At 66.5% G+C, this 115,343-nt stretch carries 108 protein-coding genes, 1 tRNA gene and 2 pseudogenes (1 of these 111 running past the window's edge); 45 read left to right on the forward strand and 66 right to left on the reverse strand.

Going from position 1 to position 115,343, the window contains the following annotated elements; genetic code table 11:
- Together B1790_RS09645 and B1790_RS09650 are read left to right on the forward strand one after the other, a co-directional pair.
- Positions 1 to 531, forward strand: a 531-nt coding sequence (locus B1790_RS09645; RefSeq protein WP_142271206.1) for a cutinase family protein, incomplete at its 5' end; no start/stop codon positions are given.
- A gap of 763 nt (positions 532 to 1,294) precedes the next feature.
- Entirely contained in the window at positions 1,295 to 2,923 is a 1,629-nt protein-coding gene (locus tag B1790_RS09650; protein WP_079923000.1) for a GMC family oxidoreductase, read from the forward strand.
- 282 nt (positions 2,924 to 3,205) lie between these two features.
- Here B1790_RS09650 and B1790_RS09655 read toward each other — a convergent pair whose 3' ends face one another.
- Entirely contained in the window at positions 3,206 to 4,360 is a 1,155-nt protein-coding gene (locus B1790_RS09655) for a helix-turn-helix domain-containing protein (protein WP_079923001.1), read from the reverse strand.
- A gap of 676 nt (positions 4,361 to 5,036) precedes the next feature.
- Here B1790_RS09655 and B1790_RS09660 point away from each other — a divergent pair.
- On the forward strand, positions 5,037 to 6,518 hold the full coding sequence (locus tag B1790_RS09660; RefSeq protein WP_079923002.1) for an NAD(P)/FAD-dependent oxidoreductase: 1,482 nt from the start codon (positions 5,037 to 5,039) through the stop codon (positions 6,516 to 6,518).
- Positions 6,519 to 6,768: 250 nt separating this feature from the next.
- Here the strand turns inward: B1790_RS09660 and B1790_RS35815 are convergent, their stop codons facing one another.
- Positions 6,769 to 7,041: an acyl carrier protein gene (locus B1790_RS35815; RefSeq protein ID WP_079923003.1), complete on the reverse strand. Its 273-nt coding sequence runs from the start codon at positions 7,039 to 7,041 to the stop codon at positions 6,769 to 6,771.
- A 716-nt stretch (positions 7,042 to 7,757) separates the two neighbouring features.
- Here B1790_RS35815 and B1790_RS09670 point away from each other — a divergent pair.
- Positions 7,758 to 9,302, forward strand: a complete 1,545-nt coding sequence (locus B1790_RS09670; protein WP_079923004.1) for an ATP-binding protein — start codon at positions 7,758 to 7,760, stop codon at positions 9,300 to 9,302.
- Between the two features lie 122 nt (positions 9,303 to 9,424).
- Positions 9,425 to 11,659, forward strand: coding sequence for a LuxR C-terminal-related transcriptional regulator (locus tag B1790_RS09675; protein WP_079923005.1), 2,235 nt, complete (start codon positions 9,425 to 9,427; stop codon positions 11,657 to 11,659).
- 10 nt (positions 11,660 to 11,669) lie between these two features.
- Here B1790_RS09675 and B1790_RS09680 read toward each other — a convergent pair whose 3' ends face one another.
- From B1790_RS09680 to B1790_RS09705, 5 genes are all read right to left on the reverse strand, one after another.
- Positions 11,670 to 11,897, reverse strand: coding sequence for a hypothetical protein (locus B1790_RS09680; protein WP_233165038.1), 228 nt, complete (start codon positions 11,895 to 11,897; stop codon positions 11,670 to 11,672).
- Between the two features lie 218 nt (positions 11,898 to 12,115).
- Positions 12,116 to 14,365 carry a LuxR C-terminal-related transcriptional regulator gene (locus B1790_RS09685; protein WP_233165039.1) on the reverse strand — a complete coding sequence of 750 codons (2,250 nt, stop codon included), beginning with the start codon at positions 14,363 to 14,365 and terminating at the stop codon, positions 12,116 to 12,118.
- 483 nt (positions 14,366 to 14,848) lie between these two features.
- Positions 14,849 to 15,664, reverse strand: a complete 816-nt coding sequence (locus tag B1790_RS09690; RefSeq protein ID WP_079923007.1) for an SDR family NAD(P)-dependent oxidoreductase — start codon at positions 15,662 to 15,664, stop codon at positions 14,849 to 14,851.
- Positions 15,665 to 16,051: 387 nt separating this feature from the next.
- The gene (locus tag B1790_RS09700; RefSeq protein WP_079923009.1) at positions 16,052 to 17,566 is read right to left on the reverse strand and encodes an NAD(P)/FAD-dependent oxidoreductase; all 1,515 of its coding nucleotides are present in this window, start codon (positions 17,564 to 17,566) and stop codon (positions 16,052 to 16,054) included.
- Positions 17,567 to 18,165: 599 nt separating this feature from the next.
- Complete coding sequence (locus B1790_RS09705; protein ID WP_369832322.1) at positions 18,166 to 18,795, reverse strand: TetR/AcrR family transcriptional regulator; 630 nt, start codon at positions 18,793 to 18,795, stop codon at positions 18,166 to 18,168.
- A gap of 488 nt (positions 18,796 to 19,283) precedes the next feature.
- On the opposite strand from B1790_RS09705, the gene B1790_RS09710 reads away from it, so the two are divergent.
- The 5 genes and pseudogenes from B1790_RS09710 (at position 19,284) to B1790_RS09730 (ending at position 23,668) form a co-directional block, all read left to right on the forward strand.
- Positions 19,284 to 20,102 (forward strand): alpha/beta fold hydrolase, encoded by an 819-nt coding sequence (locus tag B1790_RS09710; protein ID WP_198951963.1) that lies wholly within the window; start codon positions 19,284 to 19,286, stop codon positions 20,100 to 20,102.
- Between the two features lie 136 nt (positions 20,103 to 20,238).
- A complete protein-coding gene (locus B1790_RS09715) occupies positions 20,239 to 20,952 on the forward strand; it encodes an SDR family NAD(P)-dependent oxidoreductase (RefSeq protein ID WP_079923012.1) in 714 nt (237 codons plus the stop codon).
- A 151-nt stretch (positions 20,953 to 21,103) separates the two neighbouring features.
- Positions 21,104 to 21,322, forward strand: a pseudogene (locus B1790_RS35820) (hypothetical protein); the annotation flags it as partial.
- Positions 21,323 to 22,048: 726 nt separating this feature from the next.
- Positions 22,049 to 22,492, forward strand: a complete 444-nt coding sequence (locus B1790_RS09725; protein WP_142271208.1) for a hypothetical protein — start codon at positions 22,049 to 22,051, stop codon at positions 22,490 to 22,492.
- Between the two features lie 57 nt (positions 22,493 to 22,549).
- Positions 22,550 to 23,668, forward strand: coding sequence for a pentapeptide repeat-containing protein (locus B1790_RS09730; RefSeq protein WP_198951964.1), 1,119 nt, complete (start codon positions 22,550 to 22,552; stop codon positions 23,666 to 23,668).
- Here the strand turns inward: B1790_RS09730 and B1790_RS34230 are convergent.
- Positions 23,652 to 24,050, reverse strand: a complete 399-nt coding sequence (locus B1790_RS34230; RefSeq protein ID WP_142271210.1) for a hypothetical protein — start codon at positions 24,048 to 24,050, stop codon at positions 23,652 to 23,654. The genes B1790_RS09730 and B1790_RS34230 overlap by 17 nt on opposite strands.
- 166 nt (positions 24,051 to 24,216) lie before the next feature.
- Positions 24,217 to 24,411: an AbiV family abortive infection protein gene (locus B1790_RS34655; RefSeq protein ID WP_158083802.1), complete on the reverse strand. Its 195-nt coding sequence runs from the start codon at positions 24,409 to 24,411 to the stop codon at positions 24,217 to 24,219.
- Between the two features lie 817 nt (positions 24,412 to 25,228).
- On the opposite strand from B1790_RS34655, the gene B1790_RS34235 reads away from it, so the two are divergent.
- From B1790_RS34235 to B1790_RS09750, 3 genes are all read left to right on the forward strand, one after another.
- A complete protein-coding gene (locus tag B1790_RS34235) occupies positions 25,229 to 25,549 on the forward strand; it encodes a hypothetical protein (protein ID WP_142271212.1) in 321 nt (106 codons plus the stop codon).
- Positions 25,546 to 25,851: a hypothetical protein gene (locus B1790_RS09745; protein WP_079923017.1), complete on the forward strand. Its 306-nt coding sequence runs from the start codon at positions 25,546 to 25,548 to the stop codon at positions 25,849 to 25,851. Before B1790_RS34235 ends, B1790_RS09745 begins: the two co-directional genes overlap by 4 nt.
- Positions 25,852 to 26,400: 549 nt before the next feature.
- A complete protein-coding gene (locus B1790_RS09750) occupies positions 26,401 to 28,254 on the forward strand; it encodes an AAA family ATPase (RefSeq protein ID WP_079923018.1) in 1,854 nt (617 codons plus the stop codon).
- A 179-nt stretch (positions 28,255 to 28,433) separates the two neighbouring features.
- Here the strand turns inward: B1790_RS09750 and mobF are convergent, their stop codons facing one another.
- Positions 28,434 to 31,232, reverse strand: coding sequence for a MobF family relaxase (gene mobF / locus B1790_RS09755; RefSeq protein ID WP_079923108.1), 2,799 nt, complete (start codon positions 31,230 to 31,232; stop codon positions 28,434 to 28,436).
- Between the two features lie 395 nt (positions 31,233 to 31,627).
- Here mobF and B1790_RS09760 point away from each other — a divergent pair, with 395 nt between their 5' ends.
- Positions 31,628 to 31,834: an AlpA family transcriptional regulator gene (locus B1790_RS09760; protein WP_079923109.1), complete on the forward strand. Its 207-nt coding sequence runs from the start codon at positions 31,628 to 31,630 to the stop codon at positions 31,832 to 31,834.
- A 74-nt stretch (positions 31,835 to 31,908) separates the two neighbouring features.
- Positions 31,909 to 33,084, forward strand: a complete 1,176-nt coding sequence (gene xerC, locus B1790_RS09765; protein ID WP_079923019.1) for a tyrosine recombinase XerC — start codon at positions 31,909 to 31,911, stop codon at positions 33,082 to 33,084.
- A 136-nt stretch (positions 33,085 to 33,220) separates the two neighbouring features.
- Here xerC and B1790_RS09770 read toward each other — a convergent pair whose 3' ends face one another.
- Complete coding sequence (locus B1790_RS09770; RefSeq protein WP_079923020.1) at positions 33,221 to 33,946, reverse strand: class I SAM-dependent methyltransferase; 726 nt, start codon at positions 33,944 to 33,946, stop codon at positions 33,221 to 33,223.
- A gap of 121 nt (positions 33,947 to 34,067) precedes the next feature.
- Between B1790_RS09770 and B1790_RS09775 the strand changes: the two genes are divergently transcribed.
- Positions 34,068 to 34,442: a phage holin family protein gene (locus tag B1790_RS09775; protein ID WP_079923021.1), complete on the forward strand. Its 375-nt coding sequence runs from the start codon at positions 34,068 to 34,070 to the stop codon at positions 34,440 to 34,442.
- Here the strand turns inward: B1790_RS09775 and B1790_RS09780 are convergent, their stop codons facing one another.
- Positions 34,443 to 35,228, reverse strand: a complete 786-nt coding sequence (locus tag B1790_RS09780; RefSeq protein WP_233165045.1) for a carboxymuconolactone decarboxylase family protein — start codon at positions 35,226 to 35,228, stop codon at positions 34,443 to 34,445.
- Positions 35,229 to 35,356: 128 nt separating this feature from the next.
- Here B1790_RS09780 and B1790_RS09785 point away from each other — a divergent pair, with 128 nt between their 5' ends.
- Positions 35,357 to 37,039 (forward strand): amidohydrolase, encoded by a 1,683-nt coding sequence (locus B1790_RS09785; RefSeq protein WP_079923111.1) that lies wholly within the window; start codon positions 35,357 to 35,359, stop codon positions 37,037 to 37,039.
- Here B1790_RS09785 and B1790_RS09790 read toward each other — a convergent pair.
- Both B1790_RS09790 and B1790_RS09795 read right to left on the reverse strand, forming a co-directional pair.
- Positions 37,027 to 38,397 carry a TldD/PmbA family protein gene (locus B1790_RS09790; RefSeq protein WP_079923022.1) on the reverse strand — a complete coding sequence of 457 codons (1,371 nt, stop codon included), beginning with the start codon at positions 38,395 to 38,397 and terminating at the stop codon, positions 37,027 to 37,029. The genes B1790_RS09785 and B1790_RS09790 overlap by 13 nt on opposite strands.
- Positions 38,394 to 39,938 carry a TldD/PmbA family protein gene (locus B1790_RS09795; RefSeq protein ID WP_369832323.1) on the reverse strand — a complete coding sequence of 515 codons (1,545 nt, stop codon included), beginning with the start codon at positions 39,936 to 39,938 and terminating at the stop codon, positions 38,394 to 38,396. Before B1790_RS09795 ends, B1790_RS09790 begins: the two co-directional genes overlap by 4 nt.
- Positions 39,939 to 39,947: 9 nt before the next feature.
- Between B1790_RS09795 and B1790_RS09800 the strand changes: the two genes are divergently transcribed.
- The 3 genes from B1790_RS09800 to B1790_RS09810 all read left to right on the forward strand — a co-directional run bounded on the left by B1790_RS09800 (position 39,948) and on the right by B1790_RS09810 (position 43,033).
- Positions 39,948 to 40,820 (forward strand): carbohydrate ABC transporter permease, encoded by an 873-nt coding sequence (locus tag B1790_RS09800; protein WP_233165040.1) that lies wholly within the window; start codon positions 39,948 to 39,950, stop codon positions 40,818 to 40,820.
- Entirely contained in the window at positions 40,807 to 41,622 is an 816-nt protein-coding gene (locus B1790_RS09805) for a carbohydrate ABC transporter permease (RefSeq protein WP_079923023.1), read from the forward strand. The genes B1790_RS09800 and B1790_RS09805 overlap by 14 nt, the downstream gene beginning before the upstream one ends.
- A gap of 73 nt (positions 41,623 to 41,695) precedes the next feature.
- Positions 41,696 to 43,033 (forward strand): sugar ABC transporter substrate-binding protein, encoded by a 1,338-nt coding sequence (locus B1790_RS09810; protein WP_079923024.1) that lies wholly within the window; start codon positions 41,696 to 41,698, stop codon positions 43,031 to 43,033.
- On the opposite strand, the gene B1790_RS09815 is transcribed toward B1790_RS09810, so the two are convergent.
- Entirely contained in the window at positions 43,030 to 43,860 is an 831-nt protein-coding gene (locus B1790_RS09815) for an energy-coupling factor transporter transmembrane protein EcfT (protein ID WP_079923025.1), read from the reverse strand. The genes B1790_RS09810 and B1790_RS09815 overlap by 4 nt on opposite strands.
- Positions 43,857 to 45,914 (reverse strand): ABC transporter ATP-binding protein, encoded by a 2,058-nt coding sequence (locus B1790_RS09820; RefSeq protein WP_079923026.1) that lies wholly within the window; start codon positions 45,912 to 45,914, stop codon positions 43,857 to 43,859. The genes B1790_RS09815 and B1790_RS09820 overlap by 4 nt, the downstream gene beginning before the upstream one ends.
- Before the next feature lie 105 nt (positions 45,915 to 46,019).
- Between B1790_RS09820 and B1790_RS09825 the strand changes: the two genes are divergently transcribed.
- Positions 46,020 to 46,475, forward strand: a complete 456-nt coding sequence (locus B1790_RS09825) for a MarR family winged helix-turn-helix transcriptional regulator (protein ID WP_079923027.1) — start codon at positions 46,020 to 46,022, stop codon at positions 46,473 to 46,475.
- Between the two features lie 458 nt (positions 46,476 to 46,933).
- Positions 46,934 to 47,563, forward strand: a complete 630-nt coding sequence (locus tag B1790_RS09830) for a hypothetical protein (RefSeq protein WP_079923028.1) — start codon at positions 46,934 to 46,936, stop codon at positions 47,561 to 47,563.
- Between the two features lie 6 nt (positions 47,564 to 47,569).
- On the opposite strand, the gene B1790_RS09835 is transcribed toward B1790_RS09830, so the two are convergent.
- Complete coding sequence (locus tag B1790_RS09835) at positions 47,570 to 48,301, reverse strand: VIT1/CCC1 transporter family protein (protein WP_079923029.1); 732 nt, start codon at positions 48,299 to 48,301, stop codon at positions 47,570 to 47,572.
- A 103-nt stretch (positions 48,302 to 48,404) separates the two neighbouring features.
- Between B1790_RS09835 and B1790_RS09840 the strand changes: the two genes are divergently transcribed.
- Positions 48,405 to 50,351, forward strand: a complete 1,947-nt coding sequence (locus tag B1790_RS09840; RefSeq protein WP_079923114.1) for an acyl-CoA dehydrogenase — start codon at positions 48,405 to 48,407, stop codon at positions 50,349 to 50,351.
- Between the two features lie 13 nt (positions 50,352 to 50,364).
- On the opposite strand, the gene B1790_RS09845 is transcribed toward B1790_RS09840, so the two are convergent.
- Positions 50,365 to 50,437 (reverse strand) — tRNA-Asn (locus B1790_RS09845).
- A 169-nt stretch (positions 50,438 to 50,606) separates the two neighbouring features.
- Between B1790_RS09845 and B1790_RS09850 the strand changes: the two genes are divergently transcribed.
- Entirely contained in the window at positions 50,607 to 50,846 is a 240-nt protein-coding gene (locus B1790_RS09850; RefSeq protein ID WP_079923030.1) for a hypothetical protein, read from the forward strand.
- Here the strand turns inward: B1790_RS09850 and B1790_RS09855 are convergent.
- Genes B1790_RS09855 through B1790_RS09865 form a run of 3 tightly spaced genes read right to left on the reverse strand, consistent with a single transcriptional unit; the run spans position 50,843 to position 54,405 of the window.
- Complete coding sequence (locus B1790_RS09855; protein ID WP_079923031.1) at positions 50,843 to 51,130, reverse strand: hypothetical protein; 288 nt, start codon at positions 51,128 to 51,130, stop codon at positions 50,843 to 50,845. The two genes, B1790_RS09850 and B1790_RS09855, sit on opposite strands and share 4 nt — an antisense overlap.
- A gap of 55 nt (positions 51,131 to 51,185) precedes the next feature.
- Positions 51,186 to 53,120, reverse strand: coding sequence for a DNA primase (dnaG, locus tag B1790_RS09860; RefSeq protein ID WP_079923032.1), 1,935 nt, complete (start codon positions 53,118 to 53,120; stop codon positions 51,186 to 51,188).
- Between the two features lie 4 nt (positions 53,121 to 53,124).
- Positions 53,125 to 54,405, reverse strand: a complete 1,281-nt coding sequence (locus tag B1790_RS09865; protein WP_255407258.1) for a deoxyguanosinetriphosphate triphosphohydrolase — start codon at positions 54,403 to 54,405, stop codon at positions 53,125 to 53,127.
- 72 nt (positions 54,406 to 54,477) lie between these two features.
- On the opposite strand from B1790_RS09865, the gene B1790_RS09870 reads away from it, so the two are divergent.
- Entirely contained in the window at positions 54,478 to 56,496 is a 2,019-nt protein-coding gene (locus B1790_RS09870) for a TPM domain-containing protein (RefSeq protein WP_142271216.1), read from the forward strand.
- An 80-nt stretch (positions 56,497 to 56,576) separates the two neighbouring features.
- On the opposite strand, the gene B1790_RS09875 is transcribed toward B1790_RS09870, so the two are convergent.
- The gene (locus tag B1790_RS09875) at positions 56,577 to 57,464 is read right to left on the reverse strand and encodes an endonuclease domain-containing protein (protein ID WP_079923034.1); all 888 of its coding nucleotides are present in this window, start codon (positions 57,462 to 57,464) and stop codon (positions 56,577 to 56,579) included.
- Between the two features lie 184 nt (positions 57,465 to 57,648).
- A complete protein-coding gene (locus B1790_RS09880; RefSeq protein ID WP_198951965.1) occupies positions 57,649 to 59,088 on the reverse strand; it encodes a glycine--tRNA ligase in 1,440 nt (479 codons plus the stop codon).
- A gap of 15 nt (positions 59,089 to 59,103) precedes the next feature.
- Between B1790_RS09880 and B1790_RS09885 the strand changes: the two genes are divergently transcribed.
- Positions 59,104 to 59,550 (forward strand): metalloregulator ArsR/SmtB family transcription factor, encoded by a 447-nt coding sequence (locus B1790_RS09885; RefSeq protein WP_079923036.1) that lies wholly within the window; start codon positions 59,104 to 59,106, stop codon positions 59,548 to 59,550.
- Positions 59,540 to 59,944: a Fur family transcriptional regulator gene (locus tag B1790_RS09890; protein ID WP_079923037.1), complete on the forward strand. Its 405-nt coding sequence runs from the start codon at positions 59,540 to 59,542 to the stop codon at positions 59,942 to 59,944. The genes B1790_RS09885 and B1790_RS09890 overlap by 11 nt, the downstream gene beginning before the upstream one ends.
- Here B1790_RS09890 and B1790_RS09895 read toward each other — a convergent pair.
- The 4 genes from B1790_RS09895 to recO are packed head-to-tail and all read right to left on the reverse strand — an operon-like array spanning position 59,937 to position 62,410.
- Positions 59,937 to 60,338: an NUDIX domain-containing protein gene (locus B1790_RS09895; protein WP_079923038.1), complete on the reverse strand. Its 402-nt coding sequence runs from the start codon at positions 60,336 to 60,338 to the stop codon at positions 59,937 to 59,939. The two genes, B1790_RS09890 and B1790_RS09895, sit on opposite strands and share 8 nt — an antisense overlap.
- Complete coding sequence (locus B1790_RS09900) at positions 60,335 to 60,730, reverse strand: hypothetical protein (protein WP_079923039.1); 396 nt, start codon at positions 60,728 to 60,730, stop codon at positions 60,335 to 60,337. Before B1790_RS09900 ends, B1790_RS09895 begins: the two co-directional genes overlap by 4 nt.
- Positions 60,727 to 61,620, reverse strand: a complete 894-nt coding sequence (locus tag B1790_RS09905; RefSeq protein ID WP_079923040.1) for a decaprenyl diphosphate synthase — start codon at positions 61,618 to 61,620, stop codon at positions 60,727 to 60,729. Before B1790_RS09905 ends, B1790_RS09900 begins: the two co-directional genes overlap by 4 nt.
- Positions 61,559 to 62,410, reverse strand: coding sequence for a DNA repair protein RecO (gene recO / locus B1790_RS09910; protein WP_079923116.1), 852 nt, complete (start codon positions 62,408 to 62,410; stop codon positions 61,559 to 61,561). Before recO ends, B1790_RS09905 begins: the two co-directional genes overlap by 62 nt.
- Before the next feature lie 77 nt (positions 62,411 to 62,487).
- On the opposite strand from recO, the gene B1790_RS09915 reads away from it, so the two are divergent.
- Positions 62,488 to 63,945 carry an amidase gene (locus B1790_RS09915; RefSeq protein WP_079923041.1) on the forward strand — a complete coding sequence of 486 codons (1,458 nt, stop codon included), beginning with the start codon at positions 62,488 to 62,490 and terminating at the stop codon, positions 63,943 to 63,945.
- Here the strand turns inward: B1790_RS09915 and era are convergent.
- From era to hrcA, 8 genes are all read right to left on the reverse strand, one after another.
- On the reverse strand, positions 63,942 to 64,841 hold the full coding sequence (gene era / locus B1790_RS09920; RefSeq protein ID WP_079923042.1) for a GTPase Era: 900 nt from the start codon (positions 64,839 to 64,841) through the stop codon (positions 63,942 to 63,944). The two genes, B1790_RS09915 and era, sit on opposite strands and share 4 nt — an antisense overlap.
- Entirely contained in the window at positions 64,838 to 66,121 is a 1,284-nt protein-coding gene (locus tag B1790_RS09925; RefSeq protein WP_079923043.1) for a hemolysin family protein, read from the reverse strand. The genes era and B1790_RS09925 overlap by 4 nt, the downstream gene beginning before the upstream one ends.
- Positions 66,118 to 66,654 (reverse strand): rRNA maturation RNase YbeY, encoded by a 537-nt coding sequence (ybeY, locus tag B1790_RS09930; RefSeq protein WP_056554505.1) that lies wholly within the window; start codon positions 66,652 to 66,654, stop codon positions 66,118 to 66,120. Before ybeY ends, B1790_RS09925 begins: the two co-directional genes overlap by 4 nt.
- On the reverse strand, positions 66,651 to 67,694 hold the full coding sequence (locus tag B1790_RS09935; RefSeq protein ID WP_079923044.1) for a PhoH family protein: 1,044 nt from the start codon (positions 67,692 to 67,694) through the stop codon (positions 66,651 to 66,653). Before B1790_RS09935 ends, ybeY begins: the two co-directional genes overlap by 4 nt.
- A 134-nt stretch (positions 67,695 to 67,828) precedes the next feature.
- The gene (locus tag B1790_RS09940; protein ID WP_233165041.1) at positions 67,829 to 68,131 is read right to left on the reverse strand and encodes a hypothetical protein; all 303 of its coding nucleotides are present in this window, start codon (positions 68,129 to 68,131) and stop codon (positions 67,829 to 67,831) included.
- A gap of 57 nt (positions 68,132 to 68,188) precedes the next feature.
- Entirely contained in the window at positions 68,189 to 68,938 is a 750-nt protein-coding gene (locus B1790_RS09945; RefSeq protein WP_079923045.1) for a 16S rRNA (uracil(1498)-N(3))-methyltransferase, read from the reverse strand.
- Between the two features lie 10 nt (positions 68,939 to 68,948).
- Positions 68,949 to 70,106 carry a molecular chaperone DnaJ gene (gene dnaJ, locus B1790_RS09950; protein ID WP_079923046.1) on the reverse strand — a complete coding sequence of 386 codons (1,158 nt, stop codon included), beginning with the start codon at positions 70,104 to 70,106 and terminating at the stop codon, positions 68,949 to 68,951.
- Between the two features lie 53 nt (positions 70,107 to 70,159).
- A complete protein-coding gene (gene hrcA / locus B1790_RS09955) occupies positions 70,160 to 71,191 on the reverse strand; it encodes a heat-inducible transcriptional repressor HrcA (protein WP_056554518.1) in 1,032 nt (343 codons plus the stop codon).
- Positions 71,192 to 71,300: 109 nt separating this feature from the next.
- Between hrcA and B1790_RS09960 the strand changes: the two genes are divergently transcribed.
- A complete protein-coding gene (locus B1790_RS09960; RefSeq protein ID WP_056554520.1) occupies positions 71,301 to 71,615 on the forward strand; it encodes a type II toxin-antitoxin system VapB family antitoxin in 315 nt (104 codons plus the stop codon).
- A gap of 12 nt (positions 71,616 to 71,627) precedes the next feature.
- Here the strand turns inward: B1790_RS09960 and hemW are convergent, their stop codons facing one another.
- On the reverse strand, positions 71,628 to 72,776 hold the full coding sequence (gene hemW, locus B1790_RS09965; protein WP_079923047.1) for a radical SAM family heme chaperone HemW: 1,149 nt from the start codon (positions 72,774 to 72,776) through the stop codon (positions 71,628 to 71,630).
- A gap of 106 nt (positions 72,777 to 72,882) precedes the next feature.
- Between hemW and B1790_RS35825 the strand changes: the two genes are divergently transcribed.
- The 7 genes from B1790_RS35825 (at position 72,883) to B1790_RS09995 (ending at position 80,220) form a co-directional block, all read left to right on the forward strand.
- Entirely contained in the window at positions 72,883 to 72,978 is a 96-nt protein-coding gene (locus B1790_RS35825; protein WP_369832324.1) for an Ms4527A family Cys-rich leader peptide, read from the forward strand.
- A 113-nt stretch (positions 72,979 to 73,091) separates the two neighbouring features.
- Positions 73,092 to 74,783 carry a nitrite/sulfite reductase gene (locus B1790_RS09970; RefSeq protein WP_079923048.1) on the forward strand — a complete coding sequence of 564 codons (1,692 nt, stop codon included), beginning with the start codon at positions 73,092 to 73,094 and terminating at the stop codon, positions 74,781 to 74,783.
- Between the two features lie 6 nt (positions 74,784 to 74,789).
- Positions 74,790 to 75,494, forward strand: coding sequence for a phosphoadenylyl-sulfate reductase (locus tag B1790_RS09975; protein ID WP_079923049.1), 705 nt, complete (start codon positions 74,790 to 74,792; stop codon positions 75,492 to 75,494).
- Positions 75,491 to 76,216, forward strand: a complete 726-nt coding sequence (locus tag B1790_RS09980) for a sirohydrochlorin chelatase (protein WP_233165042.1) — start codon at positions 75,491 to 75,493, stop codon at positions 76,214 to 76,216. The genes B1790_RS09975 and B1790_RS09980 overlap by 4 nt, the downstream gene beginning before the upstream one ends.
- A gap of 249 nt (positions 76,217 to 76,465) precedes the next feature.
- The gene (locus tag B1790_RS09985; RefSeq protein ID WP_079923051.1) at positions 76,466 to 76,729 is read left to right on the forward strand and encodes a hypothetical protein; all 264 of its coding nucleotides are present in this window, start codon (positions 76,466 to 76,468) and stop codon (positions 76,727 to 76,729) included.
- Between the two features lie 90 nt (positions 76,730 to 76,819).
- Entirely contained in the window at positions 76,820 to 78,445 is a 1,626-nt protein-coding gene (locus tag B1790_RS09990) for a S53 family peptidase (RefSeq protein WP_079923052.1), read from the forward strand.
- Positions 78,442 to 80,220, forward strand: coding sequence for a hypothetical protein (locus tag B1790_RS09995; protein WP_079923053.1), 1,779 nt, complete (start codon positions 78,442 to 78,444; stop codon positions 80,218 to 80,220). The genes B1790_RS09990 and B1790_RS09995 overlap by 4 nt, the downstream gene beginning before the upstream one ends.
- Here B1790_RS09995 and B1790_RS10000 read toward each other — a convergent pair.
- The 6 genes and pseudogenes from B1790_RS10000 to B1790_RS34240 form a co-directional block, all read right to left on the reverse strand.
- On the reverse strand, positions 80,192 to 81,256 hold the full coding sequence (locus B1790_RS10000; RefSeq protein ID WP_079923054.1) for a sulfate/molybdate ABC transporter ATP-binding protein: 1,065 nt from the start codon (positions 81,254 to 81,256) through the stop codon (positions 80,192 to 80,194). The genes B1790_RS09995 and B1790_RS10000 overlap by 29 nt on opposite strands.
- Positions 81,257 to 81,276: 20 nt before the next feature.
- A complete protein-coding gene (gene cysW, locus B1790_RS10005) occupies positions 81,277 to 82,089 on the reverse strand; it encodes a sulfate ABC transporter permease subunit CysW (protein WP_079923055.1) in 813 nt (270 codons plus the stop codon).
- Positions 82,086 to 82,921: pseudogene (cysT, locus tag B1790_RS10010) on the reverse strand (sulfate ABC transporter permease subunit CysT). Before cysT ends, cysW begins: the two are co-directional and overlap by 4 nt.
- A gap of 3 nt (positions 82,922 to 82,924) precedes the next feature.
- Positions 82,925 to 83,965 (reverse strand): sulfate ABC transporter substrate-binding protein, encoded by a 1,041-nt coding sequence (locus B1790_RS10015; RefSeq protein ID WP_079923057.1) that lies wholly within the window; start codon positions 83,963 to 83,965, stop codon positions 82,925 to 82,927.
- A 124-nt stretch (positions 83,966 to 84,089) separates the two neighbouring features.
- Positions 84,090 to 84,182: an Ms4533A family Cys-rich leader peptide gene (locus B1790_RS35830; RefSeq protein WP_369832325.1), complete on the reverse strand. Its 93-nt coding sequence runs from the start codon at positions 84,180 to 84,182 to the stop codon at positions 84,090 to 84,092.
- A gap of 117 nt (positions 84,183 to 84,299) precedes the next feature.
- Positions 84,300 to 84,494 carry a hypothetical protein gene (locus B1790_RS34240; RefSeq protein WP_142271218.1) on the reverse strand — a complete coding sequence of 65 codons (195 nt, stop codon included), beginning with the start codon at positions 84,492 to 84,494 and terminating at the stop codon, positions 84,300 to 84,302.
- Positions 84,495 to 84,571: 77 nt separating this feature from the next.
- Between B1790_RS34240 and B1790_RS10020 the strand changes: the two genes are divergently transcribed.
- The gene (locus B1790_RS10020) at positions 84,572 to 85,756 is read left to right on the forward strand and encodes an FAD-dependent oxidoreductase (protein ID WP_233165047.1); all 1,185 of its coding nucleotides are present in this window, start codon (positions 84,572 to 84,574) and stop codon (positions 85,754 to 85,756) included.
- A gap of 33 nt (positions 85,757 to 85,789) precedes the next feature.
- On the forward strand, positions 85,790 to 87,805 hold the full coding sequence (locus B1790_RS10025; protein WP_079923059.1) for a glycoside hydrolase family 15 protein: 2,016 nt from the start codon (positions 85,790 to 85,792) through the stop codon (positions 87,803 to 87,805).
- 101 nt (positions 87,806 to 87,906) lie between these two features.
- Here the strand turns inward: B1790_RS10025 and B1790_RS10030 are convergent, their stop codons facing one another.
- Positions 87,907 to 89,319 (reverse strand): HNH endonuclease signature motif containing protein, encoded by a 1,413-nt coding sequence (locus B1790_RS10030; RefSeq protein WP_079923060.1) that lies wholly within the window; start codon positions 89,317 to 89,319, stop codon positions 87,907 to 87,909.
- 62 nt (positions 89,320 to 89,381) lie between these two features.
- On the opposite strand from B1790_RS10030, the gene B1790_RS10035 reads away from it, so the two are divergent.
- Both B1790_RS10035 and B1790_RS35835 read left to right on the forward strand, forming a co-directional pair.
- Positions 89,382 to 89,876 carry a GAF domain-containing protein gene (locus tag B1790_RS10035; RefSeq protein WP_079923061.1) on the forward strand — a complete coding sequence of 165 codons (495 nt, stop codon included), beginning with the start codon at positions 89,382 to 89,384 and terminating at the stop codon, positions 89,874 to 89,876.
- 275 nt (positions 89,877 to 90,151) lie between these two features.
- On the forward strand, positions 90,152 to 90,283 hold the full coding sequence (locus B1790_RS35835) for a dodecin domain-containing protein (protein ID WP_142271224.1): 132 nt from the start codon (positions 90,152 to 90,154) through the stop codon (positions 90,281 to 90,283).
- Here B1790_RS35835 and B1790_RS10040 read toward each other — a convergent pair.
- The 3 genes from B1790_RS10040 to lepA are packed head-to-tail and all read right to left on the reverse strand — an operon-like array spanning position 90,280 to position 93,596.
- Positions 90,280 to 90,951: a sensor domain-containing protein gene (locus tag B1790_RS10040; RefSeq protein ID WP_233165043.1), complete on the reverse strand. Its 672-nt coding sequence runs from the start codon at positions 90,949 to 90,951 to the stop codon at positions 90,280 to 90,282. The two genes, B1790_RS35835 and B1790_RS10040, sit on opposite strands and share 4 nt — an antisense overlap.
- 30 nt (positions 90,952 to 90,981) lie before the next feature.
- The gene (locus tag B1790_RS10045) at positions 90,982 to 91,680 is read right to left on the reverse strand and encodes a sensor domain-containing protein (protein WP_079923063.1); all 699 of its coding nucleotides are present in this window, start codon (positions 91,678 to 91,680) and stop codon (positions 90,982 to 90,984) included.
- 5 nt (positions 91,681 to 91,685) lie between these two features.
- Complete coding sequence (gene lepA, locus B1790_RS10050) at positions 91,686 to 93,596, reverse strand: translation elongation factor 4 (RefSeq protein ID WP_079923064.1); 1,911 nt, start codon at positions 93,594 to 93,596, stop codon at positions 91,686 to 91,688.
- A gap of 42 nt (positions 93,597 to 93,638) precedes the next feature.
- Between lepA and B1790_RS10055 the strand changes: the two genes are divergently transcribed.
- Positions 93,639 to 94,250, forward strand: coding sequence for a type II toxin-antitoxin system PemK/MazF family toxin (locus B1790_RS10055; protein ID WP_369832326.1), 612 nt, complete (start codon positions 93,639 to 93,641; stop codon positions 94,248 to 94,250).
- Here the strand turns inward: B1790_RS10055 and B1790_RS10060 are convergent, their stop codons facing one another.
- Positions 94,251 to 94,859: a GNAT family N-acetyltransferase gene (locus tag B1790_RS10060; RefSeq protein ID WP_079923066.1), complete on the reverse strand. Its 609-nt coding sequence runs from the start codon at positions 94,857 to 94,859 to the stop codon at positions 94,251 to 94,253.
- Positions 94,860 to 94,863: 4 nt separating this feature from the next.
- Positions 94,864 to 95,292 (reverse strand): CBS domain-containing protein, encoded by a 429-nt coding sequence (locus B1790_RS10065; protein WP_079923067.1) that lies wholly within the window; start codon positions 95,290 to 95,292, stop codon positions 94,864 to 94,866.
- Positions 95,293 to 95,378: 86 nt separating this feature from the next.
- Between B1790_RS10065 and B1790_RS10070 the strand changes: the two genes are divergently transcribed.
- Positions 95,379 to 96,383, forward strand: coding sequence for an aldo/keto reductase (locus B1790_RS10070; protein ID WP_079923068.1), 1,005 nt, complete (start codon positions 95,379 to 95,381; stop codon positions 96,381 to 96,383).
- A 4-nt stretch (positions 96,384 to 96,387) separates the two neighbouring features.
- Here the strand turns inward: B1790_RS10070 and B1790_RS10075 are convergent, their stop codons facing one another.
- Genes B1790_RS10075 through glnT form a run of 3 tightly spaced genes read right to left on the reverse strand, consistent with a single transcriptional unit; the run spans position 96,388 to position 99,177 of the window.
- Entirely contained in the window at positions 96,388 to 97,068 is a 681-nt protein-coding gene (locus tag B1790_RS10075; protein WP_233165044.1) for a TetR/AcrR family transcriptional regulator, read from the reverse strand.
- A 2-nt stretch (positions 97,069 to 97,070) separates the two neighbouring features.
- Positions 97,071 to 97,814: a creatininase family protein gene (locus B1790_RS10080; protein WP_079923070.1), complete on the reverse strand. Its 744-nt coding sequence runs from the start codon at positions 97,812 to 97,814 to the stop codon at positions 97,071 to 97,073.
- A gap of 4 nt (positions 97,815 to 97,818) precedes the next feature.
- Positions 97,819 to 99,177, reverse strand: a complete 1,359-nt coding sequence (gene glnT / locus B1790_RS10085) for a type III glutamate--ammonia ligase (protein ID WP_079923117.1) — start codon at positions 99,175 to 99,177, stop codon at positions 97,819 to 97,821.
- A 236-nt stretch (positions 99,178 to 99,413) separates the two neighbouring features.
- Here glnT and B1790_RS10090 point away from each other — a divergent pair, with 236 nt between their 5' ends.
- Positions 99,414 to 100,256 (forward strand): ribonuclease Z, encoded by an 843-nt coding sequence (locus tag B1790_RS10090; protein WP_079923071.1) that lies wholly within the window; start codon positions 99,414 to 99,416, stop codon positions 100,254 to 100,256.
- Here B1790_RS10090 and B1790_RS10095 read toward each other — a convergent pair.
- From B1790_RS10095 to B1790_RS10105, 3 genes are read right to left on the reverse strand one after another with little or no spacing between them, the layout of a single operon-like run.
- Positions 100,240 to 101,079, reverse strand: coding sequence for a transglutaminase family protein (locus B1790_RS10095; protein ID WP_079923072.1), 840 nt, complete (start codon positions 101,077 to 101,079; stop codon positions 100,240 to 100,242). The two genes, B1790_RS10090 and B1790_RS10095, sit on opposite strands and share 17 nt — an antisense overlap.
- 3 nt (positions 101,080 to 101,082) lie before the next feature.
- Positions 101,083 to 102,060, reverse strand: a complete 978-nt coding sequence (locus B1790_RS10100) for an alpha-E domain-containing protein (protein ID WP_079923073.1) — start codon at positions 102,058 to 102,060, stop codon at positions 101,083 to 101,085.
- Positions 102,060 to 103,766, reverse strand: coding sequence for a circularly permuted type 2 ATP-grasp protein (locus B1790_RS10105; RefSeq protein ID WP_079923074.1), 1,707 nt, complete (start codon positions 103,764 to 103,766; stop codon positions 102,060 to 102,062). Before B1790_RS10105 ends, B1790_RS10100 begins: the two co-directional genes overlap by 1 nt.
- Positions 103,767 to 103,910: 144 nt before the next feature.
- Between B1790_RS10105 and rpsT the strand changes: the two genes are divergently transcribed.
- Complete coding sequence (gene rpsT, locus B1790_RS10110; protein ID WP_079923075.1) at positions 103,911 to 104,171, forward strand: 30S ribosomal protein S20; 261 nt, start codon at positions 103,911 to 103,913, stop codon at positions 104,169 to 104,171.
- Position 104,172: 1 nt separating this feature from the next.
- Here rpsT and holA read toward each other — a convergent pair whose 3' ends face one another.
- From holA to B1790_RS10135, 5 genes are all read right to left on the reverse strand, one after another.
- Positions 104,173 to 105,117, reverse strand: coding sequence for a DNA polymerase III subunit delta (gene holA, locus B1790_RS10115; protein WP_198951970.1), 945 nt, complete (start codon positions 105,115 to 105,117; stop codon positions 104,173 to 104,175).
- 21 nt (positions 105,118 to 105,138) lie between these two features.
- On the reverse strand, positions 105,139 to 106,620 hold the full coding sequence (locus tag B1790_RS10120; RefSeq protein ID WP_079923077.1) for a ComEC/Rec2 family competence protein: 1,482 nt from the start codon (positions 106,618 to 106,620) through the stop codon (positions 105,139 to 105,141).
- A 20-nt stretch (positions 106,621 to 106,640) separates the two neighbouring features.
- Positions 106,641 to 107,453 (reverse strand): helix-hairpin-helix domain-containing protein, encoded by an 813-nt coding sequence (locus B1790_RS10125; protein ID WP_079923078.1) that lies wholly within the window; start codon positions 107,451 to 107,453, stop codon positions 106,641 to 106,643.
- 86 nt (positions 107,454 to 107,539) lie between these two features.
- Positions 107,540 to 107,944: a RidA family protein gene (locus tag B1790_RS10130; protein WP_079923079.1), complete on the reverse strand. Its 405-nt coding sequence runs from the start codon at positions 107,942 to 107,944 to the stop codon at positions 107,540 to 107,542.
- Positions 107,941 to 108,969: an acetamidase/formamidase family protein gene (locus B1790_RS10135; RefSeq protein WP_079923080.1), complete on the reverse strand. Its 1,029-nt coding sequence runs from the start codon at positions 108,967 to 108,969 to the stop codon at positions 107,941 to 107,943. Before B1790_RS10135 ends, B1790_RS10130 begins: the two co-directional genes overlap by 4 nt.
- Before the next feature lie 92 nt (positions 108,970 to 109,061).
- Between B1790_RS10135 and B1790_RS10140 the strand changes: the two genes are divergently transcribed.
- Positions 109,062 to 110,120: a dihydrodipicolinate reductase gene (locus tag B1790_RS10140; RefSeq protein ID WP_079923081.1), complete on the forward strand. Its 1,059-nt coding sequence runs from the start codon at positions 109,062 to 109,064 to the stop codon at positions 110,118 to 110,120.
- On the opposite strand, the gene B1790_RS10145 is transcribed toward B1790_RS10140, so the two are convergent.
- The 7 genes from B1790_RS10145 to B1790_RS10175 form a co-directional block, all read right to left on the reverse strand.
- Entirely contained in the window at positions 110,095 to 110,706 is a 612-nt protein-coding gene (locus B1790_RS10145) for a maleylpyruvate isomerase family mycothiol-dependent enzyme (RefSeq protein ID WP_079923118.1), read from the reverse strand. The two genes, B1790_RS10140 and B1790_RS10145, sit on opposite strands and share 26 nt — an antisense overlap.
- Before the next feature lie 18 nt (positions 110,707 to 110,724).
- Positions 110,725 to 111,561: a DegV family protein gene (locus tag B1790_RS10150; protein WP_079923082.1), complete on the reverse strand. Its 837-nt coding sequence runs from the start codon at positions 111,559 to 111,561 to the stop codon at positions 110,725 to 110,727.
- Positions 111,562 to 111,563: 2 nt separating this feature from the next.
- Positions 111,564 to 112,307, reverse strand: a complete 744-nt coding sequence (octT, locus tag B1790_RS10155) for a diglucosylglycerate octanoyltransferase (protein WP_079923083.1) — start codon at positions 112,305 to 112,307, stop codon at positions 111,564 to 111,566.
- A complete protein-coding gene (gpgP, locus tag B1790_RS10160) occupies positions 112,297 to 112,977 on the reverse strand; it encodes a glucosyl-3-phosphoglycerate phosphatase (RefSeq protein WP_079923084.1) in 681 nt (226 codons plus the stop codon). Before gpgP ends, octT begins: the two co-directional genes overlap by 11 nt.
- On the reverse strand, positions 112,974 to 113,342 hold the full coding sequence (gene rsfS / locus B1790_RS10165) for a ribosome silencing factor (protein WP_079923085.1): 369 nt from the start codon (positions 113,340 to 113,342) through the stop codon (positions 112,974 to 112,976). The genes gpgP and rsfS overlap by 4 nt, the downstream gene beginning before the upstream one ends.
- Entirely contained in the window at positions 113,339 to 113,962 is a 624-nt protein-coding gene (nadD, locus tag B1790_RS10170; protein WP_255407260.1) for a nicotinate-nucleotide adenylyltransferase, read from the reverse strand. The genes rsfS and nadD overlap by 4 nt, the downstream gene beginning before the upstream one ends.
- A gap of 126 nt (positions 113,963 to 114,088) precedes the next feature.
- A protein-coding gene (locus B1790_RS10175; RefSeq protein ID WP_079923087.1) for a VWA domain-containing protein crosses the window boundary here: on the reverse strand, positions 114,089 to 115,343 show its 3' portion. 194 nt of this gene lie beyond the right edge of the window; 1,255 of the gene's 1,449 nt are visible here — the last part of the coding sequence; its start codon lies beyond the right edge, outside the window; the stop codon is at positions 114,089 to 114,091.

Here is a 115,343-nt window from a genome sequence, read left to right on the forward strand (position 1 = left end):
AATTTCAGCGAGCGCCATCAAAACGACGTCGGTGTCTACGCAGTTGACTACCCAGCATCGTTGAACTTCGACCAAGCCGCCCTCGGCGTCATAGACGCGAGGAACAAGGTGGCATCGATCGCCGCCGAATGCTCCGACACCAGAATCGTAGTTGGTGGCTACTCGCAGGGCGCCGCGGTAGCCGGCTACACGACGGCCGACGCAGTACCAGCTGGCTACGTTCTGCCTGACGGCATCGTTGGACCCCTACCCGTTTCGGTGTCCTCGCACGTTGCCGCGGTGGTGTTGTTTGGAACTCCTTCGGAATCGTTTCTGCACCTGGTGGATCGCAACGCCCCACCGATCGTGATCAGCGGTCAGTGGACCGCCAAAACCCTTCAGCTCTGCGCACCTCGAGATCCGGTGTGTTCCTCCAGTGGAGGCTTTGATCGGGCCGCTCACGGGGCGTACCAAGACGACGGATCAACCGAGCAGGCCGCCGATTTCGTCGCCAGTCAGCTCTCCGCCGCACCAGCTGCACAACACGTCTGATCGTCCTTCGTGAGTCATTGAGGAGCCACTGACGGTACGGCTCCCCGGCAGTCCGAGTCGCGGTCGGCAAGACCTCATTCGGGCCGACCACGCTCCTTCGGGCGCCCAAACAGGTTGTCGCGACGAGCACCTTCCGGCGCATGGAGGGGTACTCCGACGAGGCGAATAGCGTTGCTGTCCCTAACTATTGCCGATCAGTCCTCCCCCTCGCCCACGACTGGCGCCCATCATCGGCGCGCTGGGCACAACCATCGGATCGCTGTCAGCCAAGGCCCGCCGGCTGGGTTGGGTATACCCGGGCATAGCGCCGACAGTCTGTGGACTGCCGCGGACGCGGCAATGGCAATACCGCGGGGACCAACTAGTCCCCAATTATATTGGCGATGATGGGTTTTCGCGGTCCACCGCAGTCCGTGGCCTGACCGCGGCCCGATTCGGGCTCGGTGACCGCGACGATCGTCCCGTCCGTGTCCATCAGCCACCTGATCTCACGGCATCATGTACGGATCAGGCCACGGCGGTGCACTGATCGTTGGAAGAATTGCGCAGGAACGCATGCCGCATGTCCAACGCGCCACCGGGTGGCCCAGGTGTGCGTCCACGTGTCCGACTCGTGTCGCCACATCCGCGCTCCGCACCTGGCTCGGCCATGTCGTGCGCCTGCCGCCAAGTTCAGTGCACGTGTTCACAAGCAGGCCGCTGGCAAGCGCATCATCCTGATAGAGAGCACATACCGACGGAATTTGAGGACACCCACCAAATCATGACCTCGTCCACTCGTGAAAACTACGACACAGACACGGCTTTCGCAGAACGCGTCCGCGCGAACCAAGCCCTCCTCACAACCAGTCTGAAAACAAGTTACGACTTCATCGTCTGCGGGGCGGGGTCGTCCGGGTCAGTGGTAGCCGCCAGGCTCGCCGAGAACCCCGCGGTCAGCGTGCTGCTGGTGGAGGCCGGCGGTGACGACGACACTGCCGACGTGGTCATCCCGGAACGTTGGGTGAATAACCTTGGGTCTAAGCGGTCTTGGAGCTTCGCCACCGCACCCAGTCCCCATGTCAATCATCGATCAGACCGATGGCCGATGGGCAAAGTGCTCGGCGGCGGGTCGAGCATCAACGTGATGGTCTGGGCACGGGGGCATCGTGACGATTGGGACTCCTTCGCTGAGCACGCCCAAGACAAGACATGGAGCTACGAGTCTGTTCTGGACGTCTACCGACGCATTGAGAACTGGCAAGGAGCGGCCGATCTCCACTATCGCGGAGTGGGCGGACCCGTCCACGTCGAACCCGCCGTCGACCCTAATCCATTGGCTCTGGCCACACTAGCTGCAGCACGATCAGTGGGAATCTCCACCTACCCGCACGCCAATGGAGCGTTGATGGAGGCTGCCTCCGGCGCGGCTCTCGGCGACCTGCGGGTACGAAATGGTCAGCGGGAATCGGTGTTCCGATCCTATACGTATCCGCTTATGGACCGACCCAATCTCACCGTGCTGTCCGATACACATGTCGCACGGGTGCTCTTCGAGGGCACCACGGCAGTGGGCGTCGAAGTCATCCGCCACGGCGCGCCCCGCCGGATTCGAGCCACGACGGAAGTCGTGCTGTCCCTTGGGGCAATCGGTACGCCCACCGTGCTTCAACAATCCGGTGTCGGTGACCAAACCGACCTACGGCGCCTCGGCATACCAGTCGTAGGTGACCTTCGCGGTGTAGGCCGGAATCTCCAAGACCATGTGGCCTTTGATTGCATGTGGGAGTACGTCACAGCCGAGGCCCCCCGCAACAACGGGGCGGAAACCCTCATCTTCGGCGACACCATTGGTGGTTCGCCACATCCCAACGTCTTCGCCGGCCAAATCGAGGCGCCGTATACGACGTCGACCAACGCCATGCACTTCGGCTTGCCCGACGCAGGCTGGGTGCTGCACGCTGCGATCACTCACCCCAGAAGTCGGGGGCGGGTGCGGCTAAGCGGACCCCATCCCAACCATCCACCGGTCATCGAGGCCAACACCCTCTCACACCCCGACGACGTGGACGCAGCGCTGGCATGCATCGACTGGGCTCGCGAGATCGGTAACGCTTCGGCCCTACGACCATTCGTCAAACGCGAAGTGATGCCCGGCACCCTGACGAGGGATCGGTTGACGAACTTTGCCCGCAACGCCGCGACGACGTTCTTTCATCAATGCGGCACAGCCAAAATGGGCCACGACGACGACGCGGTCGTCAACGGCGTACTTCAGGTTCACGGCATACAAAACCTACGCATTGCTGACGCTTCAATCATGCCGCACATAACTACCGGCAATACCATGGCCCCGTGTGTGGTGATCGGTGAACAAGCGGCGCGCATGTTGATCGACCATCACGAACTCTAAAGGGGCCGTTGGCGCAGAGGAAATCTGCTGGCGAGAGTCTCCGTCGGCCGCACGGCGACCCACGATTGCGGCCGTCGACCGAGCCGTCCCAGGCTTGGCGGCGGCCGTGCCCGCCATTGTCACCCGGGAAGGCTGGGCAAGGCGCCTAGCCGGCGGAGGCCGTCAAGGACCAACAACGCGGCATGACCAGCCACTGAAGCCGGTGACGTGGGCGATTCGGGATGCCGCGTTTGGCGCGCAATTCCGACCAACCCGACCGGTCTCGGGTTCGAGACGCGCAGCCTAGGCGATCGCACTCTCTCGACCGTCGGATCCATTTGCTGTCCAACCGATCTGGGCGCCAAGGCGATGCCCTCTCCCGTTCAGCGCATGGTCGGGACCAAAGCTGCTCTCGGGTCTACTGCCGTCTAGCGCCACGGCAGTTTCGGACCTGCCTTCCACCAGGGTGCGGTTTTGTCGACTGCTGTTCCTGCTCTGCGCCTTCAAGACTCGATCGCGGTACTGCCGTGGTGACAGCCCACAGCTCGCCTTGAACGCCCTGGAAAAGTAGGCCGCGTCGACGAATCCCCACCTCAGGCCGACGTCCCCCACTGCAACGTTGACAAGTTCGATGCTGGACAGATCTCTGCAGCACTGCTCGATCCGCCGACTCCGGACCCAGCCAGTCGGGGTCTGCCCGTCGGCTTCGAAGAGCTTCTGCAGATGGCGAACTGAAATATGGTGCGCGGCAGCAATTGCGCTGACGTCAAGCCGTGGGTCGGCGAGGCGGGACTCGATGAACCCGCGAATTCGCACGAGCAACCCACTTCTACCCGTGTCCACGATCCCACAATCATGCGCGGCTGATTGCTCGGCGAATGCTGCCGTAAGCAAGTCGAGCATGGCGTCTGCCAAGTGGACGCTTTCCGTGTGTCTGCCTGCGGCGAACTGACCGCCAAGCTGACGTATGAACCGCGCCATGAACGCCCCCGAGCCCTGCTGACTACTAAATCGCCGAGCCGTCAGGTGCACCATCCTCGATTCCGGAAGCGGAAAGAGCCTGCTAGGCACAGTGACTCCGTACATGTGAAAGGGACCTTGGCTCGCAAAGCGAAAGGGGCGAGTGGTGTCATAGAGGACGAAGTCGCCCGGATCCAGCACGGCCTCCCTACCGTCTTGCGAGACCAAGCATCGACCGCGGAGTAACAGGTTTACCTTGACGTACTCGGGAGCTTTGCGCCCGATCAGCTGCGGAGTGCGTTGCATGGTGACACTGCCGCCGACGGCGACGTCGCTGACATGCAAGGCACCAAGACTGGCGGCACGAGCAAGTCCGACGAACGAGCCGACGTCGTCGAGCGTAATGCTCAGGGGGACGAACGACTCGTCGAGGATTCCTGCGAACACCTCCAATCGCCCGCGCCCGGTGGAGTGCTGTTCAAGCGGGACTTCCGTCATGGCAGATTCCGGTCCCGCATGGTTGCCCGATTCTCGCAGCGCATCAGCGCATCGGTGCGTGGGGTGGGGTTGTCAGTTCTCAGACGCCACTCCGTCCTCACGGCGGGGTGCGACCGTGCACGCCGTCGACGACCTGCCGATTGCACCAAGGCCAACATCGCTGGGTTCGCCTGAGGCGTGAAATGGCAGGTGCAACGGCCACATGCTGCGGCTACCCCCATGTGATCATAGGTCGTGACACCACTGGAGTGTTCCCTCGTCTAGGTCCGAAACTCGTACCCCATCACCCTCCCCTGCAGGACGACCCCGCCGCTTGTCCAAGCACGCACGAGAATTGGCCACGAGCGCACGGCATCACAGTTCACGATCAGGCTTGAAACGCGTTGAGCGCCAGGGCCACGTGACACCGCGCCGGGCGGTGAAAGTGCCGCCAAAAGGTCGCCACCGCGATCACATCTCGTGAGCCACTATTGTGCGGCGATCCGAGCGAGACCCCTGACTGAGTGCTGGCTGCAAGCGGTTCACCCGGGTGATTTGGACAGCAGGGTGACGACGCCACGACGAGGTGGAGACATCCTGTAGACGGATTGCGCGAGCGAGAGCGCATTGAGGTTGCGGTTCCGCCACCGGTCGTGGGACTTGGATCGTGCGGCACCAATCGAACAATGGAGACAGCATGGTCAAGTTCGGGGTAGTCCGCCGACGTTGCAGCTGGACGCGCAGAGACGACGGCGTTCGCGGCGGTAGCCCCGCGGGCCCACGAGTTGTCATTGTCGGCAGCGGCTTTGCCGGATTCGAATGCGCACGTTTGCTGCGGAAAGTGTTGGACCGGTACGGCTCTGACGCGACTGTGACAATGGTGTCGCCTGTCGACTACCTTCTGTATACCCCACTGCTGCCCGAGGTCGCCAGCGGCGCAATCGATCCACGGTTCGCCACAGTTCCGCTGCTCGACTTGCTGCCCGGCGTCCGCATGGTTCGTTCCTATGTGGAATCCGTCGACTTGGCAGCCGGCAGACTGCTGTGTCGTGACCAGGAGAACGGTGGTCACGAATTAGGTTGGGATCGTTTGATTCTCACCCCAGGATCGATAACGCGGTTGTTCGACATCCCCGGTCTGGCCGAGCACGCACGCGGCTTCAAATCCACGGCGCAGGCACTGTATCTGCGTGATCACATCCTCGAGCAGTTTGAACTGGCACGCATCGACGACGACCCCGCACGGGCAGTAGCGCGCCGCACCATCGTCGTCGTCGGCTCGTCATACTCAGGAACCGAACTCATCGCACAACTGTGCGCGATGACGGCTGCCGCCGCCCGCGTGTTCGACTTTCAACCGGGCGAAGCCAACTTGATCCTCGTCGAGCACTCGGGACGGATGATGCCGGAACTCGGGCCAAAACTTGCGGCCAGAGCCGAGCAGGTGCTCCGACGGCGCGGCGTTCAGATTCGCGTTGGCGTTACCCTCGCGGAGGTCGCTCACGACCACGTGGTGCTGACTGATGGGGAACGCATCGGGACTTATACGGTGGCGTGGGTTGCCGGTGTAGTGGCGCACCCCCTCATCGCAAGCCTTGGGCTCCCCGTCGAGAGGGGCCGCCTCAAGGTGGATGAAGAACTCAGGGTTCCCGGGACGGCGGGCGTCTTCGCTGCTGGTGACGCGGCTGCGGTGCCGGACAACGGCACCCCGTCCAAGATTGCCCCGCCGACCGCCCAGCACGCAATCCGACAAGGCAGAGTTCTCGCGAATAACGTGGCGGCCAGCCTTGGATACGGGCGGTCACGCAAATACCGACACCGCGATCTCGGCACCGTCGTCGACCTGGGACCCGGTTTCGCCGTGGCAAACCCGCTCAACGTCCACCTTTCTGGTTTCGCGGCCAAGGTGGTGACGCGTGCCTATCACCTCTACGCGATACCCCGTAACTCGAACCGGTGGGCGGTAGCCGTCGGGTATCTGACCGGCGTCCTGTTCCCGCGCACACTGGTGTCAATCGGGCTTGGCCAAGCATCGCTCGCAGGATTTTCGATCAGCGAGGAATTCAAGGCCGAAACTGACCGCGCACGCGACGAACGCATGGTTGCCGACGATCTCCTCTACCGCGACGCGGCTCAAACCCCAACGGCGGTCGGCGATCACCTAACTCTGCGAGATTGAAACGAGCCCCTTCGACGACGCTCGAGATGACCGTCGCCGGATAGCGAGGATTCTGTCCGAAAGCAGAATCTGACGTGTCGCAACGACGGGGTGCACGCCCTCCCGTCCAATGGGTGCAGCGGCGCCTGATCGTCGCGGCAAGAAGACGTTCGTCTCATTGAGATTGGTGACGACGAACGTATCCGATCCACTCCCGTGCGCACGCCAGGTTCGTCAGATCCAATCCCGAGCCCGAGTCGAGCACGTCCGCCTATTGCGATGCCGCCGTTCCCTTGGGCGCACTGATCCCTGCTACCAGGTCAACGAGGTCACCAACGATCCGAGCGGAGAAGAGGTCCTCGTCGGGCACTGTGACACCAAGTTGCCTCTCAAGCCGGGTAATCGACCGCACGATTCGTGTCACGTTGGCTCCGGGCAGGCTGGTGATCGCATCGTTGAGACCGATCGATCCGACCACTACGCCAAGTTCGGCAGCTAGGACCTCGAAGACGGCGGTGGTGATGTCAGTTCGATTGCGCTGCAAGTCCGCTCACCCCCGTCGCGTTAAAAATCGGACGGTGCGGTGAGTCATGAAGCGCGAAGCCGACGGCACTCCCTGGCAGCTGATCAGCCGCGGCAGTGCGGGACGCATTGAAGACGCCCCGCCGCACGGGAGTTGAACAGATGGCGAGCTGCGATCCGTCACATCCGTCTCGATCCCTGTATTCCCAACCTGTCCAGGTGGGCGCCCGATGTACACCACCGGTCGGCACGAGGACCGGATGCACAGACGACTGGCTTGACGGGCGGGTCTCGACCCAACGCCAGGGCAAGGCGACGCCAATCATGATCAACTTCGATATGTGTACTAAACGGGACAGTCGATGTCAACGAGTCACTCACGACGACGACGCAATTGCTGGATCCCCGATGATTGCCGTTACGACCACATGCGATTCCCGGGGCCAGCCCGGTGGATGAAAAGTGGCGACCACGACGAAAATCGTTGGCCCAAGACCCTTCCGAGCCCCATCTGCATCGGAGCCGATTCTCTGCGGCACACGGGAGCCTGCCGCGGACTCGATGCGGTCGACGGTTGTCGCGGCCCTTCGGAATCATCCTCTGACCGTGTGCGGCCACTGGCGCACGTCATCACCCCCGCGCTTGTCCACTAGTACCGAGCAGTACATAATGGGCCGAGGCGGGCCGTACGTGTCCGCACCCAGACCGAGGCGGACCATCATCAACGAGCTGTAGCGCGTGACGGGCACCGTTGACAGCCGTGCCATCGCCGCGAGCTGCATTTCCCAACCACCGAATGAGAGGCTGGTCGGCGTGGTTCGAGCACAGATCGCGCAAGAGTCAGCGCTTGAGACGGACCAGCTTCGGGCCTTGTTCCTATTCGAGACTCTCCCGGATCAACATCTGCAGTTGCTTGCCGACAACGGTTGCCTGCTCGACCTCGAATCAGGCCTGATCATCGTCGAAGGTGAACCCGCGCAGTACTTCTACGTGCTGGTTGACGGTGAAGTCGCCCTCTGTAAGCGATCCGATGATCGGGACGTCGAGACTGGTCGCACGAGTCACGTAGGCGCCTACTTTGGTGCTACCGCTTCGTTTATCGAAACGCCGCCGACGACCTACGGATTCTCGGTGAGGGCCACTGGGCCAACTCGGGTCATATGCCTGAGTGGGGATTTCTTTGGGGAGTTCGTCAAGACCCAGTACCCGATGGCGGTGCATCTACTTCAAGGGATGCACGTCGACCACGAGGGTGTGCATCAGGTCATCGACCAGCAACGTCGAATCCAAGCCCTTGGAACACTGACAGCCGGCCTCATGCACGGGCTGAACAATCCGGCGGGTGCAATCACTCGGATTGCCTCGCAGTTACGTAGTCATCAGCTGGCGGATCGCCAATTTCTACCAGCCGGGGCCCTGTCCATGGCGGAGGCAACGGCCTACCAACGGTTCCGGACCGAGGTGGCGGCGACGGTGCACGCCCCGAGAATGGCAGCGCCATCGGCACTCGAGCGAACTCGTCGAGAGGAAGGGCTCGACGACTGGCTGACGAGGCAAGGTGTCGAGCAGCCGTGGGAGATGGCGCCGATTCTGGCTGCTGCCGGTGTAACTGAGACGTGGTTGCAGCGGGTCGTCGAAGCAGTCAGTGACGACCGGTCCCCCGGCCGATTCGAGATGGTTGTGGCTGCGCTCACCGAACGGGTGGACACCCTGATGCTTCTCGACGAGCTCGCCTCGGCCGCCGCCGAGGTCAGCGCCCTCGTTGCATCGGCTCAACGCTATTCACAGATGGATAGTGCCCCGCTGGCGATGTGCGACATCAACGAACTGCTGGAGAGCACCCTGGCCGTCATGGCGGGAGCCTTTGGCGCCGGGATCGTCGTCGAGCGGGACTACGCCGACGATCTGCCACCCTTGCTGTGCTTCGCCGGCGAACTCAACCAAGCGTGGACCAACATCATCGCCAACGCCGTGGATGCCCTACACGCCCTCGACGCCGACAATGGAACGATCACCGTACGCACCGACCAGCCCGAGCCGGGTGTCATCCGAGTTGATATATGCGACAACGGCATTGGCATAGACCCCGCCATTCACGATCGCATCTTCCTGCCTTTCTTCACCACGAAGCCCGTGGGTCACGGTGTTGGGATGGGCTTGGATTTGGCCTGGCGAACCGTCGTAGGCGTGCACCACGGTTCGCTCAGCGTGACATCGCAGCCCGGCGCCACCCGGTTCACGGCATGTTTGCCAATTCAAGGCACTCACCCAGCGGAACGGTGAAGATCAGGACGGGGTTTCGACGCAGCACGGCAACGCATAACGAATAGGTAGGTTGGTTCAAGGTGTCAAAGCCATCGGGATCTGCGCGTCGTGACGGCGCAGCCGTCAGCAGGCGCGGCGCTGTGCCCGTTGGCAATAGCCCCAGCCGGCCACACGCGCCCGTCGTCCTCGCCACCAAGCTGGCTGGCCCCCACCTCAGTCACCGAACCCTTTTTCGCGCAGCACTCGTCGACGACTTGGAGCGCGGCATCACCACGAGGAAGCTCACGCTCCTCAGTGCACCAGCAGGTTGGGGAAAGACCACGGTGCTGGCCCAGTGGCTGGCTGGCCACCCTGATCGCCGGATCGCTTGGGTAGGAATGGATCGCGCGGACAACGATCCCACTCAGTTCTGGACCTATTTGATTACCGCACTGCAGCAGGCCGTCGAAGTCATGTCGACGCGTGTGTCGGATCTGTTGGAGATGGGCGCCGACATCACGGAGGTCGTTCTGCCCACGCTGCTCAACGAGATCCAGTCCCACCGGGACGTCGTCGTACTCGTCCTCGACGACTATCACCTCGTCACCAAACAGGTGATACACAAGCAGATGACATTCTTGGTCGAGATGATGCCGACCAACCTCCGACTGGTGTTGGCGACCCGGTCAGATCCCACGCTCCCCCTCGGCCGCCTCCGTGCGGCCGCCGAATTGCACGAAGTACGCAGTGCGGACCTACGGTTGGCGCCGGAGGAAGTCACCGGCGTGCTCAATGACATCTTGGGACTTGAACTCTCCGACAACGAAATAAGCCTGCTCGGCGAGCGAACCGAAGGATGGGTAGCGGGGCTGCACCTGGTCGGATTGTCCCTTGCCGCGCACACGAACAGGCACGCATTCGTCGCCGAGTTCGTCAGCGACAACCGCCATGTCGTCGACTACCTGAGTAGCGAAGTGCTCGCCGGCCAAAGCGAGGCGGTCCGCAACTTTCTGCTGCACACCTCGATACTGACCCACCTCAACGGCCCACTGTGCGACGCGCTGCTGGATACCACTGGCTCGGAATCGTTGCTCTACCAGATCGAGCTAGACAACCTCTTTCTCATTCCGCTGGATTCGTCCCGCGGCTGGTACCGGTACCATCACTTGTTCGCGGACATGCTCTACAAAGAGCTGCGACGCACGTCACCTACCGTGATCGAGGTGCTGCACCGCCGCGCAGCAGCGTGGTACAGCACCGCCGGTCTCCCCGATGAAACGGTTCGACACTTGATCGCAGCAGGCGATGAAGCGACCGCTGCAGAGTTGGTCGCGTCTGTCTGGGCTGCCGAATTCAACGTAGGACGCCTGACCACTGTTTCCAGCTTGCTTGACCGGCTGCCGCGGGACGTAGTCGCCGCCGATCCACGCCTCTGCGTTGCCCGCGCCTGGATTGCGTTGGACAGCGGACGCCACGACGAGGCCGAGGCGTGGATCGACACAGCCGTCCACTCAGTCACCGATATCGGGTTCATACCAGCCGAACTCGTCGTTCTCCGTGCGGTTTGCCGATTCAAGGTCGGTGACCTGGGCCAGACACTCGTCCTCGCGCGACAGGCCGTCGACATGGACCTCTCAGATGTGCGAATAGGCCCGTCAGCGGCCTACTGCATCTACGGTTCGGGCCTGTACTGGTCCGGTGACACTCATGGTGCGCAGATCGCATACCAGCGCGCGGCCCGACTGGCCGCCAAGGCGAACAACCACCTCGGCCGCGCCTACGCCCTGGGATACCTCGCGGTGATCGCTGCCCAGCATGGGCGCCTCGACCAGGCGGACCTTCTCGTCGAGCAAATCACCCGAGACCTCACGGAGGATGCGCACTTCGTCGACATGATGACCTCCTTGGCCAAGGCCAAGATCTTCGACCGGCGGCACGATCGCGTCGCCGCCGCCGACGCCGCAACGATGGCGGTGGCTCTGGCCCGGCGGGGCGGCGGCGTCATCGAAATTGCACACGCACTCGTCACTCAATCGGAGATCCTCGGGCATCTCGGTGACACTGCAGCAGCTCAGACTGCGCTGACCGAGGCCGCGCAGGTGTTGGCCGGCGCCGTCGATCCCGGGCCTGCGCGAGAGATCTTGGCGATTGCGGCGAAGGCGTCCAACCGGTCCCGCGAACCCACCAACCGCCGGCACAGCCAAGAACAGCTCAGTGCCCAGGAGTTGGCCGTTCTGCACCTGATGAGACTTCCGCTGTCACGGGCGGAGATTGGGCGGCGGCTGTTCATCTCCGTCAACACCGTCAAGAGTCACCAACGGGCCCTCTATCGCAAACTGGGCGCGTCAGACCGGGCGGCAGCACTTGGCTGCGCACGCCAGCGCGGCATCCTTTAGGCGTCGTCGATCAGGGAACCCCGTCGCCATCAGTGGTCACCATCGGATACGCGCTGATCAGATCGAGTCCGAGACTGCGCACTCGGTCGAGAAGCCCATACAGCTCCGACTGGTCGCGGATCAGTCCGGTCAATTCCGTCTCGCCATCGCCCACCCGCAGCACCATTCCATCGAATGCTGCGGCTAGCCGCTCACTGAGCTGTCCGCGAATCAGGATGCGGTATGGCGTCGGCTTCACAGGCAGGTCCTCTCGCGAACTGGTCGCCAGCATTCGCCTCCGCGGGGTGAATCGTCATCACCCGTTTCCGTCATCTCACCCGGGTGATAGACGAAACGGCACGATCGCAATGACACGCACGTACAAGCGAACACCAGATCAGTGACGGTTCAAGGAGATCGGACCGCCACCCGAGACTGTCTCGTGTGCGCCGGCGTCAGTGTGTGCCCTCTGAACCTCTACAGGAGGCCGAGCTCCTTGGCCCGACGCACAGCCTCTGCCCTGGTGTCTACACCGAACTTGCGGTATACGGCTCGTTGATGCGTCTTGACGGTGTTGATCGACACGTAGAGTCGGTCCCCAATCTCCCGCCGCGAGAGCCGAGTGGCCAACAGCCGAACCACTTCGAGTTCCTTGCTGGTGAGCCGCTCGCCCGGCTCAGTTGCGCTCTCGGCCAGCTCAGAACGTGGACTAGGTCCCAGCAGCCGGCGCACGATCGAGGCGTCCTCTACGTTGTTCAAGGCCGCTGCGGCTTCAGTCCTGGCAGCAGCTGCGCCCGCCGAATCACCGCAGCGCTCAAGGATTCCGGCCCGCACGACGAGCGCCTTAGCCACCTCGAGGACTCCGCCACCACCTTGCAAGGCAGCGTCGACTGCCATGTCCGCCGCTTGGCGCGCCCGTGAACCATGACCGCGGCTCTCCGAGATCATCGCGGTCGCCAGCAGCGACGCCATCACGCCCATGGAACGCTCACCGGGGGTGAAGTTCTGGCTTTCACCAGTGGCGCGATGAACCAAATCTTCAGCATCCTCTAGCTTCTCGTCCTCGGCCGCGATGACAGCTAGATAGCCGAGGGCATACACGCGAGCACGGTGATCACCCAATTCTTCAGCCAACTGCAGTGCCTGTTGGTAGGCGATCCGCGCTTCTGGCGCCGCACCAGAGAAATAGAGCGCTGAACCGTGCAAGCAATACGCGCGCGGCCGTCCCAACGTAGGCCCGAACCGAGGGGCGCTGACACCGTCGGCGATCGCTAGCCGGGCCCGCGGCAGAGCATTGTCAACGCGGCCGATCTTGAATTCATAGACTGCCCGCACCACCTCGAATTGATCGCGCACCACCTCATGATCGGACGAGTCGCTCGAGAGACATGCCTCAGCGGCCTCGATCCACGATCCTGCGGTGTCGAGATGGCCGGAGTCCAAGGCGATCCAGGCCCGAGCCACGCCCAGACGCGGGTCCGACAACGCGACATCGTATGGGAGCAAGTCGATCCACCCCGACACCGTCGACAGGCGGCCCCGGTTGACCTCTGTGACTGCCTGAGTCGCAATGAAATCGGTAAGGCTGGCGGTATCGCCAGCGGCGGCGAGGTGGTACACGGCGTCATCGGCAAACCCCCGTGCGGTGAACCAGCTCGCCGCGCGTTCATGCAAGACGGGGATCATCTCGGGCTCGACGTACTGCAGATGGGTGCGCAGCAATTCCGCGAACAGCTGGTGGTACCGGTACCAATGCCGTGACTCGTCCAACGAGGTGAGAAACAAGTTGTTCTTCTCGATCTCGGCCAAGATGGCTGACGAACCCGTCGACTGCAACACCGCGTCACACAATTCTCCCGAGAGGCGGCGCAGCACCGACGTACGCAGCAGAAAACTACGCAGTGTCGGTGGTTGCCCGTCGAGGACCTCGGCTATCAGGTAGTCAACGATGTGCCGATTGTCGCCGGCGAAGGTGCGCAGGAATGCCGCGCCGTCACTTTGCCCTCCCAACGACAGGGCAGCAAGGTACAACCCAGCGGCCCACCCCTCCGTGCGGTCGAACAGCATTTCCACTTCGGCCGGGCTGAGATTCAACCCCAATACGTCGGTTAGCAGAAGCTCAGCCTCCGCTGCGCGGAACCGTAGATCACCGGTGCGCACTTCGAGCAGATCGCCGTTGGCTCGCAACCGCGCCAGCGGCAGCACCGGATCTGACCGGGTAGCGATCACCAGCCGCAGTGTCGTGGGCATCCGATCGATGACGAAGGCCACCTGCTCGTGGACCACGGGATTTCCCACCGCGTTGTACTCGTCCAAGATCAACACCAAATTACGGTCGGCAGCCGCCAACTCGTTGAGCAGCAACGGCAGCACCACCTGAAGGGTGTCAGCGCCCATCCTCAACATTTCCAGAGCCCGAGCACCCAGACCGGGAGTTGCCTTCTGCAGGGCGGCAATGGTGCAGGACCAAAACCTCGACGGGTCGTTGTCTGTGGCATCCAGGGTCAACCACGCAAACGTCTGCGTCGTGCTCCGAGTCCACTGCGCCATCAACGTCGTCTTGCCCCAGCCGGCGGGCGCACTGAGCAACGTGAGCTTGCGGTGAGGCGTCACGCACAGGGCGTCCAGCAGCACGGTTCGATCGATCAGCCCGCTGCGCAAAGGAGGTGCAACCAGCTTCGTCGCGAGCGAAATGCCGAGTTGACCGCTTTCCTCGCCCAGCGTCACTAGCAGACGTCCTCTCTGCAAGTCCCGAACGGCGAAACGCCTCCTGCGTCTTCGTACCCGCCGCCGCCTCAGGGCGTCTGGTCGGCCGGCGGGCCACAAACACCCTACCTTTGCGACGTGCCAAAATGCCGGTTGTGACCCCCTTGACCTATGCGGCGGCACAGTAAAACCCCGGTGCTCCGGCTTGACCTACCGGCAGCAGTACATCGCCCGCTCACTGGCGCCACCGCGTCGAATCGGGACAGCAGCGTCGCGTGCCGCCGAGCACAAACGTGCCGCGTGGGGGTCAATCTCCTTTGGGGTGCTGGCGGGCCTGGCACGGTGCGGTACGGCAAGTGCCCCCACGCGCGCCTTGCCGACTACGACACGAGCCGAATCGGAGTCGGAGTTGATCGCGCCGGCATCGACTGCCCGCCTTTGGATTTGGTCGCCTTCGCCAGTGGTTGCGTGCACGTCGACCCGGGACGCGGGGGGACCGACGTTTCAGGACTCCTCACCCGTGCCGGACCGTGAGCTCCATTCCTCAATGCGCTCGTCGTAGACAGACTTGACGAGTGAGAACATGCCGGGTCCCATCAGCAGCCGCAGCGGCGGGACCTTTGCATCGACGATCGCCAGGAGCGACTCGACAGTGTCAGCCGGATCGCTAGCCGCTCCGAGGATCTCGCCGAGGGCCTCGTTCGCCTGCGCGTGCGCGTCTGCATAATCCGCGATCGCGGTGGCTCGTTTCGCCTGGGCGGCAAACCCGGTGTCGTATAGGCCCGGCTCTATCATCGTGACGTGTATGCCCAGGGGTCGTACCTCGGCTGCTAGTGCTTCAGATATCCCTTCCAAGGCGTATTTCGACGCGCTGTACACACCTACGTCTGCGGCAGTGACCAAGCCGGCCGTCGACGTGACTTGCACGATGTGTCCGCTGCGCTGACGCCGCAGGTAAGGCAACGCAGCCTGCGTGACCCACACAGCCCCAAAGAAGTTCGTGTCCATCTGAGCGCGAATCTCGTCCTCGGACACTTCTTCGACGAAACCGTACTGTCCGTACCCGGCATTGTTGACCACGACGTCGATCTGGCCGAACCGCTCGACAGTAGCGGCGATCGCGGTGGCGACGGCGGCACGGTCGGTCACGTCGAGCGTGAGCGGTAAGACGGCATCACCGAACTCGTCGCGGATCTCTTCAATCGGTGCGGTGTCGCGCGCACACGCGGCGACACGACCACCGCGGCGAAGCACGCCCAGGGTCCACTCTCGCCCGAAGCCCCGCGACGCACCCGTAATGAACCACACTCTCGACGTCAAGCCAGCTCCTCATTTGATGACTTCCAAGGCGCATGCTCAGCGGCGAAGTACGCCCCCAGGCGTGATCGGCGCGTCTGGACGTCCACACCTGAATTCCTGCGGTCCATGTTGGCCCGCATCACCATCCTGGGCCGAGCGCCCCGGAGCGCGCTTGTGTGTGGGTGCAGATTGCTTGGCCGGTCGCGCACGTTCTTCGCGCTACGACTGGGCTCCCGCATCATTCGGGTGGTGTTGCGCATGCCAGCGACGTACACGATGTCGTCGCTGATGCGTGGTTGAGCGAGAAGCACTTCGGCGATCGCGTTCCCCACGTCCTCGGTCGTGGTGACGGTGACGGTGAGGAATTGCCCCGGCGGACTCGGGGACGACGGCGCGTGTGGCACGCACTCAGTCGTGCCCCGCTCCTACCGCGCCGTTCGAGGCGTCAGCATCGCGATAGCCCTCAAGAAGACGCAGCCACACCTCGCTGATCGTGGGAAAACAAGGCACGGCATGCCACAGACGCTCGAGCGGAACTCGGGCAGCAACGGCGATGGTGGCGGAGTGAAGCATCTCTGCCACACCGGGACCCACGAACGTCACCCCGTGCAGGAACCCGTGGTCGACGTCGACCACCATCCGAGCGCGCCCGACGTATCCGTCGGCGTAGAACTTTGCACCGGGCACCGCTTCGCCCATGTCCACGTCTACGGCATGCACGCGATGGCCCCTGCGCTCCGCCTGTGCGGCGGTGAGCCCTACGGAGCCGACTTCCGGATCGGTGAAATACGCCTGCGGGACGGCGAGGCCATCCGCTGTCGCTGCGTGAACACCCCAGGGTCTGGTGTCCAACGGTCTGCCGTTCGCGCGCGCGCCGATTGCTGCGCCGGCAATCCGCGCTTGGTACTTGCCCTGGTGTGTCAACAATGCGCGGTGATTGACATCGCCGAGGGCATAGAGCCAGTGGCCGTCGACACCTCGCACGAGGCAGGTGTCGTCGACGTCGATCCAGGACCCCGGCTCGAGACCAACGGTCTCGAGCCCAATGTCGGAGGTGTTGGGCGTCCGCCCGGTTGCGAAGAGAACCTCGTCCGCATCGATCTCGGTTCCATCGTCCAGCGTTATGCCGACCGGACCACTGCCGCCGAGTCGGTGCAATTCGATGACCGAGACCCCGGTGCGCACGTCGACGCCTGACTCGGTGAGCCCACGACGGACGTGCTCTCCAACGAATGGCTCCATCCGCGGCAGAAGGTGTGCGTAGCGGGACAACAGCGTCACCTGGGAGCCGAGACCTTGCCACGCAGTGGCCATTTCGACACCGATGCCACCGGCGCCAACCACAGCTAGGCGCGACGGCACCGCACTACTGTCGGTGGCCCTGCGGTTGGTCCAGGGCTTTGCTTCGGCCACGCCCGGGACGTCGGGGACCGCCGCAGTACTGCCTGTGCAGACGATGACGGCATGACGGGCACGCAACACGATCAACTTGTCGTCCGCCGTGTCCACGGCGATGCGACCGGGTCCGTCCAGTCGTGCGTGCCCGCGCAGGAAGTCGACTCCCATTGCCCCGACTGCGCCGACCAGAGGGCCGTCGTGCCAGTCGGTGACGTAGCGGTCCCGTCGTCCGAACACGCCCGCGGGGCTGATGGAGCCGGTGAGCGCCTCGCGTGCGCCGTCCACTCGACGAGTATCGGCAAGGGCGAGCACCGGCCGCAGAAGTGCCTTGCTGGGCACGCACCCCCAGTAGTTGCACTCCCCGCCGACCAGTTCGCGTTCAACGAGCGCGACTGACAACCCCTCGGCGTGGGCTCGATCCGCGGCGTTGATACCGACTGGGCCGCCGCCGAGCACGACGACGTCGTAGTCGCCGCTCACATCCGTGTCGGGGCCGTCGACCTCGGTGGGTGCTGGCACAGTCATCGTGTCGAATCCTCTCTTGCTCCAGTGCATCTCGGGCCGTCAGTGAGTTCCGGAAGCGACCCAAGGACAGTGAGTCTCGCCAACGCGCGATGTAGACCCCGAAGGATCTTGCGACGAGGTCGGTTTCCACTGGACGGCTCTGCGGTGCTGTCGGGCGTATTCGAGCATCCCGCAGTGCGCGGTAGCAGGTCCGCAGGTCTGACCCGCTCATCGTTCAACGCGTCTTTTGTCCTGTCAAGTACATTTTTTGGGCGCAGTCAACCGAGTTCACGCCGAAGTAATGCCCGGCGACCGGAGGGACGTGTGGCGAATTGTCGCTCCATAGACGGACATAGCAGGCGATTCACCCGGCGGATGTCGAATCCGCGTGACTTCACGGACCTACGCCGCGGTGGACATTTTGTCCCGTGTGGTACAACTTTTGGGTCGGCATCCGCCGAACTAGACGCTGCGAGGTGTCCGTCCACGCTTCCGCGGGTGACGGCAAGGACTGAGTCTCGACGCAAGAAGGAAGGATGGGCCCGCTGAGCGACCAGAACAGACGGCCGCGTAGGACCGTGCCGAACACCCTTCCCAGCGCTCCGACGGAGGTGGCGGAATCAGGGCTGCTGCTTCTCGAAGGTTCGGACGTGTTTGATGGCCATGTCCAACGCGACCTCCATTGGCCGCGAATTGTGCACGGTCTGAGCCAAGAGGTACCCACCCTGGAGTGCCGCCATGACACCGAGCGCCAGCAACTGCGTGTCGACGTCGTCGCGAAGCACACCACGATCGCGCATTCGAGCGAAGGCCTCGGCCAGCAACTGCTCCCATTCTTCGAAGTGCTTCGCCAGAGCCACCCGGGAGGTCTCGTCGATGTCGGAGAGTTCGGCAGCCAGCGAACCGAGCTCGCATCCCCACGCACCACGACGCAGCGCGTTGTTCTGCACGATCGCATTTCGCCATTGCTGAAGGCCCTTGAAGGAATCCAGCTTCTTCAGACGCAGCGTTTGCCTGCCCAAGATTTGCTCTGCCCGCAACGCGATGACGTCCTGGACCAAGTCGTCCTTACTGGAGAAATGCTGGTAGAACTGCGACTTGCCCGCTGCGCTGGCGGCCAAGATCTCCTCCAGACTGGTCGCCCCGACGCCTTTGGCGTGGATCAAGTCGGCGGCGGCCCGAACGATCCGCGCCCGCGTCTCGGCGCCACGCCCTTGCCGCGGCGGCGGCGTTGCGGGAGTCCTCGGCACCATCAAAGCCTAGCTCAGCGGTGGGACAGCACCTTGGTTCGCGCGGAACAACCAGTCGGCTTGCAGCGTGGCAAATTGGCGACGGGCATAGACCGGCCGCTCGTCACTTCGCCAGAGAAGGCGCCGCACCCGCACCCAAGTCCCCGCAACCGCCGACGGCGAACTCCACTGCAGACGTGCTTATCGCACCGTGGCTGTCGTGTACGCACTTCTCACCAGTCCTCTGCCCGACCGCCGCAGGTTCCGCGATGAGGCGGGGCCCGCAACGGGCGCCTGGGCGAAGACGCACCACTGCGTCGGCGTCCGCCTCGAATCATCGAAGGTTCGGAGCTGTCGGAGGACGTACGGCCTTCGTGAAGTACCGGTCCCTGCTCGCCACGGTGGTACTGGTGACGACGATGGTCGGATGTGCGGGCCAGAACGCGTCCACCGTGACATCGGTGACCAATCAACGTCCCGTCGCCTACCACAGCGTCGACGTCGACGGATTGTCGATCTTCTACCGAGAAAGCGGACCGAAAGACGGGCCAGTGCTGCTGCTGTTACACGGCTTTCCGTCCTCCTCACGAATGTTCGAACCGTTGTTGAGTCGACTGACCGACCGCTTTCATCTCATCGCGCCCGACCTCCCCGGCTTCGGCAACAGTGACTGGCCTGACCCCGTGTCGTTCGACTACACCTTCGACCACATGTCGGCGGTAATGAACGGCTTCACCGAGAAGATCGGGTTGAGCAAGTACAACCTCTACATGCAAGACTACGGGGCCGACGTAGGCATGAGGATGATCCTGTCGCATCCAGATCGCTTGCAAGGGTTGATCATTCAAAACGCGGCGCTACACACCGACGCACTCGGGCCGCTGTGGAATCCGCGTCGCGCGTTCTGGGCCGACCGTACCGGTCACGAGGCGGAACTGCGGGCGAACTTCTTGTCGCTCGACGCAACCCGCCAGAGACACCTGGGGACCGACCCCGACATCGGCCGATACGACCCGGACGTTTGGAATGATGAATACCGATTCCTCAACGACCCGAGACAGGGGAACATCCAGACCAATTTGTTCTACGACTACCGCACCAATGTGGCGTCCTACGCCACCTGGGATACGTGGCTCCGGGAGCATCACCCGCGCACAATGGTGTTGTGGGGCAAGTACGACCCTTCGTTTTTGATCGACGAGACCGACGCCATCAAGCGCGACCTACCCGATGCCCAGATCCACATCGTCGATGGCGGTCACTTCGCGCTGGACACCGCCCCCGACGAGATGGCCGATCACATCCGGACGTTCATGACAGCACGGTGACAAACCGTGACTCGGTGAGCGGGCATGCCCTTCCCGGTTCGCGCAAACACAAACGAACTTCGTCGACGGCACGGTCTGTCGCCAACCCTCAGTACGCATTTCAGTCGAGGAACCACAACAGAGGGAGACAACCAGCGTGAGCTCAACACAAAGGGTGGCAGTTATCACCGGCGCATCCCGGGGCATCGGCGCAGGTCTGGTGACCGCCTACCGTGCACTCGGGTACGCGGTCGTGACCAATTCCCGAAACATCCACGCAAGCGACGATCCCCACGTATTGACGGTGCCGGGCGACATCGGAAAGCCCGGCATCGGCGCGACGGTCATCGATGCCGCCCTCGCACGATTCGGACGGGTGGACACGGTCATCAACAATGCCGGAATCTTCATCTCCAAGCCGTTCACCGACTACACCGACGACGATTACGCCGCCGTCATGGGCGTAAACGTTCGAGGGTTCTTCGAACTCACGCGCGCAGGCGTCAAGGCGATGCTCTCCGGCGAGGGCGGGGGCCACGTGGTCAACGTCTCCACGAGCCTGGTCGACCACGCGAACTCCCGGGTGCCCGCCGCGTTGGCGTCACTCAGCAAGGGTGGGCTGAACGGGGTCACCAAGGCGCTGGCAATCGAGTACGCCGATCGTAAGATACGCAGCAACGCAGTGGCTCTCGGTGTAATCCGTACACCCATGCACGATCCTTCCACCCACGAGGTCAAGGCGCGGCTGCATCCTCTCGGGCGACTCGGTGAGGTCAACGACGTGGTCGAGGCAGTCATGTACCTGGAGAACGCCCCGTTCGTCACCGGTGAAATCCTGCACGTCGACGGTGGGCAGAGCGCGGGACGCTAAAGCGTCCTCGAGCCACTGGTGATCCACCCGGTGAGCGTGGGAACGCTCGTGTCGGTGAACCCGCGCCCCGTCGATCCGTTGTGGGCGATGTCGTGGTCCAGCCAGGCCGCGGCGACGTCGGTGTCCGCGGTCCCGCCGGCGACCGCGGCCGCCGTCGACGGTGGACACCTGGCGCGACCCCAACAACTTCAACAAGCAATGGAGTCAGGTGCGGGACGGGATCGGCGCCGACCACCTCGGGCACACGAACGTGTCCATGACACAGGACAGATACATGGCCCGAGGTAGGAGCCATATCGAGGTGGCCGACCTGCTCGACCGAGCCCTAAACGTCGACTCGAGATTCTCGATCTTGAAAAACAGCCTCTGACGTAGGGCGACTGGGACTTGAACCCAGGACCAACGGATTTGTGATTTGCGCTTCTCGGAAGGCCCGATGCATGCCTATTAAGCGTTGCAGCACAGCAGATTTCATCGTTTTTGTGTTACCAACGCCACCGGGCGATTCTTGCCGTTTCTCGGACATACTCGCCGAATAAACGTCGACTGCCTTAGAGCGGCTGTCACTCATCGAATCGGCAGTGGGACGCGCGGGCGCACACGCCCAGTGTCCGGCCCGCAGCCTTCACCGATCACCGAGTTGACCTGTCCGTCGCGTCAACCAAGCGAGAACGTCTACGCAGGTGGTGTCAGCGAATTGCAAAGGGACGTTCAAAAAGGCTGAGTATGCCGCACACAGGCCTCTGTACGTCGGGTAGGAAAATTGCTCGGCCGGTTCCCAGCAGAAGCGCCCCCGCCTAGATGACATGCTTGGTCGGTGCAGAGCGAAGAGGCGACGAAAGGCCTTGAGCGTAGGCCCAGGCATCGATTTTGGGACTGGCCGACGGCGTGTCGTGGCATATCCGCTACGCCAACAATGCCTCTGCGCGTTCTAGGATCTGTCCGTGCGCGACCATGACGCAATATATGCTGAACTGCGACTCGTTGCAGCCGTACGGCAGGCCGCACTGGAAGCTAGCGGCAAACGTCCTTCGACTCAGTTCGTCGACGAGTTACTCGACCAACGCATGCTGATGTTGCCAGCGGACGGCACTCCGTGAGTCGCGCTTATTGGTGGCTAACCTTTGTTATCGGCCTCTGGTTTCTATTTGTCGGGTTTGTTGTCGGTAAGTCATTCTCTGTTCCGTTCTCGAGTGACTTTTGGAAAATCGCTGGTCAGCCAATCGCAACGGTGATCGCCGGGTTGAGCACTTTGGTCGTCGGGTTTGTTGCGTTATTCGGTGTGATCCTGTCGAGCCACCTCACAAGGACGCACGACCGTCACAACGAGGGCCTTGACCGCTGCTGGGAACGCTTCACTTGGCTTGTCGACCAGACGCCGAACTCAGATTCGACCCCTCAAGCTGGAACAAGCCTGTTCACTCCTGAGGTTATTACTGAGGTGGTAAAAAGCCTGGCTGCCGACGCGAAGCGCCTGGACGATCCGACACTCAAAGCAGCGTTGCTTCAGTATCAGCAAATCTTGGTGGGGATGTATTAACATGGCTCTGACCTCCGAAGCTAGCGCTGCAACGCCTTCAGCCTCAGAATGGTGCAGATGACGAACGCGCTTCAGCAGCAGATCGATGCGATGGAGCCACAGAGGTGGGCCCGCGCAGCGAAGCGTGCCGCGATCGTTGCAAGAGATCTAGCGCACGAACTGGAAACAGAGGTCTCCGACCGGATCCGCTACTTGGCCGAGACCCCTGAAGAAAAGTTGGTTGAACAGCGGATCCTGGAGCTACGGAAGCGTCGGTCGTCAGGGCATCCCGGTGGGACTCCTGGCACAGGTCTAGACGAACCAGATACGGCAGCTGGCGAGATCCCGAACGCTGCCGGGCAGCTTCAATTCAACGTCATGGGTGGAGTGCTGGATGCGGCCGATAGCTTCGCGCTCTCCGACCTTAGTGGCGCAGATTTGCGAGGTGCCCGCTTAGCGGGTGCCGACCTCCGAGGGGCGGACCTATCCGGTGCGAATCTAACGGGGGCCGACCTCACCGGCATACATGTAAGCGACCCGCCGTATGTCACTGCAGAAGTTGACGATGGCGGTATGGCGTCCCTTCTCTCCGGTGATTCGTTCTCGCAGGCAGTCCGGTACTGGGACCCGGCTGGATCCAGTTCTGTGAGCATCCTTGGAACTGATGCATACCGAGAACTACTGGCAGCGCGGTGGGCTTATGGGGATCACCTGGCGCCTTTAAATCGGGGTGCCCGCGTCGTGTCGGATGACGGCAATTGGGAACTGGATTGGTCCAGTCCTCTGCAATTAGCGTTGCGGTGCCACGGCGTCCAAAGATGGTCGACACCCATACAGGCCGATGCCCTAGTCCGCGCCAACACAGGCGAGGGCTACTTCATCATCCAGACAAAAAGCGGCCAACCTGTATGGCTCCCCACACCATCCACACTTGACGACGCAGACGATGGCTATCTACGCAGAGTCGCCGACGGCGTCATCCGAGTGTTGCAAGTTTCGCCGCACCTCGACCGGCCCGGACAACCGGCAGTCGCAGACACTTGGTGGATGCATGTCGATGACGATTCTGACCTGCGCACATCGCCGTACTACGCTGCGCTGATCAATCTCAACCGAGTGAACCCGGCACTGGCCAAAGCCAATCGAGTGAACCCGTCATTGTTCAAATTTCTGGACAATCTCAAAAAAAATTCCTGACTACCTCCGGAGGAGTCAGCCTGGGGAGTGCCCCAACACTTTCGCGCGGTGGGTCGGGACAGTCGTCGCCGGGGTGGCGGGCTTCCATGTCTGTAGATGGGTTGTCCCATAGTTCGGGGTGGGCGTGCAGCAGAACCTTCCAGTGGAGGTCTTGGATGCTGTCGGGGTCCAGGGCCGTCCCCAAGCCTTGCTTCCGCGAGTTGTCGCGAACTAAAGCCATTTCGATGACGCGTACGACGCGTTCCAGTTCGGCTGCCAGGGGCGCGCCGTCGATATCGATGGGCGAGGCGAACGCGCCGCCCGGTCCGGTTATGGCGGCGACGTAGAACCCGGCCTGTTTCTCGCTGTTCACGTCTTCGGGATCGCGGCCTGGGATGGGCATGGAGTAGTCACCCCAGAACGGCCCGAGGTATAGCCCGTACTGGTCGGTGTGGGCGATCTTCGCCTGGTGGTCCGTCGACAGAGTCAGATGCTTCTTCGTACGTATTCCGGTGGAGTCTGTCGGGTCGGGGGCGGGTGGCCAGTTCGACGGTGGTGGTTCGGCCTTCCTACGCAGCCATAGCTGTGGAGTAAAGCGCGGTGGCGCGGGCCAGCTCTTCCTGCGCGAGGATCAGCAGGGACCGGGCGCGGGCGGCGGATCCCTTATCCAGCAAGGTGTGGGCGTCTTCCACCAACGCGACGGCGTTGGCCATCAGGGCGCGCCAGTACGCGCGGGAGTTCACGGCATTCAGCCTCAGCGTCATATGCCCAATCATCCGGATTGGGTCGACGCTGACGGGCGGTCGGCGCGCCGGGGCGCACGTATCGTCGTGTGAGGTCGGCCTTCGGATACTTTCGGGGGATGGGGGTGGACTGGCCGACAATCGTTGCTTCGGGAGGCCTTGGTGCCGTAGCTGGCGGTGTCGTGTCATGGATAACCGCACGACAGATGACCACTCGTCAGGAACGCGGGCGGTCAGCTGTCGAGGCCCGACGCGAGGTCCGAAAGATCGTGGACCCTGAGCTGACGAAGGTACGGCAGTACAGGGCGCACGCGATGGCGTCGGTTGGCCGCGAGGATGAGGGGATCCACAGTGGCGATCTGACGTTCTGCGGACGCGTGCTGACGGCCTCGCGGGACCTGGGGTGGTGGCGCCGACGGTGGGTGCACCGTCGGCTTCAGAAGTTGTTCGGCAGCAACACAGTTCACCTGTGCGAAGTTCACGGCCAGGATGCCGATGACCCTGGCATGGCGATGGCAGTGATGCTGCAACGTCAAGCGATGCAGCTTATGCACCCGGATCGGCACCTCCCCCAGCCCGATACCGGTGAGTTCGACCTGGCATTACGCCATCCGCCGGGATCAGATGATGTAGCCCGGCTAGTGCGGTCGTTGGAACGCCTTGCTAGTTGCCGCTGATGGCCTAGTTGAACCAGGCGGCGGGTCGATGGTGTCGGTGTCAGGGGTTGCGCAGGGTGCTCGCGCTGGCCCGCACAGATCGGTCGCTTGTTGTACGGAATTCTGCAAGGTGCTGAAGCGACCCAACACACTCCGCGACGGCGGCGATCTAAGGTGAGGACATGGCGAACAATCAGCTAACTACGGTCCGAAACCAGTTCAAAACGCGTGGCTATACGGTGAGCGATATACATCGGAGCGTCGGGAACCTCGAGAAATTCGAGGTCGAATCCGGCCCCAACCCAAAGCTAACCGGGCTTCCGGTTTCTTTTCAACCTGACTTCACCGCAAATCCCTCGGGACAGTTGTGGGCCGCCTCCGAAATCCACTGGTGGACTGCAAAACACGAGTATTCAGGTCAAGCCGCTGAGTCGCACGTCGAGGTAACAGATCGAATCATCAAGACCGCTGAACAGGACAACGGAGCTACGCTCGCGCAGTGACTGAGCCAAACGAGCCCGAGCTAGGAATCCTGCGGGTCGAGCTACTGGACGAAAGCCACAGAACATACCGCCTGGCGCAAGGCAACGAGTCCCCCGAGTTCGTGGTGCACGTGTGGTTCACACGCCCTCTTAATGTGATCGAGCGAGCCCAATTAGCCCACCACGGGTACGAGGTCGATTTCCCTTTGGAACACGACACGATGCGTGGGCTTGTCATCGTCACTGCTCAGACATTCAACCAAGTGATCGAAGGTTTACACGCAGAGCTTCCTGCGGTCGCGGCCGACGCAATACAGATTTGAGCCGACGCGGTGGACGAAGACGAACACCTAGGCGCATTGGTTCAGCAGATAAACCTACGGATTCATCCAGAGTAGCCGCGCTCCGTAAGTTGACAGGCACCGGTGGAAATGATCAGTCACCCTTGGACGACGGTTGGTAGTCGGCCGCAGCCTGTCAGGCGCCGATCAGGCAAACTGGGGTCACCGCAGTTAGCGAGGGTTCGACAATTGATGTTTGCGCAGCCCAGAGGGCAGAGATGGCTGCCCTTCATGGTCACTGGCGTTTGCCGGGGGGTGGCCGATTGTCCTGCTGAATCGCACAGAACTCATGGTGCCGAGCCGAGATGGACGGGCGAGTTGTCCTAGCTGGCCAGCGAGTTGGAACCAACTACCGCCGGATACGCGAACGTCGGGTTGATCCTGAAAACAGAATGCTGGCTCCGATTGTCTGCACGAATCGCTGGCCAGATCTGCGGAGATGTCCCTCTGCTTGGGTAGCGTCGATTTGTCGCGAACGCGACGCGGGCCAGGCGAACGTGCCACGAACTGCGCGGCGCACGGGAGGACTAGATGTACCTACGCGAGCTATTCGTCAGAAACAGCGGGCCGACCGCGGAACTTCACCTGACGCTTGCTTTCGACTCAGAAGACCGACCGATCAGTCAGGTGCTTGTCGGCAAGAACGGTAGCGGCAAAACCAACGTCTTGTCCCTCATCGCTGATGCCTTGATGGAATGCTCTGCGGACACATACAGCGACGTCTTACGACAGTCCGGCGCAGGTCGCAGCTATTTTCGTATCGTGGGGAGTAAAACTGTGCGATACGGGCAAGCCGGCGGTTTCTCGATACTTAGATTCGAACACGGCGATCAGGAGCACTTTTATCGCGAGAAGGCGGGTTCGTATCTAGTCGCTGATGCTCAACAATTTCTGCCCGACTCCTTAAAACCGGCCGCCGACTGGCCTGACACTGCCGACCCCTACAAGAGTTTTTCTGTCGAAGAGACGATTGCTCGCGGTATTTACTCGGCAGAGACCTTTGCGCATTTTCCGGCAAGCCGTTCAGAGCACCCTTACTGGTTTAACCAAAATGCCTTGGTCGAAGATGATTTCGAGACGCGTGAAAGATACAGACAGAATCTTGGAAAGCCCCTTTTCGTTGAACACGGCGTCGATGCATTCGCCCAGTGGATGCTAGGCGTACTTACGGAATCGCGCAGTCAGCTACTTCGGCTTCCATTAGCCGCTCAGACTGACCAAGCACAGTTTGTAAATTTGGACGGAATGAACTACGACCACTTTCAACAACCACTTGTCAATGCGAATGCTTTAATTAAAATCATCACCGGGGACCCTACCGCGGAGTTTTACTGGACGGGGCGCCGAAATCCTCGCAAAGTTGGCATTAAGTCTATTGGCGGGCCGATTGTGACGGGCCTCGACGCACTTTCCGGCGGGCAATCGACTCTTCTCGCCATGTTTGGAACTATTTTGCGCTACGGCGACGACGCAGCTGGTCGAGCGGGCAAACAACTCGAAGCTAAAGATATCCGCGGAATAGTGGTGATTGATGAGCTTGACGCACACATGCATGTAGACCTTCAAATGGCTGTGTTACCTCAGCTCATCGCATTATTTCCCCGCATACAATTTATCATTTCGAGCCACTCTCCATTTTTCGTTCTGGGTCTAGAAAAGACGTTCGGACCCGAAGGTGTTCGCGTCGCCAGCCTTCCGGATGGAAACCAGGTTGCGGCTGAAGCGTATGAGGATTTCGGACATGCGCTAGATGCGCTTCGTGAAACGCAGGCTTTCAGCGATGAGATCGCAGCCTCAATTGCTGCTGCTGAGTCTCCATTGATATGGGTTGGCGGCGAGACCGATCTTATTTACTTAAGAACTGCGGCACAGATTCTAGGATTTGAACATCTCGTCGAATACTTCGAATGGGTCGGCGCATCGGGTCAAACTGGCGGCAGTAACATGAACTCGGGTGACCCAGGATTGAATTTAGCGTACAAACTCCTAAAAGCCAATCCGAATTTGACTGGCCGTAAAATCGTGCTGGTGTACGACAGCGACGCCAACAAACCCGACGATACTTTCGGCAATGTTCATATCATTAGCCTAAGCAAAATTCCGGATGCGTACTGTCGCAAAGGCGTTGAAAATTTGCTTCCCGCTGCCGTTTTTTCGGAAGATATGTATCAGATGGTCGAAAAGCCTGGTGATTACGGGAAGCCGACGATTGTGCCCGAGCTGCGCAAAATGGACCTGTGCGAGTCTCTGACCGGATCGAATACAAAAGCCGAGAACTTCGAGAACTTCCGCCCAACACTGGTGGCCATAGATAACCTACTAGCCGAATCGGACCAGAATGCCCCTTCTCCATCCGTGGACGACGCGCCCCCGACGGACGGGTAGTGAATAGGTAACCAGTCCGACCCGGAATGCCGAAAGGCGGCAAGACAACCGCTTTGGCGACGAACAGAACAACCTGTTGAAGGGACCTGTCCGGACCAACGCGGAGATAAGCCGTTTCGCTGGCCAGGTTGTTCGAACAGAACAACCGGACTTCTTTCGGCATTACCGCGTCGGCTTTGCTAGAGCTCGAGGTAGTCGCCACGATCGCGGATGCGGCGGCGGTAGTTCGTGCGGCTTGGGCCCTCCGCCGCGGTCGTACCCTCGACGGATCTGCGCCATTCGGCATGTGCGGCAATGCGCCCGTCGAGTGCTGCGTCTCGTTCGGCGAGGAGTTCGGCGACCTGCTGTGGTAGCAGGTGACACGGCGTACCAGTGGCGATCTGGTGAGCGGTGACGGGAACGTCGTCGTGGACGTTGATGATTGCGTGGGCCAGTATCCCAGCTTGCTGACTCGTACCGCGATTCAGGATGTGCGGCCCATTAGGTGGCGTACTTCCGTGTTCCGCTTCGGTGGTCTGTTCGAATAGGTAGGCAGTGTTTGCGTCGCGGGCCCGGGTCATGGCGACATACAGCATGGAGCGGGTCGTGTGCTCCCCAAGGACGGCGTGCGTGGTGTCGGCGGTGACCCCTTGCGCCGAGTGCACGGTGGTCGCGTAGCCGAAGGTGAGGTGTTCGCGGACGTAGTCAGCCTCGAACACCGTCCCGGCGCGGTCGGACAGCCGTTCGGCCGCAACCCGATTCGTACCAGGGTCGATCGCGGCGACGCGCCAGCGGTCACCGTTGCGCACTGGGTCCGCCGCTGCGTCGTGGTCCTCGGCCCGCCGGACGTCGATGGTGAGGTCGTTGCGCCGGGACAGTATGAGATCGCCCGCGGCGATGCGCTGCCCACGTGGGGCGGTGACGGTTGGCACGTCGGCCGGGATGGTGTCGTCGTGGATGCGGCGGTTCAAGGCGTCGGCCATCTCGGTGGTGTCGCACAGCAGCAGTGCGTCCTTACCGACCGCCACGTCCTTCCTATAACCCTCAAGGGCGTCGGTGGCCATGGCGATCTGGTCCCCGCACCGCAGCCGGTCGTGCTCTACGTACCAGTCGACGGCCGTGCGGACCGCGTCCGGCTCACCATTCCGCAGTTCCAGGGACGCGGCGCGTTCCTCGGGATTGCGCATCCGCCAGACCTCCGAAAGATGCTGCGCCCACGGCAGATCCGCGCAGAGCTGGGCGAACATCCCGCCGCGGGCCTTCACCGGCGCCAGCTGGTGGGGATCGCCGACAAGGACCGTCTTCACCCCTGCGGTTGTCGTGGCGGTAAGGAGCTGGCGCAGGTCGTCGGTGCCGACCATCCCGGCTTCGTCCACTACCACCACCGTCCCACGGTCCAATGCCAGGGCGCCGTTCTTCAGATCTTGCAGGGCTTTGGCGATGGTGAACCCTTCGTCGCCGGCGCCATCGCGAACGGCGACGTCGACGGCCCGACCGGTCGGGGCGAGGACCAGGACGCGGGCGTCGTGGCGGTGGTGTGCGGCGGTGCGCAACGCACGTAGCGAGGTGGTCTTGCCCGCACCAGCCGGCGCGGACAACGGCTGCACCAACCACGGCGAGCGGCCAATGTTCTCGACCGCCGTCTTCTGGTCCGCCGACAGCCCACGGGTGTCGTCCTCGGTGACCCACAACTGTGCGCGGTCATCCCGCGCGTCGGCCAGATCGAGCACGGCGACTTCTTCGGCCAAGATCCGGCTCAAGGTGAACCGCTCATGCCCTTCGCGCTGATGGCGTTGCCGTGGTGCGGTCAGTCGCATGCCGACCTCGTCGACCGCGGCTTCTACCGCCTCCCGCGGTGACCGATCGCCGTCGATGGGGAGTTGCGCGCCGATGATCTCGACTAGGTCCGCCCGGGTGAACGCGGCTTTGTCGATTTGTTCGGCGGCGTCGGCGAGGCGCGCCCGGTCGAACTGAGTGCGCCCGACCGCACGACGCGCGGCGCGTGCCTGCTCGAATGAAGCGCGGTCCAGGCGAATCCCCCGCGCATCGGACCGCCACTGCTGCAACAATTCTGGCCAGGCGAGCTCTTCGGGCTTGGTGGGCCGGGTGGCCTTCTGCGCGGCCGCGAGCTGCGCCGAGCTCAACGGCCCGTCCTGCACGGTGAGGTGACGCGCCGCCCACTCCCGCAACTGAGACGAGCGGCGCGACCAGGCGGTGATCGAGGTGCGGTCGATGCCGGCGAGTTCGGCCATCCCGGTATGCGGGTTCACCGGTTCCCACTCGAATCCCAACGACTGGTGCAGTTCTCGGCGCAGGGTGGCCTGATAGATCACCCCGGCGGCCTTGGCTTCGTGAAACAGCGACGTCCCGTCGATCGACACCAGCACCCCGTCGGCGCGGGCCTGGCGGTTGGGGACGATCACATGGGTGTGCAGGTGCGGGTCCCCGCACCGCGACGTCTCGTGCTGATAGGCCACCGCGACCAGACCGGGAAGATGCACCAGGTCCTTCAGTTCGGTCACCGGGTTGTGCACCCTCGTGTAGCCGGCATGGGCGGCCAAGTACTCCATCGCTTCAACGAGCGCAGTGGTATGCGCGTCGGCTATCCCCTTCGCCACCACGTCATCGGCCTTCAACGCCCGAATCAACGACACACTCTTCGGCGCGCTGAACGTCAGGTCATAGCCGTGCACGCCCTGCGCACCCAGAGCCCGGCCGTAGGCACCGCTCGGTGCGACCCCGTCGTCGAGCCAGCGCGCCACCACCCCGGCGTCGGCCTCACCCCCCGCGCGCTGGGTGTCCGAAAGCCCCACCAGCCTGCCCGCTGTGCGGGTGTCGCCGGCGCACAACCATGTCGGGGTGCGGGTGTCGTGTTCGGAGTAGTATTCCCCCAGCCCGCCCCCGGCCCGGTGAAAGTCGTTGGTGGCGCGCTGCGCGGATGCGGCGGTGTCGAGGTAATAGGTGATCGACCACCGCTTCAACTTCGAAATCGTCAACACCGCAGCCACCAACCCAGGTATCAAACCCCAAAGTCAGAACGACTGCCCCGCCGTCACTTTCAGTCACGCCCCACACGCAACCACCACCAGTATCGCACTTTGTGCAAATGTGCCACTGCAGTTTCTGAGGCTAAGGGGCGAGGGAATATCTGTAAGAGTCTATGAGGCAATGGTTTTGGAGACGGTGGGAATAGTTCGGTGACTTATGGGACTGAGATGAAAGGAGGTTGGGAGGGGACGGGAAGGCGTGGGAATTGAATTCATGGGGATTGCGAGCCGACCTGTCGCCGAGGCCGGGGTGAAATACGTCGACAAAAATAGCGGGGAGGCTGCCTCCCATGGGACTTACAGTTGGGTAATCCGAACTGGGGCGGATCGACAAGGAAGTGACCGCCATGGACGAGAACTTTGATGACAGGTGGCTGACCCGCCAAGAACTGGCCGACCGATACGGACTACCCGTGAAGACGCCGGCCGAGTGGGCCTCGAAGGGAACGGGTCCTCGCTACGCGAAGTTCGGCCGGCACGTGCGCTACCTGTTGAGCGATGTAATGGACTGGGAAAGAAAACAATTCGCCGAGGAAAAACGTCACCCAGCGTGACTACCATGACGAGATGATGGATTCACCAGCCAGCACAGGCACCACGCCTGCCGGGCAGCCCCGGGGATAGTGCCGTGGCGGGCAGACCCTCGCTGCGAATCGGCGAGCACGGCAAGATTCGACGGGAGTATCTCGGCGGCGGAGTGTGGCTGGCCTTCTGCCGCTTCCGCGACACCGACGGGGTGACGCGGCGCGTTCAGCGCGTCGGACCCGCCGATGCGCACGACAAACGCGGCAAGCTGGCCGAGGACGCCTTGATCGAAGCGCTGGGCGAACGCCGCCCGCCATCGGAGGCAGGGCCGGACGCGATCGGCCCGGACACTCTTGTGATGGCCCTGGTCGATCAGCACCTCGCACGACTGGCGGAGGACGGCCGATCCGTCGCCACCCTCGCTACGTACAAATTCGCGGCCAACAAGCTGAGAAAGTCTCTCGGCGGCGTGCGGGTGCGTGAAGCGAATACCTCTCGCCTGGACGCGGCACTCCGGTCGATGAGGGAGGCGCACAACGCGACGATGGCCAAGCAAGCGAAGACGATCCTTCGCGGCGGCCTCCAACTCGCGGTGATGGCCAACGTGCTGCCGGCGAACCCCGTGAGAGACGCGCAGCCACTGCGGTCCAAGAATCAGCCTAAGGGAGCCACGGCGTTGACCGCCGAGCAATTGCGCCGACTGCTGGCCGAGGTATCGGCGTCGAGACGATGCCGAGAGATCGACCTGATCGACCCGATCACCGTGCTCGCCGCCACCGGCTTGCGAGAATCCGAGTTGCTCGGCCTGCGATGGGTCGACTTCGACGAGGACGCGGGCACCCTCACGGTGACCGGCAAGCTGGTGCGGGCCACCGGCTACGGGCTCACCCGCGTCGACGAGACGAAGAGCGCAGCCGGGAAGCGGACTCTGCCGCTACCTCGTTTTGCGGTCGAAGCCCTCACAGCGCGACAGGGGCTGCCGTTCCTAGGTGAGCAACAGATGATCTTCCCCTCGACGGCGGGCACCTGGCGCGACCCGAACAACTTCAACAAGCAATGGCGTCAGGTGCGGGACGGGGTCGGGGGCGCCGGCGTCACCACGCACAGCTTCCGCAAGACCGTCGCCACCCTCATCGACGGCGGCGGCCTGTCCGCGAGGATCGGCGCCGACCACCTGGGCCACACGAACGTCTCCATGACACAGGACAGGTACATGGCCCGAGGTAGAAGCCATATCGAGGTGGCCGACCTGCTCGATCGGGCCATAAACGTCGAATAAACGTCGACTCGAGAGAACCCAGGACCAACGGATTATGAGTCCGCGGCTCTAACCAACTGAGCTATCGCCCCATCGCGCTCGCGCGCGGCACCCATGATTGCACGCCCGCCCCGCACCCAGAATGCGGGAGCGGCGTTCAGCGCGGCGCGTCGGCCAGGAACGTGTGCACGATGTCGCGCTGCCAACCCGGCACCGTCTCGCTGACCGCCGAGGCGAATCCCGCGGCCCTCAGCCGGTCCCGCAGCGCCGAAGCCCCGTCGAAGGTCGCCACGCTGCGCCGCAGGTGGCGGTACAGGGTGGCGTCCCTCGTCTGGTACCAGCCCATCGGAATGATGATGCCCGCGCACACGGCGTTCCAGACGGCGGTCGCCAGCCTGGAGTCGGCCACGGAGTACTCGTGCAGCGCCAGCGTCGCCCCCGGCCGCAACAGGGCGCGGAACCTCCGCAGTTGGGCGTCGGGATCGGCCAGGTTGCGCAGCAGGTAGGCCGCCAAGATTCCGTCGAACGGGCCGTCCACCCCGGCCTCGGCCAGGTTCTCGATGGGCGTGTGCACGAACGTCACCGTCGCCGGCCACGACTTGGCGGCGGCCTGGGCCAGCATTCCCGCCGACGCGTCGACCGCGACGATCTCGGCTTCGGGGGCGGCGTCGAGCAGCGCCGCCGTCGACGCCCCGGTTCCGCACCCGGCGTCCAGCAGTCGAAGTCCCTTGCCGCCATTGGGAATTCGCATGCGTCGTGCAGAAATTCGTAGGTGCTCGTGATATCCCGGATTCGCACCGACCAGGCGGTCGTAGGACGGCGCCTCGACGTCGAAGGCGCTCGGCACGACTGCCCTGGGCAGGCCGGAGGGATTGAGGCTCATGCTTCGCATTGTCTCCTATGTCCGCGTGGCACCATCACGCTCTTTCTACCCGCACCACACGACGCCAACCATCGTGTGCCGAATCGCGCCCACCGCGTGCCTTGCTCACTAGGCTCACACCGTGCTCCGCTTCCTCGCGCGCGCCGCGATCTTCTTCGGGTCCTCGGCCATTGGACTGCTAGTGGCGGCATGGTTGGTGCCCGGCGTGACAGTGCGGCCGCTAGGCTTCATCATCGCCGTCGTCATCTTCACGGTCGCCCAGGCGATTCTCGCCCCGTTCTTCCTGAAGATGGCGAGCCGCTACGCGTCGGCCTTCCTCGGCGGTATCGGTCTGGTCTCCACCCTCGCCGCCTTGATCTTGGCGTCCGTGCTGACCAGTGGCCTGAGCGTCCACGGCATCGGCTCCTGGGTGGCGGCGACGGTGGTCGTGTGGTTGGTGACGGCAATCGCGACGCTGCTGCTGCCGATGCTCATCGTGAAGAAGAAGCTCGCCTAGTCAGCTGTAGACGGGTTGCCCGTCCGACCCCAGGAGGTACCGCTCGGTGCCTTCTTCGACCCGCGCCGCGTCCGCACCGAGCGAGACCGCGATCTTGTTGGCCGCGTTGCGCATGACGTCGAGCGTCAACTCCATGGCCTCGGCGTCGGAGAAGTGTTCCCGCACCCCGGCCACCACGTCGGAGTCGATCGCGGACGGCGTCCAGATCAACGCGTCCACATAACGAAGCGCCGCCTTGTGCCGATAGTCCAGCAGGCTGGACGACTCGTACTGCTCGATGTCGGAGTACATCGACTCGGTCCCGCCCGCGTCGAGCGCCGCGCCCTCACGCAGCGACTTGCACAGTCGGCAGTTGTGCGCAACGGCCCCACGCAGCCGCACCACCTCCGTGGTGACGGGGTCCAGCGCGCGCAGCGCGCCCACCGTGGGAACGAACTGGTTGAGCAGCACGTCGAGTGGATCGGTGTCGCGGTCCCACACGACGGGTTCGACGACCGGCGCGAAGCCCAACGCGGTCAGACCCGCCCTGACCCGCGGCACGAAGTCGGCGACGAAGATCAGCCCGACCATCCGAAAGGCCTTGTCGCCCAACGCCGACATGAACGCGGCACGCTGCTCGGCGCTGATCCCCGACACGTCGACGGCGAACTGCTCGGCGAACTCGGCGAGCCGTGGGTCGTCGTCGGCCTCCCCCTGCGCCGGCAGCGGCGTCAACGACATCGCGTCGGCGCACACCGCCCGCACCAGGGCGTTGCGGCCCCCGTCGCCCTCGGGCGACAGTGCCATCAACCGGGTCAGCAACTCGTACAACTGGTCGTCGTCCACACCCGCGATTATGTCTGCCCGCCGCCACGTACACGGCTAACTCGTCGATCTCCGTCGTCGCACACACCAAGATGACTACCGTCTCGATCATGATCAACGACTCGCTCCGCGCGGAGCGCATCTTCCGCGGCGGCACCATCCTGACGATGGACGACGAACGACAGCGCGTGCAGGCGATTGCCATCGCAGGCGGACGCATCCTGGCGATCGGCGACGAAGCCGACGTAATGACCACCCACGGCGACGGCACCGAGGTGGTGGACCTGGGCGGCCGCACCCTCATGCCGTCGTTCGTCGACGCTCACGGCCACTTCGCCAACGCACCACAGATTGTCAAGTGGGCCAACGTGTCCGGCGTACCCGCCGGGCCGGTCACCAGCATCGCCGACATCCAACGCGTGCTCGCGGAGTTCGCGACCGCCAACGCGGTCGCTCCCGGGGCGTGGATCGTCGGCTACGGCTACGACATGTCGAACCTGTCCGACGGCCGCCAGTGCACCCGCGACGATCTTGACGCCGTCCTGCCCGACAATCCGGTGATCCTGATCCACAGCTCCAATCACGGCGCGGTGCTCAACTCGCGGGGCTTTGCCGCAGTCGGATACGACGCGACCACCCCCACCCCACCCGGCGGCCTGATACTTCGCCGGTCTGGCAGCAATGAGCCCGAGGGGCTGATCATGGAGACGGCATTCGCCCCGATCTTCGCCAACATGCCGCAGCCATCGGAAGAGGAGATGCTCGCGGCGTTCGACGCCGCCCAGCAGCTCTACGCCAGCAAGGGCACCACCACCGTGCAGGAGGGTGCCACCCACGTCAACGACCTTGCCCTCATCAGGACCGCGGCCGAACAGGGTCGCCTCTACCTCGACGTGGTCGCCGTCCCGCTCGTACTGGAGGTACCGAAGTTCATCACGCAGTACTTCCCCGACTTCACCGGCGGCCCAACGGAGTTGCCCGACAACGCCTCCGAGGCCTTCGGAACCTACCGCAACCGGCTCAAGCTGCAGGGCATCAAGTGCATCGTCGACGGGTCACCCCAAGGCAAGACGGCCTACTGGACCAAACCGCTGCTGACACCCGGACCCAACGGCGAGACCGAGTGGTGTGGCCAGCCGGTGTTCCCCAAGGACGTCGTCGACCAGATGGTGAGATCGATTGCCGACGCGGGCATTCAGATCTTCTGCCACTGCAACGGCGACGCAGCCGTCGACATGATGATCGACGCCTGCCGGGCGGCGGGGATGACCGCGGGCGACGACCGTCGAACCGTCGTCGTCCACTCCCAGTTCATGCGGCCCGACCAGCTCGACGACTACGTCGAATTGGGTTTGTCTCCAAGTTTCTTCACCGTGCACGCCTACTTCTGGGGCGACCTCCACGTGGAGAATCTGGGACGCGAGCGCGCCTACTTCCTCAGCCCGATGGCATCGGCCATCGATGCGGGGCTGCGCTGTTCCAACCACAACGACTTCTCGGTCACGCCCGTCGACCCGATGCGGATGGTGTGGAGCGCCGTCGCACGCACGTCACGGTCGGGCGAGATCATCGGCCCCGACGAGCGGGTGACGCCGTGGCAGGCGCTCAAGGCACTCACCATCGAAGCAGCGTGGCAGATCCGCGAGGAGAACGACAAGGGCACACTGTCGCCGGGCAAACTGGCTGATCTGGTGATCCTCGACGAAGACCCCACCGCCGTGCCCACCGACCAAATACTGGACATCGCCGTCGTCGAGACGTTCAAGGAGGGCCGCAGCGTCTACTGCGCCTGACTGACCGAGGACATGTGGAAGTCCGGGATCCGCAGCGACGGCATCTTCGCCCGGGTCGCCCAGTCGCCCCACTCGCGCGGCAGGGTCACTTCGCTGACCCCGGCCTCGGTGGCGCGGCGCAACAGGTCCAGTGGGCTTTCGTTGAAGCGAAAGTTGTTCACCGCACCGGTGACCTGGCCATCCTCGACCAGGTACACGCCGTCGCGGGTCAGGCCCGTCAACAGCAGCACGGTCGGGTCGACCTCGCGGATGTACCACAGCGTGGTCAGCAACAGTCCCCGCTCGGTACGGCGGACCATGTCCGACAGGCTTGCCCACCCGCCCGTCATCAGCATGTTGTCCCCAGGGATCGCCACGGGCACGTCGAACTCCGCCGCCGCCGCCCGCGGATATGCCAGCGCGTTGATCGTGCCGTCGCGGATCCAGTCGACGCGCTCGACGTCCACACCGTTGTCGAACACCGACATTCGCTCCGAGGAACTGGTCGCCGCCACGAACGGCGCACACTCCAGACCCGCCGCCGCCGGATCGGAGTACAGCGTCAGCCCGAGATCGCCGAGCTTCTCCCCCACTCGGGTTCCGCCCGGCGCCGACAGTGCGGTGCGACCCTCCTGTGCGCCGCGCCCGTCCATGGTCCAGCCGAGGTAGATCATCATGTCGGCCACCGTCGAGGGAGGCATCAACGTCTCGTAGCGACCGGCGGGCAGCTCGACGGTGCGTTCGGCCCAACCCAGCCGGGTCGACAGCTCCTCGAGCATCGAATCCGTTGGCACGTCGACGAAGTCGGGCGTCCCAACGCCCACCCACGCGCTGGCCCCGCCGCGCTTGGCGTTGACCTCCACCGAACCGGTCGGCTGGGTGAAGCGCCGCCGCAAACCCGTCGACGTCGCGACGAACGTCGTGTCCAGCTCGTGGCGCGCGAACCCGTACAACTGGTCGGCGCCGCGGAAACCCTTCGCCAAACTCTTTGCCACGCCGGCAAACACGTCGGTGGCGGTCTCTGGCACGGGTGCGTCCCAGTCGTCGGGCACCTCGTCCCCGCCCACGATCGGCGCACCGTCGCGCGCCTCCGGGGCCGAGCGCGCCGCCTCCTGCGAAGCCGCGACCAGACCGGCGATCGCCGACGGGTCGACCTCGCTGGACTTCACCGAGCCGACGTGCGCGCCGTTGCCCTTGCGCACGATCGAAATCACCGTGGTGTCGCGGCCGCGCGTCTCGCCATTGGTGGTCATCGAGTTGCCCGCCCACCGCAGCGACGCCGTCGCCCGGTCGGTAACCACCACGATGGTCTCGTCGGCTCCGCCGCGTCGGGCGGCTTCGACGAGGACGAGACCCGCCACGTCGGGTGCGCTGATCATTCCTGCCGTCCTGATTCTTCTCGGGTGTTCAGCACGTTGATCCCCCGGAACAGTGCCGACGGGCACCCGTGACTGACGGCGGCGACCTGACCGGGTTGGGCCTTGCCGCAGTTGAACGCGCCGCCGAGCCGCCAGGTCGACGGGCCGCCGACCGCCTCCATCGCCCCCCAGAAGTCCGTCGTGACGGCCTGGTACGCGACGTCGCGGAGCTGGCCGTCGAGGCGGCCGTCGCGAATCCGGAAGAACCGTTGCCCGGTGAATTGAAAGTTGTAGCGCTGCATGTCAATCGACCACGACTTGTCGCCGACGACGTACACACCGTCCTCTACCTTGGCGATGAGGTCCTCGGTGGTCGTGTCGTCCTGCGCCGGTTGCAGCGACACGTTGGCCATCCGCTGGATCGGAACGTGATGGGGCGAATCGGCATACGAGCAGCCGTTGGACCTGGCTTCGCCGAGTCGTGGTGCGAACACCCTGTCGAGTTGGTAGCCAACGAAGACGCCGTCGCGCACCAGGTCCCACTTCTGGGCGCGCACCCCCTCGTCGTCGAAACCGATTGTCGCCAAACCGAAGTCGACGGTACGGTCAGCGGTCACGTTCATCACCGGGGAGCCGTAGCGCATCACGCCCAGCTTGTCCGGCGTCGCGAACGACGTTCCCGCATAAGCGGCTTCGTACCCGATCGCCCTGTCGTACTCGGTGGCGTGGCCGATCGACTCGTGAATGGTGAGCCACAGATTGGACGGGTCGATCACCAAATCCGTCGGACCCGCCACCACCGACGGCGCCTTGGTCTTCTCGGCCAACAGGGACGGCAGTTCGGCGAGCTCGCCCGACCAGTCCCACACCTCGTCGCCCGCGACGTACTCCCAGCCGCGCGCCGTCGGCGGCGCCAGCGTACGCATCGTCTCGAACGTGCCTGCCGCGGCGTCGACCGCGACGGCGTCGAAGGTCGGCTGCAGGCGCACCCGCTGCTGAGTGGTCGACGAGCCGAACGTGTCGGCGTAGAACGACTGCTCCTTGACGGCCTGAAGAACCGCGGACACGTGGTCGACGCCGTCGGCAGCCAGCAGCCGACCCGAGTACTCGTCGAGCACGGCAATCTTGTCCGCGGCAGGCACGTCGAACGGGTCGACGAGGTAGTCCGACACCCACGTCACGTCGGAGTACACCGGCTCCGGTGCGAGCTCGATGCGTTCGGCGTTGAGCGGGGACAGCGTGGTCGCCACGCGAACCGCGCGCCGGGCCGTCTCGGCCGCGACGGTCGGGGCGAGCTCGGCATGCGAGGCGAAACCCCACGTCCCGTCGACGATGACCCGGACCGCAAGACCGACCTCGCGGGTGATGACCGACGTCTCCAGCTCGCCGTCGCGCAGCTGCACGATCTCGGTGGTGATGCGGTGAATCCGTAGGTCTGCGTAGCTGGCCCCCGCGGCCGTCGCCGCCGAAAGAGCTGCGTCGGCGAGCTGGTGCCGCGGCAGCCCAAGGAAGTCGGGGTCGACACGTCTGCGCGCTGTCACGCCTCCACCGTAGTGGCACATAATGACGCCGTGGGTCGCCAGCGGGTACGCAACGCCGTCACGGGCTACTCGCTGCTCGCACCCAGCCTGTTCGGCGTGGTGACCTTTCTGGTGCTGCCGATGTTCGTCGTCCTGTGGTTGAGCCTGCACAGTTGGGACCTGCTCGGCCCGATCCGCTATGTGGGGCTGAGCAATTGGCGGTCGGTGCTGACCGACGAGACGTTCGGCACATCCATGATCGCCACCCTTGCGTTCATCCTTCTGGTGGTCCCGCTGCAGACCGTGCTCGGACTCCTTGCCGCGAGCCTGCTGGCCGTCAACCTGCCGGCCAGTGGCTTCTTCCGGACGCTCTACGTCCTGCCGTGGATCTGCTCCCCGCTGGCCATCGCGGTGCTGTGGAAGTGGATCCTCGCCCCGACCGACGGCGCGGTCAGCACCGTCCTTGGGCGTCCGGTCGAATGGTTGACCGACCCCGCGTTGGCGCTGCCCGTCGTCTCGGCCGTCACGGTGTGGACCAACGTCGGCTACGTGACGCTGTTCTTCCTTGCGGGCATCCTGGCCATCCCCCGCGACATTCAGAACGCCGCGCGTACCGACGGCGCCACCGCATGGCAGCGGTTCCGCTACGTCACCCTCCCGATGCTCCGGCCGACGCTGTTCTTCGTGCTCGTCACCGGGATCGTCAGCGCCGCGCAGATTTTCGACACCGTGTACGCCCTGACCGGTGTCGGACCGCAGGGCCGCACCGACGTGATCGCACACCGCATCTACGCCGAGGCCTTCGGTGCGGCAGCCGTCGGCCGCGCGGCGGTGATGGCGGTCGTGCTGTTCGTGCTGCTGCTCGGCGTGACGCTGGTGCAGCACCTCTACTTCCGCCGCAGGATCAGCTATGACCTGGTCTAGGAACGCGGCCGTATACGCGGGTTTGGTCGTCCTCGCGGTCGTCACGCTGGTCCCGTTCGGGCTGGGCCTGCTGACGTCGTTCACCTCGGCTCGCCAGTTCAACACCGAGTCGCCGCTGTCGGTGCCGTCGCCGCCCACGTTGGCGAACTACCTCGGCTTGGCCGACGCGGGCTTCGGCCGGGCGATCGTGGTGACGGCCTTGGTGACCGCCGTCGTGCTGCTCGGCCAGCTCACCTTCTCGGTGTTCGCCGCCTACGCGTTCGCGCGGATGGAGTTCCCAGGCCGCGACGCGTTGTTCTGGGTCTACGTCGCGACGCTGATGGTGCCCGCCACCGTGACCGTCGTCCCGCTGTACCTGATGTTCGCCGAGGTAGGTCTGCGAAACACGTTCTGGGCGTTGGTGTTGCCGTTCATGTTCGGCTCGCCGTACGCAATCTTCCTGCTGCGCGAGTACTTCCGGACCATTCCCGCCGACCTGATCAGAGCCGCCAGGATGGACGGCGCCAGCACCCTCGACGTCATCGTGCACGTGGTGCTGCCCGCGAGCCGCCCGATTCTGGTGACCCTCGCACTCATCACCGCGGTGTCGCAGTGGAACAACTTCATGTGGCCACTGGTCATCACGAGCGGGCGCACGTGGCAGGTGTTGACCGTGGCCACCGCGGGCCTGCAATCCCGCTACGACGCGCAGTGGACGCTGGTGATGGCGGCGACGACGGTCGCGATCGTCCCGCTGATCGTGCTGTTCGTCGCGTTCGGGCGCCAGATCGTCGGCTCCATCGTGGTGACGGGACTCAAGTGACGCCGACACTGCGCTCACTGCGACGAAGTGCGAGTGAGCAGCACGCTGAGCGCAGTCTCGGCGCGGGGCCGCGATGACCAAGCCCAAGTTCTCCACGCTGTTCGCCGGCGCGCTGGCCCTCGTCATGGTCGTCCTTCTCGGCGCCGCGGTGCTCCTCGGCGGGTCGAGCGAGCGCTCCGGCAAGACCGTGGTGACGGTGCGACTGTGGGACGAGCAGGTCGCCGCGGCCTACCGTCAGTCGTTCGACGCGTTCAGCCGCGAGCATCCCGACGTCGAGGTGCGCATCAACGTCGTGGCGTACTCGTCGTACTTCGACACGCTGCGCACCGACGTGGCAGGGGGCGGCGCCGACGACGTCTTCTGGCTGTCCAACGCCTACTTCGCGAACTACGCCGACAACGGCAGGTTGCTCGACGTCGGGAAGACCCTCGGCACCGACGCGGCCCGGGCGTGGGACGCCTCGGTGGTTCGGCAGTTCACCCGCAACGGCGTGCTGTGGGGGGTGCCACAACTCACCGACGCCGGCATCGCGGTCTACTACAACGCCGACCTGCTCGACCGGGCCGGGGTCGAACCCGCCGACCTGAGCGATCTGAAGTGGTCTCCCGACCCCGCCGAGGACACCCTGCGACCGCTGCTGGCCCGGCTGACCGTCGACGCCGCCGGAAACCGAGCCGACACACCAAGATTCGACCCGGATCGCATCCGGCAGTGGGGCTACAACGCCGCCAACGACCTGCAGGGCATCTACCTGAACTACGTCGGCTCCGCGGGCGGGGCGTTCCAGGACGGCGACCGCTTCGCCTTCGACAATCCCGCCGCCGTCCAGGCTTTCGAGTACCTGGTCGGGCTGGTCAACCGCGACCACGTCGCTCCCCCGGCCTCGGACACCAACGGCAACGGGGACTTCTCCCGCAACCAATTCCTGCAGGGCAGGATGGCGCTGTTCCAGTCCGGCACCTACAACCTCGCGGCGATTGCCGATCAGGCCCCGTTTCGGTGGGGCGTCACGATGCTCCCCACGGGTCCGAAGGGCCGCGTCAGCGTCACCAACGGCATCGCCGCCGCGGGCAACGCCGCTTCGCCGCACCCCGACGCCGTGCGTCGAGTCCTCGAGTGGATGGGCAGCACCCGCGGCAACGCGTTCCTCGGCAGCGGCGGCGCCGCGATCCCGGCCGTCACCGCGGCTCAGCCCGGGTACTTCGCGCACTGGGCCGCCCGAGGCGTGGACGTCACCCCGTTCTTCAGCGTGCTCGACGGACCACGCATCCCGGCGCCCGGAGGACCGGGCTTCGCCGCCGGATATCAGGCGTTGACGCCCTACTTCGACGAGATGTTCCTCGGCCGTCGCGACGTGCCGAGCAGTCTCGCGGCCGCCCAAGAAGCCGCCAACGCCGCCGCCGACCGCTAAGTCGTCGCCAACGGCGTGAAGACCTCCACGTACACCGAGACGGCACACAGCACCAGGACGGTCGCAAAGGCCACGGCGTCGGGCCATTTCGGTCGTGACGGCAGCGCGGAGATCTGACCGGCGCCACCGCGGGCGGTGATCGCGTCGCCCATCTCGTCGGCGCGACGCAACGCCACGGTGACGGCCGCCGCGAGCAGATCGATGATCTCCGCGTTCAACCGGCGATGGCGTTCCCTTGCGGTGGTGGCGGGGTCGCGTGGCCTGAGCTTGCGGGCGGCGAACAGCACACGGAATTCGTCGATCAGCATCGGGAAGGCGCGCAGGGCCAGCGCCAGGGCCACGGCGTAGTCGTCGACCGGCAGGCGAAACAGGCGCAGCGGCCTACCAATCTTGGCCACCGCGGGCGCGACCTCGGCGACGTTGGTGGTCCACGACACCAGCCCGCCGAGGCCAAGCAGCACTATCGAGAGCACGGTGATCTGAAGGAACTTCAACAGCCCGCCGAGCCCGAAGTCCACCGAGGCGACGGTGAGGTGCGGCGCCCCGCCGGCGAACGACGCCGTCAACGCGCCGAGGAACAGCAGGAACCACAGCCAGCGCGGCACCGACGGCAGCACGCCGCGCGGGATGTGGGCGATCTTGGCGGTCAACAGGACGAACAAGCCCACCAACGCGATCGGCACCCAGCCGGGGTACAGCGTCAGCAGCACGCCGATGATCGCGACGACGAGAAGCTTGGTGCCTGCCCACAATTCGTGAATGGCGGTGCGGCCGGGCACCGGTCTCAGCAGCACGACGGGCCGCGACTGGCGCTGCGGGGCGGTCATCCGACACCTCCCGCCGTGGTGGGCGACGCCATCACGCCGCCGTCTCGAAGGTGCAACGTCCGCGGGCACAGCTCCTCGAGTCCCGAGAAGTCGTGGGAGATCACGATGACCGTCAACCCCGCGTCGCGACGCAGTGCCGACAGCAAGCCAAGCAGGCCGCGCTGGCTGGCGGCGTCCAGGCCGGCCAGCGGCTCGTCGAGGATCAGCACTCGCGGCTTGCGGGCCAGCAGACCCGCCAGCACCACCCGACGCATCTGGCCGCCGCTGAGCTGGTCGATGCGCCGCAATCCGATCGCCGGATCGAGGCCGACCATGGCCAACGCGGCGACGATCTGCGAGTGGTCGTAGTAGTCCAACCCCGCGGCCGACGCGATCTCCATGTCCACCCGTCCACGCATCAGCTGCAGCCTGGCCGCCTGGAACGAAATAGCCACGGCGCCAACCTGTTCGGAGACGGGCTCGCCGTCCAGCAGGCAGGTGCCCGCGGTCGGCGCCAGCAACCCGGCCATGATCCACGCCAGCGTCGACTTGCCGGATCCGTTCAACCCGTGGATCAGCACCCCGTCACCCTCGTTGACCACGAGGTCGACGTCCCGCAGCGCCGTCGACGCCCATGGCGTGCCCAGCCCGTACTCGTGCCCGACACCCTTGAGTTCCAACAGCGGTGACCCGCCGCGGCGAGCCTGCGCACTGGTGGCAGCCGGCGCAGGCGCGGTGCTGACCATCTCGACGTTGTCGGCGCTGCCGCCGTTGCCCGTCAGGTCGATCACCCGGTCGGCCGACGCGGCCTCGTCGTTGTAGTGCGTGATGTGCACCAGCGACATCCGATGCTTCTTCGTCAGCCCCGACAGCACCTCGATAAGACCCTCGCGCCCCTGCTGGTCGACCATGCTGGTGACCTCGTCGGCGATCAACAATGCGGGCTCCCTGGCCAACGCCGCAGCGACCGCGAGGCGCTGCAGTTCGCCACCGGAGAGGTTGCCGGTGTCGCGCTCGGCCAGCCCCTCCAGCCCGACCTCGGCAAGCAGACGGTCGACGTCGGTCTCGGTTCCCGGAGGAAGCCCGAATACGACGTCGTCGGCGACCCGGCTGCCGAGGACCTGACTTTCGGGGTGCTGCATCACCACGGCGGTGCCACCGGCCTTGCCGAGACCCACGGCGCCGGGCCGGTCGACGCTGCCAGCGGTCGGCTGCCGGCCCGACAGCACCAGCATCATCGTCGTCTTGCCCGACCCGTTGGGTCCGGTGACGGCCACGTGCTCGCCCTCGCCGATGGTCAGCGACACCGGACCGAGGGCGTCCTGGGCCGCGCCGTCGTAGCGGAAGCGGACGTCACTGAACTGGGCGGGCACCGGGCCGACGGGTTCGGCCGAGTCGACGGAGTCGAGCTTGTGGACGTCGGGCACTCCGGACAGTCGGACGAGCACCCGGGACAGTGCCCACCATCCGATGAGGGTTACCGAGCCGATGCTGAGCACGCTGGACCCGATGATCAGGAGCGGCCAGTAGGTGAGCACCGTGCCGAAGTCGTCGCGCAGCTGCTGCGCCAGGGGCTCCATTCCCGAGATGCGCTCGAGAACCGCGGCGATGCCGGTGACGTTGGCCGTGATCGACGCGAAGACCAGTTCGCGGATCCGATAGAACACCAGCAGGAAGCCCACTCCAAGCACGCCGAAGAGCGCGCCGGCGATCACCGCCGCGACGGCGATCGTCGGCAGGCCACGGCCACGACGCTTGACGATGCCGACCAAGCCTCCGATGTAGGCACAGTTGACGACGGTCATCAAGCCACCGAACCCGGCGATGAGAAAGGCGATGGTGCCGCCGGCGACCGCCGCGGCGACCAGCACCCGGAAGCGGTGGCGGTACGCGAGCAGTCCCATGGGGACGGTGCCGAGTACCGAGAGGCCGGCGGCGAAGGGGACGACGACGGCGATGATCGCGGTGGCCGCGCACAGCGCAGCCATGATGGCGGCGTGCGCAAGCTCGTCGGGCTTCATCGAACCAGCTCGCCGAGGTGCGCCGCCGCCGGTCTCGCTGCCGGTCTTGGCCATTTCTCGATTCTGCCAGCTGTCGACCAAGAGCAGTCTCAGCAGGCTGTGAGGAGCGCCACCCCAACCCACGACGGACCTATAGAGGTCCTATGTAAACTGGCGGGCATGTCATCGAGCCACGCTACGCACCCTCCGGACACCGCGCTGTCCGCGGATCTGCTGTCCGTGGTCGCCCGACTCAACCGGCTCGCCACCCAGCGGGTCAAGATGAAACTTCCGTTCGCCCAAGCTCGACTGCTCTCCACGATCGAGGACCAGGGCGCGGCACGCATCTCCGACCTGGCCGCGTTCGACCACTGCTCACAGCCCACCATGACGACGCAGGTCCGACGGCTCGAGGAGGCGGCCCTGGTCTCGCGCGTCACCGACCCCGCCGACGCCAGAGCGGTGCTGATCAGCATCACCGCGAAGGGCCGCGAAGTCTTGGCGCGCGTGCGCGCCGACCGCAGCGCCGTCGTCGACCCCTACCTGGCGCGCCTTGATCCCGCCGACCGCCAGTCCCTCACCGAGGCCGTCCGGGTGATGCGGGCAATACTCGCCGACGCCACCCAGGACCGCTGAAAGCGGCTCTCCGCCAACCCAACCGACGACCGGGCCGCCTCCGATTACCCTTGACGGCGTAGCCCACCGCTTGCCAGAACCCAGGGCCACGGGCCGAACGGACGGCATCCTGCAGATCCCGTTCCGCTTGCCACACCGCAGCGTCGACCCCGCTCCGCTTCGCCGCGTCGAGAGCGGCGGCGGCTCCCGTAATCCTCCGCATCGAACTGACGTCGCCGGACTGCGCCAAGTTGCCATTGTTTGCCACTGTTCACCCCCGTGAATCGAAAACGTAGCTCTCGCAAGCTCCTTTCCTACGCTGGCAGTGGCTGGGCCAGGTAACTGATGTCCACGATAGCGCCACCGCAACGATTGCTCCAGCAAATTCCCAACATTGGGAACTGTGCTGTACACATACGGAGCGACGGCCGCACCCCGAACCGCGTCAGCGCCACCCCCGTCGGGCAGACTGAACCACCATGACCTGGTTGAGCGCCCTCGCGACCGTCCTCGTACCCGTGGTGTCGGTCGTGTCGACCGCAACGGTGGCCATCTGGACCAAGCGCATCGACGTCAGAAGCAAGCGCGACGACCGGGAGCACGCGCTGTTGCTCGACTTCGAGCAGCGGGCCGGCGAGGAGAAGAAGGTCGCCCTCAAGACCCTCCTCTCCGCCACCATGCGCGTCAGGCGTGGCGCCGAACCGCTCGCCGGCGCCCACCAAACCGTCGAGCAACGACGCTCCGAGGCCATCGAAGAGCTCTACGAACTTCGCGGTCGCCTCGGCCTCGACGACGGCGTGGCAGAGGTGCTGATCTACGCCGCCGAGCCCGTCCGCCAGCTCACCGAACTGCTGCTCGACGAATGGGACCGACAGTTCCGCGACCACGGTTACTCCCTGACACAACTGGACACGTGCAAGCAGCAACTCGTCGCGCCCTGCGACGACCAACAGGAGTGGAACGCCCTCAAGAGCGAAGAAGCGGCATGGCTCAAGCGACTCGGCGAGGAATCAGACCTCGACGTCGACGCGCTGCTGACGCTGTGCGACCGCACGATCGCGGCCGCCCGCAAGGACCTTCGCGGTGGCTTCGGCGTCGAGCCCCAGTGACCAAAGCTAGCCGACCGCCGCGCCGATCAGGTGGCCCACCAAATAGGTCACCGCGATAGCGATTCCACCAAAGGCCAACTGCCGCAACGACCCCAGCCACGGCGCCTTCTTGGTGACGCGTGCCGCCACCCCGCCGACGACCAGCAGGCCGAGCCCACCGCACGCCAACCCGAGCCACAGCGACGAGTACCCAAGCAGGAACGGGATGAGCGGAATGACGGCGCCGATCGCGAACATCGCGAACGACGAACCCGCCGCCACCCACGGTGACGGCTTCTCGTTCGGGTCGACGCCGAGCTCTTGGACGAGGTGAAAGTTCAACGCCCGGGTCTCGTCCCGGTGAAGTTCCTCGGCGGCCTTGGTTGCGGTCTCGACGCTCATGCCCATGTCGGTCAGCGTGCCGACGAGCTCGGCCTGTTCCGCGTCCGGGTACAGGCGGAAGCTGCGGCGCTCTACCCGGACCTCGGACTCGACCTGCTCGTTGGCCGTCGTCACCGAGGTGAACTCGCCGAGCGCCATCGAGAACGATCCCGCCAGTAGGCCCGCCACCCCGGCGAGCACCACGGCGTTCGTGCTGGCGCTGGCGGCGACGCCCGCGATCAACGCCGTGTTGCTGACCAGGCCGTCCATAGCCCCGAACGTGGCGGCCCGCAGCCAGCCGCCAGTGACGTCTGGGTGACGGTGGTCGATCTGATGGGGCATCCCGGCGAGTGACGGCACGGCGTCCGGATCGGTCATGACGATGATTCAACGCCAACCGCGGGAACGGGTTTCAATGAGGATGACCTGGGTTTGCCACATCACAGTTTCACGGCGGGATTCGGGGGATAACGTGGCCTTCATGACCACCACTGCGGATCACCTTCGTAATGCCCTTGACGGTCGTTGGCGCGACATGAAGAACCGGATGCGGGAGGAGCTTTCCTCCGAGATCTTCAAGCCGCACTACACGCCCAACACGGTGATCGCCCGCACGAAGGTCACCGAGCAGATGCGCATCATGGCCGCCAACGGCGCCGCTGAGGACGGCTTCAAGAAGGAGCACGGCGGCAACGGCGACGTCGGGGCCGCAGTGACCCAGATCGAGATGCTGGCGATGTCGGACCTGTCCCTGATGGTGAAGGCCGGGGTGCAGTGGGGCCTCTTCGGCGGGGCGATCGAGAACCTCGGCACCAAACGCCACCACGACGCCTACGTCCGCAAGCTCATCGACCTGGAGCTGCTTGGCTGCTTCGCGATGACCGAGACCGGGCACGGCAGCGACGTGCAGGCGCTCGAGACCACGGGAACCTACGACCCCGACACCCAAGAGTTCGTGATCGACTCCCCCACCCCGTCGTCGCGCAAGGACTACATCGGCGGCGCCGCGAACACCGCCCGGGTGGCCGCGGTGTTCGCGCAGCTGATCACCAAGGGCGAGGGCCACGGCGTGCACTGCTTCGTGGTGCCGATCCGCGACGACGCCGGTAACGACCTGCCCGGCGTCACGACGTCGGACTGCCAGTACAAGGGCGGACTGCCCGGCGTCGACAACGGCCGCATCCAGTTCGACCAGGTGCGGATCCCGCGGGAGAACCTGCTCAACAAGTACGCCGACGTCGCCGAGGACGGCACGTACACCTCACCGATCGAGAACCCGGGCCGCCGGTTCTTCACGATGCTCGGCACGCTCATCCGCGGCCGCGTCACCGTCGGCGGCAGCGCCGGCGCCGCCGCCAGGGTGGCACTCGACATCGCGACGCGATATGCCCTGGAGCGCAGGCAGTTCGAAGCCCCCGGCGCCGAGCAGGAGGTGCTGATCATGGATTACCTGGTGCACCAGCGCCGGCTGTTCCCGCTGATCGCCAAGTCCTACGCCCTGCAGTTCGCCCAGAACGAGCTGGTGGCCAAGTGTCACGAGCTGCAGACCTCCGACGACCCGGACGCCGAGGAGCAGCGCGAGCTCGAGTCGCGCGCCGCCGGGCTGAAGGCCGCCAACACCTGGCACGCCACCCGCGCCATCCAGGAGGCGCGCGAGGCGTGCGGCGGCGCCGGCTACCTGGCCGAGAACCGGCTGATCGCGCTGAAGGCCGACACAGACGTGTTCACCACCTTCGAGGGCGACAACCACGTGCTGACGCAGCTGGTCGCCAAGGAACTGCTGACGGCCTACGCCGACGACGTCAAGGGCATGAGTCCAGCGCAGTGGGTGCGGTTCGCCGCCAACTTCGCCGGCGAGCGGGTGCTCAAGCGCACCGCGGCGCAAACCATCATGCAGACGATCGTCGACACGCGTCAGGACAACGAGGAGGAGGGCTCGCTGTTCAACCGCGGCACGCAGGTCAAGATGTTCGAGGACCGCGAGGAATACATGCTGGCGTCGGTCGCGCGTCGACTGCAGGGCAAGTCCAAGGAGATGTCTCCGTTCGACGCGTTCAACTCCGTCCAGGACCACGTGCTGCACGCCGCCAAGGCACACGTCGACCGGATCATCCTCGAGGCGTTCGTCGCCGGCATCGACACCTGCCAGGACGAGAAGGCCCGCGGGATCCTCGAGGTCGTCTGCGACCTCTACGCGCTCTCGGTGATCGAGGACGACAAGTCGTGGTTCATCGAGCACCGATTCCTGTCCACCGAGCGCTCCAAGGCCGTCACCCGCGGCATCAACGACCGCTGCCGCAAGCTGCGCCCCCACGCTGAGCTATTGGTCGAGGGGTTCGGGATTCCCGAGCAGCTGCGCTACGCCGAGATGCTGCACCCGGAGCACATCCCCGACGCCGACGAGCACGAGGAGCAGAACGCGGAATGATCAAGAGGTAAAGCTCCCCCGCGTGGACTCGAACCACGAACCTGCCGATTAACAGTCGGCTGCTCTGCCAATTGAGCTACAGGGGAATAGCACTCGGTCCGCGGGACGTGCACGCTGACCGAGCGTTGACTCTAGCGCATGGACTCCGGAAGTCCGATATCGGGCAGGTGAGCTGGGGCAGACGGGCTCGTTCTCTCGCCACTCGGCCGCACGAGGCAGGATGGAAGTAATGCACTACCGCGAGAGAGGGACCCCGTGATCCGCGTCGCCGCCGTCATGGCTGTTGGATACGTATTGGGCGCCAAGGCAGGCAGGCGTCGCTACGAACAAATTGCGGGCACGTTCCGTACCGTTACCGGCAGCCCAGCCACCAAGGCCGTGCTGGACGCGGGTCGACGCAAGATCGCCGACCGGGTGTCACCCGATGCGTCGATCGGCTCGCTGACGCCGATCGACGCCGATACTGCGGTATGGCAGCCCGGGAAGAACCGCTAGGCGATCGGCTGACGCCAGGTCTGGCCGGGGGCCAGGTTGCCCGTCGAGACACCGAGACCGTTGTTGGGTCCGAAGGTGCCGAAGTTCGGCGTTCCGATGTTGGTCGGGTTTCCGTTGGAGTACCCCACGCACACCGGATCGGAGCCGTTGGTGGTGACGGTGGCCAGGCACGGTGCGGCGACGGCTTGACCAGCACCGCTGGTGAACGCGATCGCGAGCGGAGCGGCGACGGCGGCAGCCGCCAGGGCTCCAGCGGTGGCGACGCGGCGTGCGCTGATGGTCATGAGGTGCCCTTCCGTTGGAACTGACGGCGAGCTCACCATAGCGCGACGCGGCGACTCACGCAGTAAGGTCGTCGCCGCTGGCCCGCTCCAGCAGGCTGCGCCGGTAGGTCTCCATCGCGACCAGGTCGCCGAACAACGCGTTGTACTCCTCGTCGTTGTCCACCGGTGACATGCGCTGCAGCTTGGACTTCATCTCGGCGATCTCCCTGCCGACCCATACTTCTTGCAACCTGGCCAGCACTCCGCCGATGTAGCGGGGCAGGCGATCGTCGTCCTCGACCCGGAACGCCTCGACGCCCAGCTCGTTGATCAGATTTGCCACGTGCGGTGAGGCCGCCTGCTCGCGGACCGAGTCGATCCACTGCCCACCCGACCCGCCAGCCGACATGCCGCCGGCCGCCGTCACCGCAGCGCGCACCGCCGCGTACCCGGGATGGGTGAAGCTCTCCACGGTCAACGTGTCGAAGACGGGCCCCGCGATCGCCGGGTACTGCAGTGCCGCCTTGAGCGCCTCGCGTTGCGGCCACAGCGTCGGATCCTTCGGATCGGGCCGGGCCACGACGACGGCATCCGTCGGAGCCGCCGCGGCAGCACTACGCCGGACGTCGCGGCGTTGCGCGGCGCCACCTGCCTTGGCCGTCTCGCGCACCCTGCCGATGACCTGGGCGACGTCGTCCCAGCCCACCCATCCCGCGAGCTGACGCGCGTACTCGTCGCGCAGGGTCGGGTCCTTGATCCTGGCCGCCATGGGCACACACCGGCGCAACGCCGAGACCCGACCCTCGGCACTGTCCAGATCGTGGTCGGCAAGGGCGGTGCGAATTACGAACTCGAACAACGGCGTTCGCCGAGCCACCAGATCGCGCAGGGCGGCGTCACCGGACTTCAGCCGCAGATCGCACGGGTCCATGCCCTCGTCTGCGACGGCGACGAACGACTGCCCGGAGAGGTTCTGCTCGCCGTCGAAGGCCTTGACGGCGGCCGCACGGCCCGCCGCGTCACCGTCGAAGACGTAGATCAGCTCACCGCGAAAGAAGTTGTCGTCCATCATGAGTCGGCGAAGCATCGACAGGTGCTCCTCGCCGAAGGCGGTGCCGCACGACGCGACCGCCGTCGTCACGCCAGCCAGGTGCATGGCCATGACGTCGGTGTAGCCCTCCACCACGACGGCCTGATGCCCCTTCGCGATGTCGCGCTTGGCCAGGTCGAGTCCGAACAGGACGTTGGACTTCTTGTAGAGCACCGTTTCCGGGGTGTTCAGATACTTGGCGGTCATCGTGTCGTCGTCGAAGATCCGGCGCGCACCGAACCCGATGACTTCGTTGCTACTGGCCCGAATCGGCCACAGCAAGCGCCGGTTGAAGCGGTCCCGTGGGCCGCGGCGACCCTCCATCGACAGCCCCGCAGCCTCGAGCTCCTTGAACTCGAAACCCTTGCGCAGCAAGTGTTTCGTCAAGGTGTCCCAGCCCGACGGCGCGAATCCGCAGCCGAAGCGGGCGGCCGCCTCGGCGTCGAAGTTGCGTTCGATCAAGTACTGCCTCGCCGGTGCGGCCTCGTCGGACTGCAACGCCTCGGCGTAGAACGCCTGTGCCGCGGCGTTGGCGGCGATCAGCCTGCTGCGGCTGCCCTTGTCCCTCTGCACGTTGGTGGTCGAGCCACCGGTGTAGGTGACGGTGTAGTTGATCCGGTCGGCGAGCATCTCGACGGCCTCGACGAAGCTGACGTGTTCGATCTTCTGCAGGAAGGCGTAGACGTCACCCCCCTCACCGCAGCCGAAGCAATGGAAGTGGCCGTGGTTGGGGCGGACGTGGAACGACGGTGACTTCTCGTCGTGGAACGGGCAGAGCCCCTTCATCGAGTCCGCTCCGGCGCGGCGCAGCTGCACGTAGTCGCCGACGAGGTCCTCGATGCGGGTGCTTTCGCGGATGGCCGCGATGTCGCGGTCGGGAATCCGCCCGCCCCGCGTCCCATCGCTCCTGCCTACTGCCACCGGCTCAGTCTAAGGGCCGGGGCGAGCGCGCCAGGTGCACGCGTTCCAGCCGTCCCTCGGTGTAGGACGCAATCTGATCGATGACCACCCGCAGCCGGGCCCCGTCGTCGGCGGCCGCCACGAACTCGGGGGCGAACTGCGGGTCGAGGCTGCTCGGCGCCTGCGCCCACAGCGCCAAGGCAACCTCGTGAATGAGGGTGCGCTGATCCGCCTGGATCTGCAGGTGCTGATGGTCGGACATGATGAACTGCAACGCCAGCATCTTCAGCACCGCGACCTCGGCGCGCACCAGTGCGGGCACCGCGAGCTCGGTGTCGAAGCGCGCGAGCGGACCGGCTCCTGCCACTTCCCGGGTCGCGGTGATCGCTGCGTTGGCGAACCGGCCGACCAGTTCACTGGTCAACCGCTTGAGGGCGACCGAGGCCGTGACGGACCCGTCGTACTTGCCGACCGCCGCCACCACGGGAATCTGCGACAGCCGCTGCGCGGCAGCCAACAGGTCGTCGGAGCGCACGGCGTCGAACGACTCGGCGCCGAGTCGGGCCAACGAGGTCGCCGCGTCGGTGTCGGCCAGCACGCGCAGGTCGATGCGCCCGGAGATGACGCCGTCCTCGACGTCGTGCACCGAATAGGCGACGTCGTCGGCCCAGTCCATCACCTGGGCTTCCAGGCACGGCCTGCCCTCGGGCGCACCGTCGCGCAGCCAGGCGGCCCAGCGGGCGTCGTCGTCGTAGAACCCGAACTTCTTGCGGTCGCCGCGCGGCCACGGGTACTTCGTCACCGCGTCGAGCGACGCCCTCGTCAGGTTCAGCCCCACCGATCGTCCTTGGTCGTCAAGGACTTTGGGCTCCAACCTGGACAGGATCCGGAAGTTCTGCGCGTTGCCCTCGAAGCCGCCGAAGGCCTTCGCGATCTCGTTGAGCGCACGTTCGCCGTTGTGCCCGTACGGCGGATGGCCGATGTCGTGAGCCAGCCCAGCCAGGTCGACCAGGTCGGGATCGCAGCCGAGGCCAACGGCCATCCCCCGGCCGATCTGCGCCACCTCGAGGGAATGCGTCAACCGCGTGCGCGGCGTGTCACCCTCCCTCGGCCCGACGACCTGCGTCTTGTCGGCCAGTCGCCGGAACGCCGCACTGTGCAGCACCCTGGCGCGGTCCCGCGCGAAGTCGGTGCGCCGCTCGGTGTCGGTCCCCGCCAGGGCAGCACTCTTCGGCGCCTCGACCACCATCCGCTGTAGGTCGAAGTCCGAGTAACGATCCGCGGAACCGTTCTGATGTTGCGCCACCGACGCACAGTCTGCCAGGGCCGTCACGCGGTCTCGGGTGCCCGTCGGGCGTGGCGCACTACATTGGCGGTCATGCGCAGGAATCCAAGGGCAGCCCGCCTTCTCAGCATGCTTCTCGCGGTACTGACCGTAGGCGCACTGCTGACGCCCAACCTCCCGACGGCCAACGCCGCGCCGCCCCTTCGGCTGACCGACTACGTCACCGACGACGCCGGAGTCCTGGACGCCGGCGCACTGAGCGGTGTGAAGACCGCGGTCGACGACCTCTACACGGCCCGTCGCGTCCGGCTGTGGGTCGTCTACGTCGACACCTTCTCCGGCCAGACCGGGGTGGCCTGGGCTCAACGGGCCATGCAGATCAACAACTTCCAGCCCGACCAGGATGCGATCTTCGCCGTCGCCACCCAGGACCGCGACTACGCACTGCTGGCGGGCACCGCCATCATGAGCAACGCCGATCAAGACAAGCTTCGGCGCAACGAAGTGGAACCGGCCTTGCGCCAAGGCGACTGGGCAGGCGCCGCGACCGTCGCCGCCAGCGGGTTGAAGAACGACGGCACGTCGAGCGGGAGCGTGTCGTGGGTGGGCATCGCCATCGTCCTCGTCGTCATCGCCCTCGCGGTGGTCGCGCTGCTCGTGTGGCAACGGGGCAGGCGGCGCAAGCGCCGCGAGGCCGAGTTCACCGCCGCGAAACGGGTCGACCCGGCCGACCCGAACGCACTGTCGTCGCTGTCACTCGACGCGCTCGACGACCTGTCCAAGTCGATCGTCGTGGAGGTCGACAACGCGGTGCGCACCAGCGACAACGAATTGACCCTGGCGGTCGAGGAATTCGGCGAGCGGGACACCGCCCCGTTCACCAAGGCCGTCGACGGCGCGAAAACGGCACTGACACAAGCGTTCAACGTCCGCCAGATTCTCGACGACACCATCCCCGAGACGCCCCAGCAGCGGCGCGATCTGCTCACGCGCGTCATCGTCGCGGCCGCGCGGGCCGACGACGAGCTCGAGGCGCAGCGCGAGGCCTTCGGGAAGCTGCGTGACCTCGTCATCAACGCACCCGACCGGCTCGACATCCTCACCCAGCAGATGGTCGACCTGTCGGCGCGCATCGAACCCGCCGACCGGACCCTCGAGGTGCTGCACTCGCAGTTCTCCGAGACGGCGTTGGCGTCGATCGCCGACAACGTCGACCACGCCAAGCAGCGACTGTCGTTCGCCGACCAGAGCATCAGCCAGGCCAGGGCGCTCGTCGCCAAGCCCGCGGGCAGCCAGGCCGGGCTGGTCGACGCCATCCGGTCGGCGGAGTCCGCGCTGGGCCAGGCCCGCATGCTGCTCGACTCGGTCGACAGTGCGTCCACCGACATCAACCGGGCGGTGGCCGAAATGCCCGCGGCGATCGCCGACATCCAGAACGGCATCACCGCTGCGTCCGGCCATCTGGCCAGGGGCGGCGTTCCGCGTGCCGACGAGTTGAGCGCCGCTCGCGACGAGGCCGTCGCGGCCGTCGCCCACGCGCAGAACGCGGGCACCGCGGATCCGTTGGGCACCTTCACCCAGCTGACCAAGGCCGACGCCACCCTCGATCAGCTGCTCGCGGTGATCAGCGACGAGGTCGAGGCCGCCGCCCGGCTGAAGCGCGCGTTCGACCAGGCATTGTTCAGCGCGCAGTCGCAGGTGCGTTCGGTGTCGGACTTCGTCGACACCCGCCGCGGCAGCGTCGGGCCGGAGGCCCGCACCCGGCTGGCGGAGGCCGTGCGGCAACTGCAGGCCGCCCAGGCGGTCGGTGCAACCAACCCGTCGCAGGCCATCCAGCACGCCAACGGCGCCGCGATGTTGGCGGTGCAGGCCCAGTCGATGGCCAACGCCGACGTCAGCGCCACCCAGCGGCAGTACACCGGACGCTACGGCGGCGGTGGATTCGGCGGCGGAGGCGGCAACACCGGCGCGATCCTCGGCGGCATCCTCATCGGCAACCTCCTCTCCGGCGCGCTGCGTGGCGGTATCGGAGGGGGCGGTGGTGGAGACTGGAGCCCAGGGTCGTTCGGCGGATCGGGTGGCGACTGGGGCGGAGGCGGCGGCCGCTTCTGACCCCCGCGAGCCTCCCCCTCTCCGGCGAGCGTGCGTGTCTGCGGGCGACACGCCGCCTTTCGATCGGACTTCGCGCACGCTCACGCCGCCCACGCGCGCTCCCCCTCGGACTTGATCTGCCGCACCGTGTCGTGGGGTCGCCGCCGAACGTCGTCGGACACGATCGACATCACGTGCCAGTCGAGTTCGCGCAGGGCTGCGCGCTTCTGCCTGTCGCGGCGAAAGCTCTCCGGGTCACTGTGCCAATCGAACCCGTCGTACTCGACGGCCAATTTCACACTCGGCCAAGCAAAGTCGAGCCGCCACAGCCGACCGCTCCGGTCGACGAGTTCGTACTGCAGTTCCGGTTTCGGAAGGCCACCGTCGACCATCATCAACCTGGCCTCGCTCTCCATCGGCGACTCCGCCGCCGCATCCGCCAACGGAACGAGGTCGCGGACATTCACGATCCCCCGTCGTCCGGCCTGTTTCATCACGGCGCGAACCAGGTCGCGTCGACCGCACGTTCCGCTGCGCAGCGCCGCATCCAGGGTGGCCAAGGCGCGGGGACGACGCAATCCACGAGCCACCTCGACTGCGGTCCATCCAGGCTCCGTCACCGGCCTGCCCTCGACCTCGCTCAGCGGCGCTCCGTCGCGTCGGTGCACCACCAGACCGTCGGAGTTGCGCAGCTGATGCCCAAGTGGATTCAGCACGTGAAGGTCGTCGATGCCCTCGGTGTCGAAGCCAAAGGCGGCCGCCGCACTGGAGAGACAGAGGGCGACGGGCTCGCCCGCCCGAAGGTCCAGACCGCGCAGTCGGACGTGGGTATCGAGTTCCACACGGCTGTAGACCCCCGGCCACACCTTGACCAGATCACCCCGCTGGATGCGGGTGTCGAGTTGGCTGCGGCTCAATACGGTCAGCAGCTGACCCGTCGTCGCAACGCCAGCTTGCCCGTTGAAGAGATCGTCGAGATCGTGTGGCACGCAGCCGATCGTCGGTCAGCTGGCGACCGACGACCAGAGCCGCCGCGACATCTGGGGATGAACCGTCGTCTGTGGATAGTCCGCTCGGCGCGAGCGTGCGTAACCTTCGACATTGCAACGGCGTGTCGCCCGCAGACACGCACGCTCGCGCGACGGGTGGGGGCTCGCGGGAGCTGGCAGAGGGCTAGCAGCCCTTGAGGCGCACCGCGAGGTAGTCCGAGACGGCGTCGATCGACACTCGCTCCTGGGTCATCGCGTCGCGCTCGCGGATCGTCACGGCGTGATCCTCGAGCGAGTCGAAGTCCAGCGTCACGCAGAACGGCGTGCCGATCTCGTCTTGTCGCCGGTACCGGCGACCGATCGCGCCGGCGTCGTCGAACTCGATGTTCCACGACTTGCGGAGCTCGGCGGCGAGGTCCTTTGCCTTGGGCGACAGGTCGGAGTTGCGCGACAGCGGCAGCACGGCGGCCTTGACCGGCGCGAGCCTCGGGTCGAGCTTCAACACCGTGCGCTTGTCGATGCCGCCCTTGGCGTTGGGGGCCTCGTCTTCGTGGTACGCGTCGATCAGGAAAGCCATCAGCGACCGCGTCAGCCCGGCGGCCGGCTCGATGACGTACGGCGTGTACCGCGTCTCGGTGGCCTGGTCGTAGAACGACAGGTCGGTGCCGGAAGCCTTTGAGTGGTTGGACAAGTCGTGGTCGGTGCGGTTGGCGACGCCCTCGAGCTCGCCCCACGGGTTGCCCTGGAAGCCGAACTTGTACTCGATGTCGACGGTGCGATCCGAGTAGTGCGCGAGCTTCTCCTTCGGCGTTTCGTAGAGCCGCAGGTTGTCCGGGTCGATGCCGAGGTCGACGTACCACTGCAGCCGCGCGTCGATCCAATACTGGTGCCACTCAGGCGCGGTCGAGGGCTCGACGAAGAACTCCATCTCCATCTGCTCGAACTCGCGGGTGCGGAAGATGAAGTTGCCCGGGGTGATCTCGTTGCGGAAGCTCTTGCCGATCTGGCCGATGCCGAAGGGCGGCTTGCGTCGCGACGTCGTCACCACGTTGGCGAAGTTGACGAAGATGCCCTGTGCCGTCTCGGGCCGCAGGTAGTGAATGCCCTCTTCGCTCTCGATCGGCCCGAGGTAGGTCTTCAGCATCATGTTGAAGTCGCGCGGCTCGGTCCACTGACCCTTGGTGCCACAGTCCGGGCACACGATCTCGGCCATCGGCGCGGCATCTGGGTCGTCGAGACCCTTCTTCTGCGCGTACGCCTCCTGCAGGTGGTCCTGCCGATGCCGCTTGTGACAGTTCAGGCATTCGATCAGCGGGTCGTTGAACGTCGCGACGTGGCCGGAGGCCACCCACACGTCACGCGGCAGGATGATCGAGCTGTCCAGCCCGACGACGTCCTCACGACTGGTGACCACCGACCGCCACCACTGCCGCTTGATGTTGTCCTTGAGCTCGACGCCCAGCGGGCCGTAGTCCCACGCCGACTTGGTGCCGCCGTAGATCTCGCCCGCTTGGTAGACGAGTCCACGGCGCTTCGCGAGATTGGCAACGGTGTCGATGATGGAGGCCACGGGTGAACAGCGTAGCGGGCCTTGAAAGGTCGATTGACATGCGCGTCGGCGCATGTATTCTGGGCCGTAATGAAAACGGTTTCCAAATCCACCGCGCCCGCCCCGGCCGACCCCGCATTGGGAGACGGCGCAGGGGCAGACGGTGAGCACGCCGACCACGTGCACGGCGCCGCACCTGCCCACGAGGTGCCGCCGCGACCGGTCCTCGACCACGCCGGCGACTTGCTGCGCGCCCTCGCCGCGCCGGTCCGGATCGCGATCGTGCTGCAGCTGCGGGAATCCTCCAGGTGCGTGCACGAGCTCGTCGACGTGCTTGCCGTGGCGCAGCCGCTGGTCAGCCAGCACCTCCGCATCCTGAAGTCCGCCGGCGTCGTGGCCGGGGAGCGCAGCGGCCGCGAGGTGCGCTACCGCCTGGTCGACCATCACCTCAGCGACATCGTGTTGGCCGCGGTCGCCCACGCCGACGAGTATTCACACGACCACGAACACGAAGGAGGCGCGCCCCATGAGCGGTAGTACTGCCGTCCGCTCCACACGTCAGCGGGCCGCCATCTCGGCGCTGCTGGACAACGTGGAGGAATTCCGGTCCGCCCAGGAACTGCACGACGAACTACGTCGCCGCGGCGAGGGCATCGGCCTGACCACCGTCTACCGGACGCTGCAGTCGATGGCGGCCGCCGGACTGCTCGACACCCTGCGGACTGATTCGGGCGAATCGGTCTACCGCCAGTGCTCCGACCACCATCACCATCACCTGGTGTGCCGAACGTGCGGCACGACGGTCGAGGTGGAGGGCGCCGCTGCGGAGTCGTGGGCGACCGAAGTTGCTGCGCTGCATGGGTTTTCCGACGTCAGCCACACCATCGAGATCTTCGGGGTGTGCGCGGACTGCACCTCGACCGTCAGCTGACGCCGTCGCGCGCCAGCGCCAGCACCGTCTGCAACGTCAGTGGAGCCAGCACCACGCCGTCGGCCCCATACGGGTCGACCCACATGACTTCCTCGATCTCGGCGGCCGCCCGAGGCACACCGTCGAGACCGACCAGGAACAGATCCGCGTCGACGACGTAGCCCGGCTCGTTGGCCGCCGCCGCGGTGAACCGACCGAGCATGCGCGCCGAGGATTCGTCGACGCCGACTCCCAGCTCTTCGCGGACCTCGCGCACCAGCGCCTCGAGGGACCCCTCCCCCGGCTCGATCTTGCCGCCCGGTTGCATGAACGCCGACGTGCCACGTTTGCGGACGACGAGCACGTGGTTGCGTTCGTCGAGGACCACGGCGGCGACGATGCGGATGACACTCACTGGGTCAGGACGCGCCGAACCTCGGCACCGGTGGTGAGCACCAACAGGATCAACGTGCGCAACGCCTCTTCCGACAGGCCCGCGGCGGGAAAGTTGTACCGCAGCATCACGTCTGCGATTCCTCCGTCGGCGAGCTTCTCGACCAGCGTCACCGTCCCGAGCATCACCAGGCCAGCCTGCTCGGCCACCCGATCACGAATCTCGCTGGACAGCGGCAGATCCCACGCCAACGGCTGAGTGAGCGACACCATCTCCAAGCCGTCGGCGATCACCACCACCCGTAGCGACGCGACCAGACCGTCCACCGTGACGGTGAGTGCGCCGTCGGACTCCTCGACGAGCGTCGTCACCTCCCCCAGCGCGGAGGTCAACCGTTCCAGCAGGCTCGTCATTCGGCTCTGCCGAACCTTCTGTTGCGGTTCACGTACTCCACGCACGCCTCCCACAAGTCGCGCCGGTCGTAGTCGGGCCACAGCTTGTCCTGGAAGACGTACTCGGCGTAGGCGGCCTGCCACAGCAGGAAGTTGCTCGCCCGCTGCTCGCCCGAGGTGCGGATGAACAGGTCGACGTCCGGAATGTCGTCGCGGTGAAGGTGTTTGGCGAACGTCGCCTCGGTGATCCGGTTGGGCTTGACCTTTCCGTCCACCGCCAGCTGCGCCAATTCCTGTGCCGCTTCTACGATCTCGGTCCGACCGCCGTAGTTGACGCAGTAGTTGATGGTGATGACGTCGTTGCCGACGGTCATCTGCTCGGCGATGTCGAACTCCTTGATGACGCTGCTCCACATGCGCGGCCGCGATCCGACCCATCGCATCCGCACGCCCATCGCGTTGAGGTTCTCGCGACGGCGGCGCACCACCTCGCGATTGAAGCCCATCAGGAACCGCACCTCTTCGGTGCTCCGCTTCCAGTTCTCGGTGGAGAAGGCGTAGACGGTGAGGTGCTTGACGCCGATCTCGATCGCCCCGCAGGTGATGTCGATCAGCACCGCCTCGCCCATCTTGTGGCCTTCGGTGCGTCCGAGTCCCCGCTGGGTGGCCCACCGGCCGTTGCCGTCCATCACCACCGCTACGTGGTTGGGCACCTGGCCCGCCGGGATCAGCGGGGCGGATTCCTTGGACGTGTGTTGCGGCGGTCGAGAGAACTTGCCGTTGGTTTCCGGTGGTAGCTCCGGAAACACCACCGGCCACGAGGACTTGTCCGGGAACGTCGGATAGTCGTCAGGCGCCGGAGGCAACTGCGGGTAAGTCTCCTTCTTGCCCCTGCCCCGTGTCGTAGCCATGTGCCTCATCCTGCCCGAACAGGGCAACTCGTCGTTCGGCGACCGTGCGGTCGACGCGGTACGCGCGCTCGACCAGCGGCAAAGTGCGCAATTGGCGCTCGAGATGCCACTGCAGGTGCGCGGCCACCAGTCCGCTGGCCTGGCTACGATACGACGCCGTCGACGCCTCGGCAGCCGGCCAGTCGCCGTCGTGCAGGGCGGACATCAGGTCGATCACGCCCTGTGGCGGCGTCACCGAACCGGACGGCCTGCAGTGCATGCACACACTGCCGCCCGCGGCGACGTGGAACGCCCGGTGCGGCCCCGGCGCCGCGCAGCGGGCGCATTCGGTGAGCGACGGCGCCCAGCCCGCAATGCCCATGGCCCGCAACAGATATGCGTCGAGGACGAGCTCACGCGGGCGGGTGCCGTCTGCGACCGCACGCAACGCCGCAACGGTGAGCCGGTGCAAGGCCGGAGACGGGGCACGTTCCTCACCGGCCAGCCGCTCGGCCGTCTCGAGCACCGCACACCCACTGGTGTACCGCCCGTATTCGCTGACGATGTCGCTGGCAAACGCATCGATGGCCTGCACCTGCGTGACCACGTCCAAGTTTCGGCCAGGATAGAGCTGGACGTGGATGTGCGCGAACGGCTCGAGCCTGGCCCCGAACTTGCTGCGGGTCCGCCGCACGCCCTTGGCCACGGCACGGACCAAGCCGTGCTCGAGGGTGAGCAGAGTCACGATCCGGTCGGCCTCGCCGAGCTTGTGCTGGCGCAGCACGACCGCTCGATCCCGGTACAACCGCATCAGCACAGTGTTCCACCTTGGTCCGACGAGCCGCGCCGACCACGCCGCGACGGCGCGGCCCGATATTCTCGATTCAAATGTCAGACACCTCATTCACAGGGGCGAGCACGCGGCCCCCCGGCAAGCACCTGCCCACCCTGACCCAGCTGCAGTACCGGCTGGCCAGCGGCAAAGTCACCTCCGTCGACCTCACCGCCCGATCGCTGAAGGCCATCGAGGCCAGTCAATCCACGCTCAACGCCTTCCGCGTGGTCCTGACCGAGCAAGCCCTCGCCGACGCCGCCGCCGCCGACCGCAAACGCGCTGCGGGACAAGACCTCCCCCTCTTGGGCATCCCGATCGCGGTCAAGGACGACGTCGACGTCGCAGGCGTCCCGACCCGCTTCGGCACCTCGGGTGAGGTTGCACCGGCCAGGGCCGACGCCGAGGTCGTCCGTCGGTTGCGCGCCGCGGGCGCCGTCATCGTCGGGAAGACCAACACCTGCGAGCTCGGCCAGTGGCCGTTCACCAGCGGACCCGCGTTCGGACACACCCGCAATCCCTGGTCGGCCGAACACACCCCCGGCGGGTCGTCGGGCGGCAGCGCTGCCGCAGTGGCCGCGGGACTGGTCACCGCAGCCATCGGATCGGACGGCGCGGGCAGCGTGCGGATCCCGGCGGCCTGGACCCACCTGGTCGGCATCAAGCCTCAGCGCGGCCGCATTTCCACCTGGCCACTGCCCGAGGCGTTCAACGGGATCACCGTCAACGGCGTCCTGGCCCGCACCGTCGTCGACGCGGCCCTGGTGCTCGACGCGGCCTCGGGAAATGCCGAAGGAGACCTGCACAAGCCGGCGCCCGTCACCGCCGCCGAGTACGTCAGCCAGCCACCAGGACCGCTGACCGTGGCTATGTCGACGAAGTTTCCCTTCACCGGGTTCCGCGCGACCCTCCACCCCGAGATCCGGGCGGCGCTGGAGCGGATGGCCGAACAGCTCGAGCACCTCGGCCACACCGTGCGTGCCGCCGATCCCGACTACGGCCTTCGCACGTCGTGGAATTTCCTGTCCCGTTCGACCTCGGGACTGGTCGAGTGGGCGCACCGGCTCGGACCCGGGGTGACGTTCGACAAGCGCACCACCGCCAACATGCGGACGGGCCGGTTGTTGTCGGAGAACATCCTGCGCGACGCCCGCCGCCGCGAAGCGGAGTCGCAGCGTCGCATCGGCTGGATCTTCAACCTCGCCGACGTGGTCCTCGCCCCGACGACGGCTCTTCCTCCCCCGAGGGTGCACGACTTCGACGAGCGCGGCGGGCTGTCCACCGACCGCGCGATGATCCGCGCGTGCCCCGTGACGTGGCCGTGGAACCTTCTCGGGTGGCCGTCGGTCAACGTGCCCGCCGGGTTCACCTCGGACGGGCTGCCGATCGGCGTTCAGCTGATGGGACCCGAAGGCAGTGAACCGCTGCTGGTGTCGCTGGCCGCCGCACTCGAGGCGATCGGCGCGTGGCGGGCCGACCAGCCCGAGGTCTGGTGGGGCACGCCCGACAGTTAGAAGCCAAGCCGTCCAAGCTGTTTCGGATCGCGCTGCCAGTTCTTCGCGATCTTCACGCGCAGGTCCAGATACACCTTGGTGCCGAGCAGCGTCTCGATCTGGTGGCGAGCAGCCGTGCCGACCTCGCGCAGGCGAGCCCCGCCCTTGCCGATGACGATGCCCTTCTGCGAGTCCCGTTCGACGTAGAGGATGGCGTGCACGTCAATGAGGTCGTCTCGCCCTTCGCGTTGTTCCACCTCGTCGATCACCACGGCCAGCGAGTGCGGCAGCTCGTCGCGGACACCCTCGAGCGCGGCTTCGCGGATCAGCTCGGCCATGAGGACTTCCTCCGGCTCGTCGGTCAGCTCCCCGTCCGGGTAGAACGCCGGGCCGGGGGGCAGCTGCTTGGCGAGCACCCCGGTGAGGAGGTCGACCTGCTCCCCCGTGATGGCCGAGACGGGCACGATCTCGGCCGTGCCGCCGGTCAGCTCACTGACGGCAAGGAGCTGTGCGGCGACCTTCTCCTTGGAGACCTTGTCGATCTTCGTCACTAGGACCGTCAACGTGGTCCGCGGCGCGACCGCCCTGATCTGCTCGTAGATCCACCGGTCGCCAGGCCCGATGGCCTCGTCGGCGGGGATGCAGAGACCAATGACGTCGACTTGCGAGTAGGTGGCCTTCACCAGTTCGTTGAGGCGCTCACCCAGCAGGGTCCGCGGCCGGTGCAGTCCAGGGGTGTCGACGAGGATGATCTGAAAGTCGGGACGGTGCACGATGCCGCGGATGGTGTGCCGCGTGGTCTGTGGGCGGTTGGACGTGATCGCGACCTTGGTGCCCACCAGGGCGTTGGTCAGCGTCGACTTGCCGGTGTTCGGCCGGCCGACGAAACAGACGAAGCCGGAGCGGAATTCGCTCATTGGTCTTCTTCTTCCTGCTCAGTGGGTTTGACGAGGACGGTGCCGATGCGCACCCGGCCTCGGTGGTCACGACCACCTTCGGCTCGCAGGCGCAGCGCGTCCCACGTCACCTCGACGCCAGGCAACGGCACGCGGCCCAGTTCGTGGGCCAGCAAGCCGCCGACGGTGTCGACGTCGAGGTCGTCGTCGAGGTCCAGCTCGTAGAGTTCGGCCAGATCCTCGAGCGGCAGCCGAGCGCTGACGCGAAAGTGCTTGTCACCAAGGTCTTCGACGGGTGCGACCTCGTCGGTGTCGTATTCGTCGGCGATCTCCCCGACGATCTCTTCGAGCACGTCCTCGATGGTGACCAGCCCGGCAATTGCCCCGTATTCGTCGACCAACAACGCCATGTGGTTGCGGTCCTTCTGCATCTCACGCAGCAGCGCGTCCAGCGGCTTCGAGTCGGGGACGAACACCGGCGGGCGCATCACCTCGCCGACCCGGGTGTCGATGCCGCCGTTGCTGTAGTAGGTCTGCTCGACGAGGTCCTTCAGGAAGACGACTCCGACGATGTCGTCGACGTTCTCGCCGACCACGGGTAGCCGAGAGTGCCCGCTGCGCACCGCAAGTGAGGTCGCCTGGCCGGCGGTCTTGTCCGATTCGATCCACACCATCTCGGTGCGGGGCACCATCACCTCGCGGGCGACGGTGTCACCGAGATCGAAGACCGACTGGATCATTCTGCGCTCGTCGTCGGCGACGATGCCCCGCTGCTGGGCGAGGTCGACCACTTCGCGCAGTTCGATTTCCGAAGCGAACGGACCGTTGCGGAAGCCGACGCCGGGGGTCAGCGCATTGCCGATCAGCACCAGTAGGCGGCTGATCGGGGTCAACAGCACCGAGATCGCTTGCAGCGGAATGGCTGCGCCAAGCGCGATGCTGTACGCGTGCTGCCTGCCGAGGGTCCGCGGCCCGACGCCGATGGCGACGAAGCTGACCACGACCATGATGGCCGCGGCCGCGAGCAGACCCCACTTCAGGCCGAGATCTTCGTATAGGAACGCAACGAGCAGGACGGTCGCCGCCGTTTCGCACGTAATGCGTAGCAGGACGATGAGATTGATGTACCGCGGACGGTCGTCGGTGAGGCGGGCCAGTCGCGCGGCGCCGGGACGTTCGTCGCGGACCATTTCGTCGATCCTGGCGATCGACACCGTGCTGATGGCGGCGTCCACCGCGGCGAACACACCACCGAGTGCGATGAGCGCGAGCGCACCGATCAGAGAGGCGAATGCGCTCACGGTTGGTCGAAGAACTGCGACTTGTCCAACAACCTGCGGTCCTTTTCGCTCTGTTGGTCTTGGTGGTAGGCGGCGACCTGGTCGGCCACCCACTCCTCGAGGAGTTCACGCTGCAGGGCGAACATTTCCTTCTCCTCGTCGGGTTCGGCGTGGTCGTACCCGAGCAGGTGCAGCACCCCGTGCACCGTCAGCAGCGCGAGTTCCTGACCAAGTGAATGTCCGGCCTTCTCAGCCTGTTTGGCGGCGAACTCGGGACACAGCACGATGTCGCCGAGCATCGACGGACCGGGCTCCGGGGCGTCGGGACGACCACCCGGCTCCAGCTCGTCCATCGGGAAGCTCATGACGTCGGTCGGCCCAGGCAAGTCCATCCACCGCATGTGCAGGTCGGCCATCGCGGGGGTGTCGAGCAGAACCATGGACAGTTCGGCACCGGGGTTGACGTCCATCTTGGCGATGACGAACCTTGCGACGCTTACCAACTCGTTCTCGGCGACGTCGATGCCGGACTCGTTGGAGACCTCGATGCTCATCGGCGCTGCCTACCCGTGCCAGACCGACGATCGGCCCTGTTGCCCGTGGGAGCTTCGGATTTGGCGTAGGCGTCCACGATCTCGGATACCAACCGGTGTCGGACGACGTCGGCGCTGGTGAGTTCGGAGAAGTGGATGTCGTCGATGTGGTCGAGGATTTCCATCGCGGCGGTGAGCCCGGACTTGGCGCCGTGCAGGTCGACCTGCGTGGAGTCGCCGGTGACGACGATCTTCGACCCGAAGCCCAGCCGGGTCAGGAACATCTTCATCTGCTCCGGCGTGGTGTTCTGTGCCTCGTCGAGGATGATGAACGCGTCGTTCAGCGACCGGCCGCGCATGTACGCCAAGGGCGCAACCTCGATCACGCCGGCGCTCATCAGCTTTGGGATTAGTTCCGCATCCATCATGTCGTGAAGCGCGTCGTACAACGGTCGCAGGTAGGGGTCGATCTTCTCGCTCAGCGTGCCGGGCAGGAAGCCGAGGCGTTCGCCGGCCTCCACCGCGGGGCGGGTGAGGATGATGCGCGAAACCTGCTTGGTCTGAAGGGCGTTGACCGCCTTGGCCATCGCCAGGTAGGTCTTGCCGGTACCAGCGGGACCGATGCCGAACACGATGGTGTGGGCGTCGATCGCGTCGACGTAGCGCTTCTGGTTGAGCGTCTTGGGCCGAATCGTCTTGCCACGCCTCGACAGGATGTCGAGGGTCAAGACGTCGGCGGGTGACTCGTTGCCGACGCCGGTGATCATGCCGACGCTCGTCCGCACGGCTTCGGGGGTCAGCGTCTGCCCGCCGGCCACCACGGCGATCAACTCGGTCATGACCCGCTCGGCGAGGGCGACGTCGGCCGACTCACCGGACAGGGTCACGGCGTTGCCGCGCACGTGGATGTCGGCGGTCAGCAGGCGTTCCAGCGCGCGCAGGTTTTCGTCGGCGGAACCGAGCAGCCCCACCACCAAGTCGGGCGGAACACTTATGTTGCTTCGCACGGTGCTGTCCGAGGCTGTGCTGTTGACAGCGGCGGTCGTCTCGCGGGGCGTCACGTGGTGTTCTGTGCCTGCTTTCCGTGCTCAGGGCTATGGCTGTCTGCTGTGAAGAGCTTACCGCTGGTCACCACATCGACCCAAAGAAGAAGGGGCACCCATGCGGGGTGCCCCTTCCTCGAGGTGGTGCCGTGTCAGCGGCTCTGCTGCACGGTGTTGTCGGCGTGCGCGATGTTGACCGCCGGAAGCACCGACTTGACCCTCCGGTCGTGGTCGACACCCGCCGAATAGCCCGGCATTTCCAGCACCGGCAGTGTTTCGGCGGATGCGGTCGCTTGCATCGGAGCCGCTACCCCAAGAATGCCTGCAGCAAATGCGCTGGCAACGAGGGTGGCAAGTCCGATCTTCTTTGTGTTCTTCATTTCTTCTTTCGTGCCCTCTGTGGTTGCGTCGACCGGCGGTGGAGCCATCCAACCGGTCTGCTTTGACGAACGCACTGATCAGACGTTTAATTCCGGCTGCGCGAAATCCCGGCCGGATGCCAGAGATCAAGGTCACAAATGCCAGCGCGGCGTCAGAACGCCGAGTGCGCCAAGCGCCACCGCGGCCGCCGATGTGGTCCGCAGCACACTCGGGCCCAGCCGAACGGCGGTGGCTCCAGCGTCGGTCAGCACCCGCAGTTCGTCGTCGCCGATGCCGCCCTCGGGACCGATCAGCAACATCAACGAGTCGACGTCGCCGAGCCCCATCGCCGCCAAAGGGACGGTGGCGGACTCGTGCAACACGAGCACGGACGTGAAGTCCGCGACCGCGCGCACGTGGGCGGTGAGCTCCTTCGTCGACATCAGCGACGTCACGGGCGGGACGTGGGGACGGCGCGACTGCCTGGCTGCGGACCTGGCCACCGCCTGCCAGCGGCGGAGCCCCTTCTCCACCTTTGCGGACCCGTCCCAGCGGGCCACGCAGCGGTCCGACTGCCAGGCCACGAAGGCGTCGGCGCCGGCTTCAGTGGCGAGTTCGACCGCCAACTCCGAGCGATCGGACTTCGGCAGTGCCTGCACGACGGTGACCCCTGGCGACGACGGCGGGACGACGCGCCTGCTCAACACGCGGGCCGTCAGGCTGCCCTTCCCGACGCCGTCGACCACCACGTGGGCGACCGTGCCTGCGCCGTCACCGAGGTCGAGTTCTTCGCCGACGCGGATGCGCCGCACCGACGCGGCATGGAAGCCCTCGTCACCGTCGACCACGACGACGTCACCGACATCGGGGACCGCCTCCACGTAGAACAGCGCGCGACTCACGGCGCTTGCGCTACCGGCCGGTGAAGGTCTCGCGCAGCCGGCTGAACAGCCCGCCCCCTGCGGGCGCCGCCTGCGTGGACTTCACCTCGGCCACGTCCCGAACCCGGTGCTCCTTGAGCTTCTGGAGCAACTCGGTGTCCTGCTGGTCGAGGCGGGTTGGCACGAGCACGTCGACGTGGGCGTGCAGGTTTCCGCGGACGCCGGACCGCACGTTGGGCATCCCGCGGCCGCGCAGCGTCGTGACGGCTCCCGGCTGTGTGCCTGGTGCGACGACGATGTCGGTGTCGCCGTCGAGAATCGCGTCGACCGTGACCGTGGTACCCAGTGCCGCGTCGACCATCGGCACCGACACGCTGAAGTGCAGATCGTCACCGTCACGGATGAAGACGTCGTGCGGCGCTTCGTGGACCTCGACGTGCAGGTCGCCCGCGGGTCCGCCGCCGGGACCGACCTCGCCCTGGGCGGCCAGTCTCACCCGCATGCCGTCGCCGACGCCGGGCGGGATCTTGACGGCGATGTCACGCCTCGCCCGCACCCGACCGTCGCCGCCACAGCGGTGACACGGGTCGGGGATGACCTCGCCGACGCCCGCGCACACGGGGCACGGACGCGACGTCATGACCTGACCAAGCAGGGAACGCTGCACGGACTGCACCTCGCCCTGGCCGTGGCAGGTGTCGCAGGTGGCCGGCTTGGAGTCACCGTGGGTGCCCTTGCCGTGGCACACGTCGCACAGGATGGCGGTGTCCACGGTGACGTGCTTGGTGACGCCGGTCGCGCACTCGGCCAAGTCCAGCCGCATCCGCAGCAGTGAATCCGATCCCGGGCGCACCCGGCCGACTGGTCCGCGACCTCCGCCGCCACCGCCGAAGAACGCCTCGAAGACGTCGCCGAGCCCACCGAAACCGGCGCCGGAGAACCCGTTGCCGAAGCCGTTGCCCGCGCCCGCGCTCTCCATCGGATCGCCACCGAGGTCGACGATGCGGCGCTTCTCCGGGTCGCTCAGCACCTCGTAGGCGACGCCGATCTCCCTGAACTGCGCCTGCGCGGCCTCATCGGGGTTGACGTCGGGATGCAACTCGCGCGCAAGCTTGCGATACGCGCGCTTGATCTCCGAGTCGCTCGCGCCCTTGCTCACCCCGAGCAGGCCGTAATAATCGCGTGCCACGCCAAACCCTTCTTCGCTTCGTGAAGCTGCAGTTGCCGTCTGTCCCAAGGCCCTTAGCGGGCACCCAGGACTTCACCTATATAAAGAGCAACCGCGGCGACGTTGGAGATGGTTCCCGGATAGTCCATCCGAGTGGGACCCACCACACCCATCCCACCGAAGACCTTGCCCGAGCTGCCGTACGTGGTGCTCACCACGGACGTTCCAGCCATCTGCTCGGCCGCGGTCTCGTGTCCGATGCGCACCGTCACCTTACCGGCCTCCTCCTGGGCGGCCAGCAATCGCAGCACAACCACCTGCTCCTCCAGTGCCTCAAGCACCGAACGCAGCGATCCGCCGAAGTCGGCGGTGTTTCGCGTGAGGTTGGCCGTGCCGCCGAGCAGCAAACGCTCCTCGGAGTGCTCGACGAGGGTTTCGACCAGCACGGTCGCCGCCCGACCGACCGCGTCCCCGAGGACGCCGTGGCCGACGAGCTGCGACGCCAGATCCGAGACGGCGACCGAAGCGGTCGTGATCGGCTTGCCCTCCAGCGCCTGCCCCAGCCGCTCCCGCAGCGCGGAGAGCTGCACGTCGTCGATGGCGTCGCCGAGTTCAACGATCCGCTGGTCGACGCGACCCGAGTCGGTGATCACGACCAGCAGCAGCCGGGCCGGCGTCAGCGCGACGACCTCCAGGTGGCGGACCGTCGACGTCGACAGGGTCGGGTACTGCACGATCGCGACTTGCCTGGTCAGCTGGGCGAGCAGTTTGACGGCCCGACGCAGGACGTCGTCGAGGTCGACGCCGGACTCGAGGAACGTCAGGATGGCGCGACGCTCCGCCGACGACATCGGCTTGACGTCGTCGAGGCGGTCGACGAACTCGCGGTAGCCCTTCTCGGTGGGCACCCGGCCCGAGCTGGTGTGCGGCTGGGCGATGTACCCCTCGGCCTCGAGGACGGCCATGTCGTTGCGCACGGTGGCACTCGATACGCCGAGATTGTGGCGTTCGACGAGGCTCTTGGATCCGATCGGCTCCTTCGTTGAAACGAAGTCGGCGACGATGGCGCGCAACACTTCGAAGCGGCGGTCATCGGCAGTACCCATGGTTCACCTCCTGGTCGTCGTCATTTTACGTCGGCCAACAGCGCTGACGCGCCGCGGCGCCTGACGGGGCGGGCGGTTAGCCTCAACACATGCTTTCCAGGACCGGCCGATGATCTTCAAGGGCGTCCGTGACGGCAAGCCATATCCGGAGCACAGCCTGACCTATCGGCAGTGGGCGCAGATACCGCCTCGGCAGATACGCCTCGACGAACTGGTGACCACCACCACGGTGCTGGAGTTGGACCGGCTGCTGTCGGAGGACTCCACGTTCTACGGCGACCTCTTCCCGCATGCCGTGCGCTGGGAGGGCGTCATCTATCTCGAAGACGGCGTGCACCAGGCCGTGCGGGCGGCGCTGCGGAACAGGCCCGTGCTGCACGCGCGGGTCTACGACATGGACCTTCCGCTGGACCAGCAGACCTAGCCGACCGACGCGCTACGCCAGCAATTCCCGCACCACCGCGTCGGCCAGCAGCCGACCGCGATCGGTCAGCACCATGGCCTCGCCCCGATCGAGCAGCAGCCCGGTTCGACACAGTTCGGCGGCCCGCGACCGCTCCCCCGCGTCGAGCAACGTCACCGGCAGCCCGTCGCGAAGCCGAACCGTCAGCATGACGTCCTCGGTGTGCCGCTCCGTGGCACTCAACTCCTCACGCCCACCCACCGGCAGTTCTCGACGAGCGAGCATGTCCGCATAGGCGTTGGGGTGCTTGACGTTCCACCACCGCGCGCCGTCGGTGTAGCCGTGCGCACCCGGTCCAGCGCCCCACCACTCGCCGCCGTCCCAGTAGCCGAGATTGTGTCGGCACTCCCCACCGGGCTGGCTCCAGTTCGACACCTCGTACCAGTCGAAGCCCGCCGCCGAGAGCCGCGCGTCGAGCAGTTCGTAGCGCGTGGCGAGGACGTCGTCGTCCGGTGCGGGCAACTCGCCGCGACGCACCCGACGCGCCAGCGCGGTGCCCTCCTCGACGACAAGCGCGTACGCCGAGACGTGGTCGACGCCTGCCCCGATCGCCGCGTCGACCGAGCGGGCCAAGTCGTCGTCACTCTCGCCAGGGGTGCCGTAGATGAGATCCAGGTTGACGTGCTCGAATCCCGCCGCGCGGGCGTCGGCGGCGGCGGTCAGCGCACGGCCCGGCGAGTGCACCCGATCTAGGGCGGCGAGCACGTGGGGGGCCGTCGACTGCATGCCGAGCGACAGCCGGGTGAAGCCGGAATCGCGAAGGCGCGCAAGCAGTTCCGGCGTCGTCGACTCCGGGTTGGCCTCGGTCGTGACCTCGGCGCCTGCGGCGAGCGTGAAGTTCGCGCGCACCGCGTCAAGCACCGACGCGAGTCGCTCGCCGCCGAGCATCGTCGGGGTGCCGCCGCCGACGAACACCGTCGCCACCTCGGGGACGGCGTCCCGCGAAGCCAGCGACTCTGCCGCGAGTTCGAGTTCGACCTTCATCGCCTGGAGCCAGCCGTCGGGGTTCGCGCCGCCCAGTTCGGCGGGTGTGTAGGTGTTGAAGTCGCAGTAGCCGCAACGGGTCGCGCAGAACGGAACGTGGACGTAGATGCCGAACGGCCGAGCGTGGGGTCCGTTCATGGCTCCAGTGTTCCAGAGCGTGATTCCAGAGCCGATTTTTGCTCGTGGTGAGCGCAAGATTTGACCGGTTGCGGCAGATACCGTTCGTCGTGGCAGAATGTCAGGCATGACTGCTGCCCAGACCTCGACCACCGGCGTTCCGCTGGTGGTCCGGCGGCATGTCGACTTCAAGCGCGTATGCACCTGTTGCTGTCTGCCTTGACGACGTAGACCTGTCCACCTGTAACTTCAGCTGGCCGCCGGATCTGCGCCGCCGGACAGCCACCGGTGACGACGCACGATTCCTACGCTGGCACCCTCGAGAGGGGCCATCACATGACCCAGGCCGACTCCAAGCCCGTTGCCGCAGCAAAGCCCGCCAAACGCCCGAAGGGCGAGGGCCAGTGGGCGCTCGGATATCGCGAGCCGCTCAACGCCAACGAGCAGGCCAAGAAGGACGACAACCCGCTCAACGTGCGCGCCCGGATCGAGAACATCTACGCCAAGGGCGGCTTCGAGAGCATCGACAAGGGCGACCTGCGCGGACGATTCCGCTGGTGGGGGCTCTACACGCAGCGCAAGCCCGGGTATGACGGCACCTGGACCGGTGACGACAACACCGACATGCTCGAAGACGAGTTCTTCATGCTGCGGGTCCGGTCCGACGGCGGCGCGCTGACGGCGGCGGCACTGCGCACCCTCGGTGGCATCTCCACCGAGTTCGCCCGTGACACCGCCGACCTCTCCGATCGCCAGAACGTTCAGTACCACTGGATCCGGGTCGAGGACATGCCGGAGATCTGGCGCAGGCTCGACGAGGTCGGTCTTCAGACCACCGAGGCGTGCGGCGACTGCCCGCGCGTCGTGCTCGGCTCGCCGCTGGCAGGTGAGTCACTCGACGAGGTCATCGACGGCACGCCCGCCATCCACGAGATCACCAAGCGGTACATCGGCAAGCCCGAGTACTCGAACCTGCCGCGCAAGTTCAAGACCGCGATCTCGGGCCTTCAGGACGTCGTCCACGAGATCAACGACGTCGCGTTCGTCGGCGTCGTCCACCCCGAGCACGGCCCAGGCTTCGACCTGTGGGTCGGCGGCGGATTGTCGACCAACCCGATGCTGGGTCAGCGGGTCGGCGCGTGGGTGCCGCTCGACGAGGTTCCCGACGTGTGGGAGGCCGTCGTCAGCGTGTTCCGCGACTACGGCTACCGCCGCCTGCGCGCGAAGGCCCGGCTGAAGTTCCTGATCAAGGACTGGGGCATCCCGAGGTTCCGGGAAGTCTTGGAGACCGAATACCTCAAGCGCCCCCTCGTCGACGGGCCTGCGCCGACGCCGGTGCCCCGACCGATCGACCACGTCGGCGTGCAGCGTCTGAAGAACGGCCTCAACGCCGTTGGCGTCGCCCCGATCGCGGGCCGCGTGTCGGGCACCATCCTGAGCAAGGTCGCCGACCTCGCCGAGGCAGCCGGTTCCGATCGCATCCGGTTCACCCCGTATCAGAAGCTGGTCATCCTCGACGTGCCCGACGACAAACTCGACGCGCTCCGCGACGGGTTGGATGCGCTTGGGCTGCCGTCGAAGCCGTCGCATTGGCGGCGAAACCTGATGGCCTGCACGGGAATCGAGTTTTGCAAGCTGTCGTTCGCCGAGACGCGCAGCCGGTCGCAGCAGTTGGCCCCCGAGCTCGAGGCCCGCCTCGAGGACATCAACGCCCAGCTCGACGTTCCCGTGACGATCAACATCAACGGGTGCCCGAACTCGTGCGCCCGTATTCAGGTGGCGGACATCGGCTTCAAGGGCCAGATGGTGGACGACGGAAACGGGCCGGAGGAGGGCTTCCAGGTTCACCTGGGCGGCAGCCTCGGCCTGGACAGCGCGTTCGGCCGCAAGCTTCGCCAGCACAAGGTGACCAGCACGGAGCTGGGCGACTACATCGAGCGGGTCGTCCGCAACTTCGTGAAACAAAGGGAGGACGGCGAGCGTTTTGCAACGTGGGCCGTACGGGCCGACGAAGCGGATTTGAGGTAGCAGTCGATGACCGACGTGATGACAGAGAGCAACCTGATCGCACTCGCCGAGCGCGGCGCTGCCGAACTCGACGGCGCGAGCGCCGAAGAGCTGCTGGCGTGGACGGACGAGAACTTCGGCGGTGAATACGTCGTCGCCTCGAACATGCAGGATGCCGTTCTGGTGGCGATGGCGGCCAAGGTGCGCCCGGGGGTCGACGTGTTGTTCCTCGACACCGGCTATCACTTCGCGGAGACCATCGGCACCAGAGACGCCGTCGAGGCCGTCTACGGCGTGAACGTGGTCAACGTCACACCCGAGCACAGCGTCGCCGAGCAGGACGAGCTTCTCGGCAAGGACTTGTTTGCCAGCGACCCGGCGGCGTGCTGCCGGATGCGAAAGGTGGAGCCGCTCGGCAAGGCCCTGAAGGGCTATTCGGCCTGGGTCACCGGCATTCGGCGGGTCGAGGCGCCGACGCGCGCCAACGCACCGCTCATCAGTTACGACAAGGCCTTTGGGTTGGTGAAGATCAATCCGATCGCGGCCTGGTCGGACGACGAGATGCAGGCCTACATCGACGCGAACGACATCTTGGTCAACCCGCTCGTGTTCGAGGGCTACCCGTCCATCGGGTGCGCACCGTGCACGGCGAAGCCCGTCGAGGGTGCCGATCCTCGCAGCGGACGCTGGGCCGGTCTGTCGAAGACGGAGTGCGGGCTGCACGCCTCGTGACGGCTGACCCCGCCCTGATCCTGGCCGCCCACGGCAGCGCGGATCCGCGTTCGCCGCAGGTGGCGCAGGCGCTGGCCGGGAGGATTCGTCGGTTGCGTCCTGGCCTCGACGTGCACGCGGCGTTCCTGGAGACGTCGGCGCCGTTCGTCGGCGACGTGCTCACCAATCTCGCCCGCCGTGGGGAGTCGGCCGTCGTGGTTCCGATGCTCTTGGCCAGCGCTCATCACGCCAGGGTCGACCTGCCCGCCGTGATCGAGCAGTCAGGCGCCGAGGTTCGGGTGGCCGAGGCGCTCGGCGAAGATCCTGCACTCGTCACGTTGCTCGGGCAACGCCTGGCCGCCGCGGGAGCCCCGGCCGACCGACGCGACGTGGGTGTCGTAGTGGTGGCGGTCGGCACGTCGAACGACGCCGCCAATGCACGCACGTCGACGCTGGCCGCTGCCCTCTGTTCGAGAACGCGTTGGGCAGGGGTGGAGGTGGCGTTCGCCACCGGCCCGCATCCCACCGTCGCCGAGGCCGCGATCCGCCTTCGGAGTCGCGGCGCACGACACCTCGTCATCGCACCGTGGTTCCTCGCTCACGGGCGCATCACCGACCGGGTCGCGGCATCGGCCGCCGAACTCGGCATCCCGATGGCGGAGCCGCTTGGTTCACACAACCTGGTGGCCGCCGCGCTGCTCGACCGGTTCGACGACGTCTGCCTCGCGCGCGTCGCTGCGTGACCCGGCAACGCATCCTCGAGATGAGCTCGATGCGGCGTCAGGTTGCCGGCCGCAAACTCCGGTTTGCCGTCGCCTCGCCTCAGCGGTGCTCCTTCGGCTCCCCCCGTGATGAGCACCGGCCTGCGCCGACTCGGCGATTCGTACTGGATTTGCTCAACTCGTGGCATTATATTGACGACGGCGTCCAGCCGCCCACGACCCCGCAAACGGTCGTCGGATCGCAATTCGGGGATTGGATTGGGATAGAACATGAATACAGATCGTTTCACTCGTCGCCTGGCGTTGGTCATCGGTGGCGGTGCGATCATCACGATGGGTGCACTGACCGCTTGCTCTAGCAGCAGCGAGACGCCCGCACCCAGCAGCACGACGACGACGACCACCGCGCCGTCAGTCACCCCGACGGAGAAGAGCCTGACCCCGGGTGGGGCCAACAGCTTCTCTCCGCCGGTGAAGGCACCGCCGGCTCCCACGGGCGAGCCCGGCACCCATCGCAGCGGCAGCAGTTCCTAACTCCGGTCGTTCGAGGTTGATTCGACATTCTGCAGGGACGTCACCTGGTGACGTCCCTGCAGATTTGTTCTCGGTGACCGGGAGTCCCTGATGTTCGATCGACGTACAGCCGTGCGTGTGGTCGGGTGCTCGCTGGCCACGTCGTTGGTGGCTGGAGTGGCCGTGCTGATCTCGGATCACCGATCCGATTCCTCGCCGACACCGGCGGTCACCATCGCCGGGCCGTACGCGAACCTCCTGGCCAGTTCCACCGATCTCGGTCCGTCCCAACTGGACCACGCTCAACTCACCGTCGGCCTTCGCGGCCCGACCCGTCCCGACCCGCTGCTTCGGTGGGCGGAGACCAAGGGACTCGACGTCCGCTGGCAGCCGGGCGAGGACTGGGCCATCGTCGAGGGCGCTCCGCCCGTCGTAGCCGAGGCATTCGACGTTCCCGTGCACGACTATCGCGGCATGCAGGGACAGGTCTTCTACGCCTCGCCCCAGCAGCCCGAAGTACCTGCCGCCGTTCGCAACACGGTCAGCGACCTCGGGCGCATCCTCGGATACACGCCGCACCGCGAGGCGCGCCCCGACCACATTCCGCTCGACGTTCCCGGCCAAGGGCTGACGCCGACCGCGCTGCTGACCGCATACAACGCCAATCCCCTCACCGAAGCCGGCATTACGGGCAAGGGGCAGACCATCGTCTTCTTCGCCTTCAGCGGGTACGACCAGGGCGACCTCGACGACTTCGCGGAGATGTCGGGACTCCCACCGCTGAAGCCCGTCCTCGTCGGTGGCCAGCCTAGCGAGTCACGCGCCGAGACGGTGATGGATCTCGAAGTGGCACATGCGATTGCGCCCGACGCGAGGATGGTCGTTGTCAACGCCCGTCCCACCTTGGAGGGCGGCCGCACCTACGAACGCATCGCGGAGATGTTCGACGCGACCAACAAGCAGTTCCCCGGCGCCGTGTGGAGCCTGTCCATCGGGTGGGGTTGCGACGCGCTGATCACCGCGACGGATCTCAAGCCGGTGCAGTCGGCATTGGAACGCGCCCACCGCAACGGCACCTCGGCCTTCGACGCCAGCGGCGACACCGGAGGGCTCGAGTGCAAGGGGGGCGAGAACTGGTCGTCCCCACCGGGCCCCGACGACGTTGGGCTGGACGCGGTTTCGTCCCTGCCGGGCATGACGTCGGTGGGTGGCACCACGTTGTCCACCGACGAGAACGGCCAATGGCTGGCCGAACAGGCCTGGATCGACTCTCCCCTGTCCCAGGGCACCAGTGGTGGTGTGTCCAAGCTCTTTCCGAGGCCCACGTGGCAGCGCAGGCTGTCCATCGAGCGCGATTCCGGCAAGAAGCAGCGGCGGCTGACACCCGACGTGTCCGCGCTCGCCGATCCGTTCACGGGCATCCGGATCAGATTCGACCAGCAGGACCTCGTCGGTGCGGGCACCTCGCAGGCGGCCCCGGTGTGGGCCGGTCTCACCGCGCTGATGAACCAGTACCTGCTGGCCAACGGCGGGCAGCGACTGGGTGACGTCAACCCGCTGCTGTACCGGGTGGCGGCGGGCGCGAACGCGCCGGGCTTTCGTGACGTCACGCTCGGCGGCAGCGCGGTCGACGTCGCCGTTCCCGGCTACGACTTGGCGACCGGGCTCGGCAGTCCGAACGTGGCACAGCTCGCCCGCGACTTCCTCGACATCCAGAAGGGGATGGCGCCTCGATGACGACGATGACGTGTCGCATCTGCGCCGTCATCGTTCCGACGGGCGAATTCTGCGGTAACTGCGGGGCGACGGCAACGCCGCGCCGAGGTGACGGAACGCCGTGGCTCCGGCTGTCGGCCTACGCGGCGGCACCGGGTGAGCACGTGCTGCGCCCCGCGGTGATCAGCACGATGTTCCCCGCGCTGCCAAGGCATTCCAGGATGGCCTTTGGCGTGGGCCTGATCGGAGTCATGGCGTTGCTGGTGGGCACCGCCCTGCCGATGTGGGTGGCCGCGCTGATCGGGGTCGTCGGCGCCGGGCTGCCAGCGTTGCTCCTGGCCTACCTCAAGGGGTGCGACGCCGTCAGGGGCACGTCGACGAGCACGCTGCTGGTGACCGCCCTGCTCAGCATCGTCGGTGGAGTGGCCTGGAGCATCGCGACCGACGCGGCGGCGGCACGGGTGGACGACGACGCACTGGGTCTGCCGGCAAGCACGCTCGACCTCCTGGTGACCTGCCTCGCGATTCCGGTGGGCTTCTTGTTCCTTCTGCTGGCCCCGTTGCTCGTCGTGCGGGCATGGCGCCCGGGCACTCGAGAGCCGTTGCGCGGAATGACGATTGGGGCCTTCGGCGCGGTCTGCTTCGTGACCGCAGGCAGCATGACCTCCTTGGTGCCGGAGCTGCTCGGCGGCCCGATCGACACCGACGGCCAGTCCGCTGCCGACTTGGTGACAGGGGGCTTGATCCAGGGTGTGGCGGTACCGCTGACCGCGGCGGCGGTCGCGGGCGCGGTTGGCGCCACCCTGTGGTTCGTGCCGCGGCGGGACACCGGACACACACCCCGGTGGTATGCGTTGACCTCTCCCCTTCCCTCGGTGGCGTTCGGACTGGTCGCCTATCTGGGTTTGGGTGTGCTGGACTTCCTCTCGCCGCCGAGCGCTGTGGAGACGGTGGTCTACGCACTCCTGACGGTGGTGGCTCTCTACGTACTTCGCATTGTCGGGCATTGCACGTTGCTGCACTCGGAACCTGAAGACACCGAGCCCGACGCCGTGGTGTTGTGTCCCGAATGCGAGCACGTCGTCGCGGATCTGCCGTTCTGCCCTCGCTGTGGGCTAGCGGGCCCCGCCCCGGCGAAGTCGACGCCACCGGCGCGGCTGCTGCTGATCGTGGGCGCCGTCGTGATCCTGGTGGCAGCGGGCGCGGTCGCACTGTCGGTCTGGTTCACACCGTCCGAGGCCCTGGTGGTGTGCCCGCCCGACTGCGGCACCCCGCCGATCAGCAAACCGGTGTCCACCAACCCGCGGTTCACCTCCGAGGACGGCCAATTCTCGGTGTCCTATCCGGGGCCGGAAACCGCATACGACGCCACCTTCGAACCGAACGGGGTGGTGCTGGACCTGCTCGCCGGCGACGGTGGCACCCTGCGCCTGTTCGGACAGCCGGCCAACGGGCAGACGCCACGCCAGATCGCGGACGACCTGCTGCGGGAGCACTATCCGGATGCGACGTTCGACTACGAGATCCCCAACGCCTTCGTCGGATACCAACTCGGCTACGGCGAGGTCGCCGACGACTACCCCGCCGACGCGATCGGCGACGACGACCGCAACCGGGTGCTCATCATGGTTGGCGTGAAGAACGACTACGCGTTGGTCGCCGCGGCGGCCGGTCCGTTCCGGGAGTTCAGCCCCGAATTCGGTTCCGGCCACCCGTCGGGGGCGAACTTCTTCCTTGCCTTGGACATGGCGAAGTACGTCAACAGCTTTACGTGGCGGGGAGACCCGCCGCGCTGAGGTCGGCGGCGGGCAGTTCGGTGCCGCCGGGGACCGGTGGCACGCGGGTCGCCCGCACGTAGACCGTGTCGCCCTCCTTCAGGCCCAACGCCTCGGCGTCGCCGCGGGTGATCTGCGCGGTGAACGACGAATTGTCCGCTGCGCTGGTGAGTTCGACGCGAACCTCGAAGCCCAGCCACACGATTCGGTCGATCACGGCGCGGATGACGCCGGTCGAGGAGACGCTTCCGTCTGTCTGTGCCAGGGCCATGTCGGGATTGCGACCCACCCGGATGTCGTGAGGACGCACCAGCGTGCCGTTCAGCGACGACACGGCACCGAGGAACGACATCACGAACCCGTTGACGGGGCTGTCGTAAACCTCTGTGGGAGTGCCAATCTGCTCGATGCGACCCTTGTTGAGCACGGCGATGCGGTCCGCCACGTCGAGCGCCTCAGCCTGATCGTGGGTCACCAACACGGTGGTGACGTGCACCTCGTCGTGCAGCCTGCGCAACCAGGCCCGCAGATCCTCGCGCACCTTGGCGTCCAACGCCCCGAAGGGTTCGTCGAGCAACAGCACCTCGGGGTCGACGGCAAGGGCGCGGGCCAGCGCCATGCGTTGGCGTTGGCCACCGGAGAGCTGGCTGGGGTAGCGACTCTGGAACCCGGCGAGCCCGACGATCTCGAGGAGGCTGTCGACCTTGTCCTTGATCTCTGCCTTCGGCATCTTGCGGATCTTCGGCCCGAACGCCACGTTGTCCCGCACGGTGAGGTGCTTGAACGCCGCATAGTGCTGGAAGACGAAACCGATCCCCCGCCGCTGCGGCGGCACCCCGGTGACGTCGCGCCCCTTGATGGTGATGGTGCCGGTGTCCGGCTGGTCCAGACCCGCGATCGCGCGCAGCAGGGTCGACTTCCCAGAACCACTGGGGCCCAGCAGTGCGGTCAACGATCCCTCTGGGACGTCGAAGTCGATGTCGTCGAGGGCGACGAAGTCGCCGTAGCGCTTGTTGGCGCCGCGCACGGTGATGGCGTTGTGCTGATCGGAACTCATGGGATCTCCTACCCGAAAGCCTATTTCACCGCCCGGGCACGCCGGGCGTCGAGGACCACTTGAATGATCAGTACGAAGACCGCGACCGTCATCAGCAGCGTCGACACGGCGTAGGCGCCGTACTCCTGCCCACGGCTGTACCGGTCGGAGACGAGCAGCGTCAGGGTCTGGGAGGTACCGGGGAGGTTGGACGACACCATGATGACGGCGCCGTACTCGCCGAGGGTGCGGGCGACGGTCAGCACGATGCCGTATGTCAGACCCCACCTGATCGACGGCAGGGTGATGCGCCAAAACGTCTGCCACCACTGAGAACCCAGCGTGGACGCCGCTTCCTCCTGGTCGGTGCCGAGCTCGTGCAGGAGAGGTTCGACCTCGCGGATGACGAACGGCAGAGTGACGAAGATGCTGGCGAGGACGATGCCGGGCAGCCCAAAGATGATCTTGAAGCCGAGGTCGTTCTCGACGAACCCCAACGCACCCCCCGCCCCCCACAGCAGGATCAGGGCGACGCCCACCACCACCGGCGAGACCGCGAACGGCAGGTCGATGACGGCCTGCAACGCACTCTTGCCGCGAAACCTGTTGCGCGCCAGCACCAGCGCTGTCGGCACTCCGAAGACCACGTTCAGCGGGACCACGATCGCGACGACCAGCAACGAGAGCTGCAGCGCCGAGATCGCAGCGGGAGTGCTGATCGAGGCGAAGAAGGTGCCGATCCCCGGGCTGAAGGTGCGCCACAGGATCAGCCCGACGGGCACGACCACCAGGATCAGGATGTACGCCAACGCCAGGTAGCGGATGAGATAGCGCACCGGGCGCGACAGGATCACGAGGCCAACTCTTCGCGTTTCGCCGCGCGCGACCCGACGGCCCTCAGCACGAACAACACCACGAACGAGGCAGCGAGCAGCACGATGGAGATTGCCGCGGCCCCCGTGCGGTCGTCGTTCTCGATGAGGGTGCGGATCCACTGCGACGACACCTCGGTCTCGCCGGGGATCGCGCCACCGATGAGCACCACCGATCCAAATTCACCGATCGCCCGGGAGAAGGCCAGGCCAGCACCCGACAGCAGCGACGGCAGCAGGGCGGGGAGGATCACTCGGACGAAGATCGTCCAATTGTTGGCACCGAGCGATGCCGCTGCCTCCTCCACTTCGCGGTCGAGCTCCAGCAGGACGGGTTGGACGGAGCGGACCACGAACGGCAGCGTGACGAAGAGCAGTGCGATGCCGATGCCCCATCTGGTCTGCTGCAGGTGCAGTCCGACGGGGCTGTTCGGGCCATACAGGGCCAGCATGACGAGGCTCGCCACGATGGTCGGCAACGCGAACGGCAGGTCGATTATCGCGTCGACCAACCGCTTCCCGGGAAAGTCGTCGCGCGTCAGCACCCAGGCGACCAGCAAACCGAAGACCAGGTTCACCGCGGTGACGCCGACCGACACCGACAACGTCACCTTGTAGGACTCCAGCGCAGCGTTGGACGTCGCCGCGTCCACGAAGGCCGACCACCCTCCGCCCACCGCCTGCCAGAGGATCGCGGCCAGCGGCAAAAGGACGATGACGCTGAGCCACAGCGTCGCTGCCCCAACGCGCAGCGACGTCGTGCCCCTGGCCCGACGCAGACGACCCGGGGCCGCGGGAGTCGGCGCGAGCCCAGCCGTCATCCGGTCGCCTGCTTGTAGATCTTGGTGATGGTGCCGTTGTCCTTGTCGAACAGCGCGGGATCGACCGTGGACCAACCACCCAGGTCGGCGATGGTCCACAGCTTCTGCGGGGCCGGGAAGTCGGCGGTGAACTCGGCGGCAACGGCCGGATCGACCGGGCGGAAACCGGCCTGCGCCCAAAGCTTCTGAGCTTCCGGGGTGTAGAGGTAGTTGTTCAGAGCGGTGGCCTGCTCGACGTGCTGTGACGTCGTCACGACCGCAACCGGGTTCTCGATCTTGAAGGTCTGCGGCGGGGTGACGTGCTCGACCGGCTTGCCCTGGCGCTCGACGTTGATGGCCTCGTCCTCATAGGCCAGCAGCACGTCGCCGCTGCCCTGAATGAAGAGGTCGGTGGCCTCGCGACCCGAGCCGGGACGTGCCTTCACGTGCTCGGTCACCAGCTTGTTGACGAAGTCGAGACCGGCCTGCGGGTTCTGGCCACCATTGCTGGCGAATGCGTACGGCGCCAACAGGTTCCACTTGGCCGAACCGGAGCTCAGCGGGCTGGGGGTGACGACCTCGACGCCGGGCTTCAGTAAGTCGTTCCAGTCCTTGATGCCCTTCGGGTTGCCCTTGCGGACGAGGAAGGTCACCACGGAGCCGAAGGGAATGCCCTTGGTAGCACTCGTGTTCCAGTCCTTGGCCACCTTGTCGGCCTTGACCAACCGGGTGACGTCGGGTTCGACGGAGAAGTTGACGATGTCGGCAGGCTTCCCGTCGACGACGCCCCGCGACTGATCGCCGGAGGCGCCGTAGGACGCGGTGACCGCGACGCCCTTGCCCTCCGGCGTGGCCGCGAAGGCGGGGATGACCTTGCTCCAGCCTGGTTCCGGTACGGCGTAGGCGACCAGTGTCAGCGTCGTGTCCGCGGCGGGACCTGCGGAGTCGCCGACGACGTCGCTCGCGCCCCCACCGCACGCGGCGAGCAGGGAGGCCGTGACTGCGAGGGCGCCGGCAGCGGTCAGCGACCGAATCGACTTCGGGGTGAACACGGGCATGAAGTGGGGCCTTTCATCGGGCGACTCATGGGTTCCGGTAACCGCCACGACGGAAAGAAGACGTATCAGTGCTCAGGCATGAAGACTGCCGCGACCGACACCAAACCGCGCAACGGAATGGGGGTCAGCGACAACAGTGCACATCGGCGACAGCGCAGTTGCCCACGGCGATGAGGGCCAGGACATGGCCGTCGTCGCTGCTGGACAGTGCGTGCATGGCGCGAAGCGTAACAGACCCGATAAACGTGCCGTTACCTGGCGAACAGCCACATCACGACGACGAGGGCCAGCAGCGCCACCAGCACCAATGTGACCCTCGAGCGAGGCATCCCGGTCATGACGGATCCTCGTCGGCGTGCTTGGCGCGCTGCAACAAACGGATGCCGTTGCCCAGCGCTCCGTCGAGCAACACGGCCACCGAATATGCCAACACCAGCACCACGGGCATCACCACCACCGTCTGTGCCACGAAACCGAGACCGGAAAGCCACAGTTCGACCCCGTCCCACCAACTCAGGATGCCCGTCATCGAGTCCACCCTACGATCAAGGAGTGAATGGACCCCATTCCACGACCTGTGTCATCGCCGGCGGCGGTCCGGCCGGCATGATGCTGGGCCTGTTGTTGGCCCGCGGCGGCGTCGACGTCACGGTCATGGAGAAGCATGCCGACTTCCTTCGCGACTTCCGCGGCGACACCGTGCATGCGAGCACGTTGCGGCTGCTGGACGACCTCGGGTTGGGCGGCGACTTCCAGAAACTCACTCATCGGGTGATCGAGAGCATCGGCATGTCGGTGCAAGGCGTGCCGGTCGACATCGATCTGCGCCGCATCCCGGGATCGCACAAGCACATCGCGCTGGTGCCGCAGTGGGACTTCCTCGAACTGCTGGCGACCGCAGCGCAGAAGGAACCGTCGTTTCGGCTGCTCCGCAGCACCGAGGTGCTCGAACCCCTCCGTGAGAGCGGAGTCGGCGTGGTCGGCGTCCGCTACCGCGGCCCGGACGGGCAGATCGGCGAGATGCGGGCCGACCTGACGGTGGCGTGCGACGGCCGGGGCTCGGCGCTTCGTACGGCAATGGGATTGCGCCCCAAGACCTTCGGCACACCGATGGACGTGTGGTGGTTCCGGCTGCCGCGCACCGCGGGCGACCCGCCCGGGCTGGAGGGCGTGCTGACGTCGGGCCACGCGATGATCGTCATCGACCGTGGTGACTACTACCAGTGCGCCTACATCATCCCGAAGGGCGCCGACTCGCAGTTGCGCGCCGAGGGCATCGAGTCGCTGCAGCGCACGGTTGCCGGGTTGGTGCCCGCGCTGGCGGATCGCGTCGGCGAGCTGACGTCCTTCGACGACGTCAAACTGCTCGACGTCCAGCTCAACCGGCTGCGACGGTGGTACTCCGACGGCCTGCTGCTGATCGGCGACGCGGCCCATGCGATGTCGCCGGTCGGCGGCGTCGGCATCAACTTGGCGGTGGCAGACGCGGTCGCGGCGGCGCGCGCGCTGGCCGTGCCGCTGCGCACGGGCCGCGTCCCCACCAGGGATCTGGCTCGCATCCAGGCCAGGCGATGGGTTCCGACGGCACTCATCCAAGGCATGCAGCGGGTGATCCACGCGCGGGTCATCGCGGCGGCGGTTTCCGGCAGCGGCCCGGCAGCGCCACCCCTGGCAGTCCGCGTCGTCAGCCGCGTCCCGTTCCTACGCAGTGTGGCGGGATATGCCGTGGCGATTGGGCCGCTTCCCGAGCGGGCGCCCGCCTATGCCAGGCGGCCGGAGCCGCACGAGTAGACGCCGAAGGCCCGGTCAGTCGATGATGTCGGGATGGTTCTGCAGCAAGCTGGGTCCAGCGACGCTTCCTCGGATGAATTCGACCACGTGCCGGAGGCTCCGTACACGGTCACCGCGCCCGTGCCGTATGCCCCCGGCGGGCCGCTGCGCAACCCGTTTCCGCCGATCGCGGACTACAGCTTCCTGTCCGACTGCGAGAACACCTGCCTGATCTCGTCGGCCGGTTCGGTCGAGTGGTTGTGCGTTCCGCGCCCGGATTCGCCGAGCGTGTTCGGCGCGATCCTGGACCGCGGGGCGGGCCACTTCCGGCTGGCGCCATACGGGGTGACGGTGCCGTCGGCCCGCCGTTACCTGCCGGGCAGCCTGATCATGGAGACGACGTGGCAGACGCACACGGGCTGGTTGATCGTGCGCGATGCCCTGGTGATGGGACCGTGGCACGACCTGGACACCCGCTCGCGGACGCACCGCCGCACCCCGATGGACTGGGACGCCGAGCACATCCTGCTGCGCACCGTGCGCTGCGTCAGCGGCGTGGTGGAGCTGGTGATGAGCTGCGAGCCGGCCTTCGACTACAACCGCGAGCCGGCGACGTGGGAGTACTCGGCACAGGCCTACGGCGAGGCGATCGCCCGCTCGAGCAAGAACCCGGAAGCGCACCCGACGCTGCGGTTGACCACCAACCTGCGGATCGGCCTCGAAGGCCACGAGGCGCGGGCGCGGACCCGACTCACCGAGGGCGACAACGTCTTCGTCGCGTTGAGCTGGTCCGGCCACCCGGCGCCGCAGACGTTCGAAGAGGCGTCGGACAAGATGTGGAAGACCAGCGAGTCGTGGCGGCAGTGGATCAACATCGGTGACTTCCCCGACCACCCGTGGCGGTCCTACCTTCAGCGCAGCGCGTTGACGCTGAAGGGGCTCACCTACTCCCCCACCGGCGCGCTGCTGGCGGCCAGCACCACGTCGTTGCCGGAAACCCCTCAGGGCGAACGCAATTGGGACTACCGCTACTCCTGGATCCGGGACTCGACGTTCGCGCTCTGGGGTTTGTACACACTCGGTCTCGACCGCGAAGCCGACGACTTCTTCTCGTTCATCGCCGACGTGTCGGGCGCCAACAACGGCGAGCGTCATCCACTGCAGGTGATGTACGGCGTCGGTGGCGAGCGCAGTCTCGTCGAGGAGGAGCTGCACCACCTGTCGGGCTACGACAACTCCCGGCCGGTGCGCATCGGCAACGGGGCCTACGACCAGATGCAGCACGACATTTGGGGTTCGATGCTGGACTCGGTGTACCTGCACGCCAAGTCGCGCGAGCAGATTCCCGAGACGCTGTGGCCGGTGCTCAAGCTTCAGGTCGAGGAGGCCATCAAGCATTGGCGTGAGCCCGACCGCGGCATCTGGGAGGTTCGCGGCGAGCCGCAGCACTTCACCTCGAGCAAGGTGATGTGTTGGGTGGCTTTGGACCGCGGCTCCAAGCTGGCGGATCTGCAGGGCGAGAAGAGTTATGCCCAACAGTGGCGGGTGATCGCCGAGGAGATCAAGGCCGACATCCTGGCCCACGGCGTTGACCACCGTGGCGCGCTCACGCAGCGCTATGGGCACGACGCGCTGGATGCGTCGCTGTTGCTGGTGCCGTTGGTGCGGTTCCTGCCGTCCGACGACCCTCGGGTGCGGGCCACGGTGCTGGCCATCGCCGACGAGCTCACCGAGGACGGCCTCGTCCTGCGCTACCGCACCGAGGAGACCGACGACGGTCTCTCCGGCGAGGAGGGCTCGTTCACGATCTGCTCGTTCTGGCTGGTGTCGGCGTTGGTGGAGATCGGCGAGATCAGCCGGGCGAAGCACCTGTGTGAACGGCTGCTGTCGTTCGCCAGCTCGCTGCATCTCTACGCCGAGGAGATCGAGCCGCGGACCGGACGCCACCTCGGTAACTTCCCGCAGGCGTTCACTCACTTGGCGTTGATCAACGCCGTGGTGCACGTGATTCGCGCCGAGGAGGAAGCCGACAGCACCGGGGTGTTCCAGCCCGCCAACGCCCCGATGTGACCTGAGTCAGGCGACGAGCGGCCGGCCGAGGGGCAGCGCGCGTCCCCCGGGGTCCCTCATCTCAGAAGTTCCGATGGTTGCGATCAGTCGGAAGTAATCCGCTAGAAGGGTGGCGGATCGTGGGACGCAGGGAGCGCGTCGGGGATGCCTCGCCGGGTGCGCGATTCGTGGTTGTGTCGGCGTTCTGCGGTGATCGCTCGGGCGCGGTCCTGGTCGCGCGAGCGGCGACGCCGCGGCATCATTGCGCCACGGTCACCGCACGTACGGCCCTCGCGTGCATCGAGGATGAGCGGCCCGGTTGGGACGCATAGTGACGGGAGGAGCAGCGCACTGCCCGGGGTGGTGACGTACCGCTGACCGCTCGGCGAAGTCCAGATCAGCGTCCCGTCGGTGAGTTGTTCGTCATCCCAGCCCCAGAACGTCTTGACGAGGTGATGGGTACGGCACTTACACGACAAGTTCGACGCGTGCGTGGGCCCGCCCTCGGCATACGGGACGACGTGGTCGACGTCGCACTTGGAGGCGGGGACGGAGCACCCTGGGAAGCGGCACGTCATGTCCCGGCATCGGACGAAGTCCGCCAACGACTGCGACGGGACGTAACCCGCCTCAGGCGGCGCGTCGCGCGGATGTACCAGCGGCCGCAGCCGGGCGGCCATTTTGAGTTCCGCGATCAGCTCCGGCGAGACGAGACCCTCGTAGCCAAGCATGGCCCCTGGAGCGGTGCCGGTTCCCGCGACGGTCGCCGCCTCGGCAACGACGTGGATGACCACCGCGCTGGCTGCGCGGCCCCCAGCCGGGCACTGCACCTGCCCGCACAGACAGCTCAGCCGGTCGCTGCCCGCGGCCATCGCACCGAACGCGTCCGCGCGCCGTTGAGCCACCGTGCGCGGGTCGGCATCACAGACTGTGCCTGCCAGCGCGGTGAGCCGCTCGTCGACGGCGTGTCCGTCGGGCGCGTGCACCGTGGCATTGATTTCGGCCAATCCGTTGTCGACGTCGCCGACGAACACCTCCCGCCCGGCGACCCGATCACGGCGTCGCCGGACCGCATCCGCGTCCCGTCGAGCTACGAATCGGTCTATGCGTGCGGACAATTGGCTGCGGTTCAACGACCCCCAACGTGGTGCAGCCAAGGCCAAATCGCGATCGACGGCGGCCAGCACGTCGTCGTCGACGATCAACCCGGTACGGAAGACACAGGCGCGAAAGGTGGCCTCGTCGATGTCGCCAGCGATCAAGGCCCGACCCAGGAGCGGCAGTTGTTCGCGCATGGCCCGGGCATAACGCATGTGACTTGCCGCCAGGCCCTGACTGATCGACAGCGCCGCCGCGATCTCGGCGACGACCGCGGCCTCTGCGTCGACGGCCCAATCCGCAGTCTCCGCGAACTGGACGCGCCGTTGAGCGAAGAGCTCGCCAATCGCGCTGAGACGCTCCCCCGCCGCGCACGCTTCGGCCCGCGCCGCGGAGCAGATCCGCTGCAGCAACGCCGACACGCCCCGTTCGCTCATGTGTTCGATTGTAGATGTGGGGTCCGACGCGCGGTCCGCGTCATCAGGGTGATGATCGTCAGATGACTTCCGAACCCCATCGCACCGACACCACCGACGGACTGGCCGCCCTCACTCCCGAACTCGAGCGGGTTGCCGAACTGCTTGGGGTGAAGTCCCTCCTGGTGATGCGCTCCGAACCCGACTCGATGGTCGTCGCGGCCACCGCCGGAGAGGCCACCAAGCACTACACCGTTGGCGCGGCAGGCAAGAAGGCCGGCGGCGACGACAGCCGGGTGCCGCTGTACTGCGAGCGCATCGTCGACACGGACGCCGACTTGTTCGTCCGCGACTCACGGGCCGATGAGACCTTCGCCGGGAACGAGGACGAAAAGGAGTTCGGCCTGCACAACTATCTGGGGCTCGCCGTTCACGATCCGGCCGGCAACGTGGTCGGCACGGTCTGCGTGCTGGACGACACCGCCCGCGACTACTCAGACGAACAGCGTCGGGAGCTCGAGCAGTTGCGCGGCGCGGTGGAGACCGTCGTCAGCCGCGACGACACCGCACTCGGCTAGCCGCTACGGGCCCGCGGGACTGAAGAGGATGCCGCCAAGCGTGACGATCGCGATGCCGACGGCGAGCACGATCCAGGGCCACCACTCACGCAACCAGGCCTGCTTGGTCATGGTGCGAGACTAATGACGATCAGAGTCCAGCAGGCTGACCGCGCCGCAAACGATCGCCGGGCCACGGTAGACGTTGGCCGCCAAATCAATGCGCTACAACGACTTTCGCGACGACGAGCGTCCCCCGCGGCCACCCCGACCGTTGCAATCACGCTGGTCGAAAGCTGTACAGCCGTGCCGCCAAGACGCTGCGTGGACTCGACTGGTTCGAAGCGCAATCGGTGCGCGGCCAGCTGAAGGACGGCCAGGTCGCGGCGGGCGAGGCAGGAGAACGCAATCCGCGCGGAGAGACCTAGAGCCGAGCCGCGTTCGCAATCATCGCGCTGACCATCGAGACGGCTTCGTCGTTGATGCCGAACGCACAGGCGATGGTCTCGACCGACAGGTTCGCCACCGCCGACATGGCGTGCTGGCACTCCCACCCGTCGGAGTCCTCCTGGGAGATCCGCTGCGTCACGACGTCGCCGTGGACGCGCACCTCGTCGATCAGCCAGATCGAGCTCGTCGCATCGTCGTCGACGGCCACCGAGAAGCCGCCGCAGCCACGCCAGGACGACGTCGACTTCTCGACGAAGTCGACGGCCAGCTGCTCGGTCGGATAGAGGACGGCGGTCTGCTCGGCCCAATGGGCGTTGCCGTCCTGCGGCTCCCGCGCGACCTGATCACGGACCGCCGTCCACTTGCTGGACCGATAGACCAATTCCTCGGCACCAAAGATCGAGCCGAGGCAGTCGGGGTCCGACACGGCGTCGGAGTTGTCGGACATCCGCTCACCGGAGAGGACGACTTCCATCTGCGTCGCACCGGCGATCCCGTTGAGCTGGGCGATGCTCAGCATCACGTCGTCGAGTTGCGATTCACGCAGCGGTTGGACGTTCGTCGGATTGGCGCCGACGTCACGCACGGCGACACCCTCCACGGTGCTCGCGCAGCCCGAGGCAACCACGGCCGTGGCAACCAGCACCACACACCGCCGAGCACATCGGATCACGACTCATTCTGACTTGTCGAGCATCGTTTCGGCGATACGCACTGCCCAGGCCCGTGGATCCGGCTGGCGTTCACCGGCCGGTGTGACGGCCAGCGAGACCTCGACCAGGGTGCCGTCGCGGACGCCGAGCGCACGCTCGTACCGGGTCTGGGTGCCGCCCGGACGTTGGCGGGTCCGAACGGTCGCGGAGACGACCGCGTCCTGCACGGTGACGTCCGTGACGGCCGCGTCGACCACCGCGTCGCCCACGTGCTTGACCACGGTGGTGCCCGAACACTGCTGCCATTGCCGCGCGAACGATGCGAACGCCTGGTGGGCGGCGGCCGGAGTGGCGAGCCGTACCACTGCCGCGTCGGCTCCGGAGGCGTCGACGCCTTCGTCCCAGTTGAAGTAACTCTGCCGGGCCGCCTCGACGACGGGCAGTGGCTCGTACACGATGCGCGGCGCGGTGTCGGTGACGGCGGCGCAGCGGATCGGCGAGGCTTCCGCATCGCTGCGATAGCCGTCGGGCAGGATCTCGACCCCACCGATGAAGGGCTGAAACCCGAAGGTGCTCAACGTGTTTCCGATGTCGGAGCTGATCTCGGCCTCGGTCGGCAGTACCTTCACCGCCGACGCCGCGGGCGTTGCCACCCCCGGCACCGTGTGCGCGCAGCCAGCCAGCAGCAGGACGACGAACACGGTGCCCGTCGACCGGCGCACTGGGGCTACTTCTTCGGTTTGTCGCTGGCGGCGTCCGACGACAGCGCCGCGACGAAGGCCTCCTGAGGCACCTCGACCCGGCCGATCGTCTTCATCCGCTTCTTGCCTTCCTTCTGCTTCTCGAGCAGTTTGCGCTTGCGGCTGATGTCACCGCCGTAGCACTTGCTGAGCACGTCCTTGCGGATGGCTCGAATGTTCTCGCGCGCAATGATTCTCGCGCCGATGGCAGCCTGGATGGGCACCTCGAACTGCTGACGGGGAATGAGTTCCTTCAGCTTGGTGGTCATCTTGTTGCCGTAGGCGGCGGCGCCGTCCTTGTGCACGATGGCACTGAACGCGTCGACTGCCTCACCCTGAAGCAGGATGTCGACCTTGACCAGGTCGGCTTCCTGCTCGCCTGCCTCTTCGTAGTCGAGGCTGGCATAGCCGCGGGTGCGTGACTTCAGCGAATCGAAGAAGTCGAAGATGATCTCGCCCAACGGCATCGTGTAGCGCAGCTCGACCCGCTCCGGCGACAGGTAGTCCATGCCGCCGAGCTCGCCGCGCCGCGCCTGGCACAGCTCCATGATGGTGCCGATGAACTCGCTCGGTGCGATGACGGTGGTCTTGACGATCGGTTCGAAGACCGAGCGGACCTTGCCCTCCTGCCAGTCCGACGGGTTCGTGACGATCAGCTCGGTCCCGTCGTCCTTCACCACCCGGTACACCACGTTCGGCGCGGTCGAGATCAGGTCGAGGTCGAACTCGCGCTCGAGGCGCTCGCGGGTGATCTCCATGTGCAGCAGGCCCAGGAATCCGCAGCGGAAGCCGAAGCCGAGCGCGACGGACGTCTCGGGCTCCCACACCAACGCGGCGTCGTTGAGCTGAAGACGTTCGAGGGCGTCGCGCAGGTTCGGGTAGTCCGAACCGTCCACCGGATACAGCCCCGAATAGACCATCGGCCTGGGTTCCCGGTAGCCGGTCAGCGCTTCGGTGGCACCGTTGCGGAACGAGGTCACCGTGTCGCCGACCTTCGATTGCCGGACGTCCTTGACGCCGGTGATCAGGTACCCGACCTCCCCGACGCCGAGACCGTCGCTTGGCTTGGGATCGGGTGAGACGATGCCGACTTCCAGCAGCTCGTGAGTGGTGCCGGTCGACATCATCTTGATCTTCTCGCGCGGCCGCAGCGAGCCGTCGACCACGCGCACGTAGGTGACCACGCCGCGGTAGATGTCGTATACCGAGTCGAAGATCATCGCCCTGGCGGGCGCGTCGGCGTCGCCAACCGGGGCGGGGACCAGCCGGACCACGGCGTCGAGCAGCTCGCGGACGCCGACGCCGGTCTTGCCGGAGACCCGCAGGACGTCCTCGGGCTCGCACCCGATGATGTGCGCGATCTCCCCGGCGTAGCGATCCGGGTCGGCGGCGGGCAGGTCGATCTTGTTCAGCACCGGGATGATCGTCAGCCCCCGGTCGAGCGCCAGGTACAGGTTGGCCAGCGTCTGCGCCTCGATGCCCTGGGCGGCGTCGACGAGCAGCACCGCGCCCTCGCAGGCCTCGAGCGCACGCGACACCTCGTAGGTGAAGTCGACGTGACCTGGGGTGTCGATCAGGTGCAGGACGAATTCGTCGTCCCCGACCTTCCACGGCAGCCGAACGTTCTGTGCCTTGATGGTGATGCCGCGCTCGCGCTCGATGTCCATCCGGTCGAGGTACTGGGCGCGCATGTCACGGTCGGCGACGACGCCGGTGATGCCGAGCATCCGGTCGGCCAGCGTCGACTTCCCGTGGTCGATGTGCGCGATGATGCAGAAGTTCCGAATCTGCGCCGGCGCAGTAAACGTCTTGTCGGCGAAGCTGCTGATGGGAATCTCCTGGTGAGGGTACGTGGCAGCGGCGCTGCGCTCGTTCAGGATATCGAGCCGGGACCTCATCGACACAATCGCGTTCGAGGCGGCTCACCTATGCTCGACCCCATGGCTCCTCAGTTGAGTCCGTGGCAGCGGATTGTGAAGACCACCGAAAGACTGGTGTTCGACGAGGCCCCGAGGATCATCCGCCAGTTGCAGAACCCCGAGACGGTGCCGCGCACCCTCGGCCAGGGCATCAGATTGGGCATCGACGTCGGTCTCAGTGTCATCGCCGCCACGCAGCCACCACCTCAGCAGGCGATCACCGCCGGCCGACCGGTCACGAAGAACAGTGCCCCCACCGCCCGTCGGGCACGCAAGATTGCCTACGACCCCGACCTCGACGGCCAGGCCGACCCTGGTGAGATCGTGTGGACGTGGGTCGCCTTCGAGGAGGATCCGTCCCGGGGCAAGGACCGGCCCGTGCTGGTGGTGGGCCGCGACAGCACGACGTTGCTTGGGCTGATGCTGTCCAGCCAGGAGCGTCACGGCGCGGATCGTGCCTGGGTCGCGATCGGCAGCGGCAGTTGGGATTACGAGGGCCGCGCCAGCTGGGTCAGGCTGGACCGCGTGCTGGACGTGCCCGAGGAGAGCATTCGCCGCGAGGGTGCCATTCTCGAGCGCGAGACCTTCGAGGTCGTCGCAACGCGGTTGCGGACCGACTACTCCTGGCGCTGACTAGCGCGCAGCCCGCCACATCGGGATCAAGGTGGGCCCGCCCGGCGGGGTGATCTCGCCGGTGATCTCGAAACCGAAGCGTTGGTAGTAGGGCACGTTGTCGGGCTTGCTCGACTCGAGGTACGCGGGTGCGTGCTCGGCGTCGCAGCGGTCCAGCCGCGAATTCATCAGCGCCTGCCCATACCCCTTGCCGCGGACGTCGGGATCAGTTCCGATGAACGCCAGATACCAATGCGGCTCCTCGGGGTGCGCCTTCTTCATCATCTCCTCGATGAGGAGGCCGCGCTGAAGCGACCGGCCGAACGCCCACATCAACCCGGGCATGGCCCGCAGTTCCTCCGCGCGCGTCGCCCGCCATGCGCCGGGCGGGGCCCACACCGCGGCGCCGCCGACCCCGCCGGCGCCGTCGGGCACGACCTCGACCCCGCCGTGGGCAAGGTGCTGATGGCTGGTCATCGAGGAGAACAGCTTGGGCAGCTTCCGCCTGCGCGCCTCCGCGTTGGGCAGCATCCAACACATCACGGGGTCGTCCAGGAAGGCCCTGCCCAGAGTCCTCGACAGGGCTCCGACGTCGGCGCGGGTCGCGGGTCGCGCGTGCACGCCGTCCATGCTCTCACCCCTGCGTGATGTAGGCCGCCAACTGTTCGCGCTCGGCCTGCAACTCCTCCATGCGGGTCTTCACCACGTCGCCGATGCTGACGATGCCCGCCAACCGGCCGTCCTCGAGGACGGGAACGTGGCGCACCCGGTGGGTCGTCATCACTGCGCTGAGCTCGTCGACCGAGTCGTCGGGTGAACACGTCACCAACTGGCTGGTCATGATGTCGGCGACCCGCCTTCGGAGGGCGTCCGCACCGTGGTCGTGGAGCATGCGCACGACGTCGCGTTCGGACACGATGCCGACCAGCCCCTCCGGGCCGACGACCACCATGGCTCCGACGTTGCGTCCGACCAAGCCGCTGATCAGGTCACTGACCAGGGTGTCCGGTGCGATGGACAGCACGCCGGCACCCTTGTTCTTCAACACGTCCGCGATGCGCATGCCGCCCCCTTGGTGACGTGGATCACACCAGGTTAGATCCGATGACCGACGGAACACAACGCCCACGGTGTCCGTTGCTATGCCACATGACCGAAACAGTGACACTCGGAGACGACCTGACCGTCAGCGCCATCGGTTTCGGCGCCATGGCGCTGACGCCGGTGTACGGCGCGGTCGACGACGCCGAATCGCTGGCGACGCTCAACCGCGCCCTCGACCTGGGAGTGACGTTCCTCGACACCGCGGACGTCTACGGCGGCGGCGCCAACGAGCGCCTCATCGCCGAACTGCTCTCCACCCGGCGCGACGAGGTCACCCTGGCCACCAAGTTCGGCATCGCGGGCAACCCGACCGATCCCGATGCGGGCGCGCCGACGTTCCGCGGTGACGCGGCCTACGTTCGCCAGAGCATCGACGCGAGCCTCGGTCGCCTCCGCACCGACGTCGTCGACCTCTACTACATGCATCGCCGCGACCTCACGGTGCCGATCGAGGAGACCGTCGGCGCGATGGCCGAGCTGGTCACCGCGGGCAAGGTCCGTCACCTCGGGCTGTCCGAGGTGACCGCCGACGAACTGAGGGCCGCCGTCGCCGTCCATCCCATTGCCGCGGTCCAGAGCGAATGGTCCATCTGGAGCCGGGACGTCGAACGCCAGGTGGTTCCGGCCGCCGCCGAGCTCGGCGTCGGTTTCGTTCCGTACTCGCCGCTGGGACAGGGCTTCCTCACCGGCACGGTGACCTCGGCAGCCGATCTGGGCGGGTCGGACTTTCGGCACAACCTCCCCCGTTTCTCCGCCGATGCCCTCGACGCCAACCTCGCTGTGGTCGAGGTGGTCCGCGCCGTCGCCGACGAACGCGAGGCCACCCCGGCCCAGATCGCCCTGGCGTGGCTGCGCTACCGGGCCGACGAGCTCGGCGTGGCGTCCGCCCCGATCCCCGGCACCCGAAGGGCGGCCCGCGTTGAGGAGAACTTCGACTCGCTCGACGTCGCCCTCAGCGACGGTCAACTCGCGAGGCTGGACTCCGCGGTGGCCGCGGTGTCTGGCGATCGATTCGCCGATCTGACATTCGTGTCGGCCGGCCGCGAGTGACCCGTCAGTCCTCGGCCGGTCGCATTCTGCGGAGAGCGACGGCCAGGTCGTCGAACGCCCCGGCTTGGGCCCGGATCCGGTCGATGTCGCTGGGCCGCTTGAGAAGTCCGCGAACCGCGAGGGTGGCGACCTGCTCGCCAACGCGCACTGCGTCGGCGGTGCGGTCGCCAGGATCGGCGTGCAACCGGGTGCGCTTCTGGGCACCTTCGTCGAAGTTCAACAGCAACTCCGCGGTCTGCACCCTGTCACAGTCGACGAACCTGCCCTCGCCGATGCCCGCTCCGATCAGGTCGACGACCCATTGGGTGAGCCGCTCGTAGTCCGTCCAGAACTGATGAAAGTCGGCGCGCTGCCGGTGTGCGATGCGTTGTATCTCGTTGAAGTCGATCGGTGACAGCGCGAGCTGCATGGTGTCGAAGCGCAGCAGTCGGTAGAGCTTCACCGCTGGCGAACCGGACCCCGCACCCACCTCGGCGATGAAGTCCAGCGGCGCCCGGTTGACGGCAAGCGTCTCCTGCAGCAGCTGCTCCTTGTTGCGGAACCAGTAGTACAGCGATGACTGCTGCAGACCCGCCGCGCGAGCGACGTCGCTCATCGTCGTCTGCGCATAACCCTTCTCCGAGAACAGCTTCGTGGCGGCGTCGACGATTCCGGCGCGCGGCGCCCTGCGCCGTGGCGTCGACACGGCTAGCTCAGCGGGGCGCGCTCGCGGTGCGCGCGTCGAACCATCTCCGTGGCCGCGTCGACCACGTCCCGCCACAACCGGACCCCGAACTCCGCCGAGGCCCGCGACGGGTGTCCGGTGACCCCGTTGGTCGACACCTGCGCGAGCGCATAGCGGAAGACGGTGCCCGCGGTGCGGTCCGGATCGTCGGCCCCGGCCAGCGCGTCGAAGTCGACCAGTTCGGGCCGCAGCGCCATGACCAACGACGTCTCGGCGGCGTTCGCGTGCCAGTCCACGGCGTCAGCCGTTGCGTGCCCGGCGATTTCGGGGGTCAGCTCCCACCACTGCATGACGCCGATGCGTCCGTCGGGAAACTCCCGACGGAATTCGTCGCACACGATCCACAGCGCTGCCGCATTGCCGACGTGTCCGTTGACGAACAGCAGCCGCTTCACCCCGGAGGCCACGCACGCCCGGGCGACGCGGAGCGCGGCCGCCGCGGTCTCGGTGCCGCTGGCGGCGACGGTTCCCGCCAACGTCGTGCCGTGAAAGAAACTGGCGCCATACGCAATCGGGGGCAGCACGACCGCGAGGTCACCTGCGGCGGCGTCGGCGAGAGCGGCGGCGATGATCGTGTCGGTCCCGATCGGCAGATGGGGACCGTGCTGCTCGGTGGCTCCCACGGGGATCAGCCCGACGCAGTCGGGATCGGCCGCGACCCGACGCGCGAGTTCGGTCGACGTCAACTCCTCCCAGCGGTGGCTCACCCGATCACCAGAACCTCAGGTAGCGATCGGTCTCCCAGGACGACACGTGCGCAGTGTAGGAGTCCCACTCCGCCCGCTTCTCGCTGACGTAGGAGTCGAACATCGCGTCACCGAACACCTTGCGCACCAACGGGTCCGACTCGAGAGCGTCGACCGCCTCGCCGAGCGAGCGCGGCAGCCAGCCGATGCCGCGCTCGGCGAGCTCGCTCTCGGACACGTCGTAGAGGTTGTCGCGGTTCGGTTCACCGGGATCGAGTCCCTCCCGGATTCCCTCCAGCCCCGCGGCAAGCACCAGCGCGGCACCGAGATACGGGTTGCTGGCACTGTCTGCGGCCCGGCACTCGACGCGCCCACCGCCCCTGGGGATGCGCAGCATGTTGGTGCGGTTGTTGTCGCCGTAGCAAGCGAAGATGGGCGCCCAGGTGAGGCCGGACATGCTGCCCTGCTTTACCAGTCGCTTGTAGCTGTTGACCGTGGGCGCGATCACCGCGCAGATCGCCGAGGCGTGGCGCAGCACACCCGCGGTGAACTGGTAACCGAGAGTGGACAGTCCGCACCCGCGGGGGTCGTCTTCCTCGTCGAAGAGGTTGACCCCGGCGGAGTCGGCGAGTGACATGTTGTAGTGGGCGCCGCTGCCCGTCCGGTCGGCGAACGGCTTCGGCATCCACGACGCGAACAAGCCGTGCTTACGGGCGATCTCGCCGACCATCATGCGGAAGAAGACCAGCCGGTCCGCCATCGTGACGGCGTCGGTGTAGGTGAAGTCGGTCTCGAACTGGCCGTTGCCGTCCTCGTGGTCGAACGAGTAGACGTCCCAACCGAGTTCGTTCATGGCCGAGACGATCTCGTCCACGACCCCGTAATTGTGCAGCATCGTGCGCAGGTCGTAGCACGGCTTGGCCAGGTCGTCGTCGAGACTGGCTGGCTGCGGTACGCCGGCCCGGTCGTCGGTGAGCAGGAAGAACTCCGTCTCGATCCCCAGGTTGAAGGTGTAGCCCAGCGTCGCGGCGTCGGCGGTGACCCGCTTGAGTATCTGCCTGCTGCACGCCTCGAACGGAGTGTCCCCGACCCAGAGATCCCCAGGGAACCAAGCGATCTCACGGTTGAATGGAGCGACGATGGCGGCGTCGAGGTCGGGATGGGGTGCGACCTCGTCGTCGTTGACGTCCTGCGGCACGCCGTCCAGGGCGGCGCCGGTGAACATCTCCGACCCACGGGCGGCCTGGTCGAGGTGGTTGAGCGGCACCATCTTCGCCTTCGGCTTGCCGTGCACGTCGACGAAGCTGATGGCCGCGTACTTCACGCCTGCCGCGCCGAGTCGTTCGGCGACCTCGGCGGTCCGTCCAGTGAGCGTGGTGACGATGGTTCCTCCTCGTTCCGTGATGACGGTCTTGACGCTATGGGTCGACTGTTGCCGAGCTGTTTCGCCGCGGTAAATGAGGTATCGAAGATCTTCAGCCACTCGTCCCAGCCAAATGGCACGTCAGACGAGTCCTGGCACTCTCAGTCAATGGGTTATCGAAAACCCTGCGACCCCGCGCCAACCCGGTCCCACCGATAGTGCAGCGCGACCGTTCAAGATCGAGTAGGCATGACGTCATGATCGAAGTAACCCTGCTGGGCACGGGCAGTCCGATGGTCGACCCCAACCGCGCCGGACCGGCCACGCTGGTGCGGGCCGGCGGTCAGACCTTCCTGGTGGACGCCGGCCGCGGCGTGCTGATGCGGGCGGCCGCCGTCGGCGTCGGCGCCGCGGACGTCACCGCTCTGCTGCTGACCCATCTGCACAGCGATCACATCACCGATCTCACCGACGTCATCACCACGCGGTGGATCACCACCTTCACCCGCACTCCCCTACGGGTGATCGGGCCGCCGGGAACTGCCGCCGTCATCGAGGCAATCCTTGACGCGCTCGCGCCGGACATCAGCTACCGCATCGGCCACCACGCAGACATCACCGAACCGCCCAGCGTCGAGGTGGAGGAGGTGACCGACGGCGTGGTGTGGGGTCGCGACGGCGTACGAATTTCGGTGGCGCCCACCGATCACCGGCCCGTCGAGCCGACGATCGGCTTCCGCGTCGAATTCGACGGCGCCTCAGTGGTGCTGGCTGGCGACTCGGTGCCGTGCGCCAGCCTCGACGCCTTGTCCGCCGGCGCGGATGCCCTGGTGCACACGGTGATTCGCAAGGACCTCGTTCAACTGGTGCCGAACCAGCGTCTGCGGGACATCCTCGACTACCACTCCTCGGTGGAGCAGGCGGCGAATACCGCAGCTCGGGCCGGCGTCGGAACGCTGATCCTGACGCATTACGTCCCGCCGTTGGCCGCGGGCCAGGAGGACGCTTGGCGGGCGCTGGCGGCCACCGAGTTCAACGGCCCCGTCGAACTCGGCGACGACCTGCACCGCGTGGAGGTAAACGCTAAGCCAGCCGGGTGATCTCGACGATGACGTCGAGGTCGGTCGACCCCTCACCCGAGTAGATGCCCTTGAGCGGTGTGACGTCGTGGTAGTCGCGACCGACCCCCACGCTGATGTACTGCTCGTTGATTTCCTTGTCGTTGGTGGGGTCGTAGTGCCACCAACCGCCCGTCCACGCCTGAATCCAGGCGTGACTCTGACCCTCGATGGTGTCGCCCACCTTGGCCTTGGCATTGGGATGTAGGTACCCCGACACGTAGCGCGAAGGAATTCCCATGCTGCGCAACACGATCAGCGTGAGATGCGCGAAGTCCTGGCAGACGCCCTTGCCCTCGCGGAGCGCGTCGAGACCCGAGGAGTGCACGCCCGTGGTTCCCGGCACGTAGGCGAGCTCCGTGTGCACCCACTGCGCCGCCTCGATGACCGCTTGCTGCGGATCGTGATACTTGGCGATGCGCTCACCGACGCGGGTCAGGCGCCTGCTGGCCGGGGTGAACTCCGACGCCGTGAGGTACTCGTCGAACTTGTCCCTGACCGCAGGGGAATCCAGGTCCTCCCACGTGAGCTTCTCCTCGGGCACCTCGCCCTTGTCGGTCTCCACCACCGAGGAGGCCGTCACCTCGAGTTCGGCGTGCGGGGCGTGCAGGTCGAAAGCCGTTACGGCCGTACCCCAGTAGTCGACGTAGCGGTAGGACCGAGTGGCAGGCACCGTCTCGATGCGGTTGAGGACGACGTTCTGCCGGGAGTCCGATCTCGGCGTCAGCCGGGCTTCGTTGAACGATGCCGTGACCGGCGACTTGTAGGCATAGCCGGTTGCGTGAACCACTCGCATACGCCACATGTCTCAGACCTCGCCCTCTTCGATGACCAGCGAACCGTTGCGACCCGCGTCGGTCCAGGCGACCCACGGTGCCGAGTAGAAGTACTCCTGCGCCAGTGCCTCGCCGACTTCGGCGCAGGTGACCTGCAACGCACCGAGGCGTTCGTCGAGGGACTCCAGCAGCACGCCCGACCTCAGGAACTCCAGCTCGCTGCGAGCGCGGCCGAGCAGACGCTGCGCCTCGGCGGTCGCGCCGACACGGTTGAGCCTGCGATGGTGCAGTTCGTCCAGGCTGTGTTCGGCAAGCCGCAGCGAATACATCACCGATCGCGGGAAGAGTCGGTCGAGCATCATGAACTCGACCACCCGGCCTGCGTCGAGCACACCGCGATAGGTCCGCAGGTACGTGTCGTGCGCACCGGCGGACCGCAGCACCGTCACCCACGCAGGCGACGACGCGCTGTCGCCGACACGCGAGAGCAGCAGCCGCACGATCATGTCGACGCGTTCGATGGCCCGCCCCAGCACCATGAACCGGTAGCCGTCGTCACGGGACAGCGTCGAGTCGGCCAAACCGGCGAACTGCGCCGCGCGACCCTCGATGTACGACAGGAATTCGTGCGGCCCGAGACGCTTGGCGGCGCGTTCCCGTTCCGGCAGCGCGTTGTAGGTCGTGTTGAGGCACTCCCAGATTTCGGTCGAGGTGACTTCCCGTGCGCCGCGGGCGTTTTCGCGGGCCGCAGAGATCGAGTCGACGATCGAGCAGCCACCTTCGGTGTCACGGCTGAACGCGACGAGGTCGGTCAGCGACCACAGGTCGAGTTCGGTCTTCGGCGGTTTGATGCCGAGCACCTTCAGCAACGTGCGCGACGCCTGGTCGGGGTCGACGCTGGAGTCTTCGAGGAGCTGGTGGACGGTGACGTCGAGGATGCGGGCCGTGTCGTCGGCCCGCTCGACGTAGCGGCCGATCCAGTACAGCGATTCCGCGTTGCGTGCGAGCATCAGTTCACCGCCTGCTGCTGTTGTTGCTGCTGCTGTTGTTCCTGCTGACCCTCGAGGGGGCCGAGCGCCTGGGATTGCGTCTGCGTCTGGGCGGGCCCGTCGCCGTTGCGTTCCTTGGTCGGCTTCGTTTTGGGAAGGGCGCGAACGACTTCCGCGGCGGCAAGCTCGCGATCGGCCACCGACGTCCGCGACGCCAGCACCCAGGTGTCCTTGGAACCGCCACCCTGGCTGGAGTTCACCACCAGCGACCCCTCGGGCAACGCAACGCGAGTCAGGCCGCCGGGCAGCACCCACACGTCGTCGCCGTCGTTGACCGCGAACGGTCGGAGGTCGACGTGCCGCGGCGCCAGCTCGTCGCCGATCTGCGTCGGCACGGTGGAGAGCTGCACGACCGGCTGGGCGATCCAGCCGCGCGGATCGGCGCGCACCTTCTTGACGATTGCCGCCAGCTCCTTCTCCGTGGCGCTCGGACCGAAGACGATGCCGTAGCCACCGGAGCCCTCGACGGGCTTGATGACGAGTTCGTCGATGCGGTCGAGCACCTCCTCGCGCTCGTCGTCGAGCCAGCACCTGAAGGTGTCGACGTTGGCAAGCGACAGCTTCTCGCCGAGGTAGTACTCGACGATCGTCGGCACGTAGCAGTACACCAGCTTGTCGTCGCCGACGCCGTTGCCGACGGCGCTGGAGATCACCACGTTGCCGGCGCGCGCGGCGTTGAGGATCCCCGCGACGCCGAGCACCGAATCGGGCTTGAAGTGCATGGGGTCGAGGTACTCGTCGTCGATCCGGCGGTAGATGACGTCGACCTGACGGTCACCCTCGGTGGTCCGCATGTAGACGGTGTTGTCGCGGCAGAACAGGTCGCGCCCCTCGACCAGCTCGACGCCCATCTGCCGCGCCAGCAGCGAATGCTCGAAATACGCGGAGTTGTACACACCAGGGGTGAGCACGACGACGGTGGGATCGGCCTCATTGGAGGCAGCGGCGTTGCGCAACGCGCGCAGCAGGTGCGAGGAGTAGTCGCCGACCGCGCGCACCCGGTGGGTGGCGAAGAGGTTCGGGAAGACCCGTGCCATCGTCCGGCGGTTCTCCATCACGTAGGAGACGCCCGACGGGGACCGCAGGTTGTCCTCGAGCACCCGGAACGTGCCCTGGCCGTCGCGCACCAGGTCGATGCCTGCGACGTGGATGCGCACGCCGTTGGGGGGGACGATGCCCGCCGCCTCGCGGTGGAAGTGCTCGCAGGAGGTGATCAACCGCCGCGGGATCACGCCGTCGCGGAGGATCTCCTGATCGCCGTAGATGTCGTCGAGGAACATCTCCAGCGCCTTGACGCGCTGCTTGATGCCACGTTCCAGGCGTGACCACTCGGCGGCCGAGATGACGCGCGGCACCAGATCCAGCGGAAAGGGCCGCTCCTGCCCCGACAGCGAGAACGTGATGCCCTGGTCGACGAACGCGCGCCCGAGCGCCTCGGACCGGGCGGCGAGTTCGGAGGCGTCCGACGGGGCGAGTTCGGCGAAGATGCCCTTGTACGGGCCGCGCACGTTGCCCTGCGCGTCGAACATCTCGTCGAAGGCCTTGGAATAGTTTCCGACGTTGTTGTAGCCGCCGAAGATTCCGTCGTGACGTTTGGACGATGAGGCGGTCTTGCGACCCGTTCGGGCGCCGTCCGCGGGCAGGGTTCGAAGGCTCACCTGTGACATGCTGCCCCAACTGTCCAATTTCGGCAGGCCAGGCCCCTCCGCTTTGGGGATTTGCCCGCCGCGCTGGTAACCTGACCTGTCGCTGCCCGCCGGGTCTCCTGCCGGGCGCATCCCACTTCAGCTGACATCAGAAGGAACTTACGCGTGGCCAATATCAAGTCGCAGAAGAAGCGCATCCTCACCAACGAGACCGCGCGCCTGCGCAACCAGTCGGTGAAGTCCGCTCTGCGTACGGCTGTCCGCGGCTTCCGCGAGGCGATCGACGCTGGCGAGAAGGACAAGGCTGCCGAGCTGCTGACCACCACCAGCCGCAAGCTCGACAAGGCCGCCAGCAAGGGCGTCATCCACAAGAACCAGGCGGCCAACAAGAAGTCCGCTCTGGCGCAGGCCCTGCACAAGCTCTGAGCTAGTGCCCCCCGGCCAATTCGGCCACCTTCCGCACCGCTGACTCGAGCGCATAGTCCGAGTCGGCGGCTGCGCCCTTGACGTCTGCATTCAAGGCGGCCACCAGGCGCATCGCCTCGGCCACCGAATCCCGCGTCCATCGCCTCGACTGCCGCTGCACCTTCTCGACTCGCTTCGGAGGCATTCCCAGTTCGCTGGCCAACTGGTACGGACTTCCCGACTGCGGCCCGATGCGGGCGATGGCGTGGACGGCTTCGGCCAGCGCATCGGCGAGCACGACGTGCGGCTCCCCGCTGATCATCGCCCACCGCAGGGCTTCGGCCGCACCCGAGACGTCACCTGACACCGCCATGTCGGCGATGTCCCATCCCTTCACCTCGGCCTTGCCGGAGTGGTACCGCCGCACCGCTGCTGCGTCGACCTTGCCGTCGGTGTCGGCGACCAGTTGAGAGCACGCCGCCGCCAGTTCCCTGACGTCGGAGCCGACGGCGTCCACCAACGCGGTGACCGTCTCGTCGGACACCTTCACCTTGAGGTCGCGGAACTCGCGTCGCACGAAGTCGACGCGTTCGTTGGGCCACTTGATCTTGGCGCACGGGTATACCTCGGCCCCCAGCTTCTTCAGCTGATCGGCCAGCGCCTTGGCCCGGCCGCCGCCCGAGTGCACGACGACCAGAACGGTGCCCGGCTGCAGGTCCCCAGCCGCGTCGGCGATCAGTGCCGCCGCGTCCTTGCCCGCCTCGGCCGCCGCCTCGAGTACCAAGACGCGTTCGTCGGCGAACAGTGACGGGCTGAGCAGTTCGGCGAGCTCGTTGACGCTGACCTCGCCCGCACGCATGCGGTCGACGGGCACGTCATGGGTGCCGGCCTCCTTGCGGGCGATCCGCAGCACCGCGGCGATGGCGCGGTCGACGAGCAGATCTTCATCGCCAAGGACGAGGTGCAGTTGGCTCACGCCACGATGGTGTCACGCCGCACCGACGGTCCACGCCACCAGGCACACCCCGGCCCCGACGACCGCGATGCGCCCCCACTTCCATCGCCACAGTGCCACCGTGGCCAGGCCCGCGATCGCCACGGTCACCACCCCCGGCCACCCGGACGGGGTGGTCACCACCGCGCCGGGCAGCGCCGACGCCCACGACGCGACGTGGGTCAACCACCACAGCTCGGGGCCGGTGAACCGGATCATCAGCTCGGCCGCGGCGGGCCACGGCGCCGTCAGCACCGCCGCGCCGGTCCCGATCACCGTGATCGGCGGAATCACCACGGCGACGGCGAGATTCGCCAACACCGACACCATGCTGAAGGTGCCCGACATGCCGGCCACCAGTGGCGCCGTGACGAGCTGCGCCGCGGCGGCGACGCTGACCGCCGCCGCCAGCGGTTGCGGCCAGCCTCGGTCGACCAGGCGGCGTGCCCACACCGGAGCCACGACGACCAGTGCGGCGGTCGCCGACACGGACAGCGCGAACCCGACGTCGACTGCGAGTTCGGGTGCGGCCACCAGAAGCACCAGCACGCAGGCGGACAACGCGGGGATCGCCTGCCGTCGGCGCTTCGACAGCACGGCGAACAGAGCGATGGACCCCATCACCGAGGCTCTCAGCACGCTGGCCGACGGTTGCACCACCACGACGAACGCGATCAACGCCACCGCGGCGAGTACCACCGCGACCCGTGGCCCGACCAGCCCCGCCGTCAACAGCACCGCACCGCAGACGATGGTGACGTTGGCACCCGAGACCGCGGTCAGATGGGTCAACCCCGCGGCGCGAAACTCGTCCTGCACGTCCTCGCCGAGAGCGGAGGTGTCTCCAAGCACCAGTGCGGGCAGCATCGCCGCCTGCTCGCCGGGCAGCACCGTCCGCGCCGCCTCGGCGAACCGGGCGCGGACGTCGGCGGCCGCCCGCTGTACCAGGCTCGCCGTTCCCCACCTCGGGGCGCCGGTCGCGGTCAACACCGCCACCGACAGGTCGCGCCGCATCGGACGCGAGATGTGAGCGCGGAACGCCGCGGGCCTGCCCGCCGTGACGTCGCCGTAGTCGACGCCAGATGCGAAGACGACGACGCGACCGGCGGTCTGCTGCCCGTCCAGCGACACGAGCTTGGCGCGGAACATCATTCGCATGCCACGCAGGACGCGTGGCGACTCGCTCGGCGTCACCACCACCGCCGCGGTCGTGCCGTACCGGGACACGATCGGATGGTGCTCGGCGTCGTCGACCCGCAGTCCGACGGCGACCGCGAAGGCGAGGCCGACCGCCGCCACGGCGACCACGGCCGGCCAGACCATGCGCAACCGCCACGCGATCAGCGCAGCCACGAGGACGGCCACCGCCGCGACCACCATTGCCGCCGTCCCACCCCACACGATGCCTGCCGCGGCGACCGCCCAGCTGGTCAGCGCGCTGGGCACCAGGCGGACGTCGGGGACGGTGGCGACCATGGGGGACGTCACAGCGGACGTCACACCCGGACCAGGCCGCGCAGCTTCTCCAGACGCGCGGGGCCGATACCCTCGACCTCGCCGAGTTGGTCGACGCCCGCGAACGAGCCGTTCGCATCCCGCCACGCGACGATCGCCGCCGCCGTGACCGGACCGACCCCGGGCAGGGCGTCCAACTGCTCGAGCGTCGCGGTGTTCAGGTCGACGAGTTCCCCTGGAGCCGAAGCCTTCTCGCCTGCCTGCGGCGTCGGTGCCGCGCCCGTCGGCGAGGTGATTGAACTGCCCATCGCCGGCGGTGCGCCCAGTGGCGACGACAGACCGACGACGATCTGCTCGCCGTCACCCACCCGGCGCGCCATGTTCAGTCCGACGAGGTCGGCACCGTCGAGCGGGCCGCCGGCGGCGGAGAGTGCGTCGGCGATGCGGGCACCGGCGCCGAGGGTCACCAAACCGGGTTGGTGCACGAGCCCCACGACGCTGACGGTGACCTCGCCGTTGGCAGGTGCGACCGGTGCCGTGGACGACACCATCTGCACCGGAGGCAGTTTCGCCGACGTGATGGCGGGCCCGTCGTCGCGGGTGAGCGTGAACACCGTCACCAGGACGGCGACGGCGCCGACGATTCCGAGGCCGACGACGCCCGCGCGTCCCGGGTCGGCCCGAACCGTGGCAAGCCATCCCGCCGCCTTGCCCGAGGTGGCCTCGGGAAGCCAGCGCGACAGCGACGTGTCGGACTCCTCGCCGTCGGGGGTGCCTCCAGCGGCCTCCTCGTCGAGCACGCGTGCCCCGGAGAGTCGACGTTCCGCCTCGAGGATCGGTCGTTCGGTGCGCATGCCGTGACGGTAGGGGTGGCCGTGGACGTCATCGCCCCGCCAGCCGGCCAATCGTCACGGGCTGTGGATGAAGTGGGATCTGTGGATTACTGCCAACCGTCGGGGCGCCAGCACACCCAGTCGATCTCGACGAGCGCACCGACCGCGAGCCCGGTCACCCCGACGCAGGTCCTGGAGGGCAGCCGGTCCGGAAACCAGGCGGCGTAGGCCGCGTTGAACGCCTCGTAGTCGTCCCAGTCCATCAGGAACGCGCGGACCGACACGACGTCGGCCAGCCCACCTCCGCATAGCTCGGTGACGCGCAACAGGTTGCGTAGCACCTGGTCGGTCTGGGCGGCCACCTCGGTGCCGACGACGGCGCCGTCCACCCCGGTCGGCATCTGGCCGGTCACGTAGAGCGTCTGCCCCGCGGCGGTGGCGTGGACGAAGGGGGCGACGCCCGGCGGCACGCCGTCGGCGGGAGTGAAGGTGAATGCGCGAATGCCGGTCATCCGGCGACCCGCCAACTCGGGAAGCACCGCTTGTCGATCCGGCCGTGCACTCCCTGGCGTTGATCGACGACCTGGGTGACCGTGAAGTCGACGGCGACCGACATGAACGAGTACGCGTCCGCAGCCGTCAGACCGAAATGCTCTTGCAAGACGTCGAGAGTTCTCACCGCGGCGGCCTTCATCGCTTCGTCCAGCGTGTCACCGAACCCGTGCACCACCAGGTCCGTCGACGTCTCGAGCACCGGCACCGTGAACGGCAGATCCCGGCGAATGGTCACGCGCAACAGTCCGTTCAGCGACGCCTCCAGTGCAGTCCCGCTGACCTCACCGTCGCCCTGCGAGACGTGTGGGTCCCCAACTGACAGCAGCGCGCCGTCCACCTGGACGGGAAAGTACATTCGTCCACCCGCTCCGATCCGCCAGTCGTCGACGTTGCCCCCATGATCGCCGGGCGGCACCGACGACACCCGCAGCGGCTCGGCGGGCGCAACCCCCATTGTGCCGAAGTGCGGCCGTAGTGGGATGACCACACCTGGCAACGCAGGCTCACGGGCCGCGGCGTCAGGGGGCACGATCGTGCCCGGCTGGTCGGCCAGTGGAGTCGTGGTCCAGTCGTAGCCGAAGACCGCACGTCCGAGCAGTGCGTCGGGGTCCAGTTCGTAGATCGTGACGCGTTCGCCAGGAAGTACGTCGTAGAGGTGGCCCCAGTGTGCGGCGAGGTTCGAGCCATGTGGCAGCCGCGGAACGGCTTCCAAGATGTCGACCTGCAGGACGTCCCCCGGTCGGGCACCCTCGACGGCGATGGGGCCGGTGAGCAGGTGCGGTCCCGGCCCTCGGTCGAGGACGGAGGCGAACACTGCCGCGATGCCGTCGTCCATCAGCAAGTCGGGAGCGTCGCCAGCGTGATGGGTCAGCGTCTCGATCTGGATCAAGTCACCGGAGGCCACGACCACTGCCGGGGGCAACCGCGGATCGAAGAAGCCCCAGTGCACCGTCGACGGCGTGGCGGGCAAGAAGTGGTGCATCCGGCGATCATGCCAGCGGACGACCGCCACGGCGCGGCGACGAAGTCGAGGATTCGCCCCGCTGGTGGACACCTCGCGAATAGTGTCCACTCATGACTTCGACGACCAATCGGCCGCTCCGGGTGATCCAGTGGACCACCGGCAACATCGGGAAGCGTTCGCTGCACGCCATCATCGGCCGCGACGACATGGAGCTGGTCGGGGTGTACGCCCACGGCGCCGACAAGGTGGGGGTCGACGCCGCCGACCTCGCCGGGCTCACCGAGCCCACGGGAGTCACCGCGACCGACGACGTCGACGCCCTCATCGCCCTGAAGCCCGACGCGTGCTGCTACAACCCGCTGTGGCCCAGCGTCGACGAGCTGGTCCGTCTGCTCGAGGCGGGCGTCAACGTCTGCTCCAGCGCCGCCTGGATCACCGGCGGCAAGCAGAGCCCCGATGACCGGGAGCGAATCGAGAAAGCTTGTATCGCAGGCAATTCCACGATCTTCGGCAGCGGCGCCCACCCCGGCATGACCAACATGGTGGGGATGGTGCTCTCGGGCGCCTGCGAAGACGTCGACCAGATCCGGATCACCGAGTCGGTGGACTGTTCGACCTACGAGTCGGCGGGCACCCAGGCGGCCATGGGCTTCGGCCAGGACCCGGAGACGCCGGGGCTCGCCGAGAGCGTGCGACGCGAGAGCGAGGTGTTCGCCGAGTCCGCGGCGATGATGGCAGACGCGATCGGCGCCACCCTTGACCGGCTGACCTTCGACGTCGAGTTCACCACCGCCACGGGCGATTCCGACCTCGGCTTCATGACGATCCCCAAGGGCACCGTCGCTGGCGTCTTCGGCTATCACCGAGGCTGGGTCGGCGAGAAGAACGTCGTCAGCGTCGGATTCAACTGGACGATGGGCGATCACGTCACCCCACCCAAGCCGCTGGAACACGGTCACGTCATCCAGGTGTTCGGCACGCCCAACATGCGTACCGTGCTGCATTGCCTGCCGCCCAAGGAGTGGACCGAGCCTGGCTTCATGGGTCTCGGGATGATCTACACCGCGATGCCGGTGACCAACGCCGTGCCCGCGGTGGTCGCCGCGGCGCCGGGGATCGTCACCCTCAAGGACCTGCCGCCCGTCACCGGACGCGCGCGGCGAGCGTGACCACACCCGCACCGTCCAGGTCGGCCAGCGCGTCGGGGCGGCCGGCCATGACCATCAACAGCGCCTCGCCGGTGCCGCGCACCTCGAGGCCCTTCCCGTGCGACCAGCCGACGTCGGTGGCGACGAGCCGCACCCCGCGGGCGCGCCACGCACCGCGAATCGTCGGCGCGTAACGGACGAAGTCCAGCGCCGCGCACAGACGCTCGGCGGGAATCCGACGGGGCAGCCGCAGCGGCCGCCGGATGTCTTGCTGGTGAATCATGTTGTCGGTCAGCGCAACCCGGCCGCCAAAGGCGCCACCGAGACCGTGGGGTTCGGCGTTGTCCCGCAGGATGCCGACGAGTCGATCGGTCGGGTGTTCGGCCAGCGCGGCGACCGCGAGAGCGTTGATCCGGTCGGTCTGCAGCCTGCCCTTGACGAACCGTGTCGCCAACTCGCGCGCCGTCAGGCCTTCGAAGCTGACGCAGTGAGCCACGACGTCGCGCACCGACCACCCCGCGCACAGCGACGGGTGGTTCCACTGCTCGGGCGTCAGACCGCTCAGGAAGTCGGCGAACTCCTCGCGCTCCCCGCGAGCCAGATCCAGTGGTGTCACTGCGCCTCCTCAGTCGTCCAGCGTCACGCAGACTCCGATCGCTCCGCCGCCGACGTGCACGGAGAGCACCGGACCCATGTCGGTGACGGACATCGAATTCACCTGTGGCAGCCGGGTGGTCAGCGCCGCCCCGATCTCTGCGGCGCCGTCGTGGTTGTCGACGTGGTGCACGGCGAGCGTCGCCGGATGGTCGCCGACGACCTCGGCCACCGCGTCGACCAGCGCGGCATGCGCCTTGGACACCGTGCGGATGCGCTGGGACAGCACCAACCGGCCGTCCACGTCGAGGCACAGCAGCGGCTTCAGTGACAGCGCCGTACCCAACCACGAAGCGGCAGTGCCGATCCGGCCACTGCGCCGCAGGTTGTCCAGCTTATGGACGACGATGAACGCATGACCGCGGGGCACCGCCGCTCGCGCCGCGGACTCGACCGCGTCGAGGTTCCCTCCGTCGGCCGCCGCCCGCGCCGCGGCCAGCGCGACGAACCCGACACCGGCTGCCGCCGACCGTGAATTCACCACGCGCACAGCAGAACCGAATTCGCGTGCCGCCCCGACGGCCGAGCTGAACGTGCTCGACAGCGCCGCGGACAGGTGCACCGCGACGACGCCGTCACCGCCGCTGTCGGCCAACGCTTGCCGGTAGACCTCCGACAGGTCGGCAGGCGTGGCACCTGCGGTCGTGGCGTGCGGCTTGTCGTGGACGTCGTAGGGCACGTCGTCGACTTGGTCGAGCAGGTCAAGGCCGTCGACCAGCACGTGCAGCGGAACCTGTCGAATCCCCCACCGCTGCATCAGGTCTGGGTCCAACCTGGCCGACGAGTCGGTGACCACGATGACCGCCACGCTCAGCCGCCCGAGTCCACGGTCGTCACGCCCGCCTCGGCGAGACCCTTGATCATCAGGTCGGCCACCGCTTGGTGCGCCTCGAAGTTCCAGTGGATGCCGTCGGGGTTGCCGCGACCGCTCATCACCTCGTCGCCCACCGCCGCCTTGAGGTCGACGATCGGCACGCCGTGCCGACGTCCCCAGTCGGTGATCGCGGTGACCGTGGCGTCGCGCCATCGGTGGGACTTGCCGTAGGTCTCGGCAACGTGGACCGACGGGATACACGCGACGAACGGGATGCCCGGTCGGTTGAAGTCGATTGCGGCGCGGGTCTGTTCGAGGTAGTCCGCGCTCAGATGGGCGGGCAGCGCCGGCCTGGCCACCGGTGACAACCTCGGCTGCACCCAGCCGTATCCGTCGCGCGCCCACCGGCGAAACAACGGCGGCCGCACGTAGCGGATCAGCTCGCGAACGGCGGTCGGCAGCGGCGACGGCAGTGAATCCATCCCGCACGTCGCGAAGACCACCGCGCCGGCTCGCGGCAGCGCCGCCCAAGAGCGCGGATCCTGGATCGCCGCCCACCAGACGTCACGGCACGTCCAACCGATGCGTCCAATCAGCTCCAGATCCCAATCGAGTTGGGAGGCAACGATGTTCGGCCAGATCCGCGGGTCGTCGGCAGGTAGCCCGCCGTTGGGCCCGTAGTAGGACAGCGAGTCGCAAAAGACGAGCAGTGTCTTCCGAGGCAACTCGCTAGAGGACATCGTTGGCGACCTGGGCCGAGGCGTTCCACACGTCAAGCCGCCATCGGACGTCCCGCGGCGCCGCGTCGTCGTCGGAATGTCCGGACAGCTGCACCCAACTCGCGTTGCCCATGCCGCCGAGCACCGGCCAGTTGTCCACCGGCAGGTCCAGCAGTGCGGCCGTCAGCGCGGCGATCAGCCCACCGTGGGCCACCAGGACGACCGGCCGGTCCGAGGCACCCCCGGCGCCTGCGGAGCCCCAGTCGCCGAGCCCGGTGAGGAGTTCCTCGACCACCGGCATGCTGCGCTCGGCCACGTCGACCCGGCTCTCGCCGCCGTGCGGAGCCCACCTGGCGTCGTCGCGCCACGCGAGGCGAGCCCCCGGCGCGACGTCGTCCACCTCGAGGTGGGTCAGGCCCTGCCAGTCACCGAGGTGCGTCTCGCGAAGCCTGGTGTCGACGGACACGTCCACTCCGCTGAGCTCGGCGAGCGCCGTCGCGGTGTCGAGCGCACGGCGCAGGTCCGAGGACACGATCGCCAACGGCTCACGCTTGGCCAGCACCTCGGCGGCCGCGGCTGCCTGTTCCCGGCCGAGGGTGCTCAGGTCGGTGTCGAGTTGGCCCTGCATGCGGTTGCCTGCGTTGTACTCCGTCTGGCCGTGGCGCAGCAGCACCAGGCGGCGCACCTTCACTGGGGGCCGTCCAGGTCGACGGGGATCACCGGGCAGTCCCGCCACAGCCGGTCGAGGGCGTAGAAGTTGCGCTCGTCCTGATGCTGAATGTGGGCCACGATGTCGATGTAGTCGAGCAGCACCCACCGACCCTCGCGCGTGCCTTCGCGGCGGGCGGGCTTGTACCCGGCCAGCCGCATCTTCTCCTCGACCTCGTCGACGATCGCGTTGACCTGCCGGTCGTTGGACGCCGAGGCGACGACGAAGCAGTCGGTGATGACGAGCTGGTCGGAGACGTCGATGACGACGATGTCGTCGGCGAGCTTGGCCGACGCCGCCTTGGCGGCGATGGTGGCCATGTGGATGGCTTCTGCATTGGCGGTCATGCGTGGTGTTCCTTTGTCGCGTGAGCTGTCGCGGGATAGAGACCGCGCTTGGTGACGTACTGGACGACGCCGTCGGGTACCAGGTACCAGATGGGTCTGCCGAGTTCTGCTCGCCTTCGGCAGTCACTCGACGAGATCGCCAAGGCAGGGACTTCGACGAGTTTGAGCGAGCCGGCGGGCAGTTCCTTCATCGCGGCCTCGATGTGTTCGGCGTCGAGTTCGTAGCCGGGCCGGCTGACGCCGATGAAGCGCGCCAGGGAGAAGAGGTCTTCCCAGTTCTGCCACGACAGGATCGAGCCGAGGGCGTCGGCCCCGGTGATGAAGTACAGGTCGGCGTCGGGATTGAGCGCGGCGAGGTCGCGCAGCGTGTCCTTGGTGTAGGTGGCACCACCGCGGTCGATGTCGACCCGGCTGACCGAGAAGCGCGGGTTGGCCGCGGTGGCGATGACCGTCATCAGGTAGCGGTCCTCCGCGGCGGTGACCGTGCGATCGCGTTTCTGCCAGGGCTGACCGGTGGGGACGAAGACGACCTCGTCGAGGGCGAACAGGTCGGCCACCTCACTGGCCGCGACGAGGTGGCCGTTGTGGATGGGATCGAACGTGCCGCCCATCACCCCCAGCCTGCGTCGAGTCACGAATAGGCAGCTTACGGGAGCGATCGACGACGCCATCCTTCGCGCCGAACGTGGACTTTTGCCACGCCGTCGGGCCGAACACCGTGGCAGAAGTCCACGTTCGGCGGAGGTTTAGACGGGAAGCAGCTGATCGATCACCGCGGCGAGCTGCTTTGCCGACCGGCACTCGTGCATCGGGATGACGCCGTCATACCGCGGCACCGCGGAATCGCCGCTGCCCCACAGGTGCTTGGGCTCGGGGTTGAGCCAGTGGGCGTGCCTGCTCGCGGCCACCATGTGGGACAGGAGGGCGACTTCCGGGTTGCGGTAGTTGTTGCGCCCGTCCCCGAGAACCAGCAGCGAGCTCCGCGGGGACAGCACGCTCGGGTACTTGTCGAGGAACGACACGAACGCGTGCCCGTAGTCGGAGTGACCGTCGCGGGTGTACACCCCGGCTTCCCTGGTGATGCGCTGAACGGCGACCGCCAGGTCGGAGTCGGGACCGAACATCTCGGTGACCTCGTCGGTGGTGTCGATGAACGCGAAGACGCGGACCCGGGAGAACTGCTGACGCAGCGCGTTGACCAGGAGCAGCGTGAAGTGGCTGAAACCGGCCACCGAGCCGGAGACGTCGCACAGCACGACGAGTTCCGGCCGTGCGGGGCGCGGCTTCTTCAGCACGACTTCGATCGGGACCCCACCGGTGGACATCGACTTGCGCAGCGTCTTGCGCAGGTCGATCTGGCCGGCCCTCGACCGTCGGCGGCGGGCGGCCAGCCGCGAGGCCAGCGTCCTCGCCAGCGGCGAGACCACGCGGCGCATCTCGCGAAGTTGCTCTCCGGAGGCACGGAGGAACTCGACGTTCTCGGCGAGTTGCGGAATGCCGTAGGTCTGGACGTGTTTGCGCCCCAGTTGCTCGGCGGTCCGGCGTTTGGTCTCGGCCTCGACCATGTGACGCAGCTGGGCAATGCGCTTGGCGGCCATCGCCTTCGCGATCTGTTCCTGGGTCGGGGTGGGCTCATCGCCGTAGGGGGCCAACAGCCCGGCGAGGAGCTTGCCCTCCAGCTCGTCGAGAGCCATCGCCTTGAGCGCCTGATACGACGAGTAGGACGGCCCTCGGCTGGAGCTGTACTTGCCGAACGCCTCGACGATTTGGGCGACCATCGCGGCCAAGCGGTCGTCGACCGTTGCCATGTCCTCGTTGCCCGCCAGCATCTCGACCAGCGCGGCCCGTAGCGCCTCGGCGTCCTGGCTCGGCGCGGCGTCCCGCGGTTCGGCCTCGTCGGCTTCGTCGTCGTCGACGACGGTGCGCGCACCGAGCGCGGCAGGAAACCACAGATCGAACATCGCGTCATAGGTGCTGCGGTGATCCGGGCGCCGAAGCACC

It is taken from the genome of Mycobacterium sp. AT1 (genome assembly GCF_002043095.1).
Lineage (GTDB): Bacteria > Actinomycetota > Actinomycetes > Mycobacteriales > Mycobacteriaceae > Mycobacterium.

Coding starts and splice junctions, on each gene's coding strand:
- B1790_RS09650 (WP_079923000.1), top strand. CDS start 1,295: ATGACCTCGTCCACTCGTGAAAACTACGACACAGACACGGCTTTCGCA.
- B1790_RS09655 (WP_079923001.1), bottom strand. CDS start 4,360: ATGACGGAAGTCCCGCTTGAACAGCACTCCACCGGGCGCGGGCGATTG.
- B1790_RS09660 (WP_079923002.1), top strand. CDS start 5,037: ATGGTCAAGTTCGGGGTAGTCCGCCGACGTTGCAGCTGGACGCGCAGA.
- B1790_RS09700 (WP_079923009.1), bottom strand. CDS start 17,566: ATGACTGTGCCAGCACCCACCGAGGTCGACGGCCCCGACACGGATGTG.
- B1790_RS09730 (WP_198951964.1), top strand. CDS start 22,550: ATGACGAACGCGCTTCAGCAGCAGATCGATGCGATGGAGCCACAGAGG.
- B1790_RS34230 (WP_142271210.1), bottom strand. CDS start 24,050: ATGCCCATCCCAGGCCGCGATCCCGAAGACGTGAACAGCGAGAAACAG.
- B1790_RS34655 (WP_158083802.1), bottom strand. CDS start 24,411: ATGACGCTGAGGCTGAATGCCGTGAACTCCCGCGCGTACTGGCGCGCC.
- B1790_RS34235 (WP_142271212.1), top strand. CDS start 25,229: ATGGCGAACAATCAGCTAACTACGGTCCGAAACCAGTTCAAAACGCGT.
- B1790_RS09750 (WP_079923018.1), top strand. CDS start 26,401: ATGTACCTACGCGAGCTATTCGTCAGAAACAGCGGGCCGACCGCGGAA.
- B1790_RS09760 (WP_079923109.1), top strand. CDS start 31,628: ATGGACGAGAACTTTGATGACAGGTGGCTGACCCGCCAAGAACTGGCC.
- B1790_RS09770 (WP_079923020.1), bottom strand. CDS start 33,946: ATGAGCCTCAATCCCTCCGGCCTGCCCAGGGCAGTCGTGCCGAGCGCC.
- B1790_RS09780 (WP_233165045.1), bottom strand. CDS start 35,228: ATGGCACTGTCGCCCGAGGGCGACGGGGGCCGCAACGCCCTGGTGCGG.
- B1790_RS09785 (WP_079923111.1), top strand. CDS start 35,357: ATGATCAACGACTCGCTCCGCGCGGAGCGCATCTTCCGCGGCGGCACC.
- B1790_RS09790 (WP_079923022.1), bottom strand. CDS start 38,397: ATGATCAGCGCACCCGACGTGGCGGGTCTCGTCCTCGTCGAAGCCGCC.
- B1790_RS09795 (WP_369832323.1), bottom strand. CDS start 39,938: ATGTGCCACTACGGTGGAGGCGTGACAGCGCGCAGACGTGTCGACCCC.
- B1790_RS09805 (WP_079923023.1), top strand. CDS start 40,807: ATGACCTGGTCTAGGAACGCGGCCGTATACGCGGGTTTGGTCGTCCTC.
- B1790_RS09810 (WP_079923024.1), top strand. CDS start 41,696: ATGACCAAGCCCAAGTTCTCCACGCTGTTCGCCGGCGCGCTGGCCCTC.
- B1790_RS09815 (WP_079923025.1), bottom strand. CDS start 43,860: ATGACCGCCCCGCAGCGCCAGTCGCGGCCCGTCGTGCTGCTGAGACCG.
- B1790_RS09820 (WP_079923026.1), bottom strand. CDS start 45,914: ATGGCCAAGACCGGCAGCGAGACCGGCGGCGGCGCACCTCGGCGAGCT.
- B1790_RS09825 (WP_079923027.1), top strand. CDS start 46,020: ATGTCATCGAGCCACGCTACGCACCCTCCGGACACCGCGCTGTCCGCG.
- B1790_RS09830 (WP_079923028.1), top strand. CDS start 46,934: ATGACCTGGTTGAGCGCCCTCGCGACCGTCCTCGTACCCGTGGTGTCG.
- B1790_RS09835 (WP_079923029.1), bottom strand. CDS start 48,301: ATGACCGATCCGGACGCCGTGCCGTCACTCGCCGGGATGCCCCATCAG.
- B1790_RS09840 (WP_079923114.1), top strand. CDS start 48,405: ATGACCACCACTGCGGATCACCTTCGTAATGCCCTTGACGGTCGTTGG.
- B1790_RS09855 (WP_079923031.1), bottom strand. CDS start 51,130: ATGACCATCAGCGCACGCCGCGTCGCCACCGCTGGAGCCCTGGCGGCT.
- B1790_RS09870 (WP_142271216.1), top strand. CDS start 54,478: ATGCGCAGGAATCCAAGGGCAGCCCGCCTTCTCAGCATGCTTCTCGCG.
- B1790_RS09880 (WP_198951965.1), bottom strand. CDS start 59,088: ATGCGCCGACGCGCATGTCAATCGACCTTTCAAGGCCCGCTACGCTGT.
- B1790_RS09885 (WP_079923036.1), top strand. CDS start 59,104: ATGAAAACGGTTTCCAAATCCACCGCGCCCGCCCCGGCCGACCCCGCA.
- B1790_RS09890 (WP_079923037.1), top strand. CDS start 59,540: ATGAGCGGTAGTACTGCCGTCCGCTCCACACGTCAGCGGGCCGCCATC.
- B1790_RS09900 (WP_079923039.1), bottom strand. CDS start 60,730: ATGACGAGCCTGCTGGAACGGTTGACCTCCGCGCTGGGGGAGGTGACG.
- B1790_RS09905 (WP_079923040.1), bottom strand. CDS start 61,620: ATGGCTACGACACGGGGCAGGGGCAAGAAGGAGACTTACCCGCAGTTG.
- recO (WP_079923116.1), bottom strand. CDS start 62,410: ATGCGGTTGTACCGGGATCGAGCGGTCGTGCTGCGCCAGCACAAGCTC.
- B1790_RS09915 (WP_079923041.1), top strand. CDS start 62,488: ATGTCAGACACCTCATTCACAGGGGCGAGCACGCGGCCCCCCGGCAAG.
- era (WP_079923042.1), bottom strand. CDS start 64,841: ATGAGCGAATTCCGCTCCGGCTTCGTCTGTTTCGTCGGCCGGCCGAAC.
- ybeY (WP_056554505.1), bottom strand. CDS start 66,654: ATGAGCATCGAGGTCTCCAACGAGTCCGGCATCGACGTCGCCGAGAAC.
- hrcA (WP_056554518.1), bottom strand. CDS start 71,191: ATGGGTACTGCCGATGACCGCCGCTTCGAAGTGTTGCGCGCCATCGTC.
- B1790_RS09960 (WP_056554520.1), top strand. CDS start 71,301: ATGATCTTCAAGGGCGTCCGTGACGGCAAGCCATATCCGGAGCACAGC.
- hemW (WP_079923047.1), bottom strand. CDS start 72,776: ATGAACGGACCCCACGCTCGGCCGTTCGGCATCTACGTCCACGTTCCG.
- B1790_RS35825 (WP_369832324.1), top strand. CDS start 72,883: ATGACTGCTGCCCAGACCTCGACCACCGGCGTTCCGCTGGTGGTCCGG.
- B1790_RS09970 (WP_079923048.1), top strand. CDS start 73,092: ATGACCCAGGCCGACTCCAAGCCCGTTGCCGCAGCAAAGCCCGCCAAA.
- B1790_RS09975 (WP_079923049.1), top strand. CDS start 74,790: ATGACCGACGTGATGACAGAGAGCAACCTGATCGCACTCGCCGAGCGC.
- B1790_RS09985 (WP_079923051.1), top strand. CDS start 76,466: ATGAATACAGATCGTTTCACTCGTCGCCTGGCGTTGGTCATCGGTGGC.
- B1790_RS09990 (WP_079923052.1), top strand. CDS start 76,820: ATGTTCGATCGACGTACAGCCGTGCGTGTGGTCGGGTGCTCGCTGGCC.
- B1790_RS09995 (WP_079923053.1), top strand. CDS start 78,442: ATGACGACGATGACGTGTCGCATCTGCGCCGTCATCGTTCCGACGGGC.
- B1790_RS10000 (WP_079923054.1), bottom strand. CDS start 81,256: ATGAGTTCCGATCAGCACAACGCCATCACCGTGCGCGGCGCCAACAAG.
- B1790_RS10015 (WP_079923057.1), bottom strand. CDS start 83,965: ATGCCCGTGTTCACCCCGAAGTCGATTCGGTCGCTGACCGCTGCCGGC.
- B1790_RS35830 (WP_369832325.1), bottom strand. CDS start 84,182: ATGCACGCACTGTCCAGCAGCGACGACGGCCATGTCCTGGCCCTCATC.
- B1790_RS34240 (WP_142271218.1), bottom strand. CDS start 84,494: ATGACGGGCATCCTGAGTTGGTGGGACGGGGTCGAACTGTGGCTTTCC.
- B1790_RS10020 (WP_233165047.1), top strand. CDS start 84,572: ATGATGCTGGGCCTGTTGTTGGCCCGCGGCGGCGTCGACGTCACGGTC.
- B1790_RS10025 (WP_079923059.1), top strand. CDS start 85,790: ATGGTTCTGCAGCAAGCTGGGTCCAGCGACGCTTCCTCGGATGAATTC.
- B1790_RS10030 (WP_079923060.1), bottom strand. CDS start 89,319: ATGAGCGAACGGGGCGTGTCGGCGTTGCTGCAGCGGATCTGCTCCGCG.
- B1790_RS10035 (WP_079923061.1), top strand. CDS start 89,382: ATGACTTCCGAACCCCATCGCACCGACACCACCGACGGACTGGCCGCC.
- lepA (WP_079923064.1), bottom strand. CDS start 93,596: ATGAGGTCCCGGCTCGATATCCTGAACGAGCGCAGCGCCGCTGCCACG.
- B1790_RS10055 (WP_369832326.1), top strand. CDS start 93,639: ATGGCTCCTCAGTTGAGTCCGTGGCAGCGGATTGTGAAGACCACCGAA.
- B1790_RS10060 (WP_079923066.1), bottom strand. CDS start 94,859: ATGGACGGCGTGCACGCGCGACCCGCGACCCGCGCCGACGTCGGAGCC.
- B1790_RS10065 (WP_079923067.1), bottom strand. CDS start 95,292: ATGCGCATCGCGGACGTGTTGAAGAACAAGGGTGCCGGCGTGCTGTCC.
- B1790_RS10070 (WP_079923068.1), top strand. CDS start 95,379: ATGACCGAAACAGTGACACTCGGAGACGACCTGACCGTCAGCGCCATC.
- B1790_RS10090 (WP_079923071.1), top strand. CDS start 99,414: ATGATCGAAGTAACCCTGCTGGGCACGGGCAGTCCGATGGTCGACCCC.
- B1790_RS10095 (WP_079923072.1), bottom strand. CDS start 101,079: ATGTGGCGTATGCGAGTGGTTCACGCAACCGGCTATGCCTACAAGTCG.
- B1790_RS10100 (WP_079923073.1), bottom strand. CDS start 102,060: ATGCTCGCACGCAACGCGGAATCGCTGTACTGGATCGGCCGCTACGTC.
- B1790_RS10105 (WP_079923074.1), bottom strand. CDS start 103,766: ATGTCACAGGTGAGCCTTCGAACCCTGCCCGCGGACGGCGCCCGAACG.
- B1790_RS10120 (WP_079923077.1), bottom strand. CDS start 106,620: ATGGTCGCCACCGTCCCCGACGTCCGCCTGGTGCCCAGCGCGCTGACC.
- B1790_RS10125 (WP_079923078.1), bottom strand. CDS start 107,453: ATGCGCACCGAACGACCGATCCTCGAGGCGGAACGTCGACTCTCCGGG.
- B1790_RS10130 (WP_079923079.1), bottom strand. CDS start 107,944: ATGACCGGCATTCGCGCATTCACCTTCACTCCCGCCGACGGCGTGCCG.
- B1790_RS10135 (WP_079923080.1), bottom strand. CDS start 108,969: ATGCACCACTTCTTGCCCGCCACGCCGTCGACGGTGCACTGGGGCTTC.
- B1790_RS10140 (WP_079923081.1), top strand. CDS start 109,062: ATGACTTCGACGACCAATCGGCCGCTCCGGGTGATCCAGTGGACCACC.
- octT (WP_079923083.1), bottom strand. CDS start 112,307: ATGTCCTCTAGCGAGTTGCCTCGGAAGACACTGCTCGTCTTTTGCGAC.
- rsfS (WP_079923085.1), bottom strand. CDS start 113,342: ATGACCGCCAATGCAGAAGCCATCCACATGGCCACCATCGCCGCCAAG.